Source organism: Cryobacterium sp. TMS1-20-1, from assembly GCF_004402355.1.
Taxonomy (GTDB): Bacteria; Actinomycetota; Actinomycetes; order Actinomycetales; family Microbacteriaceae; genus Cryobacterium; species Cryobacterium levicorallinum.
The window spans coordinates 1-115,343 of record NZ_SOGF01000002.1 but is presented as its reverse complement, the minus strand read 5'-3'; the positions used below and the strand labels follow the sequence as shown (position 1 = coordinate 115,343).

Genomic DNA, 115,343 nt, shown 5'->3' with positions numbered 1-115,343 from the left:
TCATCGATGTGACCCACACCGCAGTGCAGGCTTGGGTCACAGAGCTCAGCGATTCCCTCGCCCCCTCGAGCGTGCGCAAGATTCACGTCGTGCTGTCCGGCGTCATGAAATACGCCGTCCGGGATCGTCGCATCCCACGCAATCCGTGTGACGGAGTGCGCCTTCCTCGCGTCGCTGAGAGTGACCGGGGTTATCTGACGCCCGAACAAGTGGATGAGCTAGCCGCGCTCTGCGCGCCCTCTTCGACGGTGATCTACCTGCTGGCCTATACGGGCCTCCGATGGGGCGAGATGGCCGCCTTGAAGGTCAAGAGGCTCGACTTGGGGCGCCGACGCCTGGACGTAGCTGAAGCCATTACGGAGCCAACGGGAGCCATCCTCTGGGGCACCCCGAAGAACCACGAGCGACGGTCAGTACCGTTTCCGGCGTTCTTGACCGAAATGCTCCAGGCCCAGTGCGCAGGCAAGTCTCGGGAAGAACTGGTGTTCACCTCCCCGGATGGCGTCGTACTCCGAAGTGGGAACTTTCGACGTCGCACCTTCACGGCGGCCGTCACCGAGCTCAGGCGTCGTCATCCAAACCTGCCCGCGATCACCCCGCACTCGCTGCGGCACACCGCGGCGTCGTTGGCAATTTCGTCAGGCGCGAGCGTTTTGTCGGTGCAGCGAATGCTCGGACATGCCTCAGCAGCGATGACTTTGGATGTCTACAGCGACCTCTTCGAAGACGATTTAGACGCCGTTGCGGACGCCCTCAATAAGCGCGCACTTAAAACAAATGTGGGCAAATTGTGGGCAAATCCGTCAAATTCGAAGAAACATACCGCTGAGACGGTTTTAGAAACCACGTCTGACCAGGAGTTTTAGTGGAGCCGCCTGTCAGAATCGAACTGACGACCTTCTCATTACGAGTGAGATGCTCTACCAACTGAGCTAAGGCGGCGTTACCAGATCACCTCGAAAGGCAGTCGGTGACACAGCAGCCAAGCCTAGTCGTTTCTGCGAGTGATTCTGTACACCTCGGCGAATGAGGCGTTCACGCACTCCGAAAGCGGGGCCACATCATCGCCCTCCGCCCAGACCCGCCAGGCATGACGGATCGCCGCGACGGCTACGAGCGTGAACAACAGGGCCCGCTGATTCCGCTCGGCCGGGTCCTCGGCTCGCTCCGGGGCATCCGCTCTGAAACGGCGCTCGATAATCTGCTGCAGCTGGTCCTCGAAGTCGCGCAGGGTCGCCATGCGCATACCGAACAGGTAGGCGTTCTCCTTCATAATCGTGCGGCGCAGCTGGTGAATCTCCCGGTCGGCCTCGGTGCGCTGCAGACTCTTGGCGAGCAGCAGGGCCAGATCGGCGAGCACGTCGCTGCTCGGGCCAGCCGCGACAAAGATTTCTATATCTTCAGCGGATGCCATTCCGGGCGCGTCCCCAATTAGGGCGGCGTCTTTCGAAGGGAAATAGTTGAAAAAGGTGCGCGGCGAGATATTGGCGAGGCGGCTGATCTCCTCGACCGTGACGTGCTCAATGCCGCGCTCGCGGGACAGGGTCAGCACGGCGTGTTGGATGGCTCGCCGGGTGGCGAGGCGCTTGCGCTCACGCAGGCCCGGCTGTTCCGTTTCGATCGACATGCCCCAATTGTTCCACAGCGCTCGAACGCCCTTGAGTGGTTAGCACTGCGGGTCGGCGGCCGGCACGATTCCGTCGACGAGATAGGAGTCGACCGCATCATTCACGCAGGAATTCGACTTGTTGTAGGCGGTGTGACCTTCACCGGTGTAGGTCACCAGGGTGCCGCTGTCGAGCTGCTCGGCCAGCTGCTGCGCCCAAACGTAAGGGGTCGCCGGGTCGTTGGTGGTGCCGACGACCAGAATCGGTGCCGCGCCCGCCGCGTGGATCTCGTCGCGTTCGCCGGTGAACGTGTATGGCCAGTTGGCGCACCCGATGTCGCCGAAGCTCATGTACGGGCCGATCACCGGGGCAGCTTCGGCGAGTTCGGCGGCCTGGGCGCGCATCGACGCCGGGTCGGCGTTGTAGGCGTAGTCGATGCAGTTGATGGCCATGAATGACTCGGTCGAGTTGTCGGAATAGTTACCGTCGGCATCCCGGCCGTTGTAGGCGTCGGCGAACTGAAAGGCGCCGTCGGCGCTGCCGTGCATGACGGTGTCGAACATGACGCTGAGCTGCGGCCACGCCGTGGCCTGATAAAGCGGATAGATGATCGCCGTGAGCAGCGCGTTCGCGCCGAGCTGACGGCCATCCGTTGCCGTGATCGGGCTCGCGTCAACCGACGCCATGAGCGCCCCGATTGTCGTCAGAGCGTTGTCAACACTGCCCCGGAACGGGCAGTCCTCCCCCGTCACACAGTCGGCGAGGTAGGCGCGCAGCGCATTTTCAAAGCCCACCGCCTGCGTCTTGGTGACCTCGAAGTTGCTCGTCGACGGGTCGACGGCCCCGTCGAGCACGAAGCGCCCGACCTTCTCGGGAAAGAGCTCGGCATAGGTGGCGCCGAGAAAGGTGCCGTAGGAGTAGCCGAGAAAATTGAGCTCTGTGTCGCCGAGGGCGGCGCGCAGCAGATCGAGGTCACGGGCGGCGCTCTGGGTGTCGACGGTGCCGAGCAGCGGCCCGGTCTCGTCGGCGCAGGCCGCTGCGAAGGCGTCGGACGACGCTGCAAGCTCCGCGATCCAGGCATCCGTGCCGCGTTTCGCCTCGGTCAGCCCATACAGGTACTCGTCCATCTCGGCGGAGTCGTAGCAGGACACCGCCGAAGAACGGCCCACCCCGCGCGGGTCGAATCCGACGATATCGAAGCTCGCCTGCAGTTTTTTGTCGGTGGCGTAGTCGAGGGAATCCGCGACAAAATCGTAGCCGGAACCGCCGGGTCCGCCGGGGTTGACCAGCAGGGAACCGATGCGATCGTTCCCGGTGGCCACGTGGCGCACGAGGGCGAGCGAGATCTCCCCGGCGGCCGGATCGCTATAGGAGAGCGGGGCGGACGCCTCTGCACACTGCAGGCCGTCGCCGCAGCCGTCCCACTGCAGCACCTGGCTGTAGAACGGGGCGAGGTCGCTGTCAACCTGTTCGCCGGTAGGCGTGGACTCGGCCGGGCCGTCATCCGTCGCAAACCAGGCGGAGCATCCGCTCAAAATAAGCGTGAGCGCCAGTGCGGCGGCCGTGGCGCTCAGTGCGCGGATACTGCGGTTCAACGGATTTCCTCTTTCCTGAAGCGGATGCTACGGCTCACGCTACCGAAAGCGGCTGGGAGTCGCTGTTGTCGACGTCGCTGTGTTACTGGTTTCGACGTCGCTGTGTTACTGGTTTCGACGTCACTGGTTTCGATGTCACTGATTTCGATATCACTGGGGACGACGGATCGCCGACACCAGCATCGCCTCGAGCGCGAGCGCGGGCGCGACGTTGCCCTGGATACGCTGGCGGGCCACGGCGATTGCGTCCATGGTGGCGACGGTGGCCGCCGGAGCGCTGGCCGCACTCGCGGTGCGCAGTTCGGCCAGCAGCTCGAGATTGATCACCGCTTGGTCCCGGCCCAGCTGCACCATCATCACGTCACGGTAGAGGGAGGCGAGGTCGACCAGGATGCGGTCGATGCCGTCGCGCAGGCTGCGAACGGCCCGACGCTTCTGGTCGTCTTCGAGGGCCTTGATCTGGCTGCGCAGCCCCGGCGGCACCGACTGGCCGGCCTCGACCCCGAGCGAGCGCAGCATGCCGTCGCGCTCGGCGGCATCCAGCTCGAGGGTGATGGCCTTGGCGTCGTCGCCGGCGATGGCAAGCAGCCGTGCGGCAGCGTTGACGGCCGACGACACCGAACGGATGCCGAGGGCCGTGCGCAGGGTTTCCTCGCGTCTGGCCCGGGCGTCGGCATTGGTGGCGAGCCGCTTGGCCATGCCGATGTGGTTCTGGGCGAGGCGGGCGCTGAGTTCGGCGATGACCGGGTCGACACCGTTGCGGCGCACCAGCAGGTCGGCCACGTCGGCGACGCTTGGCATGCGCAGGCGCACGGTGCGTACGCGTGAGCGGATGGTGGGGAGCAGGTCGGCCTCGCTGGGCGCGCACAGAATCCACACGGTGCGTTCGGGCGGCTCTTCGAGGGCTTTCAGCAGCACGTTGGAGGTGCGCTCGACCATGCGGTCAGCGTCTTCGACCACGACGACGCGGTAGCGGCCGACCGAGGGCGAGTACTGCGAGCGGGCGACGGCTTCCTTGACGGATTCCATTTTAATGATGACGCCCTCGGTGGCGAGCACGCTGAGGTCTGGATGGGTGCGGGCCTCGACCTGGCGGGCCGCGGCGAGGTCTTCGGCGGGGGTGCCCGGGCTGAGCAGGGCTGCGGCGAAGGCGAATGCGAGGTTCGAGCGGCCGGACCCGGGTGGCCCGGTGATGAGCCAGGCGTGCGTCATCGAGTTGGACTCGGCGGAGCTGCTGCTGTCACTGGCGGAGGGCACCCGCTGCGCCGCCGCCCGGAAGATGGCGATTGCGTCGGCCTGTCCCGTTAGGTTGTCCCACACTGCCATGAGTCAAGGGTAACCCGCCCCACCGACACCGCCCGCGTGCGCGCGCTCGGGCCCGGGCCCGGTTGCGGAAGCCACGAGGTCACGAGGTCACGAGGTCACGAGGTCACGAGGTCACGACCGACTCAAGATGAGAACCCTCTCATGCTGCTCTGCGTGAGAACCTTCGTCGAGGCCCCAGACTGGAACAATGCAGACTTTCTGGAAGGTGGCGCTCGGTGCCGCGATTGTGGCCGCCCTCGGCGCCGGATCGGCGGGTGCCGTCGCGATGACGTCCGCTCTCACTATCACCGACGAGCCCGGGCTGGTTCAGCGAATCGATCCCGTGAGCACCGACTCTGACTCAAGCACGACCGATGCGGATACCACGCCCAAAATCGCACCGACACCCACGCCCACTTCGACCGCCACCGCTGATGTTCCGGTCGCCCCGCCCGTCGCTGTTCCCCCGGCCGGATCACAGAACATTGACGACGACGTTGACGAAATTGACGTCGTAGACAACGTAGACAACGCAGACAACGACGTTGACGACGTTGACGACGTTGACGACGTTGACGACGTTGACGTTGACGTTGACGACGACTGAACCCGGCGGGTCGCGGCCGCTGGAACAGGCGCCGGAGATTCTCGAGGCCGTCGCAGAGTCGCTCGGAATGACCCTGGTAGGGCTGCACCGGTTCAGCATCGAAACGACCGCTCGCGGCTTCACTGCCGGGTACACGATCGAGCTGGATCCCGGCACCCAGACGACCGAGTCCCACACCGTCTACCTCGAATCGAATCCGACCAAACGTGACCGGCCCGGCGTGCTCGCCTTCCGTGACGAGCAAACCGGCGAAACCGTGGCCGCCTGGCTGTACCCGAACGATCCCGAGCTACCGGCCCTGGCCGCGGCGGTCTACCCGGACGCCGCCCAGGTCCTGCTCGCCCGGCTCGGCCTGCACGCGAGCAGCCTCGTCGTCACCATCGCGGCTTATCGGCCAGGAAAACGCGCTGTCGTGCGTATGGTCGCTCCCGAGTTCACGGTGTATTTCAAAGTCGTTCGCCCGGCCGCCGCAGGGCCGCTTCATGCTCGCCACGTGTTCTGGGGAGCCGCCGGCGTTCCGGTACCGCGCAGCCGCGGCTGGAGCGCCGACGGATTCATCGCCCTGGAGTCCGTTCACGGTGTCGAAGCGAGCCAGGTGGTCGCGCAATTCTCGCCCGAACCTTTCCTCGACGAGCTCGATCGGCTCACAACAGAAATCGGCCTGATCGAAAGTTCCGGCCCGGCACGAGCATCGCTGTCAGCGCGCCTGCCCTGGTACGTGCAGCGGGCGGGTTCTCTGCTGCCGGCCGAATGGTCCGGGATCACCGCCCTCGGCGCTGCCATAGAACGGATGCGCGCGGCCGCGATTCCCGCCGCGCCCGTCACCGTGCACGGCGACCTGCACCTGGGGCAGATCTTTCTGGACCCCGACACTCTCGACTCCCCACGCATCTCCGGCGTGCTCGACATCGACACGGCCGGGCTCGGCGACCCGGCCGACGATGCCGCTGCGCTCTACGCGCACCTGGTCGTGAGCGCCCTGCACCACGACGACCATTCCAATCCCGAAGCCGCCGAAGGCTGCCGCGTCCTGGCTGCCCGCGCCCGCAGCCGGTGGCCTCGCCGCGGCGAGCAGTTTCTCAACCGGGCGCGGTACATCGCGGCAACCCACCTGCTCGGGCACGTGTTGACCCCGGGCGCACACAGCGCGACATTGCTCGCCGCGGCCACCGAACTCGTCGTCGACCCCGCCTCAGCCTGAGACCAGCGGATGCCTTCGACCAAGATGAGAGTTCTCTCACACCGGGCTCCGAGGCTTCTCATGCTGGGGCAGGAATCTTGAAGTAACAGCAGACGAGCACAGGCTCGACCCGCCAACTACAAGGAGACACCATGAACCCCAAGATGACAGCCAAGAAGCGTTGGATTGCTATGGGCGCCGGATCCGCACTCGGCATCGGACTTCTCGCCGGCGGTGCCGTGACCGCAGCGAACGCCTTCGAGATTGAGGACCGTTCGGGAAGCTCGATCGGTGTGCAGCCGGTGAGCTCCATCTCGACGAGCACGGCGATTCCGTTCAGCACGGCGAGTGTCTCGACATTCGACGACTCGGTGTCCTTCTCGAGCGATGATTCCTCCAACTCATCCGACAACTCAAGCAACGACTCAAGCAACGACTCGTCGATCAGCTCAAGCAGCTCGAGCACGTCGAACACCGTAAGTGTCGCGTCGGCGGTCTCAGCCGTTTCGGTGGTTTCAGTCGTCTCGGTGGTGACCCCGGTGTCCGCACCGTCCGTCGCGAGCCCGGTGTCTGCCGCCTCGGTCGCCTCGCCGGCCAGCCCGGCATCGGTGCAGAGCCCCGCATCCGTCGACTAAGCAGAGCGTCGCGGCCCAGGTCGAACAACGAGCAGCAGAAAGCCCGGGCCCGCGCCCGGGCTTTCTGCTTTCTCGAGCGGGATTACTTGAGCCGATATCCCATGCCCCGCACCGTCTCAATGCGTTCCGGCCCGAACTTCGCCCGAAGATATCGCACGTACACGTCAACGACGTTGGAACCTGGATCGAAGTCGTAACCCCATACCCGGCTCAACAGCTGCTCACGACTGAGTACCTGGTCGGGGTGCCGCAGAAACTCTTCAGCGAGGGCAAACTCCCGGGCCGACAGTTCCACGGTGCGCTCCCCCACCGTTGCACGGCGGGTGCGCAGGTCGAGGGCGAGCTCCCCATAGGCCAGCCTCGTCGGCGAGCTCTGCTCGGCATCTCGCAGTCTTAAGCGGATGCGCGCCAGCAGCTCATCAAATTTAAACGGTTTGGCGAGATAGTCATCGGCACCACCATCGAGGCCGGCGACCATGTCGCTGGTCGTGGACCGAGCGGTCAACATGATGATCGGCAGCGGCAGCCGTTCGACCCTGATCCGTTTCATCACCTCAAAGCCATCTATGCTCGGCAGACCAACGTCAAGCAGTAGCAGGTCGAAGGTGCCGGACTGGGCATAGCTCACGGCGTCGAGCCCGTCATCGACCACGGTCGAGGAATAGCCAGCGGCCCTCAGGCCCTTGCTCACGAACAGAGCGATTCGAGCCTCGTCCTCCGCGATGAGGATGCTGGTCATGTCGCGGCCACCACATCAACGGCGCGGCGCGGCACTAGTATGCCGAACCGGGATCCGTCGGGCGACGTCACCAGGTCGACATAGCCGCCGTGCGCCCGCGCGATAGCGTCGACGATCGGCAGCCCGAGGCCGGAACCTTCGACACCACGCCCGGAATCGACACGGCCGAACCGTTCAAAAATGCGGGCCTTGGCCTCCGTCGGAATGCCGGGGCCGTTGTCGCGGATCCAGAATTCCACCGCTTCCGCGTGTTCGGTGCTGCCTATCTCGATGGTCGTGCCGGAAGCTGAGTGTTTGGCGGCATTGTTCGCCAGCTGCAGGAACGCCTGAGTGAGCCGGGCCGGATCGACCGGCACGACAACGTGCGCGCGCTCGGCCAGGATCCAGACATGGCCGGGCAGCGCACTGACCTTGAGGCAGAACTGCTCGGTGAGGTCGCCGGCATCCGTTGGTACCCGCTGCAGATTGCCCCGCTGGGCGTTGGCGAGCGACTCGATGTCGTCGATGAGTCCGGTCATCCGGTCAAGTTCGTCAAGCGCAATTTCCCGAGCGGATGCGACATCGTCGGGATTGCGCGGATCCAGCAGCTCAAGATGGCCGCGAACGATGGTGATCGGAGTCTTGAGCTCGTGGCGCACATCCTCGAGCAGCTGTCGCTGCGCGGTCAGCGACTCGTCAAGACGCTCGAGCATGTCATTGACCGTTCCGGTGAGCTCGGAGATGTCGTCATGGCCGATCACAGGGATGCGCTCGTGCAGGTCGGTTGCGGTGATCCGCGACGCGGCGGCCTGCAACTGGCGCACCGGTCGCAGCAAGCGGCCGGCGACGAACCAGCCGACCAGCCCGATCGCCACGAGCGCCGCAGCCGCGACGGCCGCATAGATGCGAAAAGCGCTCGTCAACTCACCGAGCTCGGCGTCCAGATCAAAGGCGGTGACGAAGATTCCCGCTTCCCCGCTGCCCTCCACGGTCACCGGCGCGGCGATATACCGGAGGTTGCCGAGTTCGGAGACGGCAGTGCCGCGCACGACATTGACACCGGCCACTTCATCGAGAATGCGCAGGACGAACCCGGCATCATCCTCCAGGTGGAAAGACAACTCGGTGCCGGGGATCAGCGCCGGGATGCCGTCGATGATTCCGAGGGTGCTCTCGTTGGGGCTCGGAACGAGTCGGGCCATGACCGCTTGCAACGCCTCCCGGGTGGACGGGTAGCTCGCGCCGGACGCCTCCGGCAATGCCTCGACCTCGTTGAGGTTGGTGGTCGGCACGCCGGTGACGATGAAGCGCACGCTCTCGACGCTCGTCGCGAGGCGAGCGTCGATGTCGTGCAGGGCGCGGTCGCGTTGCACGAGGTAGGCCGTGCCGCCCGCGACGGCCAGGCCGAGGCCGGCGACGACCAGAATGGCGGTGAGGATGCGCACCCGCACCGACCAGCCGGATCGCACAGCGGACGAGGCAGTCGAGGTCATAGCTTCAGTATCCCTTAGAGAGTTACCACCCCGCCCACGTTCGGGGCCCGGGCGCCGACCGTGGGCCCAGTTATAAACCGGACTCGGGTTCCGGGCGCCGAACGCTAAAGGAGGGTGGAAACTCGAGCTCGGATGATGGCGGCGACCTCGGCGGCGGGGGCCGCAGCATCCACTACCAGAAACCGGGCGGGCTCGGCAGCGGCCAGCTCGAGAAAAGCGGCGCGCACGCGGGCGTGAAAGTCGTTCTTCTCGGCCTCGAGCCGGTCGAAGACCTTGTCGTCGGCTTCGAGGCGGGCCCGGGCGGCGCGCGAGTCGAGGTCGAGCAGCACGGTCAGATCGGGCAGAAGCCCCTCGGCGGCCCAGAGCGACAGGTCCCGCACCTCGGTGGCGCCGAGCACCCGGCCCGCTCCCTGGTAGGCGACCGAGGAATCGAGGTAGCGGTCCTGCACGATGACATCGCCGCGGGCGAGCGCCGGCCGCAGCTTCGTACCGACGTGCTGGGCCCGGTCTGCGGCGTAGAGCAGGGCTTCGGCGCGCGGATCCACCTCGCCGCGGTGGTGCAGTACGATCTCGCGAATCGCGACCCCGACATCCGTTCCGCCGGGCTCGCGGGTGCGCACGACGGTGCGCCCCCGCTCCTCAAGCCAGTTGGTGAGCAGGAGCGCCTGCGTGGTCTTGCCTGATCCATCGCCGCCTTCCAGGGTGATGAAGAGGCCGGTCACGGCGCAATCGTGGTGATCGAGGCCGCGTCAGCGGCAGAGCTGGCCGACTTCTTCACTGGCGCTTTCCTGGCGGCGGGCTTCTTGACCGCGGCCTTCTTGACCGCGGCCTTCTTGACCGCGGCTTTCTTGACCGGAGCCACTGGTGTGCCGGCCAACGCTGCTTTGGCCGCCGCGTTCGCGGCACGGGTCGCAGCAGCCTTCTTGGCGGTGGCAGCCTTCGCTGCTGCCGTCGGCGCCTTCTTCACGGCCGGCTTCTTGACGGCGGCCGTCTTGGCCGGCGCCTTCTTGCGGGGAGCCGCCGGACCCTTGGCCCGCTTGTCAGCGAGCAGCTGCACGGCCCGCTCGAAGTCGATCTCCTCGACGTCCTCCGATTTGGGAATCGTCGCGTTGGTGACCCCGTCGGTCACATACGCGCCGAACCGGCCGTCCTTGATCTTGATCGCCTTACCGCTTTCGGGGTCGGGCGCTTCGAATTCCTTCAGGGCGCTCGAGGCACGGCGGGCGCCATACTTCGGCTGGGCGTAGAGCTCGATCGCACCGGGCAGGTCGATGTCGAAGATCTGGTCTTCGCTCGTGAGCGACCGGGTGTCGATGCCCTTCTTCAGGTACGGCCCGAACTTGCCGTTCTGGGCCAGGATCTCGGTGCCGGTCTCCGGGTCGAGCCCCACCATGCGCGGCAGGGCGAGCAGGCGCAGCGCGGTTTCCAGGTCGACGGTGGCCAGATCCATCGATTTGAAAATGGATGCTGTGCGCGGCTTGTCGGCAGCGGCCACCTTCTTGACGGCCGGCTTGCGCTTCGGCTTCGTCACCGTGACCTCGCCGGTGGCGGGGTCGATCGTTTCCACGGGAACAGCCACGACAACCGGAACAACCGGCTCGTCCTGAGCTGGCGCGAGCTCGGTGATATACGGGCCGAAGCGGCCGTCCTTGGCGACGATCTCCTTGCCGTTCTCCGGGTTGAGTCCGATCACACGGTCGGTGACAACCGGGGCGTCGATGAGTTCGCGGGCCTTCGTCGCGGTCAATTCGTCGGGAGCGAGTTCCGGCGGAATGTTCACCCGGCGGGGCGGGGCATCCGCTGCAGCGTCGGGGTCGATGACCTCGAGGTAGGGGCCATACTTGCCGATGCGCAGGGTGATGTCATCGCTGATGGTGACCGAGTTGATCACCCGCGGGTCGATCTCACCGAGGTTGTCGATGACCTGGCGCAGGCCGCGATGCTTATCGCTGCCGAAGTAGAAGCTGTTGAGCCAGTCCAGACGGTTGGCTTCGCCGCCGGCGATGCGGTCGAGGTCGTCCTCCATCTCGGCGGTGAAGTCGTATTCGACCAGGTCTCCGAAGAATTCTTCGAGCAGGCGCACGACCGAGAAGGCGATCCAATTGGGAACGAGCGACTGGCCGCGCGGCGTGACGTAGCCACGCTCGGTGATGGTGGAGATGATCGAGGCGAAGGTCGACGGCCGGCCGATGCCGAGCTCTTCGAGCTTCTTAACCAGGCTGGCCTCGGTGTAGCGGGCGGCCGGGGTGGTCTCGTGGCCCTTGGCCTCGAGGTCGAGAAGGGCCAGCTTCTGGCCCTCTTCGAGTGGCGGCAGCTTGGACTCGGTCGCATCCGTCGACGCGTTGCGCTCTTCGTCCTTGGACTCTTCGTAGGCGAGCATGAAGCCGCGGAAGGTGATGACGGTTCCGCTGGCCGAGAACTCGGCGAGCGCTCCCGAGGCGGCGGGGTGCTCCGACGTGCCGGTCGGGCCGGCGGCGATGGTCACCGAGGCGGTCAAACCGGTGGCGTCCTTCATCTGCGAGGCGACGGTGCGCTTCCAGATGAGGTCATAGAGCTTGAAGTCGTTGCCACGCAGGCTCGACGCGAGCGAGGTCGGGGTGCGGAAGGTGTCGCCGGAGGGGCGAATTGCCTCGTGCGCTTCCTGCGCATTCTTGCTCTTGCCCTTGTAGGCGCGCGGGGCATCCGGAACCGTTTCAGCACCGTAGAGCGCGGCCGCCTGGGTGCGGGCAGCGGTGAGAGCCTGCTGCCCGAGCGACGGCGAGTCGGTACGCATATAGGTGATGTACCCGTTTTCGTACAGCGACTGCGCCACGCTCATGGTCTGCCGGGCGGTGAAGCGCAGCTTGCGCGCCGCTTCCTGCTGCAGGGTCGAGGTCGTGAACGGTGCGGCGGGGCTGCGACGGTACGGCTTGGAAGTGACCTTGGTGACCTCGAGCTTGACGCCCGGGCTCTTCAGAGCGATCGTCAGTGCCTGAGCAGCGGACGCGTCGAGGGTGACGGCCTTCACGGTCGGCTTGAGCGCACCCGAATCGTCGAAATCGCCACCGGTGGCGATGCGCTCACCGTTCAGACGCACGAGCTTCGCGTCAAAGGCCTGGTCTGTTTCTGAAGCGGATGCCCCCAGTCGCGCCAGCAGATCCCAGTAGCCGGCCGAGACGAACGCGAGGCGCTCCTTCTCCCGGTCGACGACGAGGCGGGTCGCGGCGCTCTGCACGCGGCCAGCGGAGAGGCCCGGGCCGACCTTGCGCCAGAGCACCGGGGAGATCTCGTACCCGTAGATGCGGTCGAGGATGCGCCGGGTTTCCTGCGCGTCGACGAGGGCGGTATCGAGGTCGCGAGTATTGTCCTTGGCAGCGAGGATGGCGTCCTTGGTGATCTCGTGGAACACCATGCGCTTGACCGGAACCTTGGGCTGCAGCACCTGCAGCAGGTGCCAGGCAATGGCCTCGCCTTCGCGGTCCTCATCAGTTGCGAGCAAGAGTTCGTTCGCATTCTTGAGGGCACGCTTGAGTTCGCTGACGGTCTTCTTCTTGGCGTCGGAGACCACGTAGTACGGTTCGAAACCGTTTTCCACATCCACCGAGAATCGGCCGAGCGCACCCTTCTTAAGTTCCGGCGGCAGGTTTTTCGGCTCGATCAGATCGCGAATATGACCGACCGAAGACAAAACTTCATAGCCGTCGCCGAGATACGCGGCGATCGACTTCATCTTGGTCGGTGATTCAACAATGACCAGCTTCTTAGTGCCTGGCACCAGACTCCTCTTTATAGGTAGTGGCCAAATGATGGGCCAAGGCACACCATACACACTGGAATGGAGTGCCCGCCTAATCGACGGGTGCCGGTCGGCGCGTCCCGCTGGCATACACGCCACTCCCAGCGACCATCCAGTTCGCTCTGGGCGTGCCGCGTGTCGGCTCGATACCCTTGCCGTTTGTAAGCCAGAGTGCAGAATAGACCCATGGGTACAATGACGGCCACATACACCGCGATGTTGACGGATGGCCCCCTCCAGGGCAAGACAATCACGACGACCTTCCTCGATTCGGGCGATCCGCAACCGCGCATTGAGATTCCGGCCGACGCTGGCAAACGATATCTCTATGCGCGTGGTGCCGGCCGGGAGTTCGAGGGCTCCGACTCCGGTCGTCCTACGGCGGTCGAGTACCGGTACCTCGAGGTTCTGCTCTCTTAGGTGGGGTCGCCTTCGGGCGGCTGAGTTTCGGGCGGCTGAGTTTCAGGCGGTGCAGCCTCCGGCAGTGCAGACTCCGGCGGCGGCCCGGCCCGTGCGCTCGCCGAGAGCTCGATGCCCAGAACCGTGCGACTCACCGAAACGGATGCGAGCAGCCCGGTCACCGCGCAGCGGGTTACGGCCACCTCATTGAATGCCGCGACGGCATCCGCCGCTGGGCAGGGGTAGCCCGCGATTGCCCCGGATGCGGTGTCGGCCGCAGCGAGCGCGGCCGCGTCAGCGGCATTCGCGACGGACCGGCCGACCGCGAGCAGCGCGAGGGTGGACACAACGAGGGTCGTCAGCAGCACGGTGGCACCGAGCACCGCGATCGCGAGGATCGAGCCTGCCCCCCGCTCGGCCCCGTCCCGCCGCCCGCCCGCTCTCACTGGCCACCGGCGAGGGCGCAGGAACGCGCTTCGAGGGTGAGCTCCGCGAACAGACCAGAGCCGGTCGCGGTGACTCGGGCGCAGACGAATTCGCCGCGTCGTTCCGCCGCCAGGCCGGCTCCCGACACTGTACCGGCGACGAGCGCCGCTGCGCGGGCCACACTGTCGCCGCGGGACAGGACCCGCGCCGCGGTGGCGGCGGCATCCGTCAGCCGCACCTGCACCCCGACGACTTGCACTGCGCCTAGGCAGCAGGCCAGCACGAGCACAACGGCCGGCAGCGCGGTGGCGAACTCGGCCGTGATACTGCCCCGATTCGCCTGACCGTTCATCCTTGACCGGCTGGCCCAATTCTCCCGACTCGCCCGGCTGGACCGGCTGGACCGGCTGGACCGGCTGGACCGGCTGGACCGGCTCGGCCAGGCCTGCCTCCGATGCGCGCGCCCTCGACTACCCGATGCTGAGTGCACGGCGCACCAGGTCGGTGAGCATCCCACGCACCTCGTCGCTGCGCAGAATGACGATGAGCAATCCGGCGAAGCCAACCGCGGCCATCGTGGCGACCACGTATTCGGCGGTGGCAGCTCCGGCCTCGTCGGTCAGCCGTCGCAGGGCACTTCGTGCAGGCAGCACAGTGTTAGCCGCTGATTCCTCCGGCACGGTTTCGGCCAGAACCACGTCGGCAGACACCACCGCGACAGGCACCGCTTTTTCCACTAACCCGATCTTTGTATACACAGGCTCGTCTCCTTCTGGCGTCTGTCGACGCGGGTTGGGCGGCACGAGCACATTCACTCTGCTCCGATCTGGAAGTGACGGCCGCACGCATCCGCTGATCTGTACACAGCCTCAGAACGTGGCGAGGGTGGAGGAGAGCACGCTGATCAGCAGTGGCACGACGCCGACGAGCATGAACGCGGGCAGAACGCACAGGCCGAGCGGCAGCATGAGCGTCACCGAGAGGGTCCCGGCTCGACGCTGTCCCGCACTTCGGGCATCCCGTCGCACTTGTTCGGCTTCGCTGCGCAACAATTCCGCTGCCGGAACCCCCGCCCGAGTCGACAGGTCAAGCACCCGCTCGATTGGATCATCCTCCGACTCCGCTCCAGACCCAATCGCATAGCGCTCAGCCGCAGCGTGCACGAACGCCCGGGAACGATCGATCGACCCGCCCCCGGACATGGCAATGGCCATGAGTTCGAGTCGCAAACCGGGAGTCAGCTCGGTCGGCGCCGCTCGGTGTACCAGCGCGCGGCTCCAACCCGCAGCGGCGGCCATGAGCACACCGCCGCCGGCCAGGCAGAGCAGCCCGGGCACGGTCGCGAACAGCGTGTGCACCGAGTCGAAGCCCATCAGGCTGCCAAAGAGGATGCCGATCACCGGCAGCACCATGACCAATCGTGCCGTCGCGCGCGGGGCGGCCAGCGCGACCTCGAGGTCGCGCTGCACCTGCGCAAGGTCACGCAGTGACGCGGCGAGTTCCCGCAGGCAACCGGCCAGTGGTGCCCCGGCCTGGGTGGCGACCTGCCAGGCCGCAGCCAGTCCCCGCCAGGCGGATTCGGTCTCGCCGCGTGCCTGCCCGGCGATCGCATCGGCCACGCTGTCGCCACGGGCCGCAGCCCGAGCGGCAGCCCGCAGAATGCCCGTGGTCGCAGTCTCCGCGCCGCCCGCCGCGGGCGATCCGGCGCGTGGCACGGTACGACTCGTTACCGCCGGCAGACTACCCGAGGGCGGTAACAAATAGCCCCAGGCCGAGACCGGAGAAACGCCGGCCGAAAGCAGCACGGCCAGCCGTTGGGTGACCGCCGCGACCTCCTCGATCGGCGGCACCGATTCACCGTGCCGCAAGAGCGGATCCTCCCCTCGCGACCGTGTGCAGAGGCACATCGCACCACGCGATCGCTACCCTTGGCCGCATCACAGGGCCTCGATCGCCAGGCGGTCCCGACCATTGAGCGTGAACCGGCCGACCGCCTCCAGCCGCCGCACCCCCTCGGTACGTTCCAGGTGCAGCACGAGCCCGATCGCGCTCACCGTTTGGCGGGCTACGGCCGCCGCACTCATGCCGGCGAGCGCCCCGAGGGCTTCCAGACGGGCCGGTACGTCGTCGAGGGAATTCGCGTGCAGGGTGCCAGCTTCCCCATCGTGCCCGGTGTTCAGCGCCGCGAGCAGCTCCCGAATCTCGGATCCGCGGCACTCGCCCAGAACGAGCCGATCCGGCCGCATGCGCAGAGCTTCACGCAGCAGGGCCTCGAGGCCGATGCGTCCGGCGCCCTCCAGATTGGCTTGCCTGGCCTCGAGCGCGACCACGTGCGGATGCAGGATGCGCAGCTCGGCCACGTCTTCGATCGCGACGATGCGCTCGTCGGCCGGTGCCTCGCCGAGCAGCGCGGCCAGCAGGGTGGTCTTTCCGCTGCCGGCCGCGCCGGTGATGAGCAGGTTCTGCCGACCGCGCACCGCCGCACGCAGTCGGTTCAGCCGGGCAGCGGATGCCTCTCCCACGCCGAACAAGCCGGCGTCCGCGAGCGCACCGAGGCTGCGATGCGCGGCGTGCGGAAGCCGAATCGACAGGAGCGTTCCCGTGCTGGATACCGGAGGCAGTACCGCGTGCACCCGAATGCCGTCGGCCAGCCGAACGTCAACGCAGGGACTGGCCTCGTCGATGTGTCGCCCGCCGAGGGCGATCAGCCGCACGGCCAGAGCACGTACCTCCGCCTCACCGAGCTGCCAGGCCGGTGCGAAGGCGAGGCCGTGGCCGGCATCAATCCACAGCCCGGATTCCCCGTTGACGAACAGGTCGGTGGTCTCAGGGTCTTCGGCGTAGCCGGCCAGCGGGCCGAGCGCCCGAAGGTCGGAACGGTTGGTCCCGGGGCGAGTCGGGCTGCAAGCCGGTTCGGCGCCGATCCTGCCGGGGATCCCGCCAGCAGCGACCGCCGACTGAACGGCGCTGTCCCGCGGCACGGTACCTACGGCATCCGTGGGCACCGTGCGATGCCGGGGAGTCGGCGCTCGCTGCGGCGCAGCGAGCGGTCGAGTGCCCGACGCGGTGCTCGGATTCGCAGGCGACGCCGCAACTGCGCCGGCGCAAGACGAACCCGCGACACCCGGAACGGCGTAAGACGGAACGGCGACGAAGGGCTGGACCATGCTCCGACCGTAGACCGGGTCCGGGCGCGCCGCCGGGCCGCCGCCGGGATCGGTAAGAAACGGCTGCTGGTCGCGTTTGGGGAGGATCGGCACCAGCCCCACGCAGCGCGCCTGGCAAGCCCGACCTGCCCTGAAATGAGCTGCGACGCAAGCGACCCGCGCCTAACGACCTGCGCATTTAAATAGAAGGGGCGGCACCTATTGGGGGGAACAGGTGCCGCCTAGCAACACGCAGATTGGGGGGAACCATACGTCTTGCTGGTCAGAACTTTCGTCCAGACGTGGTCCAGTTTACGCGGCCCGGGACAAATTGCAAGTCCAATGTCCTCCAAAGAGAGGACACTCGCTTGGGGGCGTACAGAATTGCCATTTCGAATCTAATTTCGGGGTTCCTGTTGCTCAAAAAGTCGCTCTGTATACAGAGATCGGCCCGGAACCGGTAGGGTTCAGTTGAGCTGGCAATGTCCTGCATGCACGTACCGCAAAGGAGCGAATTACAAATATGACGGTCAACATCGATACCCTCCTCCACGAATCGCGCCGATTCCCACCCACTCCGGAATTTGCAGCGGAGACCGCAGCTACATCGGAACTGTACACCGAAGCGCAGAAGGACCCGGCCACATTTTGGGCTGATCAGGCACGCAATCTGCTGCACTGGCACAAGCCGTTCACCAAGTCCCTCGACTGGTCCAACCCGCCGTTTGCCAAGTGGTTTGAAGACGGTGAACTCAACGTTGCGTACAACTGCCTGGACCGTCACGTTCTCGCCGGTAACGGCGACCGCGTCGCCCTCTACTTCGAGGGCGAGCCCGGCGATTCCCGCAGCTACACCTACGCCGAGCTCACCATCGAGGTCAAAAAGGCCGCCAACGTGCTGCTCGACCTCGGCGTCAAGGCCGGCGAACGCGTGGCCATCTACCTCCCGATGATTCCGGAGGCGGTGATTTCGATGCTTGCCGTGGCCCGCATCGGCGCCGTGCACTCGGTCATCTTCGGTGGTTTCAGTGCCGAAAGCCTGCGCTCGCGCATCGACGATGCCAACGCCGTGCTCGTCATCACGGCCGACGGCGGCTACCGCAAGGGCAAGATCAGCGCCCTGAAGCCGGCCGTCGACGCTGCCCTTCAGACCAACGACTCCTCGGTGAAGAACGTTCTCGTGGTCAAGCGCACCGGCCAGGACGTGCAGTGGAACGACCGCGACATCTGGTGGTCCGATGCCATGGAGACTGCCTCTCCCGAGCATGAGGCTGAGGCCTTCCCGGCCGAGAACCCGCTGTTCATTCTGTATACATCGGGTACGACCGGCGCCCCCAAGGGCATCCTGCACACTAGCGGTGGCTACCTCACGCAGAACGCGTTCACCCACCAGAATGTGTTCGATCTCAAGCCCGAAACGGATGTTTACTGGTGCACCGCCGACGTCGGCTGGATCACCGGGCACAGCTACGTCGTCTACGGCCCCCTCGCCAATGGCGCCACCCAGGTGCTGTACGAAGGCACCCCCGATTCTCCGCACACCGGTCGCTGGTGGGAAATTATCGAGAAGTACAAGGTCTCGATTCTGTATACAGCGCCCACGGCCATCCGTACCTTCATGAAGCTCGGCCGCCAGATTCCGCAGAAGTTCGACCTGTCGAGCCTGCGTGTGCTCGGCTCGGTCGGTGAGCCCATCAACCCCGAAGCCTGGATGTGGTACCGCGAGGTCATCGGCAGCAACATCACGCCCATCGTTGACACCTGGTGGCAGACCGAGACCGGATCGATCATGGTCTCGGCCCTCGCTGGTCTCACCGAGACGAAGCCGGGCGCGGCCCAGGTTCCGGTTCCGGGCATCACCATCGACGTGCTCGACGATGACGGCCTGCACGTGGGCCACGGCAACGGCGGACTCCTCGTGGTCACCCAGCCCTGGCCCGCCATGCTCCGCGGCATCTGGGGCGACCCGGAGCGTTTCAAGGAGACCTACTGGGACAAGTTCGAGGGAACCACCGGCGCGAAGGACGGCCCGCTGTACTTTGCCGGCGATGGTGCCCGCCTCGACCACGACGGTGACATCTGGCTGCTCGGGCGCGTCGACGACGTGATGAACGTCTCGGGGCACCGCCTGTCGACCGCCGAGATCGAGTCCTCGCTCGTGGCGCACTCGCTCACCGCTGAAGCGGCCGTGGTCGGCGCCGCCGACGAAACGACCGGTCAGGCCGTCGTCGCGTTCGTGGTGATCAAGTTCAGTCAGGCCGAAATCGCCTCGCACGAAGACATCGTGGGCATTCTGCGCAAGCACGTCGCCCAGCAAATCGGTGCGATCGCCCGCCCGCGCGACATCTACATCGTCGACGAGCTGCCGAAAACCCGCTCCGGCAAGATCATGCGCCGTCTGCTGCGCGACGCGGCCGAGGGGCGCGACGTCGGTGATGTCACGACCCTCGCCGACACGATGGTAATGAACACCATAACCTCGCAGATGAAGAAGAAGTAGCCGCGCCAAACTCGCGTTCAACCACTGAGGCCGCCCCACCAGGGAGCGGCCTCAGTTCTTTGCGGTGGCTAATTCAGGAAAACCGGGTCAGCCGTGTGCCGGCACCCCGCGATTGCGCGCCGCGCTGGACGCCGCCGTCGCATTTTTCCTGAATTCGCCACCGCGGGCCGGGCATCCGTTTCGAAAGCGGATGCCCGGCGCGCCGGACACGTACTTATGCGAAGGCGACGACGAACTCGATCTCGACCGGAGCATCGAGCGGCAGCACCGCAACACCCACGGCGGAGCGGGCGTGACGCCCGATGTCGCCGAAGATCTCGACCAGAACATTCGAGGCACCGTTGACCACGGCCGGCTGGCCGGTGAATGCGGGATCGGAGGCGACGAAGCCGGTGACCTTGACCACCTGGGTGATGCGGTCAAGCGAACCGATCACGCTCTTGATGGCGGCGAGGCCGTTGAGCGCGCAGGTGCGGGCATACTCCTGAGCATCAGCCGCTGGGATCAGGCCGTGGCCGTCGCCGACCTTGCCGGCAGCGGGCAGCGCGCCAGAAACCATCGGCAGCTGGCCGGCGGTGTAGACGAAACCGTTGCTGATCACGGCGGGCAGGTAGGCGGCGACCGGCGGCACGACGCTGGGCAGTTCAAGGCCCAGTTCGGCCAGGCGTGCTTCGATCTTCGACACGACTATGCCCCTTCCTTGGCGGCGAGGGGGCGTTTCAGGTAGGCAACGAGGCCACCTTCCGGACCCGGTACGACCTGCACGAGTTCCCACCCGTCAGAGCCCCAGTTGTTCAGAATGGCGGCCGTGTTGTGGATCATCAACGGCGTTGTGAGGTACTCCCAGGCGGGCATGTGACTCCTATTGAGGCGGGCTTTCAGATTTGTCGCTTACGCTCAAGTCTATGTCTGCCAAAAATCGAACCGTGAGCGGGGCTCTGGGGGGTCTCCTGGGTCTCGTCGGGATGAGTGCCGTCGCCGGTATTCTCGTGACCGCCGCCGTCGCCCCAGCCGTTGCCCTGTCCGGCATGGCCGCCACGAACACGATCAACGTGTTCGACAGCCTGCCCGAGTACCTCTCCATCGATCGGCTCTCCCAGAAGAGCAACATCTACGCGTCGACCGACGCCGCGGACCCGGTGGGCACCCGCGTACTCCTCGCCTCGTTCTACGAGCAGAACCGGGTCGATGTGGCCTCCGACGCGATCAGCCAGTTCGCCAAGGATGCCGCCATCGCCGGTGAAGACCCGCGCTTCATGGAGCACGGCGGCGTCGACATTCAGTCCAGCTTCAACGGTGCCGTGCAGACCCTGGCCGGCGGTGACACTCGCGGTGGTTCCTCGATCACGCAGCAGTACGTCAAGAACGTGCTCATTCAAAAATGCGAGGTGATGACCGACGCCGACGAGGCCGACGCCTGCTACTCCGATGCCACCAAGCCGACCGCTGACCGCAAGCTGCGCGAAATGCGTTTGGCCATCGGCATCGAGAAAAAGTACGAAAAAGCAGACATTCTTCGCGGCTATCTGAACATTGCCGGGTATGGCGGATCGGTCTACGGCATCGAAGCCGCCGCCAACTACTATTTCAACACCACCGCGGCCCTGCTCACCCTGCCGCAGGCGGCCAGTCTGGTGGCGATCGTGAACAACCCGGTCAAGTTTCAACTCGACCGCCCCGACAGCGAAACCAATGGTGCGGCCAACGGCTACGCCGACAATAAGTTTCGTCGCGACTACATTCTCAACGAGATGCTCAAGTACGACAAGATCGCCCAGGCCGACTACGACGCCGCGGTCGCCGCGCCGATCGAGCCCGTCATCACCGTGCCCAGCACCGGCTGCCAGACCGCCGGCGACAACGCCTTCTTCTGCGACTACGTGACCAAGGTGCTCAAGAACAATGAGACCTTCGGCGCGACCGCAGAGGAACGCCTCGACAACTTCACCCGCGGCGGATTCGACGTTTACACAACTCTCGACCTCGAACTTCAAGCCACCGCCGTGGCCGCGCTCAACGCCAACGTACCGAAGACATACAACGACTGGAACGTCGGCGGCGTCGTGACCAGCGTCGGGGTCGGCACGGGCAACGTGCTGGTCATGACTCAGAACAAGGACTACAGCCAGGACCCGGCGGTTCAGGCCACCGGCGCCAACTACACGAGCGTAAACTACAACACCGACTTCGCCTACGGCGGTTCGGGCGGATTCCAGCCTGGGTCAACCTACAAAGTGTTCACCCTGGCCGAGTGGCTCAAGGAAGGCCATGCGTTGACCGAGCGAGTCGATTCACGGCGCAAAGCCAACTGGGGCGATTTTCAGGACAGTTGCCTAGGTGTGCAAAACTGGGACGGCCGCTTCAACCCACGTAACGACGCCAACGAGGGCGGCGCCAACTATTCCGCCCTGCAGTCCACCACCGGCTCGATCAACACGGGTTTCATCGGCATGGCCAAAAAGCTGGACCTTTGCGGCATTCGCAAGACGGCCGAAACCTTTAACGTGCACCGGGCCGATGGGAAGGCCCTTGATCAGGGTGCATCGTCGGTCATCGGTACCAACGAGATCGCGCCGCTGACCATGGCGGTGGCTTTCGCCGGCATCGCCAACAACGGAATGACCTGCACCGAGGTCGCCATCACCAAAATCATCAGCACCGATGGAACCGAACTGCCGATCCCCGCGTCGACCTGCACGCAGTCGGTCGAACCCGGCGTTGCAGCGGGCATGCAGTACGCCATGAAGACGGTCATGGGAAGCGGCGGCACAGCTGCAGCGTCCAACTCCGCTACGTCTCCCCGCCTTCCTATGATCGGTAAGACCGGAACGACTGACGGTGCCAAGGACACCTGGATGAGCGGCGCCAGCACCAAGGTCGCCACCGTCGTCGGCGTGGTCAATGTGGGTGGAAACAACTGGAAGAATCAACGCAGCAGCCGGAGCAATCTGTTGGGTAAGTATGCCGCCACGGCACGCCACCGCATCTGGCCGATCGTCATGTCCAATGCCAACGCGAAGTACGGCGGAGACGACTTTCCGGAGGCATCGTCCAGCGTGATCAACGCGGTTGCCGTGCCGGTACCCGACGTGCGCGGCAAGTCTATGGCCGATGCCGAGTCCACCATTGAGGCAGCCGGATTCCTGTTTGTCAACGGCGGCGTGACGAGCTCCGAAATGCCGGCCGGTACCGTGGCCAATACCGACCCGGCCGGCGGGTCCTCCTCCACTCGTGGCGCCAGCATCACCGCCTACTCGAGTGATGGCACCGGCGTCACCATTCCGGCCGTCATCGGCAAGAGTGAAGCGGATGCCCGCAGCACGCTCACCGCCGCTCCGTACGGTTTCACGGTGGCCAAAACCGAACAGATCACAACGGACAAGGCACAGGACGGCAAGGTTGTCGCCGTGCAGCCCGGCGAAGGAACGGCCAGTCGCACCGGCGACGCCGTGACGATTGTCATCGGAAAATACACGGCCCCTAATGCGGACGCCAGCACCGACAAGAAGGACGAATGACCGCGGCTCGTGGCCTCGGCGGTGGTGGCCGTCTCGTCGGCACGTCCCTCGTCGCTGCTGGCGCGGTTGGCCTCGCCGTCTTCGTCTGGGGGGCACTGGTCGAGCGCACCCGGTTCACGCTGCGTGAGGTGAGCGTTCCGGTGCTCGCACCGGGGTCGGCGCCCATTCGGGTGCTGCATCTCTCCGACCTGCACATGGCCCCGTGGCAGAAAAACAAGCAGGAGTGGGTGCGCAGCCTCGCCACACTGAAGCCTGATCTTGTCGTCGACACCGGCGACAACCTCGGGCATGAAAACGGCGTCACCGGCATCGAATATGCCCTGGCACCGTTCCGAGGCATCCCCGGCGTGTTCGTCAACGGTTCCAACGACTATGTCGGGCCACAGCTGAAAAACCCGTTCACCTATTTCGGCGGCCCCTCCAGCCGCCGCACCGTGCGGCGCGAGGAACTAGACACCGACGCGCTGCGCCGGGTATTTGCCGGTCTCGGCTGGACCGACATCAACAATGCCGCCGAATCGCTCGACCTGAACGGCACGCACGTAGAGTTCTTCGGCGTCGACGACCCGCACATCGGGCGCGACCGGCTCGACCTGATCACCCGTGCGATCGATGACCTGCGAGCCAACGATCCCCTCGGTGACGACGTCTGGCCCGATCCGGAGGAAGCCGCGGCTCCGCGCTCCACGCTGACCATCGGCGTCGCCCACGCGCCGTACCAGCGGGTGTTGAACTCGTTCATGAATCACGGCGCCCAGCTGATTCTGGCCGGGCACACCCACGGCGGGCAAGTCTGCGTGCCCGGTTTCGGCGCGCTGGTAACCAACTGTGACATTCCCCGCCGCCAAGTGAAGGGCCTGAGCACCTGGAACCACGGACTGCGCACCGCCTTTCTGAATGTCTCGGCCGGCCTCGGCACGTCGATCTACGCTCCAGTTCGATTTGCTTGCCCGCCCGAGGCAACCCTGCTGACCCTTTGCGCTGGATAAGGCCTACCGCCTACCTGCTCGCTCAATTCGTCAGGACGGCCTCGGAGCGCCTATACTGATCTAGGCCCAAGGGCCATCGGGGTATGGCGCAGCTTGGTAGCGCGCGTCGTTCGGGACGACGAGGTCGCAGGTTCAAATCCTGTTACCCCGACAGTAGTAACACAAAACCTCCACTCCAGGCGAGTGGGGGTTTTGTTGTAGGATCTCCTGTGACATCTACGCCCGCTCCCCCCACAGCTCCGATCGTTTCCCGCCGGGCCTGGCAAGCCCTGATCGTGCTGCTGGCGGGCATGTTCATGGCACTGCTCGACACGACCATAGTGAACGTGGCGCTGCCGAGCATTCGCACGAGCCTCGATGCGTCGGAAGCGACGCTGTCGTGGATCATCTCCGGCTACGCCCTCGCCTTCGGCCTCGCGCTCATCCCGGCCGGTCGCGTCGGCGACCGTTACGGCCACAAATGGGTGTTCTTCAGCGGACTCGCGCTGTTCACGGTCGCGAGCCTCGCCTGCGGCCTCGCCCAGAATGACCTGCAGCTGATCATCGCCCGCGTGATTCAGGGACTGGCCGGCGGCATGTTCGTGCCGGCCGTGACCGCCGTCATCCAGCTGATGTTCCCGGCCAGCGCGCGCGGCAAGGCCTACGCCATCATGGGATCGGTCATTGGCGTCTCCACCGCGCTCGGCCCGATCGTCGGCGGACTCATCATCGAGGCCTTCGGCGTAGAGAACGGTTGGCGCCTGGTGTTCTGGGTGAATCTGCCGATCGGTATTCTCGCGCTCGGAGCCACCGTGTTTCTGCTGCCCGGCGGTGCAGCGCTGCCCAAGGCCGCGCCGACGTCGCGGGCCGGTATCGATTGGCTCGGCCTTGTGCTCGTCTCGGCGGGCCTCGTTGCCCTGCTGGTGCCGTTGATCGAGGGCGAAGATCAGGGTTGGCCGCTCTGGACCTTTGTCACCCTCGCGGTCGGGGTGCTGCTCGTCGTCGCGTTCGGCGTCTGGGAAGTCGTCGTCGCCAAGCGAAACGGCAGCCCGCTCGTGCCGCCGCACCTGTTCTCCCACCCGGCATTCACCGGCGGCGTCATTCTCGCGCTCGTTTATTTCGCAGCTTTCACGAGCATCTTCTTCACCATCTCGATTCTGTGGCAGGCCGGCCTCGGGCACAGCGCGCTCGAGTCAGGGCTCGTCTCCATTCCGTTCGCGATCGGAACCATTCTGGGGGCGTCGCAGAGTGACCGCCTGGCCAAGCGTCTCGGGCGTACCGTGCTCGTGGTGGGCGTCGCCTTCGTCACGATCGGCCTGATCTGGATCTGGCTGGTCATGCTCGTGGTGACACCGGGCGAGCTGACCAACTGGCACCTGCTGCCGCCCCTGTTCATCGCGGGCCTCGGCAGCGGATTCTTCATCGCCCCGAATGTGTCCTTCATCGTCGCAACCGTCGACCGTTCCGAAGCCGGCGGCGCGAGCGGTGTGGTCGGCGTCATGCAGCGCGTCGGTAGCGCGGTCGGTATCGCCGTCATCGGCAGCGTGTTCTTCGGTACCCTCACCGTGACCGGCCCGGGAGCGGATGCCGTGGCCACCGCCTTCACGCACAGCGCCACCATGGCGATGGCGGTCAGTGCCGGGTTCGCCATTCTCGCGCTCGTGCTCGTCTTCGCGCTGCCGAAACGCCTGGCCGCTGGTGCTCCGGCCAGCTAGCCGATGCGGGTGAGTGCGGTGAACGTCATGGTGGCACTCGAACCGTTCCGACAGGTCTGATAAAGCAGGTCGAACCCGCGCGGCACGTTGTCGGCGGTGTCGGTCGCGACATTCAGCACGGCGGTGACCGGCCCGACGCGAAAGGCGCCGCTGGCCGCCCCGGTCAGGGTGATCGTGCTGCCCTCCCGCGGAAACTGTGACCCTCCACACGACCAGTGCTCGGCAATCACCGGCACGCCGTAGTGCGCGCTGATGTCGACGGCACCCTGGCAGGCGTCGATCTCGTTCTGCCAGCCGGTCGTCCAGACCGATTTAGAGAATGAAACGAATGCCGGCGCCGGCGCGTTCCGGCCCGGTCCCGACGACTGGACGGGGCCCGACCGGGCGGCTTGTTCTGCCACCGCTCGCGCCGCTTCGACTCGCGCTGCCTCCGCCCGCGCTGCCCCTTCGGCCGCCAACCGAGCCTGCTCCACATGCCAGGCTGTGACGGCCTCGGCCACAATCAGCTCCGATGAGGCCAGCGCTTCCTCCAGACTCGCCAGCCCGGCGGCCCGATCAAAACGGATGCCGTCCAGCACCCCGGTCTGCGTGGCCAGGTCGGGCCGGGAGGGAAAGTACACGCCGCTGGCCGCGGAGAAGCCGATCGCCGTATTCGCCCGATCGAGTTCGCGTGCGGCACGATCCACCCGGCGAAGACCGCTGTCGATCTGCCGGCGCAGTTCGGCCCGACCGACACTGTCACCGATAGTGGCCGCGCTTTGCTGCCAGGCCAGTTCGGTGGCTGCGATGTCGGCGCGGGCCGAGCTGATGAGACGAGTGGCCTGCGCGCGGTCGTCAATGAAGCTCGCGACGGCCGAGTTGTAGTTGTATTCGGTCAGCATCTGTGCGGTTGGCGACGACACTGCCAGGGCTGGCGGCGAGCCGCCGGCGAGAAGGTCGGGTATTGTCGCGCACCCGGTGAGGCTCACGGCGAGCGTGATGAGCACCAGTCGGTGCAGCGGAACACGCCTGGCTCTGACCACAACAGTCCTCTTCGGGAGGGTCGGCTTGCGGAACGGGACAGCAGCGCAATGGGAGGTGCGCGGTGGGGTGCCATTAAACATCCACTTCGCCGACTTCCACAGGCCCCAGCCGGACTAGACCGGGCGTTCACGGCTTGAAATGTAGGGCATAGTGACTAGTCGGCGTGCCGGCTCAAACGGGCCGGCAACCAGGAGGTGTCATGACCGCAAACCGACGACGTCGGCACACCATGTTGCGCCGCGCCGCGGGGTGGCTGGCACTCGCCTACCTCGCTGCACTGGCCTTGATCGCGTTCTGGCCGACGCCGGTCGACCGCGGCCTGAACGGATCGATTTCAGCGTTTGTGCTGTGGCTGCACGCGAACGGAGTGCCGGCCTGGCTCGACTACGAGAGCATTGAGTTCAGTGCCAACATCGCTTTGTTCGTTCCGGTCGGCCTGCTCATCGTGCTGCTGACCGGCATACGTCGCTGGTGGATCGGTACGCTGATCGGCACTTTGATCAGCTGCACCATCGAGCTCGGCCAGCTCGTCTTTCTGCCGGAACGATTTGCCACCGTCAACGACGTGATCGCCAACAGCCTCGGCGCCCTGCTTGGAACCCTGATCGCTGCCGTCGTGCTGCGGGTAGCTCTCGGCCCGGCCCATCCGCCGGCCGCGGTGGCACAAACAACCTGATCCCGAAATTTGAGTTGGACCTCAGAGAGTCTCTCTGCTATCTTCGGCAGAATGGATCGTCGAGGGTTTCTCACATTATCGTCCGCTGGCGCTGCAACGCTGGGTTTCAGTGCGCTGGGCGCACCCGGAGCCTTAGCCGCGACCGCCCCGATACTGCCAGGGGAGGTATCCCGCCTCTCCAATGTGCTCACCCAAAAGGGAAAAAAGCTGTACGACAATATTGAAGTGGACATCGGCGGCGACCGCGCCCGCCTGTTCATTCCCCAGACCGTGTCGCGCAATTCGACGGCCTCGATCGGAGCCGTCTGGTTCTACCACGCAGCCTCGAGTTCGCACAACGCGCTCAACGGCGGCTTCAAGTACCCCGGCGAACTCGTGGTCGATCAGAACGCCATCGCCATCTGCATCAATGCCGGCGGTACCCAGTACACCAACTCCGTCGCCACCAACGCGCAGAAGAATGCGTGGACTTACCTGAACGCGCTGTACACCGTGCGCCGCAACTTCTTACGCGCGACCTCGTTTGGCGGATCCCTGGCCTGCTACACCTACGGCAAGAAGCTCATTCCGTACATTCGCGGCCTGTACATGGTCAACGGACTCTACGACAACGAATGGCTGTACGCCTACGACACCAAGAACCAGGCCCACGTCGGCGATGCGTACAACAACGACCTCACCCTGATCAAGGGCACCAACCCGGCCCGGATCAGCGCCACCCCGTGGACAAACAGCCGGGTCAAGGTGCTCGTCTCCGACGACGCTCACCCCGACAATGTCGTCATTCCGAGCAGGAACGGCCTCGCCCTAATCAATAAAATCGCGCCCGTCGCCATTGCCGCCGAGGTGATGTACCACACGCTCGCGCACGACACCCCCGGGTTCGCCCACACCGACATGATCAAAACCTTCGCGCAGTGGTCGATCTAGCAGGGAGGTAGTTCGTGGCGGAACGCACGCGGGTCGACTGGGTTGACGGGGCCAAGGGCATCGCGATTCTGCTTGTGGCCCTCGCGCACGCGGTGCAGTGGACGGTACTCTCCGGCCTCGCGCCGGAGTTTTGGAACAAGATCAACCTGGTCTTCATCGTGTTTCGCATGCCGTTGTTTTTCTCGCCTCCGGCCTGTTTGCCGCCTCGATCATCAAACGCAGCTGGCCAACGCTGTGGCGAACCCGGCTGAGCCTGCTGGTCTGGGCCCTTCTCCTGTGGACCCTCATTCGTTTCGGCTATTTCTCGCTCCTGACCAACCCGTCCGGCTTCGACGAGACCAACCCGATCGATCTGCTGCTCGCGCCGGTGCGCCCGAGCAACGGCCTGTGGTTTCTCTACGCCCTCGCCCTGTTTTTCATGGCCGCCAAACTCATGCGCAACCGCATCGACTGGCGGGTGCAGCTCGGCGGCGCCGTCGTGCTGTCGGTGCTGTTCTTCGCCCGCGCGGACACCGGCAACATCGCCTGGAACGGCATCGGCCGCTACTTTCTGTTCTTTCTGCTCGGCTGCTACCTGCGCGAGTGGATCCTCGCCTTCGTCAACCGCCCCAGCCGCCTCGGCGCGCTCGGTCTTGGCCTCGGCTTCGGCGCTGCCTTTCTGGTGTTGGCCGGGCTCATTCTCACCGTGGATTCACGCCTGCCGTTCATCACCGGAACGCTCGTCGTGGTGAGCCTGTTCGCCCTCGGCGCTGGCCTGCTCGTCGCCCGATTCCTGGTCGGCTTTCGCGCCATGGCCTGGCTCGCCTATGTCGGCCGCAATACCCTGCCGATCTACGTCGTGCATGTACTCCTGGTGTCGCTGATCACGAGCCTGCTGCTGCTCTACCGCGGCCAGGCCTGGCTCGATCGCCTCGGCCCGGCACTCCCCCCGCTGGTCGCTGGCCTCGCGGTCGCCGCGTCGCTGTTGCTCTGGCGACTGGTGCGCGACCTGCCGGTGCTGCGCTACGCGTTTGCGGTGCCGATCTGGTTTGCCGGACGGGCACCGGCGGCGGGTGAAGCAGCGGCATCCCCTTCAGCAGAAACAGCAGACCCGGCAGAGCGGATGCTGCCGCGCAGCGAGTGAAATCGCCGCACCACCGCGCCGGGCGCCAGCGCGCCCTCGTGCTCCTCACCGGGCTCATCCTGCTGACCGTTGGCCTGGTCGCCGTCACCACGCGAACGGTCATGTTTCCGCGTGAAGACGCTCCGAGCAGCGCCGACGCCATCGTCGTGCTCGGCGGGCTCGGGAGTGCGGCCGTCGTGCAGAAGGCCCTCGATCTGGCCAAGGCCGGGTACAGCGATCACGTGCTCATTTCGGATGCCTTCGGCGGGGACACCCGCCCGGCCAACCTGTGCGGGCGCGACCCGGCCGTGCCGGGCACGGCGATCGAGGTGGAGTGTTTCGACCCGCACCCCACGAGCACGCGCGGGGAGGCCGAAGCCATCGCCGCCTTCACGAGCGCTCAGGGCTGGAACCGCGTGATCGTGGTCACCTCGAGCTATCACGTGAGTCGGGCCCGCCTGCAGATCTCCCGCTGTTACCCAGGGGTACTCGCGGTGATCGGCGCCGCGCAGCCGATGGATCCGCCCAAGTGGGTGTACCAGTTCGGGTACCAGAGCGCCGGATTCATCAAGGCCTGGCTGACGCCGGCCTGTTGAATGCGCCGACGCAACGCGCCGGCTCAAGCCGTCAGCGCCGGGCCATCAGCCCCTCGGCGATCGAATCGACCCGCTCCCGGTAGCTCTGGCCCACCATGTCGGACTCGGCCGGCCACTCGCGCAGCGCCGCGTGAAACTCGGGCCAGGCCTTGATCGGGCGGGCCGGAACGCCGGCCACGATGGTGCCGTCCGGCACCGATGCCGTCACGACCGACCCAGCACCCACCACGCAACGGTCGCCGATGCTCACTCCGGGCAGCACTGTCACGCCGGCGCCGATAAAGACATCCGAGCCCACCCGAATCGGCGCGAAGCGATAGCGGCGGCCACGCTCATCGCGGCAGAGCCAGCCCGATCCGTCGTGGGTGATGAAGGTTACCCCGGAGCTGATCGTCACCCGGTCACCGACCGAGATGAGCCACGGCTCGGTAGTGGCGATATCAGAGAGGATGCGACATCCACTGCCGATCTGCACACCCAGCGCCCGAATCGCGTAGACCCTCCCGCGGGCACGCCGCAGAATCTTGTAGGTCAGTCGGGATAATTTCACCGTAAGACTCCATTTCGTCGGCTGTGCGGTGCTTGAGCAGCTGGAATTTTGCGGCCTGTGCAGCCCAACCCGCCTAAAGTATCGGTTTTCCGGCCGTCTTACTGGCGCTGAGGAAAATTCACGTGTTATCGTTGCGCCTAATCGCATCAACAGCGCTGCGGCTCCATTCCGTCCATTCCCTGCGCGATCAACAGTTTCTGCGCCACCACTCTGCGCTACCACCCGAAGGCGGCCGATGTTCGATTTCACCATGTTGCGATTGCGCCGCACGCCGATCATCATCAGCGCGCTCGCCGCCCTGTTCGTCATTGTGGCGAGCCTGGTGCTGCCGCGCTTCGTGGCCAGTCTCGGCTTTATCGTGATTCCGCTGGCCCTGCTCGCCTTCGTCGCCATGGTGACCCTGTTCCTGCTACCCGTGCACGTTCTGCCGGCCGTGGCACTAGTCACCTTTGCACTCATTCCGGCCCGCATGCTTCCCCAGGACGGCCCGATCGGCGCCTTGCCGCTGACCACCATGATCATCGTCGTCTGGGCGCTGCGCCGGCTGATCACCACCACGGCGAACGTTCCGCTCACGACGGCACCGGCCCCGTTCAAGTCGGCTACCCGCTTCTTCGCGGTGCTCTTTCTGGTCTGGTCGCTGTTCACGCTGCTGCACAGCCCCGACCTGCAGGCGAGCCTCGGCTGGACTATCAGTTTCAGCGCCGGCGCGTTGCTTCCGCTTTTCATCGGCACCGCGAGCCGGGAGGCCTTCTGGATTCGGCGGGCCTGGCTTCTGCTCGGCGCCTGGCTCGGAGCGTACGCCCTGATCGAGGGGGCCCTGCGCGCCAATCCGATCTGGGGCACGCTGTACACGGTGCTCGGCCTGAGCGACAGCCAGCACTGGTCGGTGTATCGCGCGACCGCATCGTTTGGGCATCCGCTGTTCGCCGGCCTGTTTTTCGCCGTCGCCTGCGCCCTGGGGATCGGCGTCTGGCTGCGCGAGGACTCGAAACCGGCCCTCGTCACCGCGATCCTGAGCGGCCTCGGCCTCGTCGCCACCGTCTCGCGCGGTGCCATCCTGTCGGCGGCGATCGCCATCGGTTTCGCCTACTTCGTGTCGCTGGTGCTGCGCGGTGAAAAGCACTGGGGCAAATTCGCGCTGCTCGCGGTACTCGTGGCTGCGGGCATCGTCGCACTCTTCCAGTTCGATGCCTTTACCGCCCGCAATAACTCGGTCGAGGCCGAACTGTCGTCGCAGGCCCGCGACCTCGGCGTCTGGGTGTCCCTGCAGGCCGCGAATCTGACCGGTTGGATCGGGTCGGGGCCTGGCACTTCCGGCATCACCGGGCGCCTGTTCAACGATGTCACGATCGAGAATTCGCTGCTGCAGCTGCTGATCAGCATCGGCCTGCCCGGAGTGCTCCTGTTTCTGCTCGTGATCGGCTCGGCCGTGGCGCACGCGCTGTCCCAACGTGCCGTCGGCGCCGCGGCCGCTCTCGTCGCGTACACCGTCTGTATCGCCGGATTCAACGCGATCGACGCACTGCGCCCGATGCACCTGCTGCTTGGTTGCCTGTTGATTCTGACGCTGAATCCGGGCAAAACGGATGCCGCCGCCGGGCTTGCCACGGCGCCGGCACGACGATCACTCGCTCGCCCCAAACGGGGGTATGCGCGCTTCTAACGTGCCGCCGGCTGGCACGCTACTCTAAACCGACAGATTCTCAGTTACCGCCGGCATTCCCTGCCGGCCCGTAAGGGGTATGGGCGTGACGACGATAGGTTCGACAGGCACGGGCTCGACAAGAATCACCGTGTTGCAATCGCTGAGTGCACCCGATGGCACCACGCGCTACGTCAACCAGGTCGTCGAGGGCGCTCCGGACGCCGTGACCATGCGGTTCTTCACCTGGCGCACCGCGCTACTGGGCCGGTACGACGTGTTCCACGTGCACTGGCCGGAGCTGCTCATTCGCGCTCCCCGGCCGCTGAAGGCAAAGCTTCGTCGCGCCGCTCTCTACGCACTGCTGCTGCGCGCGCGGCTGCAGCGCATTCCGATCGTGCGCACCATGCACAACCTCACCCCGCACGAGGCCGGACAGAACGCGGAAACCCGCGCCCTCGAGGCGCTCGATGCCCGTACGGCGCTCGTTATTCGACTGAATCCGACCACCCCGGTCGAACCGGAGTCCAAGGCCGTCACCATTTTGCACGGCCACTATCGGGACCGCTTCGCCGGCATGCCGCTGCCGAACTCCGTGCCCGGGCGTATCCTCTATTTCGGACTGATTCGACCCTATAAGGGGGTCGAAACCCTGCTGCAGGTATTTCGCGCGGTGCCGGGCGCGGATCTGACGCTGCGCATCGTCGGCCGTCCGTCCAGCGGCCTCGGCGCGGTCATAACCGCCGAACAGGCCGAGGACGAACGCGTCAGCTCGGTGCTGCGCTTCGTCTCCGACGAGGAACTCGTGGTGGAGGTCGGCGAAGCTGAACTGGTTGTGTTGCCCTACCGCGAAATGCACAATTCGGGCGTTCTGCTCGTCACCCTCTCCCTGGATCGGCCGGTGCTCGTGCCGTCGACACCGTCCAATCTGGCTCTGGCCGAGGAGGTCGGCCCCGGCTGGATCTATCTGTACGAGGGCGAGCTCACGCCGTTGATCCTGCGCCACACCCTGGAGCGGATGCGCGCCGCCGGCTCTCGGCCGCGCCCCCACCTTGACGGGCGCGACTGGAAAACCCTGGGTCTGCAGAGTTATGGCACCTACCTGCGGGCCTTGCAGCTGACCGGACGGCCCCGCCGGAGCATCCGTTGACCGTGACGATGCCACCGTCAACCCCCTCAGCCCCGCTTCCCCGTTCGACCGCCGGACTCGGGCACACAGCAGGCCGGGGCGCATCGACGACCCTGGTCGGCCAGCTCATTCGCATCGGCGTGCAGCTCGGCGGCATCGTCGTGCTGGGCCGGCTGCTCGACCCGAGCGATTACGGGCTCGTCGCCTCGGTCGCCGCCATCATCGGTGTCGGCGAGGTGCTGCGCAACTTCGGGCTGTCGTCGGCGGCGATTCAGGTGCGCGAGCTCAGCCGGCAGCAGAAGGACAACCTGTTCTGGATCAACAGCCTGATCGGGCTCGCCCTCATGCTGCTGGCTGTGCTGTTCAGCCCCTTGATCGCGACACTGTACGGCGACGACCGGCTCGTGCTGCTCACCCAGGTACTCGCCGGCACGTTTCTGCTGAACGGCCTCGCCACCCAGTTTCGGGCCGATCTCAACCGCAACTTTCATTTCAAGGCGCTGGCCGGCTCGGAGATCGGCGCGCAGGTCGGCGGGCTGACCATTGGCATCGTCATGGCGCTCAATGGTTTCGGCTATTGGGCGCTCGCCGGGCAGCAGATCAGCCAGGGCATTCTCACCATCATCATTCTCGTTCCCATCACCAACTGGTTTCCGGGCTGGTTTCACCGCAAAACGCCGATGCGACACCTGATCGCGTTCGGCTCCAACCTGGCCGGCACCCAGCTGCTCGGCTACGCCAGCCGCAACACCGACACCATCGTGATCGGCGCGACCCTCGGCGCGGGCCCGCTCGGCCTGTACAACCGCGCTTTTCAGCTGCTGCTGCTGCCGCTCAACCAGATCAACGGCCCGTCCACCCGGGTGGCGCTGCCGGTACTGGCGCGGCTACAGGACCACCCGGCCAAATACGACCGGTTCATTCTGCTCGGGCAAACTATCATGCTGCACGCCGTCACCATCGTGCTCGCGTTTTCCTGTGCTCAGGCGCTGCCGATCATCAGCATCGCGCTCGGCAGCAATTGGCTCGGCTCCGCGCCAATCTTTCAGATTCTGGCCATCGCCGGGTTCTTCGAGGCTGCGGCCTACGCGACCTACTGGGTGTTTCTGTCGAAGGGCGTCACCAAGCAGAACCTGTACTTCGCCCTCTGCACCCGGCCGCTACTGGTCGCGTTCGTGCTGCTCGGCTCCTTCTGGGGTGTCTACGGCGTCGCCGCCGGATATTCACTCGGCGTCGCCCTGATCTGGCCGATCGGCCTGTGGTGGATCAGCCGGGTAACGGATGCCCCGGCCCGCGCCATGTTTTTCGCCGGCGTTCGCGCCATCCTCGGCTACGGCTTCGCCACCGGGGCGTCCTGGGCTGCCGTGCAGTGGATTCCGATCGAACTGCCCCTCGCCCGGGTGGCGCTCGGCGGTGTTGCGCTGCTCGTTGCGATTGGCATCGTCATGCTGGTCTGGCCCCGGTTTCGGCGCGATGTTCGCTCGATCGCGCAGGCCCGCAGCTTTCTGCGGTCGGCGAAGGTCTCACCCGCTGTTGCCGGTGGGTCCGCGACGGCGACCGATCAGCTCACTCCGGCGCCCCCCGCCGCGCGCAGCACCCGCCGCGGTGGGCGCACCCGGCTGCGCATCGTGCGCAAGCTGGACCGGATTTTGCACGGCCTGGCCGCGGCATCCGCTCTGCCGTATCTGCGTGATCGGGCCGCACTGCGCCGGGCGATCGGGCGACTGGGTCCGGCCCCGGATGGCACCGAGCGCTGGCACGTGCTCGTTGCGCCGCCCGGCGAGGGAAACATTGGCGATCAGGCCATGATCGAGGCGTACCTCGAGAACGTCACAGGGCCGGTGCGGGTACTCGTGCGGGGCCCCAATGATGTGCGCATTCCGGCGGAACATGCCGCCCGGGCACGGCTCGAGCCGATCGCGCACCTGATCTATGGCAACGACCGCGCCCACCGACAGTCCATGGTGCAGCTCGCGGCCGTGCTGCGCGGGGCCCTGTCACTGACCGTGGTCGGCGCCGACATCATGGACGGCGCCTACAGCGTGCGTGCCTCGTCACGGCGAGCGGATGTCGCGAGCCTGGCCCGCAGCGTCGGGGTTGAAGCGCGCATTCTCGGCTTCAGCTGGAACGGCCACGCCAATCTGGGGGTACGCCGTTCACTCGGCCGCGCCGGTCGGTTGGGAACCCGGCTGCAGCTGCGCGACCCGGTCTCATCCGCGCGAGCGCGCGCCGACCGATTCAAGAACGTGATCGACGTCGCCGACGCCGTGTTCGCGGTGCGCACGAGCTCACCCACCGCCGCCACGGAATACCTCGGCACCGCGCCGACGCCCTTCGCCGTGGTGAACGCGAGCGCGCTGGTCGGGCGCAGCTTCGACCAGATCTCGGAGTACGCCGTGATCATCACCGCCCTGCTCGAGGCCGGGCTGAGAGTGGTGCTGCTGCCGCATGTCGTGCGGCACAGCGGCGACGATGCCGCCGCCTGCCGCGCGGTGTTCGACCGGTTCGCCCAGGGGGCCGGCGCTGAAGATCGGGTGGTTCTGGTGAACCGGCTGCTCACCCCGGCCGAGGTGCGCGGACTCTGTGCTGGGGCGTCGATCGTGCTGACCGGTCGCATGCACCTCGCCGTGCAGGCGCTGTACCACCGGGTTCCCGCCGTCGCGCTGTCCACCCAGGGCAAGGTCGCGGGCATGATGAGCCTGTTCGGCACGCAGGACCTGTGCGTAGAACCGGGCGTCGGCCTGGCCGAGCGTATGGTTCCCGTCGTGCGCGCGGTCCTCGCCCAGCGAGGCGAGTACCGCGCCCGCCTGGCCGCCCAGCTGCCCGAGGTGCAGCGCCTCGCCGCCCTCAATTTTACCGGGCTTGCGAGCGGCGCCCGAGCCGACCCACCCCGATCGAACCAGCCCCGATCCCGCCCCACATTCTCGCGACCACGCGACGACAGAGAAGGCCGAGCATGACCCAGCCCACATCGCCCGACACCACCCATCCCCCGGTGAACCCGAAGCCGGCGCACCCACTGCTGCGCCGCATCCTCTTTGTCATTCCGTCGCTGCACGGCGGGGGCGCGGAATTCGTCGCGCGCACCTGGATGGGTTGGCTCGCCGACCAGGGCTACGAGGTACGTGTTGTGCTCACCGCCGGCGATGTGGAGCCGGGATACCTTCCCGAGGGGGTCGAGGGGCGATCTCTCGCCGGACAGCACGGGCATGTCGCGAAGACCGCGGCCCTGCGGCGCAGCCTGATCGACTGGCAGCCCGATGTCGCCGTGGCCCTGCAGGTGTATCCCAACCTCGTGCTGCTGACCGCGGCCCGGCTGCTGCCGGCGCGCGTGCGACCCCGGGTGCTCGTGAGCGAACGCAATCTGGTCTCGCTCGGCCTGCCCGGATCGAGTCTCGCCCACCGGGTCAAGATCGGCATCGCCAAGCGGATATATCGGTGGGCTGACCATGTCATCGCCATCTCGCATCCGGTCGCCGCTGAGCTGGTCTCGGCGTTCGGCGTGCGCGGAGACCGCATCACCGTCGTCGCCAACCCGGCCACTGCGAAGCTGCGCGGAACACCGCGCGGGCCGGGCCGGACGAGTGTGCACGCCCGCGTTGACGGAGACGGAGACGGAGCCGTGACCGAGAGCGGAGCCGACCGGACCGGCACCGCTACGATCGTGGCGCCCGGGGCGCGGCGGCCGGGCACGGCCAACGGAATTCAGATCGTGCTGGCCTGCCGGCTGGTCGAACAGAAGCGACCGCTGCTGGCCATTGCGGCGGCGGCCGAACTGGCCAGGCGGGGCGTCGCTGTCGAGGTCGTGTCGTTCGGCGGCGGTCCGCTGCTTGGCGATGTGCAGGCCGCAGCCCGACAGGCCGACGTGATCTTTCACCACCGCGGCTGGGTCGAGACCTGGTTCGACGAGTTCGGCGACAACGCCGTGGCCCTGCTCACCTCGAGCCGGGAGGGCTTCGGCAACGTACTGGTCGAGGCCGCCGCGGCCGGGTATCCCTCGGTGGCCGTATCGGGGGCGCTCGGCGTAGCGGATGCAATTGTGCCCGGCATCACGGGCGAGCTAGCGTTGTCCGCGCGGCCCGCGGACCTCGCGGACGCTATTCTGCGCGCAGCCGAGCTCCCGCTCGACCACATCGAGCCGTGGCTGGCTCGCTTCTCCGAGCAATCGAGCGGCGCCGACCTGGAGCGAGTGCTCATTTCGACGCTGGAGCGCGCATGAGAATCTTTGCCTCGGCCATGGGCCAGATCGACAATGTCGGCGACACCGTGCTGCGCCGGGCCTTCCTCGACGCCCTGCGGGAGGCCGGCGAGCTGCAGGTGTTCGTCGGATCCCGAGCGGACTTCTACCTGAGCGGACTCGGTCTGCACGACGCCGATCGGCTGTTTCGCACGAGCACCGACTGGCGACGCGAGATTTCACGGTCGACGCTGCGGGAAGCATCCGTTTATGCCTTCAATGCCGGGGAAATGGAGCTGCAACGCGCCTACGCGCTGCGCTATCTGCGCCTTGCGCCGCACCTCGCGCTCAATCGGCTGCGCGGCGGGCACGCCGTGCACACCGGGTTCGGCGTGCGGCAGAACACGAAGTGGCGCATTCCGGTGGCCGCGACCCTGCGCCTCTGCGACCTCGTGGCCTGGCGCGACGACTATAGCCTGGCAGCGATGGGGCTCGGCCGCATCGCTCCCGACTGGGCTTTTGCCACCGGGGCAGCGGATGCCGACCTGCTCGCGTCGACGCCCGACCGGCCGCTGCTCGCCGTGTCGGTGCGCTACAACGGGCGGCGCCCGGACTCCGAGTGGATTCAGGCCATGCGCGGCCTCGCCAGCGCCTTCGGGCTGCAGATCGTCGCGGTCTCCCAGATCGAACGCGACGGACCGCTGGCCGAGGAACTCGCCGTCAAGCTCGGCGGAACCGCGCTGGTTTGGGATGGACCGGACCATGCCGAGCAGGAAGTGAAGCTGCGGGCGGTCTACCAGCGGTCGCTGCTCGTGGTGACCGACCGGCTGCACGCGGCGGTGATCGGACTGACCGAGGGCGCCCTGCCGCTCGTGATCGCCGAGGGCGGACACTCCAAGGCGGCGCGCACGCTCGATGCGGTCGGCATCAAGGGCGCCACGATCGGCTGGACCCTGCCAGACGCCGCGGCACTCGAGCGTCGCGCCCGCGATGTGATCAGCCGCCGGGAACCGATTCTCCGGCACGTGGTCGAGGCCCGGGCTTCGCTTTCGGAGTTGACCCGCGCGATTCGAAAGCTGACCGAGTGAGCGAGGCCGACGCGACCGAGTGCCCGGTCGTGAGCGTCATCGTTCCGGCCTACAACGCCGCCGAGTTTCTGGAAGGTGCCATCGACCGGCTGCTCCACCAGACTCTGTCCAACATCGAGATCATCGTGGTCGACGACGGCTCAACGGATGCGACGGCCGCGATCGGTGCGCGGGTGGCCGGCGCGCACGCATCCGTTCATTTCTTTCAGCAGGAACGCAACGGCGGAGTCGCGCTCGCCCGGAGCCGGGCGGTCGCCGAAAGCCGGGGTGAGTTTCTCTGGTTCGTCGATTGTGACGATGATTGGGCCGAGTCCGCGCTGGACAAGCTCGTGACTGCGGCCCGGTCGACCGGCGCCGACGTGGTGATCTGCGGCGCGGAGTACGTCTATCCCGGCCAGCGGCGCGCCCTGGCCGCGCCCGCTCTGCCGCAGCCGATCACCGGTGCGGCGGCATTTGGGCTGCTGCTCGACGGCGACATCACCGGGCATCTCTGGAACAAGCTGTTCCGACGTGCTCTCGCCAGCGAGATCGAGTTCACGCCGGCCCGGGTGCACTCCGACCTGGCCATGGTCGCGCAGCTGCTCGCCGCGTCCGATCGGGTCGCAGCGATCAGCGACACGCTCTACTCCTATGTCGTGCGCGGCGGGTCGATCATCCGCTCCGGGTCGCGCCGGGCTGAATCGCTGCTGTTGGTCGAGCAGGCCGTCACCACTGCCGCAATCACCCTCGACACCCGCATCATCGGCTCCAACTCGTACGGCTATTTTCGACTGCGCTACGTGCTGCTGTCCGGGCTGAAAGACGCTCTGAGCGGTCCATACGACGCTGAGGAGCGCGACGAGATCGTCGCCGAACTGCGCTCGCGGCTGACCTGGCGGCTCGTGCTGCTCGCCGCAAGCCGCCGCGATTGGAAGCGCCTCGCGCTGGCCGCCACCGCCAAGGTGAGCGTTGGGCTGCACCGTCGTGTGCTGCGCCTCGCGGCCGAGCAGGGCGCCGCCTGAGCGGCCTCGCTGCGGCATCCACTCACCGAGCTGTGAACCTCTTGCCAACGGGAACGATTTTTCGCGGTGGAACTCACGGCTCGGCAGAGTCGATGCCTCCGCCCGCCGGAATATTTCGTCACGCGGGACAGCGGCATTCGGGGCACTTTCACAGGAAAGTGAAACGGATTCGACTTTGGTGATCGATAGGCTCGGTCCGATAGTTCAATCCGAGTAGTCCCTACGCTGTCGGTCATCGAACGCTGAATACGCACCATGCACCCACCGGGCCAGCATCCGCCACCAGGCACCTGTCAGAACGACACGCTGCTTCAGATAACGCGGAATCACGACACTCCTGACCGGATCGCCAAGGTCGACGAACCGACCCTGTCCGCGCAGCCGGTGCGACCGCTGCATCAGCTCGTTCGAACCGTACCTAGCGCTTCGAACGAGTACAGCACCCGCTGTCCATTCGTGAACCCGATTCTCCGGAGGACGTCCACCGTGCCCCTTTTTCGCCAGCCCACTGACAGTAAACCGCACGCTCACCGGCCCACGACGTCCGCCCGCCACGCCGTGATTGCCGTCGCCGCCTTCTTCGCTGTCACGATTGCGGTGCTCGCTCCCCTCACCATTCCTGTTCCAGGCGGTGAAGTGGCGGCCGCGGCGACCGTACGCACCGTGATCGACAGCAAGTCGTCAAAGATCAACTATTCCGGAACCTGGCGCACCACCCGCAATGCCGCCGACCGCGGCGGATCGGTGCGGTTTCAGTTCAGTCCGGGCAGCGCCTCGATGACCTTTGAGGGATCCAGTGTCGCCTACGTGACACGCACCACCACGAGCTCCGGAAAGAGCACGGTTTCCATCGACGGCAAGGTCGTCGCGACCGTCAACGGTTACTCCGCGACCACCCAACACAAGCAGACCGCGTTCAGCACGACGGGCCTCGGCAGCGGCAGCCACACCATCACAATCACCCGCACCGGCAAGAAGGACCCCCGCTCCACCGGTACCAACAGCATTATTGACGCGTTCGTCGTCAATCCCCAAGCCGCTTCCGCTCCAGCACCGGCGCCGATCGCCGCCCCAGCTCTCCCGCCCATGCAGACGCCGTCCGGCGCGCACCGCTACGCCGACTGCCCGGCCGCGACCGAGGCGGTGAGCAACGCCGCCGAGCTCATATCCGCCGTCGACCGTGCCCGACCCGGGACCGTCATCCACCTGGCGCCCGGCACCTACCGGGACCAGATCAACATGCACGCGAACGGCACGAAAGCCGACCCGATCTGGGTCTGCGGCCCGCGTGACGCCGTCATCGATGTCGGCAGCGTTCAGGACAACCACGGCATCCAGATCAAGAATTCCTCGAACCTCGTGATCGCCGGCATGACCGTCACCAACAGCCTCAAGGGCATCAGCGTGGTTCACAGCACCAACGTCACGATTGCCGACACGCGCGTCGAGAACATCGGCTACGAGGGCATCCACTTGCGTGATTTCACGACCGACAGCACCGTCGTCGGCAACACGATTTCACGCACCGGCCAGCGCGATGCGCAGTTCGGCGAGGGCGTCTACATCGGTACCTCGGAGAACAACTGGTGCGCGCAGACCGACTGCAGACCGGACCGTACCGATCGCATCCGGGTGCTGGGCAACACGATCAGCAGCACCAGCGCCCAGCCGATCGAGGTGAAAGAAGGCACGTCAAACGGCGTCATTCGCGACAACGTCATCGACGGCGCCAACGGCATGCGGAACGCTCAGGAATGGGTCAAGGTCAAGGGCAACGACTGGACCATCGTCGGAAACACGGGCAGCAACAGCCCCCTGCACGGCTTCGCGGTCAACGGCAGTGTCGCGGGCTGGGGCCTGCGCAATACCTTCACCGACAACTCCGGTGCGGTCAATGCCGGGGGATACGCCTTCTTCATCCACGAGAAGGGCCGCAAGGGCTCGAGCGACACCAAGGTCTCCTGCGCGAACTCGGTCACCCGCGCGGCCGAGGGCTTCTCCAACCTCCCCTGCACCGGGTAGCGGCTGCGGCGCGCGGCCGAACGCTGCACGCGCTGAGCTGAGTTGCTCGCGCCAGCAGCAAACCCGCGCGGCCGAGCAGTGCGACAGAAGTCCGGGAGACGAAAGGCCGGGAGACAGAAACTCAAGGGTTCAAAAACCACTCTAGGCACTTTCACAGGAATGACGGGTGCCGCACGTCGGACAGCCCGCCGCCTCCTTCCCGTCGAGTCGGTGACTTAGCCCACAATGGGCATTAGCACTGGTCAGGGCCAAATCAAGAGGCTCGCTCAGTTTCGCAGCGGCCGACCGCCGAGACGGGCGCTGCAGCGCACGCGCACGCCCGCGCGAGGAGAGGCGTTCGCATCCGCTTAATTCGTGCCCACAAACCCATTTGCACACGGGTAACGTGCAGCAGTTCAGACGCTAATTGACGACGTGAGCACGGCAATCACCGCCGAGTATCACGAAGATCATGTGCGTCGAAAACCCCCGGGTTCACGGACGTAGCCAACAAGTCCATGAACATCCGGAAGGTCCACTATGTTGTTCCCCCGCTTCACCCGACGTGCCACCATCGCCGCCGTCGCCATCGCCGCGCTGGTTCCGCTCAGCGCCATGATCCCCGCCGCAGCGGCCTCCGCCGCGACAGCGCCCGCCGGCACCACGGTGATCGACAGTTCCTCCGCACAGGTCAAGTACGTCGGCACCTGGCGCACCACGGGCTCACCCTCCGACAACGGAGGATCGGTAATGTTCGCCTCCACAACGGCGACGAGCGCCTCGCTGACCTTCACGGGCTCGACCGTGGCCTTCATCACCCGTATGACCAGTAGTTCGGGCACGAGCGATATCTCGATCGACGGCAAGGTGGTCGCCACGGTCAACGGCTACTCCGCCACGACGAAGTACCAGCAGAGCCTGTTCAGCACCACGAATCTCTCCAGCGGGACCCACACCATCAAGGTCAGCCGCACCGGCCAGAAGGATTCCCGATCCACCGGAACCAGCAGCATCGTCGACGCGTTCCTCACCAAGTCCCCCGCAACCGCAACCGCTCCCGCCCCGGCGCCGACGCCCACCCCGACCGCCACGGCGGTCCCGCTGACCACGACGGCCACGATGGACGCCCCGACCGGCTCGACCACCATCGACAGCGAATCGGCGCAGGTCACGTACGCCGGCACCTGGCGCACCTCCGGCTCCAGCAACGACTCCGGCGGATCGGTCAGGTTCTCGACCACCTCGAGCAGCGCTTCCTTAACCTTCCAGGGTTCGAGCATTGCCTTCATCACCCGTCTGACCAGCAGCTCCGGCACGAGCAACGTCGCCATTGACGGCCAGGTCGTCGCCACGGTCAACGGCTATTCCGCGAGCACGGCCTACAAGCAGGTTGCTTACAGCACGACGAGCCTCTCCGCCGGCACCCACACCATCACGGTATCCCGCACCGGCCAGAAGGACGCCCGCTCCACCGGCACCAGCAGCATCGTCGACGCCTTCGTCGTGTCGGCCGTGCCGAGCACCGCGCCCACCCCGGCACCGATCAGCACCCATCGCTACGCCGACTGCCCGGCCGCGACCGTCACCGTGACGACCGCTCAGGAGCTCATGACCGCCGCGGCCCAGGCACAGCCCGGCACCGTCATCAAGATGGACCCCGGCACCTACAACGCCCAGATCAACATGACCGTCAACGGAACAGCCACCAACCCGATCTGGGTCTGTGGACCGCGCACCGCGGTGGTCAACGTCGGCAGCATCCAGAACAACCACGGTATCCAGATCTCCAACTCCTCGAACCTCGTGGTCGCCGGAATGACCGTCACCAACAGCCTCAAGGGCATCAGCGTGATCCGCAGCAAGAACGTCACCATCGCCGATACCCTGGTTGACAACATCGGCTATGAAGGCATCCACCTGCGGGCTTTCACCACCGACAGCAAAGTCGTCGGCAATACCATTCGCAATACCGGCAAGCGCGACCCGTTCTACGGTGAGGGCATCTACATCGGAACCTCAGACGCCAACTGGTGCGCCCAGACCGACTGCCTGCCCGACCGCACCGACCGCACCCTCCTGATGGGCAACACCATCAGCCTGACCGGCGCCCAGCCGATCGAGGTCAAGGAAGGCACCTCGTACGGCATCATCCGCGACAACGTCATTGACGGCACCAACGCCATGCCGCGCGCCGAGGAATGGGTCAAGGTCAAGGGTAACGACTGGCAGATCTACCAAAACAAGGGTACCAACAGCACCATGCACGGCTTCGCGGTCAACGGAAGCGTTGCCGGCTGGGGCCTGCGCAACGTGTTCTTCGATAACACCGTTCCGGTCAACGCCGCGGGCTTCGGCTTCTTCATCCACGAACAGGGCAGCAAGGGTGCCAGCGGCACCAAGGTCTACTGCTCCAACACCGTCACGGCTGCTGGGTCCGGTTTCTCGAGCCTGGCCTGTACCTCTTAGCCACCCGGTCGCTTCGTCGTTCGAGTGCAGTGGTCCAGCTGCGCTCGATACGAGGAAAGACCGCGGCAGCCGAATAGGTAGTCTCAAAGGCGGATCTGGCCAGATCCGCCTTTTTGGCGCGCCAGGGGGCATCCGTCATCGCCCGGTGCAGGGCCGCCTCGAGGGCGTCGACGTCGCCGGGCTCCATGAGCATGCCGACCCCACCGGCCAGGACGGCCGGCACCCCACCGACGCTGGTCGCCACGACACAATTGGTGCGCGCCATCGCCTCGAGAATGAACATGGGCATCGCCTCGTCGCGGGAGGGCAACACCGCGATCGCGGAGCGCTCGAGCAGCTCCATTAGGGCAGCATGGCTGAGCGGGCCGACAAATTCCGCCCCAGTCAGCGGCTGCGCAGGCTGGTCGCCGATCGGCCCGGCAATGACCAATTTCCAGAGCGGATGCTGCGGCGCGAGCCGTTCCCACGCCGCCACGAGTACGTCGACGCCCTTGCGCTTGCTGACCGCACCGCCGAACACGACGAGGTTCTCGATCTGCCGCACGGCACCAGCGGCGACGGCGTTCGGCACGAGTACAACCCGCTCCCCCGGCACGAACTCCGCCGCCGCAGCGTGCGATTCAACCGACAGGGTCAGCACCACGTCGGCGGAGCGCAGCACGCTCCCCACCAGACCGGGGCGCTTGCGGGCGAAGTCGGCAAACGAACTACCGTGCAGCTGTGCCACGGTCGCGAAACCACGCGCGTGGGCCAGGGCGAGCAGAGCACCTTCCCGCGCGAAGGATCCGCCCTGGGACAGGTGCGCAACGACGACCGTGCGCTCCGGGTTGGCCAGCCGCAGCAGCTTCCAGAAAGCGGATGCTGCAACCCCGGCCGCGCGCAGCCCGCCGCTGCCGTCCCGCGAGGACACCATACGCAGCTCGAAGTCGACAAAGGAATGTGCCAAATAGCCATTGACCACCTGACTCATGCCGCCGGCGACCTCACCGCTGCGTCCAACGTGCACGGCAATGAAACGTTCGGCCGTGCGCCGGGATACGTGCCGCTGGGCGGCGACCGGGGTGGTATTGAGCGGGTCAGCGTTTTGCGGGTTGATCGTGAGCGCCGCTACGTTGATCGGCTCGGTATCGTCCGCTTCGCTGATACTCACCGCACACTTTCGATGCTCAGCACCTGGTCGAGCAGGCGACGCACGGTCTGTAATTCGGCCTGCGCTTCGGCCAGGCCGGCCAAAATGGGCTCGCGCCGGCCGAGCAGGTTCTGCAGCCGATCCCGGATTTGGGCGATACTGAGTCCTGCGCTGTCAATGCTCACGTCGTGCAGGCCGGCCGCGGCAAAATGCCGGGCGATCTTGTCCGCCCGACCACCTTTGGGCTGTCCGCTGACCAAAAGTGCGGCCGGAACTGCTCCCTCGGTGAGCGCGCCGACGAGCACGTGCAGCCGGTCGCTCACGGCGAGCGCCGCCCGTCGGTAGAGGTCGCGCAGGCGCTGCTCCTGCTCGTCGTGGCCGGTGCCGTTCCAGCGCAGGGCCTGCCCGTCGAGGTCGGCGGCGAGTTGGCCGCACTTGTCGTCGTCGCGCAGAACCTGGGTCACGCACCAGATCGTGAGGCCATTGTCGGCCGCCACGGCTCGCACCCCGGCGAGCCACTCATCGCTCGGATAGTCCAGATCGGAGCGCATGGATACGACCAGCACGTCGCGAACCTCGTCGGCCAGATCACGCTTTTCTGCCCGACCGTCGCTCGCAAAGGCGAGGTCGGGCATGATGCGGCCCTGCCCGAGATATCCGGCGGTGGCGGCATCGCGCCAGAGCGACAGATTGGACAGTGCAATGGACGGACCCATCAGGGCGCGCGGCAACGGTGCAAAATTGCGGCTGCCCACGCCCACCCGGGCCACCCGGCCATGTCGAGCGCGCACGAGCGCGAGCACCGGCAGCATGGCGAGGTGCTCCTTCATACCGATCAGGGTCAGCTGAATTTCTCCCGGCTTGAACACGTACGATGCTCGGCCGCGGGCGGCGCTGCGCAGTGCCGCCGCGTACCAGGCACGAAAGGACCGGTACTGCACATCGTCCGGCGCCAGGCCGAGTCCTTCCGCGTAGCCATCGGGGGCTTCGCCGACATAGATGTGCAGCGGGCCGTTGGGCCGCAACCAGTCGAGCAGCTGCCGGCGGAGCAGAATGTCACCAATGTTGTCGTACTGTCCGCGGGCCGGCACGAAAATTTCGCGCGGCATCCGCTCGTCTGGTGCGGTGGCGCTCATCGGTCGGTGGTCAGCGAAACGCTCACGCCGGTGTCGATCGCGCGGCCGGCAGCGAAGCGGATAACCTCAGCCGTCAGGTCGGGCGCATCAACGGCCCGAGCGACTCCGAGGCATTCGGCGAGCTCGGCGATCTGCATCTGGTGGTCGTCGACGTGTTCGCCGCGGTGCTTGCGGCGGGTCACGATCACCGGAAAGACCCCCAGCTCAAGCAGGCCCATGAAGGTGCCAACGCCGGCGTGGGTGATCACGACGTCGGCCGTGAGGGCAGCATCGACGAACATCGCGGTCGGCATCATCTGGTGTACCTGACCGGGCAGGTCGGTCCGGTCGGTGGTGAAACCGAGCTGCCAAACGGTGCGTTCGTCGGCGAGGCCGCTCGCGAGCACGGCATCGACGAGGGAGTCGAACCGGTACCCCTCGATGGTGCCGAGGGTGACGAACAGGCTGGGGCGGTCGGGCGCGTGTTTGACCAGCGCATGGTACGTGGAGAGCACACTCGGGTATGTTCTCCACCGCTCCGTCGCCCAGGCCGGGTGCTGGGTGCGCACGCTGACCAGCCGGCTGGCGGCGAGCACCCGCCCGCTGAGTGAGGGGCCTTCCACTCGCGAGACGCTCTCGATGTACAGGCTGGGCACGCCGCTGATCGCGGCCTGGGGCAGCGCCGCCACGGCCAGGCCGGCCCCCGTGCTCACAGCACCGTCGAAGGATTCGTGTTTGAGCACCCGCCGGACGATTCCGGCCGCGCGCATCATGCCGAGATAGTCGCGCGGGCGTACATAGGGCACGTGGATGCGGCGCTGACCGGCCAGCAGGGATCGGCTTTGCATGGAGTCAAAGGTGACCCAGAGCGAGCTCGGCGAGGCGCCAAGTCCGGGGGCGAGGCGAACGAGCTGAGCGAGATGGCCGCCGGTTGAGGCGACGAGCAGAAGCTTCCGTGGCGTGGGCGGCAGCGGAGCGAGCGGGTATGACGAGTGCACGGACACTGAGGCTCCCTTCGGGTAAAGCCTGGGTGGGACGGTTTCGAACGTGCGTCATCGAACGTGCGCTATTCGGGCGGTGGAGTTGTCGATCGGCGAAGCTGAACTGGTAAGGCTGAGCAGGTGTCGCTGAATTACCAGGTGACGCGGGTGTGGGTCGGGTTGTCTGTCGAGGAAATGTCGCTCTCGACCGGCGTTGGGCCGCGATCGATCGCGGTCGCGGCGGCGGATCGGCTCGGCCGCAGGGACGGGCGCAGGGGCGGGCGTGGCGAGACCGCGAATCCGCCGTCGCGCACGAGCGCGTCGGGGCCGCGGGTGGGGACCATGGCAAGCACGACGCCGAGCGGCGTCGTGCCGACGGCTTCGAGGGCGTCGAACGCGGCGAGCAACTCAGCCTCACTCACCCGGTTGGCGCCAACTACCAAAACCGTGCCACCGGTCCAGCGGCTGAGCACAGCAGCGTCGGTGACCGCGAGTACCGGCGGGGCGTCGATGAGTACGTAGTCGTAGCTGCTGCTGAGCACATCGAGCACGGTGCCCATGGCCGTCGAACCGAGCAGTTCACTCGGGTTGGTGGGGATCTTGCCGGAGGAGAGCACGGTGAGCGGATGCAGCGTGCCCCACGATTGCAAGGAATCCTTGAGCGGCACATCCCCGACCAGCACGTCGGTCAGGCCGCGGTCTGGGTCAAGGCCGAGGTAGTCGGCCAGCCGGGGCGTGCGCAGATCGGCGTCGATCACGGCGACGGTCGCGCCGCTCTCGGCGAGCACGATGGCAAGGTTGACCAGGGTGGTGGTCTTGCCCTCACCCGTGACGGACGACGTCACGACCAGGCTGCGCCGGCTGGTATCGGCGTCGGCGAACTCGAGGTTCGTGCGCAGCACCCGGAATGCCTCGGCGCGTGCGGTGGCCGGACCGTCGGGGGTGATGAGCGGGTTGGCGTGCGCTTCAAGGGGGATGCCGCCGAGCACTGGAACCACCGTGAGGCGCTCGATGTCGTCACGGTTGTAGATGCGACGATCGAGCAGTCCGATCAGGAACGCGGTCACCAGGCCGACCAACAGTCCAATGAGCAGGCCGACAGCGAGGTTGAGGTAGAGCTGGGGCAGCGCCGGGTTGTCCGGCACCACCGCGGGGTTGAGGACACCGACCGTGACCGGGCTGGCTCCGCCGTCCGCTGGGGTTTCCAGCTGGTTGATGACCACGTCGGTGAAGCTTTCCGACACGGCCTCGGCGAGTTGCTGCGCGGCATCCGCTGTCGAAGCGAGGGCGGTGATTTCGATGACGGCCGAACCGGGCTGGGTGGTGGCGGTGACCCGCTCGGCCAGGTTGGCGGCGGTCTCGTCGAGGCCCAGGCTCGTGATCACCGGGTCGAGCACGCGGGGGCTGGTCGCCACGTCGAGGTAGTAGGGCAGCTTCTGCACGACAAAGTTGTTGCCCTGCACCAGATCACCGGGGGTGGATCCGATCTGAATCTGCGCGGCTACGAAGACCCGGGTCGAGGCCTGGTATTGCACGGGGGTGAGCAACGCGGCTGCGGCCCCACCGACGACGCCCAACAAGGTGAAAGCCACGATGAGAATCCATCGCTTTCGTAGAATTCGAGCCAGACGCTTCAGTTCCATGCGCGCTTCTCTCCGAGTGATTAATGCGTCGTACTTCGGGTGTACGACGACAGAAACCTATGTTGGCATAAAAATCCTCACTTTTGGACCGTCAATATTGAAGATTTAATCCGTCCGTGTTGAGGAGTTCACGAGATTGTCGATCAGAAACTGACGAATACTCGCTCGGGTTGCCTCGTCGAGCAGCTCCAAAGCGTGTCGTTCACCGGGTTTCACGTCGAGGGTGACGGGAACGCCGACGGCCGTGAGTGCGTCCGCCATCGCCTCGGCTTGCTGCACCGGAACGAATTCATTTTTCGAGATGGCGAGGTAAAACGGTGGATCGGTCTTGTCGACGGCGTACAGCGGCGAGGCTGTACGCGAGTTGGGACAATCGGTGAAGTCGTCGCAACCGAGGTATTGCAGGATCGACCCGACGGCCAGCCTCGAGGGACGACCACGCCTGAGGCCCGTCTCGGTGAGGTCAACCGCCGGCGACAGCGCTACGACCGCGGCAACCCGGTCGCCCTCGGTGAGGCTGCCGGAGCCGTTGGTGCCGATCGACGAGGCGATGATCGCCCCGGCCGAGCTGCCGAGCAGTCCGATGCGCTCGGGGTCGATGTTGAATTCCCTGACCTGCTGCGGATCGCGCAGCCACTCGAGCGCGTCGGTGACATCGTTCACCTGCGCCGGAAAGGCGAATTTCGGGGCGAGCCGGTAATCCACCGCGAACGCCGCCACGCCGCTGCCGGCCAGCTCCTCACACAGGGCGGTCATGCCGCCAAAATCTTTGCTGCCGCTGTCGAATCCGCCGCCGTGAATGAGAATAACGGCCGGGGTGCGCTGAGTCTTCTCCTCGGGCAGACAGGCGTTCAGCATCAGGTCCTGCCCCTTGGCCGTGCCGTACTGCAGGTCGTGCTCCACCACGACCGGGCCGGGCGGCGCAGACCGGTCGGGCGTGGTCGGCGTGGCGGAGCATCCGCTCAAGAGCAGACAAACGACCAGCAGGCCAACGAATGCCGCGCGCGCGGGCTTCACAGCAGGTCTCCGTTCAACCGTGCGCGATGCGAGACCGATTTGGCCTGCCGCTTGCGGAACGGGCTGACCCAGAGGAAGGAGAACCGGCGCAGGAGCTTGGCAAGGTAGACCGAGGCGACGAGCACGATGGCGGCGAGCAGAAACGGCAGGGCGTTGGCCGCGCGTTCCAGCCAGGCTGCCTCGGCGATCGGGACGAGCAAGGCGAGGGCTGTGGCCACGAGAAACAGGTGCAGCAGGTAAACCTGAAAGCTGTACTGGCCGAGCGTGTTCATAAAATTCAGCCATTTCACGCGCACCAGCAGGGTGGCCAGGGCGACCCCCATGGCCACGGCGACGGCGCTTTCGAGCAGGATCAGGCCGGGCAGACGGGACAGGTGGAACGGCACCAGGAGCACGGCCAGGCCGAGGTAAGCCACTACCAACACGATGGCGTGCCAGACCCGCACCCGCGCAGCCAGCCGGTACACGGTGTGCGGAAAATAGACCGCGACGATGAAGAAGATGAAGTTGGCGGCGACTCGGTCCCAGCCGACATTGTCGAGGTCGAGCAGGTTTGGTGTCGTGGACGCTGCGGCGACCAGTGCGGCGAGGGTGATCTGCACGCTGATCGGCAATTTGCGTAGCAGCCAGGCGAGCAGGGTGAAAACGGCGAGGGCCCAGATGAACCAGTAACTGCTGGTCGGCCAGACCGGCAGGAGAATGATATTGAGCAGGTCGGTGGGGGAACGCTCGGTTCCCCGCAGGTGCGGCACGACGACGTAGAACAGCACGCGAATAACCGACCAGAGCAGATACAAGTAGACCAGGGTGAGCAGTCGGCGCCGCCACAGGTCGTGCAGGTTCCAGGTGAGCATGCGCCGGGCAGTGAGGCCCGCGATGAAAAAGAACACCGGCATGGGAAAGTAGCTGAGCACCAGGCGCAGTCGCGGGGTGCTTCCGGCCAGGCCGAGATCATTCAGAAACAGCGACGAATGGTAGAGCACGACGAGGATGATCGCCGCGCCCTTGGCGAAGTTGATCCACTCACGATTCTCGGGGGCCTGTATCTCTTTCACAGACGAAATGTACACGAGAAAAACTCAGGAGGGAATCTCGGACCGGGTTGCAGGGGCGGTCAGGCGGCCGAAGCGGTCCGTTGCAGCGGGAGAATCCTTGAACTCGGGGTGAAGCTACAGCGGTGCCGACCGCGTGACCGCGGTTGATGAGCTGCCCCCGGGGCTAAATCAGGAAATCTGCCGGGAGCGGAGTGGCGACCCGCGTGTTTCGGCATCCGCCTGCAGCAGTCCTCCTGAATTAGACGCGGCGCGCCGGCGTACCGGGGGCTGCCGCGCGGTCAGACGGTGACGTAGCGCGGAATCAGGTCTTCGAGCAGGGCGACGGTGTCGGGCCAGCCTTCGACGGCGATGCACTCGACGCCGAGAACCTTGACCGGGTAGTCGTTGCCATTCTCGTCCAGGCGATCGCCGACGAACAGCATGTCGTCGAGGTCGACCCCGGTGATGGTGGCCAACCGCTTCATTCCGTAAGCCTTGTCGATGCCCTGCCGGGTGATATCCACGGAAGTCGACCCCCCCGAACGCACCTCAAGGTCGGGCAGCAGTGCCTGCACGGCCTCCCGCAGGGTGTTCTTCTTCTCACCGGTCGGGTCCCAGGCGATCTTGGCGGCGACCGGGGCGGCCTGGCCGAGCGCGGAGAAGGTGATCTGCGAGCCGCGGTCTTCGAGGATGGGACCCCAGGTGTCGCTCTCCCAGTAGCCGAGGCGGCGCGCGGTCTGCTCGACGACATCGAGGGCCCGGGTCTTCTGCTCGTTGGTCAGGTTTTCGGCGTAGACCTGCGTCCAGCCCTGGGCTTCGCTGCGGTAGTACTGAGTTCCACAGGTGGGCAGCAGGTGCAGCCGCGCGAGCAGATCGGGGCGAATCGAGGGCAGGTTGTCGATGATCTGCGCCTGGAACTGGCCGAACTGACCGCCGGAGATGACGCAAACTTCGGTGACGCCGAGCAGCTTCACCAGCAGGTCGATCATGGTCGGGTCGAGCGCGGACTTGGACGGCGCGAGCGTATCGTCGAGGTCGAAGGCCACCAGGCGGGGAAGAATAGGCATCAGGCCAGTCTATCGATCGTGGGGGCCGGCCGGGGTGAGCTGGGCCGGGGAGGGATGTGAGTTGTTAGCCTGAGCGAGTGCGTACCGACTTCGATCCCCGAGACCTTGCCCGCCGCGACTTCTACCGCCTGCTGAACTCCCTCGTGGTTCCGCGGCCGATTGCCTGGGTGTCGAGCCGCTCGGCAGCCGGGGTCGACAACCTGGCGCCGCATTCATTCTTCACCGTGGCATCCGTTTCGCCGCCGATCGTGCAATTCACCTCGGTGGGTGTCAAGGACACCGTGCGCAATATCCTTGAAACCGGGGACTTCGTGGTGAATTTCACGCCGGAATCACTGTTCGAGGAAGTGAATGCCACCGGGACCGACTTCGGGCCGGAGGAGAGCGAGTTTGACCGCGCCGGGCTCACCCGCGAACCGAGCCTGACCGTTTCATCGATGCGGGTGGCCGAGTCCCCCGCGGCGATCGAGTGCCGCCTGCACTCCACGCTCGAACTGGGCGATTGCACGCTAGTGTTCGGCGAGGTGACGCACGTCGCGGTGTCGTCTGCGGTGTTGGACGGCGGGCATCCACTCATTGAGAAGTTGCGACCGTTATCGCGGCTCGGCCTCGACGAGTGGGGAACCACCGGCGTGGTCAAGGAGATCAAGCGCATTCGCGCGAGCGATTGGCCGCGCGAGTTTCGGCCGCGCGAACACTGAGGCGAGTCTGCAGCGAGCGGATGCGCGCGCCCCATTTGAGTGCGCGCTACGGCGATTACCGTAGCGGCTGCCGAAATCGGGGGCGGCCGCGCGCCACGAGACCACGGCGAGTGGATGCGGCGGCCAGGCCGGCAGCATCCACTCGCATGCGCCTTGGGCGGCTACGCGGCCGACGGGAACAGCGCCTCGGCGAGCAGCGGGCCGAGCTGGGTGCTCGCCTCACGCACGAAGTGCTGGCCGTCGAAGAATACCGGGGTGTTGTCGATGAAGGCCGGGCAGCGCTCGTCGACGCAGAGCCACGGCACGACGTTCACATACTGGGCGAAATCGCCCAGCTGCTCAACCACGGCCTGCTCGGCCGTCACCACCTTCTGGTACAGGTTCGACGGGCTGTAGATGCAGTCCGTCGGCTCGCTCGTGAGGGTCTTGCACTCGGCGAACGGGGTGCTGGCCGGCGGCGGTGAGAGCACAGCGACGTGGTCGGTGGACTCCTGCAGCGCGGTAATCGTGGCGGCCGTGGCGGTCTGCCACTCCGTGAGGGCATCGGCTCCCTCGTTGCCGCTGGCGAGGCGCACGATGGATCCGGCCAGGCTCGACATGAGCACGAGATCGGGCGACAGGCGAGCGACCTCGGCGTAGACCCAGGCGTGGTGGGCGTCGCACTTGGCTGCGGACGCATCGGAGGCGCTCTTGGCCGCGACCGAAATGTTCACGGCCGGGCAGGAGAACATGGTGAGCGAACGCACGTTGTAGCCGAGCGGTTCGAGCGCGGCGCGGATGGCCGGCATGTAGCTGATCGCCATGGAATCGCCGAGCAGAACCGCGGTCTTGGCCGCGGCCGGGTCGCCATAGACACAGCCGGCGGCGTTCTTCTCGCTCACCGAGAGACAGTTGTCGTCGACCCATTCCGGCGCGCCGGAGTTGTCGCTGAGGGCGTCGAACGCCGGCGTCGCCTCGGGCCAGGCCGTGTTCGCCAGGGCCGCGGTAATGGCGGCCTGCCGGGTGGCCAGCAGGGCGGCGGGTTCGGCGGGTTCGGCGGGAGCTTCCACACCCAGGTTGGCCTCGGCACCGATCGGCGCGGCATCGGCAGACGGGTCCGACGACGTGCGGGACTTCAAGGCAACAAAGGACACCGAGACGATGACCAGGGTGACGACGACGAGGGCGCCGATCCAGGCCTTGGCCGGGGTGAGGCCGGAGCGGTGCGGGGTGGCGGGGCGGCGCATCCGTTCTCGCTGACGGGTTTGCGAACTTTCGAGCCAGAGCGAGTGCCGAATGGGATCTTCGACGAAGTGGAAGGAGAACACCGAGAGGGCGACCATGAGGACGAGGGCAAGCGGCAGGTAGATCGGCGAGTCGGTCGCGAAGACGGTGGCGAGCAGGATGACCACCGGAAAGTGCCAGAGATAGAGGGAGTACGAGATCTTGCCGATGTAGCGGCTCACCGGGTTGGTGAGGGGAAAGAGCCAGCGTTGCTCGGAGGATCCGATGCCGGCGGCGATGACGAGGGCGCTTCCCGCGACCGGCAGCAGACCCCACGGCGCGGGGAACGGCGAGTCTCGGCTGATCAACACGAGGCTCGCCACGATCAGGACGAGGCCGAGCCAAGCCAGCACGGGGCGGAGGGCCGCCGGCAGTTTGGCGATGCCGGGGGCTGAGGCGGCGAGGAGGGCGCCGATGCCGAGTTCCCAGGCGCGAGCGCCGGTGGAGAAGTACGCGATGGCGCTGCTGGTGAAGGTTTCGAAGAAGCTCCAGGCCAGAAAGCCGAGGGTGATAACACCGGTGCTGACGGCGACGGTCGTGATCAGGGCGCGGGCGCTCAGTGTGCGGCGGCCGGCCAGGGCGAAGATGACAATGAGCACGAACGGCCAGACGAAGTAGAACTGTTCCTCGACGGCGAGCGACCAGTAGTGCTGCAGCGGAGAGACCGCATTGGTGGCCTGCAGGTAGTCGGTACCGACGAAGGCAAAGTGCCAGTTGGCCACGAACAGTGCCGAGTAGACACCGTCCCAGAGGGTGCTGAGGGCGCGGGCACTCGGAAGGAGCAGGTAGCCGATCGCCACGGTGACGACGAGCACGAGCAGTGATACCGGCAGGATGCGGCGGATGCGGCGGCGGTAGAAGTCGACGAGGGAGATGCGGCCGGTGCGGGCGTGTTCCTTGAGCAGCAGGCTGGTAATGAGAAAGCCCGAGATGACAAAGAAGATGTCGACGCCGATGAATCCGCCGGACGGCCAGCCGAGCAGGTGATCGAAAATGACGACGATCACGGCGATCGCGCGCAGGCCCTCGATGTCGCCGCGAAAGGTGCGGGTGGCGGACTTGCCGCCGGTTCCGGTGGCTCCGGGCGCGGGTTGTCGGCGCTCCAGGGTGGGCTGAACGGACATGTAGCCTCCGACTCGGGTTGCGGAACTGGCACCTGTTTTCACCCGGCGACTTTTACCCGTCGGCCGGGCACGTCCTGCGATTATGACGTAATCTCAGCTACCGAGGCAAACCCGGCCCAATTGTTTACCTGACGGACACGACCTCACCCGTGCGCGTGAGACCGACGTACATACAGGAACGCCACAACGAGCCGCCCCACCCTGCCGACGAGGCGCCCACCTCCTCCGCGCAACTACAGTGATTGAGAAGCCTAGTTTTCGATCAGTATCAATCAGTTTCGAACCCTTTATGACCCCTCGGCTTGGGCCCTGCGCCCGCATGTCTCTTGACGATCCGGCCCCACGAGAGCGAGCGACCATGAACCGCGCCGAACGGCTCGCCGCCGTGCTCGATCTGCTCACCGATTCGGGGCAAATCGAGGTCGATGACATCATCACCAAGCTCGGAGTGTCGGCCGCGACCGCGCGCCGGGACCTCGACACCCTCGCCGAACAGCAGCTGCTCACCCGCACGCGCGGCGGTGCGATCGGGCAATCCGTCGCCTACGACCTGCCGGCACGCTACAAGCAGGAGCGTCACGCGCCCGAAAAACTGCAGATCGCCCGGGCGGCGAGCGCACTCGTGACCCGCGGCGACGTTGTCGGGCTCTGCGGCGGCACGACCAGCACGGCGATTGTCGGTGTGCTCAGTGCCCGCGCGGATATTGCGCAGGCCAGCCCGCACGCCCACCTCACGGTCGTGACGAACGCGATCAATATTGCCGCGCAACTCGCGATGCGACCGCAGATCAAGACCGTGGTGACCGACGGAGTCGTGCACGCGCGCTCCTACGAGCTGGTCGGCGCCTACGCCGAATCGGTGCTCACCCAGGTGCGGCTTGATCTGGCGTTCATCGGGGTGAACGACATCGACCCGGTCGTCGGTGCCACGGTGAACGACGAGCGGGTTCGCCCGAAAGGACGCCGCGAGGGCTGCATAGACCGGCAAGAGCGTGGACCCGGTCGCGAGCCCCAGCACAGAATCGGCCTTCGACTCGATCAGCCGGCGAATTTCCGTGGCCACCAGCTCCCCCGCGGCCTGCGTGCTCCGGGCCACGACGATCTCAGCCACGGGCACGCATCTAAGTGATTGCTTCTGACTCAGGAGTAGCAAATTCAATCATGATTGGTCAGGAAAGCTGCACGGCACCCAAGGCCAGTACAGCGATCAGGGTCCAGGAGAGCAGCCCGACGGCGAGTGCGCGGCCGCCCGTGCGCAGAAGCGTGCCGAGATTGACGGCCGCGCCGAGGGCAAACAGCGCCATGGCCAGCAGTGCGGTTTGCAGCAGGTCGGCGGTCTCGAACGCCTCGACGGGTAGCGGAACCAGCGTACGCACCAGCATCGCAACGATGAACCCCGCGACGAACAGCGGAACGATCGGTGGCCGCGTCGACTGGATGCTCCGGGTGGCTGGGCCGGGCACCCAAGTGTCACCGGCAGCGGGGTCGACCGAAGTGGCGGCATCCGCTTCGATCACGCCGATGCGGCGGCGCTCGATGATGGACGCGACGGCCACGATCGGGGCGAGCATGAGCACGCGGGTGAGTTTGACGACGAGGGCGACGGCGAGGGCGGCCGAGCCGGCGATTTGTGCGGTCGCGACGACCTGGCCGACGTCGTGCACGCCGGCGCCGACCCAGTGTCCGAATTGCACCGCACTGAGCCCAAGCGGATGCCACAACAGCGGCAACACGGCGATCGCAAGAGTTCCGCACAGGGTGACCAACGCGATCGGGGTGGTGGTCTCCTCGTCTTTCGCCCTGACGACGCCGCTCATGGCCCCGATTGCGGAGGCGCCGCAGATGCTGAATCCGGTGGCGATGAGCAGGGGCTGATGACCGGGCAGGCCGAACCAGCGGCCGAGTCCGAGCGTGCCGGCGAAGGTGATGAGCACAATCGCGACGGTGGTGGCGATGGTCACCCAGCCGAGCGCCATGATGTCGACGAGGCTGAGCTTAAGGCCGAGGAGCACGATTCCGAGCTGCATGAACGGCTTGGTAGCGACCGCGAGGCCGGGTGCGAGGACTCCAGCGAGCAGGGGACGTGCGGCCGGGATCTGGCCGACGATGATTCCGAGCACCACGGCCACGGTGAGCAGCGGAATGGCGGGTACTGCGGTGTGCACGCCCCAGGCCGAGGCGGCGGCGAGGGCCGCCACGAGTACTCCCCGAAGCCACATTCAGTCGAGTTTACGCTCGCGCCCACGGGGTGTCCTGCGCGGGGCCCGGGCCCCGTCCGAAGTACTACGGCCGCCCGAGCCCGCGATAAGTCCACCCGGCGGCACGCCAGACGGCGGGGTCGAGCGCATTGCGGCCGTCGATCACGGTTTTCGTTTTCACGAGCGAACCCGCCCAGACCGGGTCGAGGTGCCGAAACTCGGGCCACTCGGTGACGAGCACGACAGCATCCGCTCCCCGCAGTGTGTCTTCGAGGGACTCCTCGTAAGTAAGCTGCGGATGCCGCGCCCGCGAGTTCTCGATGGCCTCCGGGTCGGTCGCCACCACCTCGGCACCCAGACCGCGCAGCTGCACGGCCACGTCGAGTGCCGGCGAGTCGCGCACGTCGTCGGAGTGCGGCTTGAAGCTCAGTCCGAGCACCGCGACCTTGGCGTTGTAGACCGTGTCACCGAGGGCCTCGGTGGTCAGGTCGACGACGCGCTGGCGGCGACGCAGGTTGATCTTGTCGATCTCCTTGAGAAAAGCCACGGACTCGCCGCGACCCAGCTCTTCGGCGCGGGCGGTGAAGGCGCGAATGTCCTTGGGCAGGCAGCCGCCGCCGAATCCGACGCCGGCACCGAGAAAACGGCGGCCGATGCGGCCGTCGTAGCCGATGGCATCCGCCAGCTGGGTGACATCGGCACCGGTGACCTCGGCGATCTCGGCCATGGCGTTGATGAAGCTGATCTTGGTCGCGAGAAACGCGTTCGCGGCGACCTTGACGAGCTCGGCGGTGGCGTAGTCGGTGATGACCAGGGGGGTGTCGGCGGCGAGCGCCGTGGCGTAGATCTCGTTGAGCAGCTCGACCGCGTGCTCGCCGGGCGCGCCCGGGGCGACGCCGTAGACCAGACGGTCGGGGCTAATGGTGTCCTGCACGGCGAATCCCTCGCGCAGAAACTCCGGGTTCCAGGCCAGCGACGCGCCACTACCGGCGGCGATGAGCTCGGCCAGGCGGGCCGCGGTTCCCACCGGAACGGTGCTCTTGCCCACGACGAGATCGCCGTCGGCCAGATGCGGAATGAGCGACTCGATCGACGCATCGACATAACGCAGGTCGGCGCTGTAGCTGCCGGGCTTCTGCGGTGTGCCGACGGCGATGAAGTGCACCTGCGAGCCGGCGGCATCCGCTATATCGGTACTGAATCGCAGACGGCCACTGTTTATGGCCGAGGTGAGAACCTCGGGAAGTCCAGGTTCAAAGAACGGGGGTTTGCCGATGGCAAGTTGCGCGATCTTGGCGGCGTCGACGTCGATTCCGACGACATCGTTCCCCAATTCGGCCATAGCTGACGCGTGTACGGCGCCCAGATAACCACATCCAATGACAGAAATTCTCATATATTCCTCTCGGTCCACCCAGAGCATAGCGGCAGTGGCAGATTGCCCCAATTCGCGGTCTCTTTCAGAGCGGATGCCCACGCGGCCCGGCCCGCGCGTCGGTCCACGGGTTTCCGAGACCGGCTTACGCCGTCCCGCCGGCGAGCAGAATGGGCGCACCGAAGGCGCCGGCCAGGCGGAACAGTTCGTGCGCGAGCCCGTCGGCCTCGGCGGTCGAACTGGGAATCTGGGAGCCGAACAGTACCCAGAGACTGGTCAGCCAGAGAGAGCCGACAGTGCGGGGCGTGCGCAGGTCGCGCAATCCAGGCAGCAGGCTGGACAGCATCGTGCCCCCTCTTCCGCTCGGGGCAACGCATTTCTTCGTCCACAATGTAGTCCCGCCCGGTTGGTTTGCCCAGTGGCCCAGCGGCACCGGCGAGGTCGCCGCCCGCCGCCATTCTGCTGACAAGCGGATGCCCCGGCTGGCCCTACGCGGTCCGCGCCAGCAGGTACGAGTTCAGGGCGTCGGTCACCGGCTGGTCGGCCGGGAACGGCTCGCCGTCCAGGGCGACCACGGATACGGCGAGGCGCACGCTGGAGACAAGCCAGGCGGCATCCGCTTGACGAAGTTCATCGAGCGTGACGTCGCGGTATTCGACGGAAGCACCCTGCCCGCTCAGATACTCGAACATGCTCTGCTGCGTGGTTCCGTGCAGAATCGCGCCGCTCGGGGCGGGCGTGACGTATGCACCGTTGCTGCGCAGCACGACGCTCGAGGTCGGGCCTTCCATGACGAAGCCGTCGGTGGTGAGAAAGATGGTGTCGTCGGCGCCGCGGCGGTGGGCCTCGCGAATAGCGGCCATGTTCACCGCGTAGCTGAGGGTTTTGGCGCCCATCAGCAGCCAGGGGGCCTTCTCGGCGACCCCACGCGGGTAGCCGCGGTCGAGGGTCACGACGCGCACGCCGGTCGCGCGCACGGCACTGAAGTCCGCCGCGGCGACCGCGTGCAGCCAGGCGGTCGGTGCCGGGCCGTGCTCGACACCGCGGCTGAGCACGAACTTGAGCGCGATCTCACCGCGCTGCGGAACGCGGGCGACAGCGTAGGCGATCGCGGCGCGCCACTGCTCGGCATTCGGAACCGGGAGATCGCAGATGAGGGCGGAGTTGCGCAGCCGACTGATGTGCGGCTCAACCTCCTGCGGGTGACCGTCGACGACAGCGAGGGTCTCGAAGATTCCGTCGCCACGCTGCGTGCTCAGTTCGCCGACCCGCAGGGCCGGGGCGCTGGATTCCATCTCGTGGAACGTGTCGTCGAAGTTCTGCTGCACCGAATCGGCGGGGACGGGGTCGATCAGCAGCGTGAAGGGCAGTCTCATGCCCCGAGCCTACTTCGCGCTCATCAGGGCGCGTGCGGCGCGTCTCCGGCCGCTGCCCAATGAGGGGCCGTGTGGAAGCCAGAATTAGGACATTCTGCGACCCCTCACCGACGAGCGGCCGCGGCGAGACCGCTAACTCTGGAACGCGACGATCGGGGTGCTCGTGGGCTGGTCGGACCCACCGTTGGGTTCGACGGTGATCCCGACCTGATCGCCGGCGTGCATGGTACCGTCGAGCACGCGCCAGGCGGTGCCGTTGCCGGTCGAGTCGAAGGTTCCGGCCGAGGCCGGGCCGTCACCGTTGATGTACCAGAGTTGATAGTCCTGATCGCTGGGCAGCGCGGGCAGGTCGTCAACGAGCACGGCGGAGATTCCGAGGGTGTTCGACCAGACCAGCGTCGCTTCCTGCCCCTCGGCCGTGGTCGTCGCGGCACGCTGGGAGTCATCGGCCGCGTTGATCTGGGCGAGCCCGGCGGCCTGCTGCGACTCAAATTGGTAGTTGTTGAGGGTCTGGCCGAACAAGGATCCGCCGACGAACAGGGCTCCCGCCGCCGCAGCGGCCAGCAGATACCGCGCCGGCCGCTTGAACCAGCGCGCCTCGGCACGCTCGGTCGCCGACGAAAGGTGTGGGCGGGGCGCATCACCGGGTGCGCTGCCGGAGGACGGCGGCGTAGCGGGCGAGGCTGCAGTCGTCGCGGACGGTGCCGTCCCGGACGTGACCGGGGGAACGACGGGAGTCGTCTCGGAAGCGGAGGCGGCAGCATCCGTTGTGGCGGGGCCAGCGGCGCGCGGCAGTGGCGCGAGTTGCGGGGTCGACGCGAGCATCGACATGAGGTTGGCCTTGAGCGCGCTCGAGGGCTGGACCGGTGCCACGGCGAGGCCGAGGGCCACCGCGGTGTCGTTCAACTCGGCCGACTCGATGCGGGCCCGCTCGGATTCGGCCAGGTGCGCTTCGAACGCGGCCGTGTCGTCGGCGTCGAGGGCGTGCAGGGCGTAGGCGCCGGCGAGGTCGGCCGGGTGCTGCTCGTTGCGGCCGGTCATGATGCCACGCCCATTTCGTCGCGGAGGCGGATCAGTCCGTCGCGGAGCCGTGTTTTCACGGTACCCAACGGGATGTGGAGCATGTCGGCGACCTCGCTGTGACTGAACCCGCCGTAATACGCGAGGCTCACTGCCTGACGCTGCAGCTGAGTCAATCGAGTCATCGCCTTCTCCACCCTTTCATGTTCGATTCGTACTTCAACGGTTTCGGCCACGTGATCGTAGGCAACGGCCAGGTCACGGATTCCGATTTTGGTATCGCGGTCACGGCCGGCCTGCGACGACCGAATTCGGTCGACCGCTCGCCGGTGTGCCATGGTGAGGATCCAGGTACTCGCCCCGCCACGCGTAGGTTCGTACCGCGTGGCCGACTGCCAGATCTCCAGAAAAATCTCCTGGGTCACTTCCTCCGACTGCGCGTGGTCGATGAGCAGACGCTTGACCAGGCCAAGCACCCGCGGGGCGATCTGGTCATACAGCTCTCCGAAGGCCGATTGGTCGCCGAGCGCTACTCGAGCGAGCAGCTCCTCCTTGGTGGCAGGGGCTGCCGATGCAAGATCTCCGGCGGAATCAGCTGTCATGAGATCTAGCATGTCAGGTCTCGTCCCGTTCCATGACTAGGGTTCGGTGCGAAGTCGCTAACAGATTGGTCATGACGCGAAATAAGCTTCGAAACGGATGCCGGCGGCCGGTCTCATCGCGCCCGCCGCGGGAATGCAGAAGGCCGGGCCGCAGAGCACCTCTCGGCGCGAGGCCGCTCGAAGCGGCGAATAATGGAACCCGGGATTACTGCGGCCCGACCAGAATCCAGTGTATTCGAGCCGGGCGGCCGGCGTCGAATGTTCGCCGTCGGCGCACAGGGGATTTTCGGGTTGCGCGGGGCAGGCCTCCGGGCCCACCCTACGGAAGCGGGCCCACGATAGATCATGGGCCCACATTCCGGGCCCGGGCCCGGTAAAAACAAGGGCGGGCACTACTCCAGGGAGTCGCGGCGCCAGAGGCGCGCGCAGGCCGCGAATTCGGCGGCGGTCGTGGAGAACCGCAGGGCTCGGGTCGTCAATTCCGAGGAGCGGTGCGGCTCGGTCAGCTCGAGGTCGTCGGCGATGCTCGTGGCGCCGAGTGCGGTGACCCGGCAATACGCCGCGCCGCGATCGAGCGCCACAGCGAAATCTCCCGTGAACAGGCCGCGCAGAATCTCATCGGCGAGCACGATGATCTCGGCCGGACCCGTCGGCACCGCGGCACCCGCGACGAGCGGATCGATCGTGGCGGCAGCATCCGTTCCCCGCTGGTACAGGTACGCACAGCCCTCAGGGTCCTGCCGAATCAGCATGCGGACGAGGTAGATGCGCCAGAGTGCGCCGGGCAGACTACGGGGAGTGGCCCGCGACCACAGCTCGGCGACCGCGTCGATGCCGTTTTCGTCGGTGTAGGCGACGAGGCGCTCGACCGTCGCCGGGTCGGGGTGGCTGCGCACCCGGTTGAGCAGGGCCTGCGCGGTCTCGTGCGCGACGCGGCTGATGTTCGCCGGGTCATCGCCGCCCTGGAATGCCTCGAATTTGTTCCCGGAGAACAGGGTGGGCTTGTGAAAGTTGTCGGCCACGGCGGGTTCTCCTTCGGGTTTAGATGGCTGGTTTTTGCTGCCCTCAACGCTACCCAGAAAAGCTGAGCGCGAATCCACGGTAGATTAGAACCTACGGGCCTCTAGCTCAGTTGGTAGAGCAAAGGACTTTTAATCCTTGGGTCGTCGGTTCGAGCCCGACGGGGCCCACAATGATCGCGCAGGTGGCGCGGCAAATGCGCACTGAATCCGCTGGATTCGGTGCGCATTTTGTGTTTCCGCCGCCCGTTTGCCTGCGGTTAGTGGGCCGCTAGGTGGCTACTTCAGGAAATCCGCCGCCACGGCACACTCACGCCCGCTGTATTGCTGGCCCAGCCACGACTGCGCGACCGGCTGTCCTGAATTAGCCACCGCAACCGAGACCGACGAGGCCAGCGGATGCCTTAGGGCGGCTTTCAGAGGTCGTAGCGGTGGCGGATATGACGGCGATCCGGGCTGGCCTGCCAGAATTCGACCTCGGTGGGGTGCAGGGCGTAGAGCTGCCAGTCGGGATTGGCCCGACCATCGGCTCCTGGCCGCTCTTCCCAGTCCACAGCGGATGCCTCGGCCGTCAGCAGCGAGACCGCTCCGACAACGCGCACCTGCCGCCCGAGAGCCGGCCAGTAGAAGTTCATCGCCGCCTGGGGGTTGGCGGCGAGCTCGCGTCCCTTGCGGGAACCGCGCGTGCTCGCGAACTGCCAGGCCCCGCCGTCAACGTTCTTCAAAATGAGCATGCGCGACGACACCCGGCCATCGGGGGTCGAAGTCGCGAGGCTGAAGGCGTGGGGCTGCGGCACGCCCGCGGCGAGCGCGTGATCGAGCCACTGCAGAAACAGGTCGACCGGGTCGGCCGGTGCGCTGGACGGATCGAAAGCGGGCAGCAGGTCGGGAAAGTCGGGCAGGGCGCGCAGTCTGCGCCGTAAGGAGTCGCTCACGCCGCGAGCTTATCGTCCTGGGTGCCGATAGCAACAGCGAAGGCACCGACGTCGCCGACACCGGCCAAACTCGTACTCGCCTACCGCATGCGGCCGCTCGCTCGAGGTCAGCCGAAGACCGACGGCACCCGCAGTTCGCGCTGCACGAGTAGCGCGAGCTCGCGCAACAGCACCTGGTCGACTTCGGCGAGCGTCCGCGGCTGGGGGTCGAACACGCACAGGGCGCCGATGCGCTCCCCCGAGGGTGATTCGATGGGGAACCCGGCATAAAAGCGGATGCGCGGCTCATTCACCACGAGCGGGCTGCCGCTGAACCTGCCATCTGTTCGCGCGTCCTCGACAACGAGAGCACCGGTCCCCTCAATGGTGCGTGCACAGAAGGAATCGGCGCGCGGAATCTCCGTGGCGGCGAGCCCGACCCGGGCCTTGTGCCACTGACGGTCGCGATCGATAACACTGATCACCGCTGATTCGGTGCCGAAGAGCCGCTGAGCCAGGACAACCAGTTGGTCGAACCGGGCCTCTGGCGGGGTATCGAGAATGGCCAGGCCATCAACGGCCGCCTGCCGGGCGCGTTCCTGGCCGGCTGCATCCGTTTGACGCGGATCGGTGGGAGGCACGATGCCGACACGCGCGGAGTCGAGGCTGTCGGCCAGGGCGTCGGCCAGGAGCACGGCCCAATCGCGGTAGTCGGCGGGGGTGCGGTGCCGGTCGGTTTCGACCGTCGCTGACGGCGAGAACGGTACGAACGTGGTGCGCGGGGCTCCGGCGGCCAGCCGTGCGGTGACCGCGTTCAAGTCGGTGGCCGAGCAATCGGCGATGCGCACGAGCGGACGTCGGAAGATCTCGATGCTGTGAACGGGCGGAATCCCGAGCAGAAATATCTCGGTACTGCGTGACGTCTCGCGTTCCAGCTCCTGGAGCAGCGCGGTCAACCGCTCGCGCCATTCGGTGACGCTGGTCAGGGCGAGCGCTTCGTTGAGGCCGAGGATGACGACGACCGCGTCGAAACGGCCGAGCCGGGTGTCCGCAAGCGCCGTCAGCGCATTCTCGGCGGTCATGGTACGGCTGGCCAGGAGGTCGATGTCGACGCCGCGCCCGGTGCGTACCGAGAGTTCGCGGGCGAGCGAGCCGGGCAGGGCGAGCTGATGGCTGAGCACCCCCCAGCCGACCGCGGGACCGCAGCCGAGGATCAGCACGCGGTCGCTGTCGATACCGGGGGCGTGGGCCTGCGGGGCATCGCTCGGGCGAGGCAGGTGGCGGTCCGCCCGTTCAGCGGATGCCGTCCAAATGCGCATCACCGGGAGAAGGGCCCACCGGACGAGGTCGTGCATGGGGGCCTTTCGGAACAGGACAAAACTTCATTCTGCCCCGAATGCGTGAAACCCACCTATCAAGTCTACGATTTTCAGCCAATTGGCGGTCTCAGAGCAGGGCTGCCACCGCGTGGGCCAGCGTGAAAATAACCAGACCGGCGAGGGCGCCGACGACGGTTCCGTTGATGCGAATGAACTGCAGGTCGCGGCCGACCTGCAATTCGATCTTCGCGGCGGTCTCAGCGGCGGGCCAGCGCTCCACGGTTTCGGTGATCACCCCGGCGATCTCATGGCGATAGTTGGCCACGACATAGCTGGCCGTGTCGGCGAGCCAGCGGTCGATGCGGGAGCCGAGCGCGGCATCCGTTGTCAGTCGTCGGCCGACGTCTTCGAGCGTCGAACGGATGCCGACCCGCAGCGCGCTGGCCGGGTCCTGGAGTGCCTCGGTGAGTGAGGCCTTGACCGCCGCCCAGGTGTCGCCGGCGAACTCGCGCAGTTTGGCGTTGTCGAGCACCTCGGCCTTGAGGGTTTCGACCCGGTTGATCATGGTCGGCTCGTACTGCAAGTCGTGCATGACCTCGCTGAGGTAGTCGTCGAGGGCTTGTCGCACCGGATGCTGCCGGTCCTGTCGGGCGGACGCGACGAAGGCGAGCACCTCGCGGTAGGCCTTGTCGTCGACGAGTTTGTCGACGAATCCGGGCAGCCAGGTGGGCAGCCGCTGCGACACCACGCGGCCGAATGCTTCGGGGTGAGCGCGCAGCCAGCCGTCGGCGCGGTCGAGCAGCAGGTCGACGGCCGCGTGCTGCTGCCCACTGGTCACGAGGCGCTCACCCACCCGTCCGAGACTCGGGCCCCACTCGGGCTTGACCAGATGTTCGCGGGCGACGGACTCGATGAGGTTCTTGATGGCGTCGTCGCCGAGCAGGTTGAGCAGCCCCTGGCCGGCCACGGCGAGTTCGTCGGTGAGCTTTTCGGCGTTTTTCTCGTCACTGAGCCACGCGCCGAGGCGGCGGGAAGGGTGCACGGATTCGAGCTTGCCGCGGATAACCGCCTCGGAGAGAAAGTTGGTCTCGACGAACTCGCCGAGGCTCGCGCCGATCTCGTCCTTGCGGTTGGCGATGATGTTGGTGTGCGGAATGCGTAGGCCGAGCGGGTAGCGAAACAGGGCGGTGACGGCGAACCAGTCGGCGATGGCGCCGACCATGCCGCCCTCGGCCGCGGCGCGCACGTATTCGAGCCAGGGGTAGCGTTCCTGCAGGGCGAACGAGACCGTGAAGATGAGCGCCATGAGCACGAGCAGCCCGCCGGCGAGCCGCTTCATGCTGGTGAGCGCGGTGCTGCGGGCGGTGTCCTGCGGGGATTCAACGGGTGGTGCCGTTTCGATCTGGGCCATGGGTCAAGCCTGCCGGATTGTGTGGTGCGGTGTGCGCACATTTGGATGCGGCGTGCCACGGAATCTTCGGGGCGAACCCGGGTCCTGGGTTCTGGCGTGGTTGGCCGCGGCATCCGCTCGCCGAAGCGTGAGTTTCGTGCAACGACCCGTGAGTCCTACCCGATTTGACCAATCCAGGGACTCGAAACTCACGGCTCGGTGAGGCGGCGCACAGCGGATGCGTGAGCGCAACTTTAGGGATACCCTAAGGGGGTATCGATCGATTCAGTACCAAGGAAACTATGACGAACCCCAACGAGCACCACGGCACAATCACAAGTCCCGAGCACTCCGCGATGGACCATTCCGCCATGGACCACGGCGCCATGGACCACGGCGCCATGAACCACGCCGGGCACGGCGACCACGTCGGGCAGTTTCGGCGCCTGTTCTGGACCATGCTCGTGTTCGCTGTGCCCGTGGTCGGATTCAGCCACATGTTTTCGATGTTCGTCGGCTACGCGTTGCCGAACGTGGTGGGCGTCAGCTGGATCTCCCCCGTACTCGGCACCGTCATGTACGTCTGGGGCGGCCGCCCATTTCTCACCGGGGCTTTTTCCGAGCTGAAGGCCCGCAAGCCGGGCATGATGCTGCTGATCGCCCTCGCGATCACGGTCGCGTTCCTCGCGTCCTGGGGCGCGAGCCTCGGCCTCATCGATTCCGAGCTCGACTTCTGGTGGGAACTCGCCCTGCTGATCGTGATTATGCTGCTCGGCCACTGGATCGAGATGCGGTCGCTCGCGCAGACAACCACTGCCCTGGAATCGCTCGCCGCGCTGCTGCCGGATGAGGCAGAGCGAGTTGAGGGCGACGCCATTGTGGTGGTCTCGCCGAGCGATCTGGTGCTCGGCGACCTCGTCGTGGTGCGGCCCGGCGGGCGCGTGCCGGCCGACGGAGAGATCACTGAGGGCACGGCCGACGTCGACGAGTCCATGATCACCGGCGAATCACGCCCGGTGCAGCGCACTGTCGGCGACCAGGTCGTGGCGGGCACGGTCGCGACCGATTCCGCCCTGCGGGTGCGCGTGACCGCGGTCGGCGATGACACCGCGCTGGCCGGAATCCAGCGACTCGTCACCGAAGCGCAGGGCTCGTCGTCGCGGGCGCAGCGCATCGCCGATCGGGCAGCCGGCTGGCTGTTCTGGTTCGCGCTCGGCGCCGGAGTGATCACCGCGATCGTGTGGACCGCGCTCGGCCAGCCGCAGGATGCCGTGGTGCGCACCATCACCGTGCTCGTGATCGCCTGCCCGCACGCCCTCGGGCTGGCGATTCCACTCGTGGTGTCGATCGCCACCGAACGCGCCGCGAAGGGCGGCGTGCTGATCAAGGACCGCCTCGCCCTCGAGAGCATGCGCCAGGTCACTTCGGTGCTGTTCGACAAAACCGGCACGCTCACCAAGGGCGAGCCCACGGTCAGCCACCTCGCCGTCATTCAAGCGGATGCCGCGGCTTCGGTTCCGATCACCGCGGACGAGGTGCTCGCCTGGGCGGCCGCGGTTGAAGGTGACAGTGAGCATCCGCTTGCCCGCGCCATTGTCTCGGCGGCGCGCACCCGCGGGCTAACCGTGCCGCGTGCGAGCGAGTTTCAGACTGCCGCGGCGGTCGGCGTGACCGGCCTGGTCGACGGGCGTCGGATCGGTGTCGGCGGGCCGAATATGCTCGATGAGCACGGGGCGGCGCCGCTGGCCGAGACCGAGGCGTGGCAGAATCAGGGTGCGATCATTCTGCACGTGCTGCGGGACGGTGAAGTCATCGGTGCGATCGGCCTCGCCGACGAGATTCGCGAGGAATCACGGCAAGCCGTTGACGCCCTGCACCGGCAGGGCATCGAGGTCGTCATGATCACGGGCGATGCCGAGGCGGTGGCCCGGTCGGTGGCCGCCGAGCTCGGAATAGACCGGGTGTTCGCGGGCGTGCACCCGGAGGACAAGGCGCGCAAGGTTACCGAGTTGCAGCACGAGGGCCGCCGCGTGGCGATGGTCGGCGACGGCGTCAACGACGCTCCAGCGCTCGCCCAGGCCGATGTCGGTATCGCGATCGGCGCCGGCACCGACGTGGCGATCGCGTCGGCCGGCGTCATTCTGGCGAGCGACGACCCGCGCTCGGTGCTCTCGGTGATCGAGCTGTCGCGGGCGAGCTACCGCAAGATGAAGCAGAACCTGTGGTGGGCGGCGGGCTACAACCTGCTCTCGGTTCCGCTCGCCGCCGGAGTGCTCGCGCCGATCGGGTTCGTGCTGCCGATGGAGATCGGCGCGCTGCTCATGTCGGTGTCCACCGTGGTCGTCGCGCTCAACGCGCAACTGCTGCGTCGCCTCGACCTACGGCCGGAGTCGAGCGTACGCGAGCAATAGCGCTAACCGGCCGGATCGGTCGGCTAGCGGTCTCGACCAGTGGATGCCCGCGCATCCACTCACCGAGCCGTGAGTTTCAGTCATCGAGCCGTGAGATTCAGGCAGATTTGAGCCAGAATCGGGCCGAAACTCACGGCTCGGTGAGCTCGTCGGGCCGAAACTCACGGCTCGGCGAGCGCGGCTATCCCAGGCGGCCCAGACTCATCCGGTGACCGGCCTCGATGCGCTGGCCCCAGAAGGTTCCGGCAATAATGAGGATCGCCCCGATAGCGCCTACCAGGCCGAGTGTTTCGCTGCCGAGCGACACTCCCACGAGCACCGCCCAGATCGGTTCGGTGCCCATAAGCAGGCTGGCCCTGGCCGCCGAGGTGCGGCGAATTGCCCACATCTGGGCCAGAAACGCGAACACGCTGCAGGCCAGGCCCAGGTAGAGCACGCCGATCCAGGCGGCTACATCAAAAGTCGAAATCGCCGCGACCAGTCCGGCAACGTCGAATGCCGTGAACACGACCGCGCCGACGAGCGCCTGTAGCAGGGTGAGCGTGATGGTGCTGTCGCTCCGGCCGCGAGTGAGGTGGCCCATCATGGTCACGTGCAGGGATCGCACGAGTGCCGCCGCCAGAATGAGCAAGTCGCCCACATTCGGCTCGGCGAATCCGTTGCCCGAGACCAGCAGGGCGACGCCGACGACCGCGAGCACTGCGGCCACAAAGAACGGGCGCGGCAGCCAGCGCCGGGCCGCGACCGACTCCAGCACCGGTGTGACGATGATGGTGAGGCTGATGATGAGCCCGGCATTCGTGGCGGAGGTGAACGCGACTCCCTGGGTTTCCAGCCAGAGGATGCTCGCCTGCGTCACCCCGAGGAGCAGCCCGAGCCCGAGCGCTCGCCGCGTTGGAAGCCGTTCGCGCCGCACGACCCAGACGATCAGCAGGGCCAGGGCCGCCACCAGAAACCGCAGGGCGAGCACGGCCGACACGCTCGCCTGCTCGGTGAGCACCTTCGCACTCAGATAGCTGCCACCCCAGACGGCGGCCACGAGCAGCAGCACGAGGTCGACGCGGTACCGCCCGAGCGCGTGCGGCAGCAGCGTGCCGCGGGCCGGGCTGTCCCGGAGCTGCGTGCCAGTCATCCGGTGCACGCTGGTGGCGAGCAGCGGAACGGGTCAGCAGACGCGCGCACGATAGAGCGCGCCGAGTCTGGGCTGTAGGTCAGCGTCGTGGTCATATGGCAATGCTGCTGGCTGGCATCCGTTAAGTCTAGGTGCCAATTTTTGAACGGATGCTTTAGCCTGATCTTATGGAATTGCGTCAGCTGGCCGTATTGCGGGAGCTCGGCGAGCGGGGAAGTGTCGCCGCGGTGGCCCGGGCGCTGCACGTCTCGTCGTCGGCGGTGTCGCAGCAACTCACCGCACTGCAGCGGCGAGCTGGCGTTCCACTCACCGAAAAGCGCGGTCGGGTACTCGGGTTGACCCCGGCCGGGGTGGCTTTGGCGGGCGCGGCCGCCGAGGTATCGACGGCCATGGCCCGGGCCGATGAGGCCGTCGCGCGGTTTCAGAACGACGCCGGCCTGCCCGTGACCGTGAGCGCCTTCCACAGTGCCGGCCTCGCCTGGTTCGCCCCGCTGCTCAATCGCCTGCAGGAACGGGGCGGTCCGACCGTCGTCTGCGGCGACGAGGATGTGCCGCGCGAACGCTTTGCCGGCCTGGTCGCCGACTATGACCTGGTCATTGCGCACCGGGTTCCGCACGATCCGCACTGGCCGAGCACGGTCGCGGTCACGCCGCTGATGTTCGAGCCGCTGGATGTCGCCGTGCCGGTCGGGCATCCGCTCGCCGAAAGGGCGTCCGTGACGGTCGACGATATTCGCCAGGAACCCTGGGTCACCGGGCACGTCGGGTTCCCGCTCGCCGAGGCGGTGAACGTGGTCGCCGCCGCGGCCGGACAGCCGCTGCGCATCGTGCACCGCATCAACGAGTTCTTCGTGGCGACCTCGGTCGTGGCGACCGGAGCGGCGATTGCGCTGCTGCCGCGGTACACGATGGCGCCCCGCGAGGGTGACGGTGTGGTGCTGGTGCCGTTTCGCGATCTGCGCGTAGGCCGGCAGATCGATGTCCTGAGCCGCCCGGAGGCACTCGCCCGCGCCTCCGTGCGTCAAGTGCTCGCCGAGTTGGTTGTCGTGGCTGAGCGGCGTTAGGCCGACAGGTCAAACCCGGTAGGACGGATGCCCCAGCGCACGACCCACTGCTCCCCCGGCTCCAGCCAGTGCAGGCCCGCACCGGAATTGAAGGCATCGGCGGGTGCCGTCATGGGTTCGATGGCGATCGCCTGGCCGCGAATCGGCTCGGCGCCGGCGGTGCTCACCGGAAAGATGCGCGGTGTGAACACCTGCACGTAGCGCATGTTCTCGTCGCCCCAGAGGGTGACCCGGCGGCCATCCGCTGCGGTGAGGGTGTGTTCGCCAGCACTTCCAACCCCGCCAAACCCGTCGTCAAGATCGAGGTCGCCGACCGCGATGCCCGCGCGAAGGTCAAACCGGGTGTCGTCGACCGGGGTCTCGCCGGTCGGGTTGAGGCGGTCGTCGACGTCGAGGTGGGTCGCGGCATCCACTCTCACGACGAGGTCGCCGGTCGGCACGTCGCCAATTTTCAGATACGGATGCGCCCCCACGGCCACCGGCGCGGCCTCGGCGCCAACGTTGGTCACCCGGTGCGTCACGTTCAGACCGTCGGCGGTGAGGGCGTAAGTCACCTCGGTCTCGAGGTGGAACGGATAGCCGGACTGGGGGAAGACGGTGGCGCCGAGCGTCACCGAGTCGCTCTGCCGGGACAGCTCACAATAGGCGGCAAAACGCAGCAGCCCGTGGATGGCGTTCTGCCGGGTCGGCTCGGTGAGCGCCAGTTGACGTTTGATGCCGTTCTGAGTCCACTGACCGTCACGAATGCGGTTGGGCCAGGGCACGAGGACGATTCCGGCTGCCATCGGTGGCTGCACGAACTCGTCGAAGGTCTCGACCAGGTCTATGCCATTCACGGAATATGACCGCAGACCGGCCGCCACCTCCGTCACGACCGCTCGGGCCGTTCCGCTCGGTGTCTGCAGGGTCAGGTCATATTGGATTCCGGTGGGTGCGCGCATCCGATCAGCCTATGGCCGCGGCTGCGCCGCTTGGGCGAGCAAAACGCTGAGCCCGCCCTCGCGCAGCGCTTTCAGTGCTCCAGCGTCGGCAGCGGCATCGGTGATCAGGGTGTGGAAGGCGCTCAGCGGGCCGACCCGACCGAGGTGCACCTGGCCGAGCTTGGAACGATCAGCCACGACGATCACCCGCTCCGCCGCGGCGAGCATGAGCGCCTTGACCCCCGCCTCTGGGAGGTTGATGTTGGTCACGCCGCCGTCCAGATCGACGCCGTTGCAACCAATAAAGGCCAGGTCCGCGTGAATCTGGCTCAGCACCAGGCCGGCGAGCGGATCGACCAGGGAGTGCTGCAGCGGCCGCAGCGACCCGCCGGTGACGATCACGGTAAATCGGGGGATGGCATTTTCCAGTTCGAGGGCGATGCTGAGCCCATTGGTGATGATGACCACGTCGTGCAGGTCTTCTCGCGCAACCAGGGCGCGGGCGATGGCGTGGGTTGTCGTGCCGACGTCAAGAATCACGCTCTGCCCGCTCTGCACGAGGGCAGCCGCGATCTGGGCAATCTGCTGTTTGGGAACAACGGATGCTCCGAGCGCCTCCTCGAACGAGGGCTCACGTTCGGCCCGTTGACCCGCACCCGTGGACTGGGCCGGCACCGCTCCGCCGTGTACTCGCCGCACGCCGCCTTGAAGCTCGAGGGCATCGAGGTCGGCCCTGGCGGTCACACCGGAAATGCCAAAGGCGCTGCGCAGCTCGCTCACCCGCACAAACCCGCGTTCGTCAACGAGTTGCTGTGCTTGCTCCCGACGAACGTGTGCGGGAAGTGGATCGGGTAGCCGGCTGCGCGTCTCGTCGTTCTCGATCATTCCCCCAGTATCACTTACTTACTTTTACTTTTCAATGCGAAATATTATGGTTTCGCTTGCGCAAATTTGATATTGTGGCAGTGCCATGACGAACTCAAAGCCCCGCCTCCCCCACTTTGTCGCCGACGAGACCATTGCCCGGCAATCCAGTACCCTGGCCGACGGTCGCGACCTTATCTATTTCGACGACCCCGACACCACCTTGTCGCCCGATCGCGCCCCCGATCTGCGGGAGCCCAGCGAACGCGCGACCACCGCGACTATGCGTCAGGACCCCCTCACCGGGGAATGGGTCTCGATCGCCGCCAACCGCCAAAACCGGGTTTTTTTGCCGCCGGCCACGCAAGACCCGCTCGCACCGCAGTCGCCAGGTAATGCGTCGGAGATCCCGAGCAATTACGACGTAGCCGTGTTTGAGAATAAGTCCCCGTCGTTTGGTCCACTGGTAGCGGTTGCTCCCACGGATCTGGCCGATCTCGACCGCATCGGCATCGGTCGCACCCGCCGGTCCGTCGGCCGCTGCGAAGTGGTCTGCTTCAGCCCCGAAAACGAGGGATCCTTTGCGAGCCTGTCGGTAACCAGAGCGCGAACCGTGATCGAAGCCTGGGCCGAACGCACCCACGTACTGTCGCAGCTGCCGGGTATTGAACAAGTATTCCCGTTTGAGAATAGAGGCGAGCAGATCGGGGTGACCCTGCGGCATCCGCACGGCCAGATCTACTCCTACCCCTACGTCACCCCCCGAACGCAGCGCCTGGCCGACTCGCTCGAGAGCTATGGGCCCACCCTGTTCGCCGATATTCTGGCCAGCGAACAGGCCAGCGACCGGGTGATTCTCCGCGGCGAACACTGGACCGCGTTCGTGCCGTTCGCCGCGCGCTGGCCCATCGAAGTGCACATGCTTCCGCACCGCCAGGTACCCGACTTTGCCGAGACCACCCTCGCCGAACGCGACGAGCTGGCCGTGTTGTACCGTCGGCTGCTGCGCGGCATCGATGCGATCTACTCAACCCCCACTCCCTATATCGCCGCCTGGCATCAAGCACCGGTTCGGGTGCATCGCACGGACATCCGTCTAATGCTGCAGCTGACCAGCCCGAGGCGTGCCGAGGACAAGCTCAAGTTCCTGGCTGGCTCGGAGGCAGCGATGGGTGCTTGGATCGGCGATGTCACTCCAGAGGATGCCGCGGCCACGATTCGCGCAGCCGTCGCGCGAGCCGCCGAGGCGGACGCTGCCAACGAAACTGACGGAACACCCTCGTGAATGATCTGGATCGCGCCGCCCAGGCCGACTTCGCGAACCGCTTCGATCGCACCGCGACCGGACTGTGGTCGGCGCCCGGTCGAGTGAATCTGATCGGTGAGCACACCGATTACAACGACGGATTCGTGCTGCCGCTCGCCATCGACCGGCGCACCGTCGTTGCGCTGGCGACGAGGACCGACCGGGTTATTCGCGTGGCCAGTTCTTTCGCCGCCGAGACCGTCGCTGTGTCGCTCGACGAACTGGTTCCCGAGAACCTGAACGGCTGGTCGGCCTACCCGCTCGGCGTAGCCTGGGCGCTGGGACAGTTCGGAGCAGACCTCGCTGTCCTGCCGGGGTTCGACATCTATGTCGACTCCGATGTGCCGGTCGGGGCCGGACTCTCCTCATCGGCCGCGCTCGAATGCGCCGTCGCGGTCGCCCTCAACGAGGTCTGGGGCCTGAACCTCGATCGGCCGACCCTGGCCCGGGTCGGCCAGCTCGCCGAGAACCGCGTTGTGGGCGCCCCGACCGGCATCATGGACCAGTCGGCGTCGCTGCTCGGCCAGGTCGACGCGGCCGTGTTTCTGGACTGCCGGAGCCTCGCGGCCGAGGTGATCCCGCTCGGACTCAACCCGGCCGGCCTGGAACTGCTGATCATCGACACCCGGGTCAGCCACTCGCACGCAACGGGCGGTTACGCCGCGCGCCGCGCATCCTGCGAGGCCGGCGCCCGCATCATGGGGGTGCCCGCCCTGCGCGACCTCAGCGTCGACGATCTCCCCCGAGCGCAGGCGCTGCTCGACGACGAAACCTTTCGCCGGGTGCGCCACATCGTCACCGAGAATCAGCGCGTAATCGACACCGTGCAGACCCTGCGAGTGAGCGGATGCGCCGCGATCGGCGATCTGCTCGATGCCTCGCACCGGTCGATGCGGGACGACTTCGAGATTTCAGCGCCGGAGCTCGACCTCGCCGTGGTCACCGCACGGGCGGCCGGCGCGATCGGTGCGCGCATGACCGGTGGCGGTTTCGGCGGCGCGGCCATCGCCCTGACTCCGACCGAATTCGTGCCCGCCGTACAGGCCGCGGTGCTGGCCGCGTTCGCCGCACACGGCTTTGCAACGCCGGACCTGTTCGTGGTGCACGCCGCCGATGGAGCCGCCCGCGACGGCAGTCCGCTCAACTAGAGGAACGAGCGCGGCGCTGACCCGGCGCCGCGGTGCTGTCGCGCACCACCAGGTCCGGCTGGATGACCGGGATCAGCTCCGCGGGCTCGCCGCCCATCAGCCGCAGCACGCGCTCCACCGCCAGCCGGCCGACCTCGTTGAAGTCGAGCCGAACGGTCGTGAGGCCAGGTTGAAAATAGCGGGCCTCGCTCATGTCGTCGAAGCCGACGACGCTCACGTCGCCGGGCACGTCGATCCCTCGTTCGGTGAGGGCTTTGATGACTCCGAGCGCCATCGCGTCGTTGGCCACCAGAACCGCGGTGATCGTGGGATCCTCGGCAATGGCCACTCCGGCCCGGTAGCCGGAATCGGCTGTCCAATCCTCGGTGCGGAACTCGGGATTGACCGTTCGGTGGCGCCGCGCGAGTTCGGACAGCCATCCGGCGCGCCGTGCTTCCGAAGCCATCCAGCCGGGCGGCCCTCCGACGTGCCAGACCGTGTCGTGCCCCAGATCAAGCAGGTGCCGGGTCGCCAGCTGTGCTCCCAGCGCATCGTCCATCGACACCGCCGTCGAACTCGCGGGTGAACCCTGCTCGAACCGTACGATCGCCACCTCGGGATCCAGCCCCAGCAATACCGGGGCGGCGGCCGTCATCGGCGCGAGCACGATGATCCCATCGACCGCATCGGCGACGAGCGTATCGAGCGCGGTACGGATGCCGGCCGAATCGACCCGGGGAATGGTCACCAGACTGGTCGTATAGCCGTTGCGCCGCGCCTCTTCGGCAATACCGAAGAGCACCAGGGCGGAACCGTGCACTGGAAGGGAATGGGACACCACACCCAGATTCATGGATCGGTTCGTGGCCAGGGCGCGTGCGGCCCAATTGCGGTTGTACCGCAACTGCGCAATGGCCCGTTCGACGCGGTCCCGCACCTCGGCGCCCACGTTGCTGTGCCCGTTGACGACCCGGGAGACGGTTTGTTGTGACACCCCGGCGAGTTTCGCAACGTCGATCATGCGTACGCTCTGACCGCGCGGCCGAGGCTCCCTGGCCATGCGACTCCTCCCCTCCGAGGCGACAACCCCGGTCGCTCCATGTTAGCGCACCATGAATAGCGTCAGAAGGGCTCGAAAACCAAGCCGAACAGTCCTCTGACCAATTGTCGATCAGAGAAACCAGGGTAGAAATTGTCAATTGACAGGAAGTGATAGTGCGCTAACATTTAGTAATCGTGATCGGTCCTCGACGGCGAGTATCTCGCGCACGTGACCGATCGCATCCGTATGCCGCCAAGGGAGTCGATCAGTGAGCACGACCGCAGAGCAATCGCGCGCAGACGCACCAGCCGGGACCGAGTCCTACGTCATCGGCATCGATTACGGAACACTATCCGGCCGCGCGGTCGTCGTGCGCGTCTCGGACGGAGCCGAACTCGGCTCGGCCGTGCTCGACTATCCCCACGCGGTCATGGACACCACCCTCGCGGCCACGGGCGCGAAGCTGCCACCGGAGTGGGCCCTGCAGGTTCCCCAGGACTACGTTGCCGTGCTGAAGAGCGCCGTTCCGGCAGCACTAGCCAGTGCGGGAATCGACCCGGCCCGGGTCATCGGCATTGGCACCGACTTCACCGCCTGCACGATGATTCCGGTCATCACCGACGGTACCCCGCTCAACGAGCTACCGGAGTACGCCGACCGTCCGCACGCCTACGTCAAGCTGTGGAAGCACCATTCTGCACAGCCCCAGGCCGACCGCATCAACGATCTCGCGTTCGAGCGCGACGAAAGCTGGCTGCCCCGCTACGGCGGGCTCATCTCCAGCGAATGGGAATTCGCCAAGGGATTGCAGCTGCTCGAGGAAGATCCCGAGTTGTACGAGCGCATGGACCACTGGGTCGAGGCCGCGGACTGGATCGTCTGGCAGCTCACCGGCCGGTATGTGCGCAACGCCTGCACCGCCGGCTACAAGGGAATCCTGCAGGACGGCGAGTACCCGAGTGAGGAATTTCTCGGGGCGCTCAATCCGGCTTTTTCCCGGTTCGCCCTCGACAAGGTGAGCCACGAGATCGGCCAGCTGGGAGCATCCGCCGGCACCCTCACGGCCGAAGCCGCGACCTGGACAGGACTACCCGAGGGTATTCACGTCAGCGTCGGCAACGTCGATGCGCATGTCACAGCACCGGCCGCGCGCGCCGTGAACCCGGGCCAGATGGTGGCCATTATGGGCACGAGCACCTGCCACGTCATGAATTCGGATCGACTCGCCGAGGTACCCGGCATGTGCGGCGTCGTTGACGGTGGCATCGTCTCCGGGCTGTACGGGTACGAAGCCGGCCAGTCCGGCGTGGGCGACATCTTCGCCTGGTATGTCAACAACCAGGTTCCCGAACGGTACTTTACCGCGGCGGAAGCTGCGGGCCTGAGCGTGCACCAGTATCTGACCGAACTGATCAAGGACCAGCCGGTCGGCGGGCACGGCCTGATCGCCCTCGACTGGCACAGCGGCAACCGTTCGGTACTCGTGGACCATAAGCTCTCCGGCCTCGTGCTCGGCACGACGCTCACCACCCGCCCGGAGGAGATCTACCGCGCCCTGCTCGAAGCCACGGCGTTCGGCGCCCGCACCATCGTGGAAATTTTCAACGCCAGCGGAGTGCCGGTGACCGAGTTCATCGTGGCCGGCGGACTGCTCAAGAATGCGTTCCTCATGCAGACCTACAGTGACATTCTGCGGATGCCCATCTCCACGATTGACAGCGAGCAGGGGCCTGCACTCGGCTCCGCCATCCACGCTGCCGTGGCCGCCGGCGCGTATCCGGACGTGCGCGCGGCGGGCGAGGCCATGGGCAAGCTCAACCAGAACGTGTACACGCCCGATGCCGAGTCGGCCACGGCCTACGACCAGCTCTTCGCCGAGTATTCCCTGCTGCACGACTACTTCGGCCGCGGCGCAAACGACGTCATGCACCGGCTCAAGGGCCTCAAACGCGATGCCGGCGCGGCGGCGTGACCACCTGCCTCGACGCCGCAATCACCTCATACTTCAACCGCTAGCAGCACAAGGAGCACTCAACTCATGCCTTCTCTCACCACGACCCTCGACCACGTAGAAGTCTGGTTTCTCACCGGCAGCCAGAACCTCTACGGCGAGGAGACGCTGCGGCAGGTCGCCGACCAGTCCAGAGCCATCGCTGACGCGCTCGGCGCGTCGAGCGATATCCCGGTGAAAATCGTGTGGAAACCGGTGCTCAAGGACTCCGAATCGATCCGCCGGGCGGCACTCGACGCGAACTCCGACGACGCGGTGATCGGCCTGATCGCCTGGATGCACACCTTCTCGCCCGCGAAGATGTGGATCTCCGGGCTCGACGCTCTGACCAAACCGCTGCTGCACCTGCACACTCAGGCCAACGTGGAGCTGCCCTGGAGCGAGATCGACTTCGACTTCATGAACCTCAACCAGGCCGCCCACGGCGACCGTGAGTTCGGCTACATCCAGACCCGGCTCGGGGTATCCCGCAAGACCGTCGTCGGCCACGTCTCCAACCCGGCCGTGACTCGCACCATCGGCACGTGGACTCGTGCTGCCGCCGGCTGGGCGGCGAGCCGCAGCATGAAACTCGCCCGGTTCGGCGACAACATGCGCTTCGTCGCCGTCACCGAGGGTGACAAGACCGAGGCCGAATTGCGCTTCGGGGTGCAGGTGAACACCTGGCCGGTCAATGAACTCGCCGAGGCAGTGCACGCGGCAACGGATGCCGAGATCACCGCCCTGATCGCCGAGTATGAAGAGCGCTACGACGTCGTTCCCGAATTGCGCACCGGCGGCGAACGCCACGAGTCGCTCCGCTACGGCGCCGCGATCGAGATCGGGCTCAAGTCCTTTCTGGAGGCCGGCGGCTTCAGCGCCTTCACCACGAGCTTCGAAGACCTCGGCGCGCTTCGCCAGCTGCCCGGCCTCGCCGTGCAACGACTGATGGAGCAGGGCTACGGCTTCGCCGGGGAGGGCGACTGGAAAACGGCCATCCTCGTGCGCGTGGCCAACGTAATGGGCGCCGGTCTTCCCGGCGGCGCGAGCCTCATGGAGGATTACACCTACGACCTCACCCCCGGGGCTGAACTCATCCTCGGCGCCCACATGCTCGAGGTCAACCCGGCGCTGGCGACCGAGAAGCCGACCCTCGAGATCCACCCGCTCGGCATCGGTGGCCGCGAGGATCCCGTGCGCCTCGTCTTCAACGCTGCCCCCGGCCCCGCGGTCGTGGTCGCGATGAGCGACATGCGCGACCGGTTCCGTCTCATCGCAAACGTCGTCGAGGTGGTCGAGCCCACCGAGGCACTCCCGAAACTCCCGGTCGGGCGCGCCGTCTGGCGTCCGGAGCCCGACTTCGCCACCTCAGCCGCAGCCTGGCTGACCGCCGGCGCCGCCCACCACACCGTCATGTCGACGGCTGTCGGCATCGACGCCTTCCAGGACTTCGCCGAGATCGCGCGCACGGAGCTCCTCGTGATCGACAAGTCCACCACCCTGCGCGACTTCACCCGCGAGGTGCGCTGGAACCAGGCCTACTATCGGCTGGCGCAGGGCATCTGATCCCGCCGGGCCGAGTTCGGTCCCGAACTCGGCCCGCCTGCTCACCGCAGGGGGCTCGCCGCAGCTTGCTGGCCCGCCGCCTCGGTGCCTCGCTGCCTCGGTGCCTCGGTGCCTCGGTGCCTCGGTGCCCCGGGCTAGGCTGGCGCGTATGACTGCTGACAGCGCCGCCCGAATCATCGTCCTGCCGAATACGCCGGCCCCGAGCATCGCCGAGAGCGCGTTCGTCGCTCCGGGCGCGGTGATCGTGGGCAATGTCACCCTCGCCGACCGGGCCAGCGTGTGGTATAACTCCGTGCTGCGCGCCGAACTGGAGCCGATCACGATCGGGGCCGGCTCGAACCTGCAGGACAACGTCTCCTGCCACGTCGACACCGACTTTCCGCTCACCCTCGGCACCGGCGTCTCGGTCGGGCACGGCGCTGTGCTGCACGGCTGCACGATCGAAGACAATGTGCTGGTCGGTATGGCCGCGACCATTCTTAACGGCGCCGTCATCGGCACCGGATCCCTCGTCGCTGCCGGCGCCGTCGTGCTCGGCGGAACCGTGGTGCCGCCCGGATCCCTCGTGGCCGGCGTTCCCGCCAAGGTTCGACGCCCGCTGACCGACGACGAGATCGACAGCATCCGTCACAATGCGCAGAACTATTTAGAACACACCGAGCTGCACCGCGCCGCCCTCGCTCAGCCGTAACAAAACGGATGCCCCGCGCTGCCGCTACTGCCGGTAAATAAGCGACATGCCGTACGAGGCGTACGAGGCGTACGAGGCGTACGAGGCGTACGAGGCGTACGAGGCGTACGACGGCAACGGCGTGTAGCGAAACTCACCGGCCTTAGCTACGGCTGGCGGAACCGTCGGCAGAGGCGCCACGCGGGCAGCGTTCACCGCGGCCCGCTGAACCTCGTGGCCGCGCCGCGCCCCTACGCTACGCGAGCAGCGACTGCTCGGCGGCCTTGACGACGTTCGAGACCAGCATCGCGCGGGTCATCGGGCCGACGCCACGCGGATTCGGCGATAGGTGCCCGGCGACAGCGGCAACATCGGGATGCACGTCACCGGTCAGGCGGCCTTTGCCGGTGACTTCGTTGTGCACGCGGGTGATTCCCACGTCCAGGACGGCGGCGCCCGGCTTGATCCAGTCGGCCTGGATCAGGTGCGGCACTCCAACTGCGGCCACGACGATATCGGCACGGCGCACCTCACCGGCGAGGTCGACGGTCCGCGAGTGCGTCAGGGTGACGGTCGCATCGAGGCCTTTGCGGGTGAACAGCAGGCCAAGCGGTCGACCGACGGTGAGGCCGCGACCGACCACGACGACCTTTTTGCCCACGATCGGCACGTCGTAGCGGCGCAGCAGCTCGACGATTCCGGCCGGGGTGCACGGCAGCGGGGAGCGCAGTTCGCCCTCGATCCCGAGCACCAAACGCCCGAGGTTGGTCGGGTGCAGGCCGTCGGCATCCTTCGACGGATCGATCAGTTCGAGCATCGCGTTCTCGTTGTGGCCGACCGGAAGCGGCAGCTGAATGATGTAGCCGGTCACCTCGCGGCTGTTATTAAGATCCTTGATGGCGGCACGCACGTCGGCACTGGTCGCCGAGCCGGGCAGGTCGATGCGAATCGATTCGATGCCAACCTCGGCGCAGTCACTGTGCTTGCCGGCGACGTAGGTCTCCGAGCCGGGATCATTGCCGACCAGCAGGGTGGCCAGTCCGGGCACGACACCGTGCGCGCGCAGGGCCACGATGCGATCGCGAAGCTCAGCCTTGATATCAGACGCGGTCTTGACACCGTCGAGTGTGATTGCCGTCATTTGCGGTTCCCTACTGTTGTGGTTCAGGTCGGTACTGTCGTCCAGGTCACTCGGTCGGGGCCCGGGCCCCGTCCGCGGGCCCAGGTTATAACGTGGACCCAGGGACGGGGCCCAGGCCCCGGACAAAGGTGCGGCGGAGGTACATTGCGCGAGTAACTCGCAGGCGGGCACGAGAAGACGGATGCTGCCGGCCAGGCCGGCCGGCAGCATCCGTTCTCGAAGGAGCTACTGCTCCAGCCCGGAGTACAGCGGGAACGCCTGCGTGAGCGCTCCGACGCGGGTGCGGAGCGCGGCGATGTCGGCGCCGGGCTTGAGCGCCGCGGCGATGACGTCGGCAACCTCGGTGAACTCGGCGTCGCCGAATCCGCGGGTGGCCAGGGCCGGCGTGCCGATGCGCAGGCCCGAGGTGACCATCGGCGGGCGCGGGTCGAACGGAACGGAGTTGCGGTTCACCGTGATGCCCACTTCGTGCAGGGCATCCTCGGCCTGCTGGCCGTTGATCTCGGAGTGGCGCAGGTCGGCGAGCACGAGGTGCACGTCGGTTCCGCCGGTGAGCACGTCGATGCCGTGCTCACGCGAGTCATCAGCGGTCAGGCGCTCGGCGAGGATTCGGGCACCGCGCAGGGTGCGCTCCTGACGTTCCTTGAACTCGGGCTCGGCGGCGAGCTTGAACGCGGTGGCCTTGGCGGCGATCACGTGCATCAGCGGGCCGCCCTGCTGGCCGGGGAACACGTTGGAGTTGAGTTTCTTGGCCAGGGTCATGTCGCGCGAGAGAATGAAGCCCGAGCGCGGGCCGGCGAGGGTCTTGTGCACGGTGCTCGACACGACGTCGGCGTAGGGCACGGGCGAGGGGTGCAGGCCGGCGGCGACGAGTCCGGCGAAGTGGGCCATGTCTACCCAGAGCAGCGCGCCGACCTCGTCGGCGATGGCACGGAAGGCTTCGAAGTCGAGGTGACGCGGGTACGCCGACCAGCCGGCGATAATGACCTTTGGCTTGCTCTCGAGTGCCTTGTCGCGCACGACATTCATGTCGACGCGGAAGGTCTCCGGGTCGACTCCATAGGCGACCGGGTTGTACAGCTTGCCCGAGAAGTTGAGCTTCATACCGTGGGTGAGGTGGCCGCCGTGAGCCAGCTCGAGGCCGAGGATGGTGTCGCCGGGGGTGGCGATGGCGGAGAGGACTGCGGCGTTCGCTGTGGCGCCGGAGTGCGGCTGCACGTTCGCGTAGGCGGCTCCGAACAGGCTCTTGGCCCGGTCGATGGCGAGCTGCTCGGCGACGTCGACGTACTCGCAGCCGCCGTAGTAGCGGCGCCCAGGGTAGCCCTCGGCGTACTTGTTGGTGAGCACGGAGCCCTGCGACTGCAGCACGGCGCGCGGAACGAAGTTCTCGCTCGCGATCATTTCGAGGTAGTCGCGCTGGCGGCCGAGCTCCTGCTCGAGCACGGCGGCGATCTCGGGGTCAACGATCGAGAGCGGTTCATTGAAGGTCGACTTCAAGACGGTAGCGGAATCAGGCACGGAGTTCTCCTTATATATGGATGTTGCGGCCCAGGCGTGCGGCCACTAACCGTGTCAGTCGCTCCCCGATGGTGACCCATCTTCGTGCTACGCCAGTTGCGACTCGACCATCATATCAGCGGATGCCGCCGCGCGCGTCTTTTCGTGGCGCTGGTCGGCGCGGCTCCGGTCGTCGCGGCACTCGGCAGCCTCGCCGGCACCGCTAGCTCGGGCTGCCACGATCGCTAATGAGTGCCGCGAGCCACGCTGGGGCGAGCGGGCCGGGTCAGCGGGCAGCGCGGCGATCGCGCAGCTCGTCAACGATGAGCAGATCGGGCCGCAGGTGCTCGGTCTCGTAGGCGGCCCGACCCACGAGGTGCGCGGCCATCGGCGCGGTCAGCGCCTGAAACACCACGATGGCGACCACGAGGGTGACGGTGCCGACCGAGAAATTGTTGATCGCGACATCCGCTGTCACGGCCATGAGCCCGAAGATCTGCGGCTTGGTCGCGGCATGCAGGCGCGACAGAACGTCGGGAAAGCGAATCAGCCCGATTCCGGCGGCGAGGCACATCGCAGCGCCGGCGAGCACCAGAATAGCCGTCAGCACGTCGTGCAACAGGGCGCTCATGCGCTGTCCCTGGCCGGCAGAAAGCGGGCGACGCTGAGCGATCCGAGCACCGCGAACAGCGCCAGCACGAGCAGCACCGGCAGGGTGTCGGTGTGCCGGTTGAGCGCCATCTCCGCGGCGAGGGCGCAAATGATCGTCGCGACCAGCACGTCGGAGGCGATGACCCGGTCCAGCACGCTCGGGCCGACGACGATACGGTAGACGGCCAGGAGGGCGCCGACCGCGAACATGATCGACGCGACGACGGCCACAATCTGCAACATCATGAGGTTCCCTTCAGGCGAGCTGCGCGCCGATCTGCGGGCCGCACCCCGCGCATCCGTTCAACGTCTTCGCTTGAGCCGAACCCGCGCACAATGCGTCGCTCGGTGTCCAGCACCCGGCGGCGAAAACTCTCGATATCGCGAGCGCTCTGCATATTGAGCACGTGCAGATAGAGGATCGACGATTCTCGGTCGATGTCGACCACGATCGAGCCGGGAACGATCGACGTGGCCACGGCGGTCCAGGTGAGAATGAGGTCGCTGCGGGTGCGCAGTCGAATCTCCAGAATGGCGTTCGACGTGACCAGCCGCGGCTTCACGGCCAGCCAGGACACGTCGATCGAGGCGCGCACAATGTCCAGGATCAGTCGCACGAAGAATACGACGGTGTGCAGCGGATGCAGCCGCCCACTCAGTTGCACCGGCACCAGATAAAACGCCACGGTAACGACGATGCCGACGACGAGCGCGACGAGCAGATTGAGCCAGGAGAATTCGCCCCAGAGCAGCATCCACAGCACGATGAGGGCGATCAGCGGCGGAATCTGGTTGCCGACGGCGCCCCGCCGTTCGCGCGGCGTGGTCATCGGGAACCCCCCTCGAAGTTGGTGCCCACGTTGCTCTCTTCGATTGAACCGGTACCGTTCGGGAACACGGCATCAATGTAGGTCGACGGCGAGCTGATATTGGCGGCAGCTCGGGTGGCCAGGGCGAAGATCGGCCCGGCGAACACCGTCAGTCCCAGGGTCAGCACGAGCATGGAGGTGGTCGCGCCGACCATGAGCGGTGAGATCGTCTTCTTCAGCACGAGCCCAGCGTCCTGCGGGTCTTCCACGAGCTGCGCCGACATAGACGAGGTGTAGTCCTTCACCTGTTTCTTCGGCCGCCAGAACGCCAGGTTCCAGGCCCGGGCGAGGGCGTAGAGGGTCAGCAGCGAGGTGAGCGCGCCGACCCCGATCAGCACGTAGATGAGCGGGTCGGCCACGATCGTGCCGGCCTGAAACAGGGCGATCTTGCCGAGAAAACCGGAGAACGGCGGGATTCCGCCGAGGTTGAGCGCGCCGAGAAAGAACAAAATGGCCACCAGCGGCGACGATTTCAGCAGCCCGCCGAGCCGCGACAGCGAGGTGGTTCCGCCGACCCGATCGATCAGCCCGGCGGCCAGAAACAGGGTCGTCTGCACGGTGATGTGGTGCACGACGTAGAAGATGGTCGCGGCGATGGCGAGCGGGGTGCCGATCGCGATCCCGAACAGCATGTAGCCGATGTGACTGACCAGGGTGAACGACAGCAGCCGTTTGATATCGGCCTGGGCGAGCGCGCCCAAAATGCCCACCAGCAGGGTCAGCGCGGCGACGACCATGAGCGGCGTCGAGAACTGATTGTCGGGAAAGAACAGTGTCTGGGTGCGCAGAATCGCGTACACCCCGACCTTGGTGAGCAGCCCGGCGAAGACCGCCGTGACCGGGGCGGGCGCGGTCGGGTAGGAGTCCGGCAGCCAGAACGACATCGGAAAGACCGCGGCCTTCACCCCGAAGGCGATCAGCAGCAACAGACCGAGTATCAGCTGAATATCGGCGGGGAGATCGGGCATCCGCTCGGCGATGAGGGCGAGGGTGACCGTGCCGGTGGCGCCGTAGATGAGGGCGATCGCACTGAGGAACAGCAGGGACGACACCAGGCTCACCACGATGTAGGTGATACCCACCCGGATGCGCGCTCCCGTACCACCAAGGGTCAGCAGCACATAGCTGGCCGAGAGCAGCATCTCGAAACCGACGTACATGGTGAACAGGTCGCCGGCGACGAAGGCGTTGAACAGGCCGGCGGCCAGCACGAGGTAGGTCGGGTGAAAGATCGAGACCGGCGTTTCGAGGTCACCGTCGATGATGCCCTGGCCGACGGCGAACAGCAGCACGCCGAGCAGCATGAGCGCCGAGATGAGCAGCATGATCGCCGACAGTCGGTCGACGACGAGCACGATGCCCCACGGCGCGTCCCAGCCGCCGACCTGCACCACGGCCGGTCCGTGCCGGTCGACCAGGACCAGCAGTACGGCGCTCATCACGGTCGCCGCCGCGAGGCTGAGCACGCTCACGAGAACCTGCAGGCGGCGGCGCTGGCCGAGCATCAGGGCGACCGCCGCACCGAGCAGCGGCAGGCAGACGATCAGGGGAACCAGGGCGGTCATCGCGCGTTCCTCTCGTCTGAAGCGGATGCGCCGGCGCGGCCGGCAGCATCCGCTTTCGACGTGTCTTCATCGCTGGTGGCGCCGTCGCCGCGCTCGAACTCGTCGATGGACTCGGCGATGGCATCGTCATCGTCGGAGGAGGAACGGAAGGTGGCGTCGGCGTCGCCGGCACTCTCGGTGGCGTGCTCGTCGGTGAGGGTGTCGCCCTCGTCGCCGAGCTGGGCCAGCCACCAGGACCGGTAGATGAGGGCGAGCAGCAGCGCGGTGATGCCGAAGTTGATCACGATCGCGGTGAGCATGAGCACCTGCGGAATCGGGTCGACCATGTCCTGAACGCTCGTGCCGGTGACGATCGGCGAGCTGCCGGGACGTCCGCTCATGATGAAGATGAGCAGGTTGGTGGCGTTGCCGACCAGCAGAAATCCGATCAGGACCCGGGTCAGGCTGCGTTCGAGCATGACGTAGACGCCGGCCGCGTACATGACGGCCATGACGATGACGAGGGTGAGGGAGGCGCTCATCGGGTGGCTCCTCCGTTCGGGATCTCGTGCAGGGGATGGATATTCAGCCCTGCAGCCGTGTCGGTCGAGGGCTCGGCCGGGGTACCCGTGTCATCGGGCGCGGGCCGCGGGCCGATTTCGTCGTTCTCGCTCTGCCGATCGATCTCGCTGCCGAGGCTGCGCAGAATGTCGTAGGTGAGGCCGATCACGACGAGGTAAACGCCGATGTCGAAGATGGTCGAGGTGCCAAAGGACAGGTCGCCGAGTACGGGCACTGTGGCGGTGAAGTAGGCCGATTCGAGGGGGATCCCGTCGAAGAACAGCGAGACGACGGCCATTCCCACGGCGAGGATGACGCCGAGGCCGAGGATCTTGCCCGGGTCGATCGGTGCGGCTTCGCTGAGTTCGTAACGCCCCCCGGCAAGGTAGCGGGCCACGAGGGCGAGGCCGGCGAGCAGCCCGCCGGCGAAGCCGCCGCCGGGCAGGTTGTGGCCGGCAAAGAGCAGGTAGATCGACACGATCATGGCCGGGTGGAACAGCAATCGCACGAGCACTTCGATCAGGATCGACCGGTTGCGCGGGTCGTTCTTGCGCCCGGCGAGCAGGAACGCCTGCCGGGTGACGGCGTGCCCCTCGCTGGACAGCTCCGGGTCGGCGACGACGCGGCGCCGGTTGGCGCCCGCGCGCAGGGTGCGGGATTCCTTCAGGCGCGGCACGACCGAGTTGCGGCCGGAGACGAACAGCAGGCTCGCGACGCCGGTCGCGACGACGATCAGCACGGACACCTCGCCCATGGTGTCCCAGGCGCGAATGTCGACGAGCATCACGTTGACGATATTGTCGCCGTGCCCGTCGTCGACCGAGAGCCGCGGCAGGGCGCCGGCGATGCTCGCAAAGTCTCGGGCGCCGAGCGCGATGAAACCGATCGTGCCCATGACCAGGCCGACCAGGCTGCCGATCAGCAGGCGGCGTTTGCGGCGCACCGGCTTGTTGTGCTGGGCGATGTTCGCCGGCAGGCGGCGCAGCACGAGCACGAAGATCACCAGGGTGATCGATTCGACCAGGGCCTGGGTCAGGGCGAGGTCGGGCGCACCGTGAAAGGCGAACAGGGCGACGAGGCCGTAGCCGGTGACGCCGGCGAGGATGACCGCGGTCATCCGCTGCCCGACCCGAGCCGCCATCACCGCGCAAATGGCCATGATCAGGGCAATCAATACCTGGCCTGGATAGTCCCAGAGCACGATCGTTTCGGGCCAGGTACGGTTGACGAACGCTGCGAAGCCTAGGGCGACCACGAACACGCTGAGAATCGTGCCGAGGTACTGCGGCAGCCCGCCCTGCTGGGCGAAGTGGGTGACCCGGGCGGCGACCCGGTCGACACTGCGGATGGCCTTGCCGTAGCCGCGGCCGGCGTCGATAACGTCGGGCACCTTCGCCTGCAACCTGGCCACCCCCCGGCGAGCGCGGAACAACAGCGCGCCCAGAATGAGAACGACGGCGCTGAGATACAGCGCCGGCTCGAACCCGTGCCAGAGCGCGAGATGGTAGGGAGGCTCGGTGATGCTGCCGGCGCCCGGCACGGTGTCGGCGTAGGGCGCGAGCAGCGGGTCGAGCAGCGCGGCGAACAGGCCGAGTCCAATCGTCGCGACGGTGAGCACGCCGGGGGCGAGCAGGGTGTCCCACGGGCTCGCGTGCAGCACGGTGTCCGGCTGTTTCCTGCGCGTTCCAAACGCACCCCAGAAGAAACGGATGCTGTAGGCCACCGTCAGCACGGATCCAACGGCCGTGCCGATGAGGGCCGCGTAGCCCCAGCCGGATCCCCCGACGCCGGCGTCAAGCAGCGAGGTGAAGACGGCTTCCTTGGCGACGAAACCGAACAAGGGGGGCAGCCCGGCCATCGACGCGACGGCGACGAGCGCGATCAGCGCGAGCGCCGGAGCGCTGCGTCCGACGCCGCTCAGTTTGCGCCAGTCCCGGGTACCGGCGCGGTGGTCGATCACGCCGACGACGAGAAAGAGGGTGGCCTTGTAGAGGGCGTGCGCGAGCAGCAGGGCGGCTCCGGCGAGCGCGGTGTCGCGGGTATTGAATCCGATCGCGATCATGAGAAAGCCGAGCTGGCTGACCGTGCCATAGGCGAGCAGCAGCTTGAGGTCGTACTGGCGCAGCGCACGCCAGGCCCCGACGACCATGGTCCAGACGCCAAGCGTGACCAGCACCGGCAGCCAGCCAGCGCTGTCGGCGTAGCCGGGAGCGAGCCGAGCGACGATGTAGATGCCGGCCTTGACCATCGCGGCGGCGTGCAGATAGGCGCTGACCGGGGTGGGCGCGGCCATCGCGGCGGGCAGCCAGAAGTGGAACGGCACGAGCGCACTCTTGGAGAGCGCCCCGACCAGGATGAGCAGAATCGCCCAGGTACCCATCGTGCTGGTCACCGGGTTGGCGACGATATAGGCCAGGCTCGTAGTGCCGGAGGCGACCGAGATCATCACGACGCCCACGAGCATGACCAGGCCGCCGAAGGTCGTCACGATCAGGGCTTGCAGGGCAGCGCCACGACTCTCCCGTTTATGGGTGTAATGCCCGATCAGAAGGTAGGAGAGCACGCTGGTGATCTCCCAGAACATGAACATGATCACCAGGTCGTCCGCGGTGACCAGGCCGTACATGGTGCCGGCGAAGGCCAGCAGCAGCGCCGCGAACCGGCCGAGACTCGGTTCGTCGTCGGTAAAGTAACGCGCGCAATAGATCAGTACGAGGGCGCCGATGCCGGTGACCACGAGGGCGAGCAGCCAGGCCAGGGTGTCGACCCGAAAGGAGAGGCTGATGCCGAGCTGCGGAATCCACGGAATGGACTGGGTCACGGCCCCACCCGCGGTGACCGTGGCGGTCTGGGTGAGCGTGTACGCAAACGCTCCGGCCGGCAGCAGGGCGATCAGGTAGAAGACGCGGGTGCCGAGGCGCCGGGTGAGCCACGGCGTGAACACCGAGAGAACGACAAACGCGAGGAGGAATTGAACCATGCGGCCTCCAGGCTTGTCAGGTCGGGGTGTGAAGGTCTAGTCTACCCGCCGACAGGGGACGGTCTGCCGTCGACGCCGCAAACGTGCAGCGGTAGCCTCCGGTGCGGTCCCCGGCCTGGACGAAGTCAGAGTGATGAAAACGTCAGGAGCGGCGGCGGCCGACCAGGTCGGTGACGACCACGAGCGCGAGCGCGACGACGAGCAAACCCACGTAGACCAGCGGCACGAACTCGAGCCCAACGGTCTCGATCAGCACCGCGCCGAGCAGCGCGCCGCCACCGATTCCGGCGTTGAATGCGGTGGTATAGAAGGCGGAGGCGGTGTCGCGAATCTCCGGGGACGCAGCGTGCAGCATTCGGGTCTGCATCAACGGTGGCAAGGTTCCGAAGGCCATTCCCCAGAGCACGAACGCGGCGAGCGCGACCGGCAGAGTGGCACTGAACAGGGCGAGCAGGGTGACGCTCACAGCGCTGGTCGCCAGACCGAGCACGAGGCCGAGCGTCGGACGCGGACCGAAGACGGTGCCGACGAGCAGCAGCCCGATCGCCCCGGCGACACCGTAGGCGAAGAGCAGCGGTGCCAGCTGGCTCGCGGCGACGCCGAGACCGTCGAGCAGAAACGGCGCGATGTAGGTGTAGAAGCTGTAGTGGCCGATCATGGTGATGCCGGTGATGAAGCAGATCAGCACGACAGCGGGAATGGTTGCGTCGCGGCGACCGCCCTGGGGAGCGGATGCGGCGGCATCCGTTGTGGACGTGCTTGTGGAATGCCGGGCGACCGGGGGCAGGAATTTCCAGACCAGGGCGGCGCCGATCAGCATGAGCACGCCGAGGGCGACGAAGGAGAGGCGCCAACCGAGCAGATGGCCGGCCGCGGTACCGAGCGGCACACCGAACACGAAGGCGAGCGTTCCGCCGGCGACGGTGATCGACACGGCACGGCCGATTTGCGCCTTGGGCACGAGGTGGGCGGCGTAGGCACCGACCACCGACCAGAACAGGCCGTGAGCGACGCCGCCGAGCACCCGCGCCGCGACGACCAGCTCGTAGGTCGGCGCGATGGCGGTGAGCACGCTACTGAGCGCGAAGATGACGAGCACGATAATGATGAGTCCGTGCCGCGGAAACCGGCGGGTCAGGATCGCGACGGGCGCGCTGGTGACGACGACAGTGAACGCAAACCACGACACGAGCAGGCCAATCTGGCTCTCGGTGACGTTCAGGCTCTCGCTCATCTCCGGCAGCAGGCCGGTCGGCAGCATCTCGGAGGTGACCGACAGAAAAACGGCGGCGGCGAGGGTGATCAGGCCGACCCAGGGGAACGACTGCGTGGCCTTCGCGGCAGGGGTGCGCGGCACGGTGGGCAGAAAGATGTTGGCGGTATTGGTCATGGATGCACTCATACTGGTGGCTCGGCGGGCGTCCGGTCGTTCGCACCGGAGCCGGCTGCGCGCCGACGTGCGCGCCCGGGGCCGGCTTGTTCAGCGCGACCACGTCGAGTGTACCGGACGGTGCTGGCGGGTCAACTGGGCGGGCAGGCAGCAGGCAGCCAGTGCGTCGGGACCGAGCATGGCTCGGGCCGGGGCTGAAGGTCAGCAGCATCCGCTCGTGGTGCCGGCGGGATCGGCCGGTCAGCAGCATCCGCTCGCCGGCCCGGTATTCTGGTCGGATGACTTCTCCGCATCACTGGGTAATCACGTTGGTCTGTGCCGATCAGCCCGGAATCGTGCACGCCGTCACCGGCGCGATCGTAAAGGCGCACGGCAATATCTCGGAGAGCCAGCAATTCTCCAACGCCGACACCGGACGATTTTTCATCCGCCTGCAGGTGCAGTCCCCGGTGACCCGACCTGAACTCGAGGCGGCGCTCGCCCCGGTGATCGAGCGCTACGCGATGGCGTCGATCGTCGATGTCGTGGGGCGCCCGCTGCGCACGCTCGTGCTCGCGTCCTCGGCCGGGCACTGCGTCAATGATCTGCTGTTTCGCCAGCGCGGCGGCCAGCTTCCGGTGGAGATTCCGCTCGTGCTGAGCAATCACGGCACCCTGCGCGACCTGGTCGGGTTCTATGGCGTGCCGTTCGAATCACTGCCCATAACGGATGCGGCCAGCAAGGCCGACTTTGAAACTCGCGTCATCGAGACGGTCGACGAGCTCGATATCGAACTCGTCGTGCTCGCCCGCTACATGCAGATCCTCTCGCCGGAGCTGTGCGCACGGCTGGGCGGGCGCGCCATCAACATTCACCACTCATTTCTGCCCGGTTTCAAGGGTGCCAACCCGTACCGCCAGGCGCATGCCCGCGGCGTCAAGCTCATCGGCGCGACCGCACACTTCGTGACCGGCGACCTCGACGAAGGACCGATCATCGAGCAAAACGTCGTGCGCGTCGACCACTCTCGCACTCCGGCCGAGCTGGTGTCGATCGGGCAGGACGAGGAGAGCCGCACCCTGACCCAGGCGGTGAAGTGGTTCGCCGAGAACCGGGTGCTGCTCGACGGTGCCCGCACGATCATCTTCAAGTAGCCGGGGACGGGGCCCCGGCCCGGCACGGCCTGAACCACCCAGCACCCTCGCGCGGCCCGGGCCCACCTTACGGTCCGGGGCCCATGATCTATCGTGGGCCCGCTTTCCGGGCCCGGGCCCGGAAAGCGACGGCACGGCGGATCGGTAAGATTGACGGGTGACAGACACGCGCGCCCTGCCGAAAATCGGCCCCAACGACATGCTCCGGTTCGTGCTCGAACTCTTCGCCTTCATCAGCCTCGGCATCTGGGGCTTCCTGGCCTGGCCGCTCCCCTGGCCCGGGGTGCTGGTCGGACTCGCCGCCCCCGCCTTCGCCATTTTGGTTTGGGCGCTGTTCCGCTCCCCCAAGGCGGTGTTCCGCCTCGACCCGTTCGGCAAGGCGTTCATCGAAATCGCCATCTTCGGCGCGGCGGCCATCGCCTGGTGGGACCTCGGATTCCCCATCGTCACGGTGATCTTCGCCGTCGTCGCGACGGTCAGCGGCGTCATCTCCGGTCGCACAGAGCTGCGCTAACCCGTTGCGCGAGAGCGCAAAAAGTGCCCGATTGAACGTGTCAAACGGGCACTTTTTGCGCTCTCGCGGGGCTAGGCCAACCAGGCCACCGCGGCGGCGACATCCGTTTCGGTGATGCCGTGGCCACCGGGGCGCAGCTCCGACTGCACCTTCGCACCGCGCTGCTCGAGCATGGTCGCGAGCTTCTGCACACTGCCGAGCGGAGCCATCGGGTCGGTTCGACCATTCAGTAGCAACACAGCGGATGCGCTCAGATCTCCGGCAGCGACCCGCGCGTCGATCCCGCGGTCGGCGTCGAGCGAGGGGGCGAGCGGATGCATGCCGGAGAACGCAATCACGCGAGGCAGCACCTTCGGGTGCAGAAGCGCCGTCGCCAGGGCAATATTGGCGCCGTTGGAAAAGCCGACGGCAACAATCGGCCGGTCGCCGAGCGCGTAGGTGGCGCGCGCCCAGGTCAGAAACGCGGCGAGGTCGTCAGCGCGTCGGGCCACGTCCGCGGTGTCGAACACACCCTCGGACAGTCGCCGGAACCAACGATTCATGCCGTTCTCCTGCACCCGACCGCGCGGGGCGAGTATCGCAGCGGTGGGATCGAGCGCGCTGGCGAGCCCGGCGATCTCCTGCTCGTTGCCCCCGGTCCCGTGCAACATCAGCAGCACGCGGGCGTCGTCCGAGCCCGGGCGAAACAGGTGCGGCCACTCGGCCTGCGGCGTCGCGTCGCTCATTCGGTGATCGAGGCGGCGACCGAGGCGGCGACCGGCGCTGGAGCATCCACTACCGCCGGGTTATTCTCGGGCGGCAGCACGATCGGCGCCACCGCGTTCTCGATGGCCTCGCGGCTCGGCTCGAGCCACGGCGGCAGCTTGAGCGAGCGACCAAGTTCGAGCAGCGGCTCGTCGATGTCGAAGCCGGGGGTGTCGGTGGCGAGTTCGAACAACACGCCGCCGGGTTCGCGAAAGTAGATCGAGGTGAAGTACTGGCGGTCCAGGATAGCGGTCACGCCGTAACCGCGGTCGGCGAGCTGTTCACGCCATTCGGCCTGGGTGGCGCGGTCTGGCACCCGGAAGGCCACGTGGTGCACGCTGCCGCCGGCGGTCAGGCCGGGGGTTCCGGAGGGGTCGGCGAGCACGTCGACGAGGTTTCCGGGCGCGCCATCGCCGGCACCAACGCGAGTGCGGCCATCCGTTTCAGAGATGACGTGCATGCCGAGGTCGTCCGTGAGCACCTGGACGGTCTTCGCCGGGTCGGCGACGGTGAGCACCGACGAGTGCTGCCCGCGCACCGCGAATTCAGCGGGAACGGATGCGGAATCCCAGGGATTGCGCGGATCCACAGTTGAAGATGCCACCAGGTCGAGCTGAAGCCCGTCGGGGTCGCGCAGCGAGAGCCGCTCCTCGTGGGACGAGCGCCCGGTCACGGCGGATTCCACACCGAGCTTGGCGAAATGGTCCTTCCACCAGCCGATGCTGCCGGCCGGAACGGAGAACGCGGTCGTGGTCGACTGGCCCGCGCCGGTGTGGCCGCTGCGAATGCCGGTCCAGGGAAAGAAGGTGAGCAGCGAGCCGGGTCGGCCGGAATCGTCGCCGTAGTACAGGTGGTAGGTGCCCGGGTCGTCGAAGTTGACGGTTTTCTTGACGAGACGAAGTCCCAGCCCGGTCACGTAGAAGTCGATGTTGCGTTGTGGGGCACCGGCAATCGCGGTGACGTGGTGCAGTCCGGTGGTCTGTACTGTCATGAGGTCCTCCTGGCGAGTTTGTTATTCATGCAAACGCATGAACGTGCCAAAGTATTCCCAACCCAACCGCTCACGCGCGCTTTCCTGTGGCTATTTCGGAAAATCGGCCACCGCCGCCCTGCGAGCGCCCCGCAATCATGCGGAAGTTCGGCGTGCGGCATTGGCCTGTCCTGAATAAGCCACCCGCGCGCGACCGACCTGACGCCGCCCCATCGGACTCAGGCGGCGACGCGGCGCTCGGACGGCATCCGCAGCGCATAGGCGGCGGCGATCAGCAGGAACACGGCGCCGACGGCAAATCCGGCCGAGAACGAAAAGGCGTCGACGAGCAGGCCGGCAACCAGCGGACCGACGATCGCACCGGCATCCGCGCACATGGAGAACATCGAGACCGGGCGGCCCCCGCGCGCCCCGGCCGCATCGCCGACCGCCGCGGCGGGAGCGGTGCCCATGAAGGCGGCGGCGACCCCGTAGACGCAGAGCAGACCGCCGAGCACCCAGATGTTCGGCGCAAACGAGATGGCAACGATCGAGAGCCCGGCCACAGTGAATGCCCCGATAATGGCCGGTTTACGGCCGACGGTGTCGACAAACCGGGCCGCCGGAGCGAGCGCGAGCGCCTGGGCGACGGCTGCGGCAGCCAACGCGATCCCGGTCCACGAACTCGTCCCCCCGAGCACGACGACCACGAACAGTGGAATGAGGGTGGTGCGCACCCCGAGCGAGGTCCAGCCCTGCGCGAAATTCGCGAGGCAGGCCGCGCGAAAGCGCTCGTCCCGCAGCACGGTGCGAAACGGCGTGCGCACAGCGGATGCGTCGGCGCCGGCCAGCGCGCTGCCCCGGCCGCCCGAGCGCAATAGGAACAGCCCGACCAGGCCGGCCACGGTGAGGGTTCCGGCGTAGAAGAAGAAAGGTGCGGTCAGCGAGATGGTCGCGAGCAGACTGCCGATCGCCGGGCCGGCCATGCCACCGATGAGGAATCCGCCCTGGTAGAAGCCGATCGCGCGGGCCCGGCGGCCCGGTTCGGCCGTGCGCAGCAACAGCGTCATGGCCGACACGGAGAACATGGCGGAGCCGATGCCGCCGGCCCCGCGCAGCAGCAACAGTTGCAGGTAGCTGTCGGCCGCCCCGACCAGTCCGCTCGAGAGTGCGACAATGCCGATTCCGACGGCGAGCACGGTTCGTTCCCCAGCCCAGTCGATCAGGCGACCACAGGCCGGGCTGAACACGAACCGCATGAGAGCGAAGGCCGAGACGACCGCGCCGACCTCGAGGTTGCCGACACCGAAGCTCTGCACGTAGACCGGCAGCACCGGAACGACGACGCCGAAGCCCACCATCACGAAGAAGGCGATGACGCCGAGCACGATCACGTCGCGGTTCAGCCGCGGTTTCAGGCTGACGCCCGGTTCGGGTACAGCGGATGCCCGGAGTCGCCCCCGCATCCATCCCGCCAGTCGCATCCCTCCAGCCTAAACTGCCCAGCCTCGAAACCCGTTCCCGGCCCGGGCCCACCTTAGGGAAGCGGGCCCGGGCCCCGTCCAGAGTGCGGTCAGGGACCGGGCACCACTGCCGCGGGGGCTACCGCACGATCAGCAGCGAGCGTGACGCGCTCTTCGCGGCCGCGACCAGGTCGTTGCCGGCGTACTGCCCGGCGACCTTGTAGAGGCCACGGCTGAGCTTCGGCAGCGTCACGCTGCCGCGCCCGTTCTCATCGAGCGCCACCGTGAAGCGGCGCGTGTCGACCGTGATGGTGGCAGTGTCGCCCACTTCTCCCTTGCTGGTGACCGTGATCGACGCGGTGACGCGACTGGAGAAGAACACGGCTCGGTGGTTGAGGCTCACCGCCACCTTCGCGGCGTACTTCAGCACGACCCCGGCCGAGGTCGCCGTTGCGCTGGCCCCGTCCGGCACCGACGCAGTGACCAGCACGGTCAGTGTCGTTCCGGCGAGCGCCGCCGTCGGCTTGAACGTCGCCGAAGTCGCGCCGGCGATGTCGACGCCGTCGCTCTGCCACTGGAAGCCGAAGGTCAAACCCGCCGTGGTCCACTGGCCGGGGTCAGCCGTCAGCACCGAACCAATCTCGGGCGTGCCCGAAATGCTCGGCGCCACCGTGTTCAGTACCGGTTCGCTGCCTTCGCTCGCCGCGATGGCGAGAACCGTTGACGCCGAACTGTCGCCATAGTCGACCACGCCCAGATACGGCGTGTTCGGCACCAGGCCGGCCCAGCTCAGCGCGTACGTGATTGGCACACCCTGCGGCCCCTGAATCGTCGGCGGCGTCGCCGCGAACCCGTTCGTGGGCTCGCCAGACGAAACCGAAAACGTGTTCACGTCAAACGCGGTCGTGCCCGAGAAGACGTCCACGATGACCTGATAGAAGCCGGCCTCCGGGTCGCTTAGGTCGACATGCTCATCGGCGGATCCGGTGGCCGACTGCCAGCCGGCGATCGGGTTGCCACCCGGGCCGTCGAGCAGCAGCACGAACAGGTCGAGGTCGGAAGAATCATCCACGGCGTTCAGGTCGAACCGGGCCAGCCGGTCGCCCTGAATCTCCACCTCGTAGGCGAACTGGTCGCCGGTCGTGCCCGCATCGGTGTGGGGGCTGGACGGGTCGTCGGCGTTGTTCTGGTGTACCCCGTTGGCCAGGCCGCTGAGGTTCAGCGCCACCGGCTCCGACCCGCCGGGGGCGACGGTCACATCGACCGTGCCGTCCACGCCGGCGCCAGCCACCTCGGTCGGGGCGATGACGGTGACCGGACGAACCGCGATCGGGCTGTGCACGATGGAGAAGAAGTCGCCAGGGTCACCCGAGCCGCCATCGCCGTAGCCCCAGTCCAGCGAGCCGGTGGCGAAGACGTCGAGCGGGGCATCCGTTCGAGTGAACGTCACCGTGTAGCTCTGCGTCTCACCGACGTTCGTGAACGTCATCTCGGCTGGAGAAACGACCGCATCGATGCCGGCAATCTCGATCGGAGTGGCTGTGTAGGTGCCGACCTGGACGGCCGTCACCGTGCGGGTGATCGTCTCCGGCGCCGTGAGGGCACCGATCTGGATCGACGCCAGGTTCAGGTTGCTCGCGTCTATCGGTGCAACGCCGGCATCGAACCCGATCCCCTGCAGGTAGGCCAGCCAGTCGGCCGGACCGCTCTGGTAGATCAACCCCGGAAAGTCCATTGCCGACGGGGTGACTTGTCCGGCACCCTGTGCGAACGGGTCGGTCACGCGCACACCGGCGGAATCGACGGTGTCCAGCGCGGTCGTCATCATGACCGACTTGATCTCGGCGGGCGTCGCGAGCGGCCGCACCCCGAGATAGAGCGCGGCCAGGCCGGCGATGTGCGGGCTGGCCATCGAGGTGCCCGAGAGGAACTGGAACGTCGGGTCTTCCCCGGCGGCGTTGGCACCGTCGGCGAGAATTCCCACGCCGGGGGCCGCGATATCGGGCTTGAGCAGGTCACCGCCGTCGGCCAGCAACGGTCCACGCGAGGAGAATCCGGCAACCTGCGGCACCGGAGTCTGCTCGGCAGTCGTGTTGTCCGGAGTGAACGTGACCGTCGCACCGCCGGTCGCCGCGTAGGCGAAGATCGGGTCGAAGGCCGGCGCATCCAGGTGGATGCTCGGCACCGAGTGCTCGTCCGGGTCGACGTCGAGCGGGGTGCGGTTAACCAGCACCATTCCGCTGCCGCCGGCCCGCCGAACCTCGGCCGATTTGGCGACCCGGTCGTAGACGCCGCGCTCACAGAACACGATCGCGCCGGCCACCTTCGCCGTATCGAGCGAGTTCGGCGCGCAGAGCAGCGCGTCGGCCGGCTCGAAACCGTCGACCGACACGAGATCGGCCCGCACCAGAGAACCCGACAGCGGCGTCGCTCCCGGCGTACGGTCCACGGTGATCGACGCTCCGGCATAGGCCGAACCGTTGCCAAGGGTGGCCGTGGCTTCGAAGGCCGGAATGGTGCTCGCCGCGACCGTGGTGATCCACGGGGCGACGTTGTCGACGGTCGACGGGCCAGGGCCGGCGTTTCCAGCGGATGCCGCCACAAAGATTCCCGCCGCCGCAGCTCCCAGAAATGCCTGGTCAAACGGCGAGAACGTCGTTTGAGCCGGGCTGCCGCCGATTGAGAAGTTGATCACGTCGACACCATCGGCGATCGCCTGGTCGAGGGCTGCCAGAATGTCGGAGCCGGCGCAGCCGTCATCATCCGCTGTCGTGGCATCGGGGCCGGACCAGCACACCTTGTAGGCCGCGATTTTGGCGGCCGGAGCGACACCCGAGATGGAACCGAAGTCGACGCCGTTGACGTTGGCGGCGACCTCGAAGTTGCCGCCGGCGGTGCTCGCCGTGTGCGAACCGTGCCCGTCGCCGTCGCGCGGGGAAACATACTCTCCGGTCGCGGCCGTGCCGATCTGGTCGGCGCCGAACCCGTCGAGGTAGTACCGCGCACTGACGATCTTGGTGCTGCAGTCGCTCGCAGCGAACTGCTCGCCGGTCTGGCAGGTGCCGGTGAAGGTGCTGCCGTCGGCCTTGTTCATGGTGATCGTGTCACCGTCGAGCCACGGCTCGTCGCCGGGCGTTGTGCCGAGCGCGTCGCCGGCGAATGACGGGTTTTCCGGCGCGATTCCCGAGTCGAGCACCCCGATCACCACGCCCTTGCCGGCTTTGCTCGGGCCACCCAGCTTGGACCAGACCCCGGTCGGGCCGCTCAACCGCAGATAGTCGGTCGACGACTCGGCGGTCAGGTGCAGGAGGGTGTCGGGAACCACCGACACCACGTTCTTCTTCGCGGCGAGCGCCGCCGCCTGCTTACCGCTGAGCTCTGCCGAGAATCCGTTGAGCCCGAGCGTGTACGACGCCCCCACCGTGGCGTCAACGGATGCCGCCAGTTCACTCTGCAGGCGAGTCAGGTAGTCCCGGTAGGTTTCGGCTGAGCGACTCTGCGCGTCGAGTTTGGCGCCCAGGCCCGGCATCGTCGCCGAGAACCCGTTGACTCCGCCGCGATACAGGGCGACAGCATCGTCGCTCAGGGTCACAATGTAACGGCCCGCGGTGAAGTCCATCCGCTGCCCGCTGGGCGAGCCGATGCTTCCGGCGAGGCCGGTTGCGGCTGGCGCTGCCAGTGCGGGCGGCGCCCCGCCGACGAGTGTTGATGCGCCCACCAGGGCAATGGTGACGGCGGCGGCGATTGTGGCGCGGCGGCGTGTGCGCGATGTGGACGCTGGCTTCAGCGCAGCATCCGGCGACGACATCGTGCGCCTGAAGAAAGAACTCACGTGGGTGTCCAATCCGATAAGGGTGTGAGGTGGTCTCGTTCCACAACAGAAACAAAAACTGTTCCGATGCACATTTCGCTCGTGACCGTAGCGCGCTCGGCCACCCCCGGATAGGGGCAGTCCCCAGGTCCCACAGGTGGGGAGTCTGGGTCAGCTCTGCACGACCTCCGACGTTTCCCAGGCGGCCGGCGCACTCGCCGGCTGACGCACCGCCGGCTCACCACCAGCGCGCAGATTCGGGTATCGCAGCGGGTCGGCATCCACTCGTGTACGCAAAAGGACCCCGACCGAAAACGGTCGAGGTCCTTTGGGCTGGTGTGGGTTACGCCAGGCGGGTCTGCAGGTTCTCAGCGAGCGAGGCGAGGAATTCCTCGGTGGTCTGGTACGTCTGGTCCGGGCCGACCAGGAGCGCGAGGTCCTTGGTCATCTTGCCGCTCTCGACGGTCTTAATGACGACGTCTTCGAGGGTCAGGGCGAACTCAGCCAGGGCCGCGTTATTGTCGAGCTTGGCGCGGTGCGACAGGCCACGGGTCCAGGCGTAGATCGACGCGATCGGGTTGGTCGAGGTGGGCTTGCCGAGCTGGTGCTGGCGGTAGTGACGGGTCACGGTACCGTGGGCGGCTTCAGCTTCGACGATCTTGCCGTCGGGAGTGGAGAGCACGCTGGTCATGAGGCCGAGCGAGCCGAAGCCCTGTGCGACGGTGTCGGACTGAACGTCGCCGTCGTAGTTCTTGCAGGCCCAGAGGTAGCCGCCCTCCCACTTCATGGCCGAGGCGACCATGTCGTCGATGAGGCGGTGCTCGTAGCTGAGACCGGCCGCTTCGTACGCCGTCTTGAACTCGGCGTCGAAGATGTCCTGGAAGATGTCCTTGAACCGGCCGTCGTAGGCCTTGAGGATGGTGTTCTTGGTCGAGAGAAAGACCGGCACGTTGCGCTCGAGGCCGTAAGCCAGGGTGGCGCGGGCGAAGTCGGTGATCGACGAGTCGAGGTTGTACATGCCCATGGCGACGCCGTCGCCGGGAGCTTCGAACACCTCGAACGTGGACGGCTCGCTGCCGTCCTGCGGGGTGAAGGTCATGCTGAGCGTGCCCTTGCCCTTGAAACGAAAGTTGGTGGCCTTGTACTGGTCACCGTAAGCGTGACGGCTGATGATGATCGGCTTGTTCCAACCCGGCACGAGGCGCGGGATGTTGGAGATGACGATCGGCTCGCGGAAGATGGTACCGCCGAGGATGTTGCGAATGGTGCCGTTCGGCGAGAGCCACATCTTCTTGAGGCCGAATTCTTCAACCCGCGCTTCGTCGGGCGTGATGGTCGCGCACTTCACGCCGACGCCGTGCTTCTGAATGGCGTGGGCCGCGTCGATCGTGATCTGGTCGTTGGTTTCGTCGCGCTTCTGAATGGAGAGGTCGTAGTACTCGAGGTCGATATCGAGGTACGGGTGAATGAGCGTTTCCTTGATCGCGTGCCAGATGATACGGGTCATCTCGTCGCCATCGAGCTCGACTACTGTTCCCTCAACCTTGATCTTCGACAAAAATATCTCCTCTTTATTCAGTGTGGCCGTCACGACCACCGTCAAGCTTACTAGAGGCCGGCAACTATCTTGACATCGAGATAAATTTGCGAGGTTAATTGCGGCGGCCAAACGCCCTCTCGACTACCGGCTACCCCGGACGCACGTTAGCCTGAACACATGGGTGAGCTGAAGCTGGAAGAATTATCCGCACGAAACATCGTCGCGGCCAACAACCTGAGCCTCAAGCCGGGCCAGGAACAATTCATCGCACCGGTCTCGTATTCGGTCGCCGCCTCGGTGATCAACCCGGCCACCTCGTGGCAGCGCGTGGTACTCCTCGACGGCGTCGTCGCTGGTTTCATCCACGGCAACTTCGACCCCAACTCCGAGCACGAAGAATTTCGCGCCTGCATCTGGCGCATCAACGTCAACGCGGAGACCCAGGGTCAGGGCGTCGGCAAGTTCGCCGCTGAAGCCCTCGCCGCTGAAGCCCGTGAACGCGGATTCGACCACGTCAACGTCATCTGGGAGCCGGGCGCCGACGGCCCGGAGGCCTTCTTCCACCGGCTCGGTTTCGTCGATGTCGGCGAAACCCAGTTCGGCGAGGTCATCGGCTCCCTGCAGCTCTAATTTCTTTAGTGAGTGGGCCCGAGGACTTCGTCTCCCGGGTGCTCGGCGTGGTCGATTCGATCCCACCGGGTCGGGTGATGACCTACGGCGGCGTGGCCGCGCAGCTCGGTTCCCGCGCCGCCCGTGCCGTCGGCCAGGTAATGGCCCGCTACGGTTCCGACGTGGCCTGGTGGCGCGTGATTCGCGCCAGCGGGCATCCGCCGATCGGTCATGCGGCCCAGGCGCTGCCGCACTACCGCGCCGAGAACACGCCGTTGCTGCGGTCTGCCGCTGCCAGCACCATCGAAGCGGATGCCGCCTACCGCGTCGATTACCGCGCCGCGCGCTGGTCACCGCCCACGTAGCGCGCTCGATTGCCGCGCCGCGCGCTCGGCTCAATCACAGCGGTCGCCGCGCACATAACGGTGCCGGGCCCCAATCCTGGCCCGGCACCGGCATCTCGCGCTGAACCTTCAGCCTTGGTCGGTGACGCCCTGCTGCGCGGCCTGGGCACCCTGGAACAGGCAATCACCGCCGAGAAACTCGCCGCGGCCTGGCGGGTACTTCTGATGGAGGTGCCGGGGATGAATACCAAGCAGGCCTACAAACGGGCCAGACGGATGCGCGTCGAACCAAAAGGTGCCTCCGGCGATCCCACCCGCGACGATCAGATCAACAACTGGGTGGCTGCGGTTCGCGCCGACCCACCAGACAAATGTGCTTGCGGCGGCCGTTCCGACAAGAACACCGCATGCCATTCCGGCCAGCCTTCTCCGCCACCACCCCACAGTGACAGCAACGAGCTGAGCGTCGGGAACGTGAACCACGAGCCGCAAAATGCGGTGCGCCAACTTGCCCAGCACTCCGTCGCTCGCAGCAACAGCCGCCGCCGCCGCCGCAACGATTGCGATCACCACCAGTGTGCACGTCGTCAAATTGGTTAAATCGATCAACGAGAAAGTGCTCATATCTGTATGTCTATGTATGAAGTTATGTCGTGTCTAGCTAATACAAACTTCACGACATAATCGTCATGTCGCCAGACGCATCGCCGAAACCCATGAATACCTCGGCCTCCTGCCCGACGAGTCCCGCCCTGCTCGACTACACAAATTGCCCGGCTTCGCGAGGCGCGGGAGCTCTGGCCGGACCCGAAGGCCCGCGCATTTGCGCAACCGTAGCGCGGCACAAACTCGTTGGCCGGGGCGACGAGGAGGCTCGTCGCCCCGGAGGCCCTTACACCAGGGAGTCGCGCCAGGCGGCGTGCATCGTCGCGAAGCGGCCGGTCCCCGAGATGAGGTCGTTCGGGGTGCCGTCTTCCACGATGCGGCCGTGTTCCATCACGAGTACCCGGTCGGCGATCGCGACCGTCGACAGCCGGTGCGCGATGATCACGGCCGTGCGATCGGCCAGAAGAGTCTGCAGCGCCTCCTGCACGAGCCGTTCGCTGGGAATGTCGAGCGACGACGTGGCCTCATCGAGGATGAGCACCGCCGGGTTCGCAAGAAAAGCCCGAGCAAACGAAATCAGCTGGCGCTGACCGGCCGACACCCGCCCGCCGCGTTTGTTCACGTCGGTGTCGTACCCGTTCGGCAAACTCTCAATGAAGTCGTGAGCACCGACGGCGGCCGCGGCGGCGCGAATTTCTGTCGCCGAAGCATCCGGTTTGCCGATGGCGATATTCTCGGCGACCGAACCACTGAACAGGTAGGCCTCCTGGGTGACCATGACGATCGCCCGGCGCAGGTCCTTGGGGTGCAGGTCGCGCAGGTCGACGTCGTCGAGCCGCACCCGGCCATCCGTCGGATCGTAGAAGCGGCTCATCAACTTGGCGAGGGTGGATTTGCCGGCTCCGGTCGATCCGACCAGGGCGATGGTCTGCCCGGCCGGAATATCGAGGTCGAAGTGCGGGAGAATCTCCCGATCGATCTGGTAAGCGAACTGCACATTGTCGAAGCGCACCCGCCCGCGAGCCTCCCAGAGGTCGACCGGGGCGACCGGATCGGGCACGCCCGGGCGCTCCTCGAGCACACCCGAGATCTTTTCGAGCGCCGCCGCAGCAGACTGATAGGAGTTGTAGAACATCGCCATCTCCTCCATCGGATCGAAGAACCGGCGGGTGTAGAGCAGCGTCGCGAGCAGCGCACCGATTGCGAGCTGGCCGTCGGCCACCCGAAATCCGCCGACGAGCAGCACGGCCGCGACCGTCACATTACCGATCAGCACGAGCCCCGGATCAAACACTCCGAACAGCTGAATCACGCGCGCGTTGACCATACGGTAGCTTTCGACGAGTTTGCCGAACACCGTTTCGTTGTGCTTTTCGGTGCGAAACGCCTTCACCGCGCGAATGCCGGTCATGGTCTCGACGAAGGTCACGATCAGGCTCGCCGAGGCGACCCGGGACTGTCGAAACAGGCTCTGCGAGCGCACCTGGAACCAGCGGGTGAGAATGACCAGCGGCAGCAGCGCGCCGAGCAGCACGAGTCCGCTGGTGCCATCGAGCAGCACGAGAGCGATCGCGGTGAACGACATATAGAGGATGCCCTGTACCAGCTGGTTGATGCCGGAGTCGAGCAGCTCCCGAATGGCGTCGAGGTCGCTGGTCTGGCGCGAGATGATGCGGCCCGAGGTGTACGACTCGTGAAACTCCAGGCTGAGCTTCTGGGTGTGCAGGAACACCCGCTTGCGCAGGTCGATCAGCACGGCCTGGCTCACCCGGGCGCTCAACACTGTGTACCAGGCGATGAGCAGCGCGCCGAGCACCCCGGCGACGAGATAGGTGGCGCCGGTCGCGGCGAGCGGCATCCAGTCTTGCTTGAGCAATGCGGGCAAGCCGCGGTCGATGCCGAAGGCGATCAGCGCCGGGCCGGACACCTGCGCGGCGGTCGAGACGACCACGACCAGCATGGCGAGCACGACCTTGGCGCGCACCGGAAACAGCAACGAGCCAAGCAGCCGCAGCGAACGAGCCCGAATCTGTTTGCTTTCGGCCTTGGTGAAGTCGTGGCGTTCCTCGCCCTTGACGCCGCTGACACTCACAGCGATCCTCCCGCTCGGTTCGATTCTCTGCGTTCTTCGTCTTCGAGGCTGGAGATGACGAAGGTGTAGTGCGGGCTGGTGCGCAGCAGCTCCGAGTGCGTGCCGACCGCGGTGATGCGGCCGTTCTCGAGCAGCGCCACCCGGTCGGCGAGCATGACCGTCGACGGTCGGTGCGCCACGATGAGCGCCGTGGTGTCGACGAGTACCTCGCGCAGTGCGTTCTCCACGAGCGATTCGGTGTTCACATCGAGCGCCGACAGGGGGTCATCCAAAATCAGAACGGATGGCCGCGCCGCGACCGCGCGCGCCAGCGCCAGGCGCTGCCGTTGCCCGCCGGACAGGCTCATGCCCTCCTCGCCCACCAGAGTGTCCACGCCGAGCGGCAGGTCGTGCACGAAACCGGCCTGCGCGATCTGCAGGGCCTGCGCGAGCGCGGCATCCGCTTCGGGAGTGTTTTCGGACAGGTCGGCACGCCCGAGCAGAACGTTGTCCCGGACGGATGCCGAGAACAACGTCGCATCCTCGAATGCCATGGCCAGGTGGCTGCGCAACTCCTCGCGACTGAGCGCCCTCACGTCGACGCCGTCGAGCGTCACAGCGCCCGCGGTCACGTCGTACACGCGGGTCGTGAGCGCGGTCAGGGTGCTCTTGCCGGAGCCGGTGAGCCCGACCAGCGCCATGGTCTCCCCCGGTTCGAGAACGAGGTCGATGCCGTCGAGCAGGTCGGGAAAGCGCTCCGGCGAATCCGGGTAGCGAAAGTGCACGTTCTCGAAGGCGAGTCGGCCGAGCGGCGCGGTCAGGGTGGACGGCTTGTCGGGGTCGGTGATCTCGTTCGGGGTATCGAGAATGTCAAAGAATCGGTCGGTTGCGGTGCGCGAGTCGAAGGTCATCGACAGCAGAAACCCGATCGACTCCACCGGAAACCGCAGCACGGTTGCGGTGGCGAAGAACGCCAGCAGTTCGCCGCCGCTGAGGTCGCCCTGGCTGGTGAGCCAAACGCCGGTCACGAGGCAGAGCGCGAACGCCACGTCGGGAACGAGCAGCAACCAGAGCCAAATTCCGGCGATAGCGCGTGCCTTCTCGATCTCGGTTCCGCGCAGACTTTCGGCCTGCGAGGCGAAGTTCTTCAGCGCGAACGAGCCGCGACCGAACGCTTTCAGGACGCGAATGCCGTGCACCGACTCCTCGACGGCGGTCGCGAGGTCGCCGGCCTGATCCTGGCTGCGGCGCGCGATCACCGAGTACTTCTCCTCGAAGACGTAGCCGTAGATCCAGATCGGAATGGAACAGACGACGAAGATCACGCCGAGCAGCCAGTGCATCCAGAGCAGAATGGCGACGCCGACGACGATGGTGAGAAAGTTGACGACGAGCAGCACGAGTCCGAACGACACCCAGCGGCGAATGAGGTTGAGGTCGCTCACGGCCCGCGAGAGCAGCTGGCCGCTCGGCCAGCGGTCGTGGAAACTCACCGGCAGGTCCTGCAGCCGGGCATAGAGGTGGTTGCGCATGCGCGCCTCGATGTGGGTGCCTGGGGTCAGCACAAACCAGCGGCGCAGGGCGATCATGATGGCCTCGAGCACACCGAGAGCGAGCACGATCCACACGGCTGGCCAGATCTGTGATGCGCTGTCGCCGTTGCCGACCCGGCTCAGCGGGCCGTCCACCAGCCAGGCCAGAACCTGTGGGATGGCCAGGGCTACGAGACCGGCGAGCAGCGCAGCCACCATACCGAGGTAGATGCGCGGCAGGGCCGGCTTGGCGTAGGGGTAGAGCCGTTGCAGGCTGCGGAACGTGTTGGCCCGGCCTGCTGGGACGTCTGCTTCGGACGGCGGTACGAGTGGAGCGGTGGTGGTCATGGTCCAGTCCTGATGATGATGCGGCTGCGCCCCGCGCCCCCGAATTTCAGAGTGGGCGGTGCAGCGAATGACTGTGGTCGCCAGACCAAACAGTACCGGCGACAGGAAAATTGCAAACGACGACACTTATCGGCGCTACAAACGCGTCAGCGGGGTGCCCAGCGGCCGTGATCAGTGGATGCTGACGGGACAAGATCGATGCAGGCGTCGGCACCAGGCCGAGCGCGACAAGAAGGTGGCTAGTCGACGAGGGACGCAGTTGCGGCGGGGACCGGGGCACCGGCGCCAAAGTGAGCGCCGTCGTTCGCAATCAGTGCGAGCGTGATCGGTGCTGTCTTTGTCATGTCTGCCTCCTGGGCGCCTGAAAGTTATGTGTGTCTCATGCCCCCCGGATCAGGCAGCCTTCCAGAATATGGGAACCCGGGGGCGGAAGGCAAGGATTTTCTGGTGCGGCAGCATCCGCTTGCCGCGCGTCGCCCACTCGGCAATTCACAGGTGGGTGTCCCGTAGTCTGGGTGCAACGTCTATCGCGGGCATGCCAATTTCTGTGCCATCGCGAGTCCTGGAAGGATTCTTCATGCTGCCCACCCTGTTCGGAATCGATTTTCTCGACTCTGAGTGGCTGATCCATTCGTTTGGGTCGTTCGTGCTTCTGGGCGTTGCCGTGGTTGTGTTCGTCGAGACCGGCTTCATCGTACTGTCGTTCCTGCCGGGTGATTCGTTGCTGTTCACGGTGGGGTTGCTCACCGCGACCGGGGTGGTGCCGCTGCCGATCTGGGTGACCTGTCTGGTCGTATTCGTGGCAGCGTTCGCCGGCGATCAGCTCGCCTATGTCATCGGCCGAAAAGCGGGGCCAGCGGTCTTTTCGCGGGAGAAGAACCGATTCTTCAACCCGAAGAACGTCGAGCGCACCAACGCCTTCTTCGCCAAGCACGGCGGCAAGTCGATCATTTTGGCCCGTTTTCTGCCCATATTTCGGGCCTTCGTGCCGGTCGCTGCCGGCGTCGGCAAGATGCGCTACCGCAGCTTCGTGACCTACAACGCGATCGGGGCCTTTGCCTGGGGCGTCGGCCTCACCCTGGTCGGTTACTTCCTCGGCCAGTTCGCATTCGTCGCCAAGTACTCCGAGTTCTTCATCATCGGCATCATTCTGCTCTCCGGCATTCCTATTCTCACGGAGCTGGCCAAGGCTGCCCGCACGACGCTCAAGGAGCGCCGGGCTGCCGCGCGGGTACTACCGACCATCCCGGCCGACCTGCGCGAGTAGTCGCCGGCGGCGCCGTCCGCAGGCCCGTTCGTGGCCGGAACCCGCGCCGCGCCCGTGGCCGCGCCCGATATCGGCAGTCGCTACGGTAACCGGCGTAGTGGCCACCCGTTTCGGGCGCAGTCCTGAAAACACCCAGAGACTGAAGAGGCTACCGGGCGGCGTGCAGACGTGCAGCGGCGAGCATCTCGGCGGCCGCGAGCGTCGTGATCTCGCTCGCGCGGGCATCCGTGAAGATCTGCGTCAGCACGGTGCCGATAGCAGCGACGCGGGCCGCGATCTGGCCGAGGTCGGCGTTCGGCTCGCTCGCCATGGCGAGGTAGACGACTCCCCCGGCGTTGACGACGAAATCCGGCGCCCAGAGGATGCCCCGCGCGTCCAGCTGGGCCGCTCCGGCAGGCACCGCGAGCTGGTTGTTGGCGGCGCCGCACACGCCCAGCACGTTCAACTCCGCGATAACGCCGGACGTCAGCACGCCGCCGAGGCCGCACGGCACGAACAGGTCGGCGTGCACGCGGTGCGCGTCAGCGACCGACACCCAGCTCGCGCCGAGCTCTTCGGCCAGGGCGTGCTTGTCGGGGTTGATATCCGTGACGGTGAGCGTGGCGCCGGCCGCGGCGAGGGCTCGGGCCAGGCGTCCGCCAACCTGGCCGAGTCCGGAGACGACGAGGTGGCGGCCGCGTACCTCCCGGCTGCCGAAGAGCGCCTCCAGAGTGGATTCGATGCTCGCGTAGACGCCGGCCGCCGTTGCATCGGCCGGTTCGCCGACGCCGCCGCTCGCGGCGGGCAGCCCGCAGACATGGTTCGTGCGTTCGGCGACGATCGCCATGAGTTCGGCGCTCGTGCCGACGTCTTCGGCGGTCATGTACGCGCCGTTCAGGCTCTCGATCGCGTCGCCGAGATCGAGCATCGCCAGGCGCTTCTCGGCATCGGTCAGCACCGTGCCGAGCGGCAAGTAGATGACCGATTTGCCGCCGCCGAGATTGAGGCCCGCGGCCGCGTTCTTGAGGGTCATGGCGGCAGAAAGGCGCAGGGCGTCGGCTACGGCGTCGGTCCAGGTGGCGTACTGCCACAGGCGCGCACCGCCGAGGGCCTGGCCGAGCCGGGTGGAATGAACGGCGACCGTGATCAGGAGCCCTGAGCGTTCTCCCGTCGTGATCAGCACTTTCTCGTGGGAAAGTGGAATCTGCGCGAGGGAATCGAGGGCGGCGGCTGGGTGCGTGAGGGTCATGGAAACTCCGTTGTGTCGGGCCTTGTGAGCCGAATGCGGTGGCGCCGTTATGTGGCACCGCCTCGAACAGGATAACTGGCACGCGCTGCGGGGGGGAACACCTGCGCGGCCCGGGTACGCAAAAAGCACCCTGACTGCGAGATTCAGGGTGCTCTGCGCGCGCTCTAGTGGAAGAAGTGGCGCTCTCCGGTGAAGTACATCGAGACGCCGGCCGCGGTGGCTGCGGCGATGACTTCGGGGTCGCGCACCGATCCGCCGGGCTGCACGACGGCCTTGATTCCGGCGGCGAGCAGAACTTCGAGCCCGTCAGCGAAGGGGAAGAATGCGTCAGAGGCGGCGACCGATCCTTCGGCCCGCTCGCCGGCGCGGCTCACGGCGAGGTGGCAGGAGTCGACCCGATTGACCTGGCCCATTCCCACCCCGACGGATGCCCCGGCATGCGCGAGCAGAATGGCGTTCGACTTCACGGAACGGCAGGACATCCACGCGAATTCCAGGTCGGCGCGAGTGGCGGCATCCACTTCGGGGCCGGCCACGAGGGTCCAGCCGGCCGAGCTGAATTCTTCAAAGCTGTCGGTCTGCTGCACGAGCAGGCCGCCCGAGATCTGGTGCAGTTCGAGCGAGGAACGCTCGTAGTCGGCCGGCAGCTCGAGCAGGCGAATGTTCTTCTTCTGGGTGAGCAGCTCGACCGCAGCTGGCTCGAATCCCGGGGCGACGAGCACCTCGGTGAAGATTCCGTTGACCGTTTCAGCCATGGCGAGCGTGACGACGCGGTTCGCAGCGATCACGCCGCCGAACGCAGAGATCGGGTCGCAGGCGTGCGCACGCAGGTGGGCTGAAGCGATTCCGTCCGGCGCGTTGGGCTTGGCGATGGCGATTCCGCACGGGTTGGCGTGCTTGACGATCGCGACGGCCGGCTCGCTGAAGTCGAAGGCGGCCCGCACCGCGGAATCCGCATCGACGTAGTTGTTGTACGACATTTCCTTGCCGTGCAGCTGTCGCGCCTGGGCGATGCCGCGGCCCCCCTCGCCAACGTACAGCGCGGCGGCCTGGTGCGAGTTCTCGCCGTAGCGCAGAATTGCTTCGCGGGTGACCTCGATGCCGAGCCCCTCGGGGAACGGCGCCTCTTCCTCGTCCTCGTCGTCGTCGGCCGCCGCAAACTCGACGTCCTCATCGAGCGCCTCGACGTCGTCCTGCCACTGGTCGTAGACGTTTTCGGTGAACCAGGCCGACACGCTCAGGTCGTAATCGGCGGTGTGCTCAAAGGCGAGCGAGGCGAGCTTCTGGCGCAGCTTGAGGGTCGAACCGCCAGCAGCGACGGCCTCGATGATCTCACCGTAGCTGGCCGGGTCGACGACGATCGCCACGTTGGCGTGGTTTTTAGCGGATGCCCGCACGAGCGCCGGTCCGCCGATGTCGATCTGCTCGATCACATCGGCCGGTTCGGCACCGCTCTCGGCGGTTTCCACGAACGGATACAGGTTGACGACGACGAGCTGGAAGGCCTTGATGCCGAGCTCGGCCAGCTGCGCTTCATGGGTTTCGAGGCGCAGGTCGGCGAGGATGCCGGCGTGCACGCCCGGGTGCAGGGTCTTGACCCGGCCGTCGAGTGATTCCGGAAACCCGGTGACGGCCGACACATCGGTGACGTCGTAGCCGGCGGCGCGGATCGTGGCCGCGGTGGATCCGGTGGAAACGATTTCGACGCCATCCGTTTTGAGGGCGGCGGCCAGGTCGAGCAGGCCGGTCTTGTCGCTCACGGAGATGAGTGCGCGCTCGATAGTGATCTGGTCCCGGTTACGGTACGTGCTGGGCGCGTTGGTGTGTCCACTCATGCTTTGGAGTTCTCCTTGAGGTTCATATGTCCGTTTGCGATGTCGAGCACGGCCTGGATGAGTAGGCGTCGTTCGACGATCTTGATGCGATTCTGCAGGGAAGTTTCGGTGTCGCCGGGCTCGATATCGACGCGTTCCTGGACGAGAATGGGGCCCTCGTCGACGCCGTTATCAACGACGATGATGCTCGCGCCGGTCTGCACGGCGCCGGCGGCGAGGGCGTCACGCACGGCGTGGGCTCCCGGAAATTCGGGCAGATAGGCCGGATGCGTGTTGATCAGGTTCGGCGACAGCGCGGCGACGACGCGCGGCGGCAGCAGTCGCATCATGCCGCTGAGTATGACCAGGTCGGGCTGCCACTGCTGAATCTGGGCGAGCAGTTCGTCGCCCCAGGCCGCCCGGTCTTTAAACGACGAGAAGGGAACGGAGAAGGCCGGGATTCCGAATTCGATCCCGAGCTCCAGCCCGTCGGCGTCGCGGTCGGCGCCGATCGCGATGACTCGCGCCGGAAATTCGGCGTCTTCGGACACCTCGAGCAGGGCTCGCAGGTTGGATCCTCCGCCGGAGATCAGCACGACAATAGACAGCACCGTTTGAGCTTACCGTTTGACCGGGAGCCCCGACGGGACTCGCACCCGGCCGGCAAGCATGCCGAGGGCCGCAGCGACACCGATTTCGGCTGCGGCGAGCGCGCCGACCAGCAGCGGATTCGGGCCGACCTCGACGAGGCGGCCGGGGCCTATCGCGCCGGCCGACCACCAGGAGAGCAGCCCGAGCAGCGCTCCGGCGACCACGCCCATGCCGAGGCCGGTGAGAATGTGTTCGATCGCACTTCGTTCGGCCACCCGTCGCTCGGGCACATCGGGGAGATCCAGCCGTTGCCGGGTCACGACCGCGAATGCGAAGCCGATCAACACCGGAACGAGAAGCCCGATAAATCCGTAGGCCGGCGTGCCCTGCGGCAGCGCGCCGAAGATGGGCAGGCCGGGCAAGGTGCCCATCACGGTGCCGATCGGCGAGACACTGGTGCCGACTCCCATCGCGATTCCCGGGCCGATGAACCAGGCTGCGGCCCAGATGACGAGGTTGGGAATGAGCGCGAGCTGCGCGAGGGTGATCGTGGCGCCGCCGAACACCCCGGCCTGCACCGCCTCGTACAGCCCGATGATGGTCGCATAGTTGAGAGCGATAAGCACGGCCACGGTCACGGCCGACACGATCAGCACCCCCGCGGCAGCAGCGGTTCCGCCGCGCAGGGACCCGGCGATCACGATGCGGGTGGTTTGCGGCAGCTTTCGATACCACGAGCGGATGCGCCGGCTCACCGGATCCAGACGCTCCGCCACTTCCACGGTCTGGCGCCGCCCCAGTTCCGCCCCGACCACAACGCCGACCGCATAGATGAGCGTCGGCAGCAGAAGCCCCTGCAGCTGGTTGGGCGTGACCGTCTCCGAGACGGCGGACAGGGTCACCAGCGCGGCGAGGACGGCGTAGGTGCCCACGGCGACGCCGACGCCGGTCCAGCGGTGCGGGGTTTCGGCGGCGCGACGGCCGGTGTGCATGCCCATGAGCACGGAGAGCATGGCGAAGCCGAGCGGCACGACGGTGACCAGAAAAGGGGTGGCGGCACCCGCCAGGCCGAGCGCGGCCGCCACGTCCGGGCCGAGCTGCACCGTGAGGTCGACACCGTTGCCGAGCAGCCAGATATCGGCCGCGGCCCGCCAGAACACGAACCATTCGACGGACAGGCCGAAGTGGGCGGCCCAGAGTACGGTGAGCGGCACCATGGCGATGCCGATGCCGATGGCGACAACAAGTAATGCCTCAAGAGCGGCGAGCAGGGCGGTCGTTATGCGGTTCATCCGTTGTGAGCCTATATCGCCCCGGTGACAATGCTTGCCAAGGCCGCACGTAGAAAGGGGCCCGCCGGTCACCCGGCGAGCCCCTCAAACGTTCTACTTACAGTGCGGCAAGTGCCTCGCGCAGCAGGGTCGCAGCCTCGCTCGGCGTCTTGCCGACCTTGACTCCGGCGGCCTCGAGGGCCTCCTTCTTGCCCTGGGCGGTTCCGGCTCCGTCGGAGACGATGGCGCCGGCGTGGCCCATGGTCTTTCCCTCGGGGGCGGTGAAACCGGCCACGTAGCCGATGACCGGCTTCGTGACGTGCGCCTTGATGTACTCGGCGGCCTTTTCTTCAGCGTCGCCGCCGATTTCGCCGATCATGACGATGGCGAGCGTCTCCGGGTCGTTCTCGAAGGCCTCGAGGGCATCGATGTGCGTGGTGCCGATAATGGGGTCGCCACCGATACCGATCGCGGTGGAGAAGCCGAGGTCGCGCAGTTCATACATCATCTGGTAGGTCAGGGTGCCCGACTTGGAGACGAGTCCGACCGGGCCCTTGACGGTGATGTTGGCCGGGGTGATGCCGACGAGTGCTTCACCGGGCGTGATGATGCCGGGGCAGTTCGGGCCGATAATGCGGGTCTTGTTGCCCTTTTTGATGGCGTAGGCCCAGAACTCGGCCGAGTCCTGCACCGGGACACCCTCGGTGATGATGACGAGCAGCGGAATCTCGGCGTCGATCGCTTCGATAACGGCGTCCTTGGTGAACACCGGCGGTACGAAGATGATCGACACGTCGGCGCCGGTCTTCTCGACGGCTTCCTTGACCGTGCCGAAGACGGGGAGTTCGACGTTGCCGTGCACGACGGTGGTGCCGGCCTTGCGGGCGTTGACGCCACCGACGACCTGGGTACCGGCCTTGAGCATGAGGGCGGTGTGCTTGGTGCCCTCACCTCCGGTGATGCCCTGAACGATGACCTTGGAATCCTTGTTGAGGAAGATTGACATTGTTGTCCCTTACTTCGCTGCGTGGGCGAGTTCGGCGGCCTTGGCGGCGCCCTCGTCCATGGTGGCGGCCAGTGTTACGAGCGGGTGGTTCGCCTCGGCGAGGATACGACGACCCTCCTCGACGTTGTTGCCATCGAGGCGCACCACGAGCGGCTTGTTGGCGGCGCTTCCGAGCTCGGCGAGCGCGCCCACGATACCCTTGGCGACAGCGTCGCAGGCGGTGATGCCGCCGAAGACGTTGACGAACACGCTCTTGACCTGCGGGTCACCGAGAATGACGTCGAGGCCGGCAGCCATGACCTCAGCGGATGCTCCGCCCCCGATGTCGAGGAAGTTGGCCGGCTTGACACTGCCGAAGTTCTCGCCGGCGTAGGCGACAACGTCGAGGGTTGACATGACGAGTCCAGCGCCGTTGCCGATGATACCGACTTCACCGTCGAGCTTGACGTAGTTGAGGCCGGCGGCCTTTGCCTTGGCTTCGAGCGGGTCAGCCGCGGCAGCGTCCTCGAGGAGGGCGTGCTTGGGGTGACGGAAATCGGCGTTCTCGTCGATCGTGACCTTGCCATCGAGGGCGATAATGTCGCCCTCTTCGGTGAGGACGAGCGGGTTGACCTCGACCAGGGTCGCGTCTTCACCCGTGAATACGTCGTAGAGCTTGACGAAGACCGGAGCGACCTTGTCGACGAGCTCGGCCGGGAACTTTGCGTCGATCGCGATCTGCTTCGCGACGGCGAGGTCGATGCCGACCGCGGGGTCGATGGCCGTGTAGGCGAGCGCTTCGGGCTTCTCGACGGCGAGAATTTCGATCTCGACGCCACCCTCGTAGCTGGCGAGCGACAGGTAGGAGCGGTTGGACCGGTCCAGCAGCACGGAGAAGTAGAACTCCTGCTTGATGCGGGCGCCTCCCGCCACCATGACGCGGTGCACGGTGTGGCCCTTGATGTCCAGGCCCAGGATGCCCTGGCCTGCGGCCTCGGCGTCATCCGGAGTCTTGGCTACCTTGACGCCGCCGGCCTTGCCGCGGCCGCCGACCTTGACCTGCGCCTTGACGACGACAACGCCGCCGAGCTTCTCGGCCGCTGCACGTACTTCGGCGGGGGTATCGGCGATAATGCCCGGCAGAACCGGTACACCATATTCCTCAAAGAGGTTTCTCGCTTGGTATTCGTAAAGGTCCACGCTGCTCTTCCAATCCGCGTCGTGGCGATCACCTGCCGGTGCCGGTAGATCGCTACATGATGATGGGTAATTGAGATTGTTGGTGACAGCAGTCGTTGCCGCAAAATAGCTCGACATCAAGACATACCGACCATCTGAAACTCTATCGCGTGAATCAGGCGTCGGGTCGCACCCTGAATCCGCGTCCGCCCACGCCAACCGCCCGCGCAAGGCTAGGAGCGTGAGTCAGTAACGCCTATTTCGGCTTGATGCCGCGGAATACGGGTCCATGTCTCGGCGTGGGTTGGGTGTTGCTGGCGCGGTAGCCAATGGGGGAATTG

Annotated in this window: 97 protein-coding genes, 3 tRNA genes, 1 pseudogene and 1 riboswitch (1 of these 102 running past the window's edge); of the genes and pseudogenes, 38 read left to right on the top strand and 63 right to left on the bottom strand. The window is 66.5% G+C overall.

The window, feature by feature from the left end; genetic code table 11:
• Window positions 1-866, top strand: partial view of a tyrosine-type recombinase/integrase gene (locus tag E3O45_RS00775; protein ID WP_134441120.1) — the 3' portion only. The gene continues 307 nt to the left of window position 1, outside the view; only the last 866 of its 1,173 coding nucleotides appear in the window; its start codon lies off the left edge, out of view; its stop codon occupies window positions 864-866.
• Here the strand turns inward: E3O45_RS00775 and E3O45_RS00770 are convergent.
• From E3O45_RS00770 to E3O45_RS00755, 4 genes are all read right to left on the bottom strand, one after another.
• Window positions 867-942: transfer RNA gene (locus E3O45_RS00770), tRNA-Thr, on the bottom strand.
• Between the two features lie 46 nt (window positions 943-988).
• Window positions 989-1,627, bottom strand: coding sequence for a TetR/AcrR family transcriptional regulator (locus E3O45_RS00765; RefSeq protein ID WP_134441119.1), 639 nt, complete (start codon window positions 1,625-1,627; stop codon window positions 989-991).
• Window positions 1,628-1,666: 39 nt separating this feature from the next.
• Window positions 1,667-3,202: an alpha/beta hydrolase gene (locus E3O45_RS00760; RefSeq protein WP_134441118.1), complete on the bottom strand. Its 1,536-nt coding sequence runs from the start codon at window positions 3,200-3,202 to the stop codon at window positions 1,667-1,669.
• Between the two features lie 150 nt (window positions 3,203-3,352).
• A complete protein-coding gene (locus tag E3O45_RS00755) occupies window positions 3,353-4,528 on the bottom strand; it encodes a DNA polymerase III subunit delta' (protein WP_134441117.1) in 1,176 nt (391 codons plus the stop codon).
• A gap of 187 nt (window positions 4,529-4,715) precedes the next feature.
• On the opposite strand from E3O45_RS00755, the gene E3O45_RS00750 reads away from it, so the two are divergent.
• The 3 genes from E3O45_RS00750 to E3O45_RS00740 all read left to right on the top strand — a co-directional run bounded on the left by E3O45_RS00750 (window position 4,716) and on the right by E3O45_RS00740 (window position 6,929).
• Window positions 4,716-5,114, top strand: coding sequence for a hypothetical protein (locus E3O45_RS00750; RefSeq protein WP_134441116.1), 399 nt, complete (start codon window positions 4,716-4,718; stop codon window positions 5,112-5,114).
• On the top strand, window positions 5,101-6,315 hold the full coding sequence (locus E3O45_RS00745; RefSeq protein ID WP_166789344.1) for a phosphotransferase family protein: 1,215 nt from the start codon (window positions 5,101-5,103) through the stop codon (window positions 6,313-6,315). Before E3O45_RS00750 ends, E3O45_RS00745 begins: the two co-directional genes overlap by 14 nt.
• Window positions 6,316-6,446: 131 nt before the next feature.
• Window positions 6,447-6,929: a hypothetical protein gene (locus tag E3O45_RS00740; RefSeq protein ID WP_134441114.1), complete on the top strand. Its 483-nt coding sequence runs from the start codon at window positions 6,447-6,449 to the stop codon at window positions 6,927-6,929.
• Window positions 6,930-7,011: 82 nt separating this feature from the next.
• Here E3O45_RS00740 and E3O45_RS00735 read toward each other — a convergent pair whose 3' ends face one another.
• The 4 genes from E3O45_RS00735 to topA form a co-directional block, all read right to left on the bottom strand.
• On the bottom strand, window positions 7,012-7,668 hold the full coding sequence (locus tag E3O45_RS00735; protein ID WP_134441113.1) for a response regulator transcription factor: 657 nt from the start codon (window positions 7,666-7,668) through the stop codon (window positions 7,012-7,014).
• Window positions 7,665-9,140 (bottom strand): cell wall metabolism sensor histidine kinase WalK, encoded by a 1,476-nt coding sequence (locus tag E3O45_RS00730; protein ID WP_134441112.1) that lies wholly within the window; start codon window positions 9,138-9,140, stop codon window positions 7,665-7,667. Before E3O45_RS00730 ends, E3O45_RS00735 begins: the two co-directional genes overlap by 4 nt.
• 104 nt (window positions 9,141-9,244) lie before the next feature.
• Window positions 9,245-9,862, bottom strand: coding sequence for a dTMP kinase (tmk, locus tag E3O45_RS00725; RefSeq protein ID WP_104133359.1), 618 nt, complete (start codon window positions 9,860-9,862; stop codon window positions 9,245-9,247).
• Window positions 9,859-12,894: a type I DNA topoisomerase gene (topA, locus tag E3O45_RS00720; RefSeq protein WP_134441111.1), complete on the bottom strand. Its 3,036-nt coding sequence runs from the start codon at window positions 12,892-12,894 to the stop codon at window positions 9,859-9,861. The genes tmk and topA overlap by 4 nt, the downstream gene beginning before the upstream one ends.
• A 207-nt stretch (window positions 12,895-13,101) precedes the next feature.
• On the opposite strand from topA, the gene E3O45_RS00715 reads away from it, so the two are divergent.
• A complete protein-coding gene (locus E3O45_RS00715; RefSeq protein WP_092449748.1) occupies window positions 13,102-13,335 on the top strand; it encodes a hypothetical protein in 234 nt (77 codons plus the stop codon).
• Here E3O45_RS00715 and E3O45_RS00710 read toward each other — a convergent pair.
• The 5 genes from E3O45_RS00710 to E3O45_RS00690 form a co-directional block, all read right to left on the bottom strand.
• Window positions 13,332-13,760, bottom strand: coding sequence for an Rv3654c family TadE-like protein (locus E3O45_RS00710; protein ID WP_134441110.1), 429 nt, complete (start codon window positions 13,758-13,760; stop codon window positions 13,332-13,334). The two genes, E3O45_RS00715 and E3O45_RS00710, sit on opposite strands and share 4 nt — an antisense overlap.
• Window positions 13,757-14,092 (bottom strand): TadE family type IV pilus minor pilin, encoded by a 336-nt coding sequence (locus E3O45_RS00705; RefSeq protein WP_134441109.1) that lies wholly within the window; start codon window positions 14,090-14,092, stop codon window positions 13,757-13,759. The genes E3O45_RS00710 and E3O45_RS00705 overlap by 4 nt, the downstream gene beginning before the upstream one ends.
• A gap of 118 nt (window positions 14,093-14,210) precedes the next feature.
• Window positions 14,211-14,393: a DUF4244 domain-containing protein gene (locus E3O45_RS00700; RefSeq protein ID WP_092449807.1), complete on the bottom strand. Its 183-nt coding sequence runs from the start codon at window positions 14,391-14,393 to the stop codon at window positions 14,211-14,213.
• A gap of 216 nt (window positions 14,394-14,609) precedes the next feature.
• Window positions 14,610-15,608: a type II secretion system F family protein gene (locus tag E3O45_RS00695; RefSeq protein ID WP_241985159.1), complete on the bottom strand. Its 999-nt coding sequence runs from the start codon at window positions 15,606-15,608 to the stop codon at window positions 14,610-14,612.
• 69 nt (window positions 15,609-15,677) lie between these two features.
• Window positions 15,678-16,592 carry a TadA family conjugal transfer-associated ATPase gene (locus E3O45_RS00690; RefSeq protein ID WP_241985162.1) on the bottom strand — a complete coding sequence of 305 codons (915 nt, stop codon included), beginning with the start codon at window positions 16,590-16,592 and terminating at the stop codon, window positions 15,678-15,680.
• Between the two features lie 817 nt (window positions 16,593-17,409).
• On the opposite strand from E3O45_RS00690, the gene acs reads away from it, so the two are divergent.
• Complete coding sequence (acs, locus tag E3O45_RS00685) at window positions 17,410-19,386, top strand: acetate--CoA ligase (protein ID WP_134441107.1); 1,977 nt, start codon at window positions 17,410-17,412, stop codon at window positions 19,384-19,386.
• Window positions 19,387-19,600: 214 nt separating this feature from the next.
• Here the strand turns inward: acs and E3O45_RS00680 are convergent, their stop codons facing one another.
• Both E3O45_RS00680 and E3O45_RS00675 read right to left on the bottom strand, forming a co-directional pair.
• A complete protein-coding gene (locus E3O45_RS00680) occupies window positions 19,601-20,071 on the bottom strand; it encodes a RidA family protein (RefSeq protein ID WP_134441106.1) in 471 nt (156 codons plus the stop codon).
• 2 nt (window positions 20,072-20,073) lie between these two features.
• Window positions 20,074-20,241, bottom strand: coding sequence for a DUF4177 domain-containing protein (locus E3O45_RS00675; RefSeq protein WP_134441105.1), 168 nt, complete (start codon window positions 20,239-20,241; stop codon window positions 20,074-20,076).
• Between the two features lie 71 nt (window positions 20,242-20,312).
• Between E3O45_RS00675 and E3O45_RS00670 the strand changes: the two genes are divergently transcribed.
• From E3O45_RS00670 to E3O45_RS00655, 4 genes are all read left to right on the top strand, one after another.
• Complete coding sequence (locus E3O45_RS00670; protein WP_241985158.1) at window positions 20,313-22,904, top strand: transglycosylase domain-containing protein; 2,592 nt, start codon at window positions 20,313-20,315, stop codon at window positions 22,902-22,904.
• Window positions 22,901-23,893 (top strand): metallophosphoesterase, encoded by a 993-nt coding sequence (locus E3O45_RS00665; protein ID WP_134441103.1) that lies wholly within the window; start codon window positions 22,901-22,903, stop codon window positions 23,891-23,893. The genes E3O45_RS00670 and E3O45_RS00665 overlap by 4 nt, the downstream gene beginning before the upstream one ends.
• A 77-nt stretch (window positions 23,894-23,970) precedes the next feature.
• Window positions 23,971-24,044: transfer RNA gene (locus tag E3O45_RS00660), tRNA-Pro, on the top strand.
• 58 nt (window positions 24,045-24,102) lie between these two features.
• Entirely contained in the window at window positions 24,103-25,587 is a 1,485-nt protein-coding gene (locus tag E3O45_RS00655) for an MFS transporter (RefSeq protein WP_134441102.1), read from the top strand.
• Here the strand turns inward: E3O45_RS00655 and E3O45_RS00650 are convergent.
• Window positions 25,584-26,609 (bottom strand): hypothetical protein, encoded by a 1,026-nt coding sequence (locus tag E3O45_RS00650; protein ID WP_134441101.1) that lies wholly within the window; start codon window positions 26,607-26,609, stop codon window positions 25,584-25,586. The genes E3O45_RS00655 and E3O45_RS00650 overlap by 4 nt on opposite strands.
• Window positions 26,610-26,809: 200 nt before the next feature.
• On the opposite strand from E3O45_RS00650, the gene E3O45_RS00645 reads away from it, so the two are divergent.
• The 5 genes and pseudogenes from E3O45_RS00645 to E3O45_RS00630 all read left to right on the top strand — a co-directional run bounded on the left by E3O45_RS00645 (window position 26,810) and on the right by E3O45_RS00630 (window position 29,914).
• Window positions 26,810-27,286, top strand: coding sequence for a VanZ family protein (locus tag E3O45_RS00645; protein ID WP_134441100.1), 477 nt, complete (start codon window positions 26,810-26,812; stop codon window positions 27,284-27,286).
• A 51-nt stretch (window positions 27,287-27,337) separates the two neighbouring features.
• Window positions 27,338-27,412, top strand: a pseudogene (locus E3O45_RS18295) (twin-arginine translocation signal domain-containing protein); the annotation flags it as partial.
• Window positions 27,413-27,469: 57 nt separating this feature from the next.
• The gene (locus tag E3O45_RS00640) at window positions 27,470-28,216 is read left to right on the top strand and encodes a hypothetical protein (protein WP_241979001.1); all 747 of its coding nucleotides are present in this window, start codon (window positions 27,470-27,472) and stop codon (window positions 28,214-28,216) included.
• A 130-nt stretch (window positions 28,217-28,346) separates the two neighbouring features.
• Window positions 28,347-29,339, top strand: a complete 993-nt coding sequence (locus tag E3O45_RS00635) for an acyltransferase family protein (protein ID WP_166789343.1) — start codon at window positions 28,347-28,349, stop codon at window positions 29,337-29,339.
• Complete coding sequence (locus E3O45_RS00630; protein WP_134441097.1) at window positions 29,336-29,914, top strand: YdcF family protein; 579 nt, start codon at window positions 29,336-29,338, stop codon at window positions 29,912-29,914. The genes E3O45_RS00635 and E3O45_RS00630 overlap by 4 nt, the downstream gene beginning before the upstream one ends.
• Window positions 29,915-29,945: 31 nt before the next feature.
• On the opposite strand, the gene E3O45_RS18255 is transcribed toward E3O45_RS00630, so the two are convergent.
• Window positions 29,946-30,464 carry a DapH/DapD/GlmU-related protein gene (locus E3O45_RS18255; protein WP_304988980.1) on the bottom strand — a complete coding sequence of 173 codons (519 nt, stop codon included), beginning with the start codon at window positions 30,462-30,464 and terminating at the stop codon, window positions 29,946-29,948.
• Between the two features lie 235 nt (window positions 30,465-30,699).
• On the opposite strand from E3O45_RS18255, the gene E3O45_RS17345 reads away from it, so the two are divergent.
• From E3O45_RS17345 to E3O45_RS00585, 8 genes are all read left to right on the top strand, one after another.
• Window positions 30,700-32,130, top strand: coding sequence for an O-antigen ligase (locus E3O45_RS17345; RefSeq protein ID WP_166789339.1), 1,431 nt, complete (start codon window positions 30,700-30,702; stop codon window positions 32,128-32,130).
• A 130-nt stretch (window positions 32,131-32,260) separates the two neighbouring features.
• A complete protein-coding gene (locus E3O45_RS00615) occupies window positions 32,261-33,259 on the top strand; it encodes a glycosyl transferase (protein WP_198418199.1) in 999 nt (332 codons plus the stop codon).
• An 8-nt stretch (window positions 33,260-33,267) separates the two neighbouring features.
• Window positions 33,268-36,198 (top strand): oligosaccharide flippase family protein, encoded by a 2,931-nt coding sequence (locus E3O45_RS00610; RefSeq protein ID WP_241985161.1) that lies wholly within the window; start codon window positions 33,268-33,270, stop codon window positions 36,196-36,198.
• A complete protein-coding gene (locus E3O45_RS00605) occupies window positions 36,195-37,457 on the top strand; it encodes a glycosyltransferase (RefSeq protein ID WP_134441092.1) in 1,263 nt (420 codons plus the stop codon). The genes E3O45_RS00610 and E3O45_RS00605 overlap by 4 nt, the downstream gene beginning before the upstream one ends.
• Window positions 37,454-38,503, top strand: coding sequence for a polysaccharide pyruvyl transferase family protein (locus tag E3O45_RS00600; protein ID WP_134441091.1), 1,050 nt, complete (start codon window positions 37,454-37,456; stop codon window positions 38,501-38,503). The genes E3O45_RS00605 and E3O45_RS00600 overlap by 4 nt, the downstream gene beginning before the upstream one ends.
• Window positions 38,500-39,504 carry a glycosyltransferase gene (locus E3O45_RS00595; protein WP_166789342.1) on the top strand — a complete coding sequence of 335 codons (1,005 nt, stop codon included), beginning with the start codon at window positions 38,500-38,502 and terminating at the stop codon, window positions 39,502-39,504. Before E3O45_RS00600 ends, E3O45_RS00595 begins: the two co-directional genes overlap by 4 nt.
• A gap of 486 nt (window positions 39,505-39,990) precedes the next feature.
• Window positions 39,991-41,526, top strand: a complete 1,536-nt coding sequence (locus tag E3O45_RS00590; protein ID WP_166789341.1) for a right-handed parallel beta-helix repeat-containing protein — start codon at window positions 39,991-39,993, stop codon at window positions 41,524-41,526.
• 519 nt (window positions 41,527-42,045) lie between these two features.
• Window positions 42,046-43,971 (top strand): right-handed parallel beta-helix repeat-containing protein, encoded by a 1,926-nt coding sequence (locus E3O45_RS00585; protein WP_134441088.1) that lies wholly within the window; start codon window positions 42,046-42,048, stop codon window positions 43,969-43,971.
• Here E3O45_RS00585 and E3O45_RS00580 read toward each other — a convergent pair.
• The 7 genes from E3O45_RS00580 to E3O45_RS00550 all read right to left on the bottom strand — a co-directional run bounded on the left by E3O45_RS00580 (window position 43,925) and on the right by E3O45_RS00550 (window position 51,956).
• Window positions 43,925-45,121, bottom strand: coding sequence for a glycosyltransferase family 4 protein (locus E3O45_RS00580; protein ID WP_134441087.1), 1,197 nt, complete (start codon window positions 45,119-45,121; stop codon window positions 43,925-43,927). The genes E3O45_RS00585 and E3O45_RS00580 overlap by 47 nt on opposite strands.
• The gene (locus E3O45_RS00575) at window positions 45,118-46,236 is read right to left on the bottom strand and encodes a polysaccharide pyruvyl transferase family protein (protein ID WP_134441086.1); all 1,119 of its coding nucleotides are present in this window, start codon (window positions 46,234-46,236) and stop codon (window positions 45,118-45,120) included. Before E3O45_RS00575 ends, E3O45_RS00580 begins: the two co-directional genes overlap by 4 nt.
• A complete protein-coding gene (locus E3O45_RS00570; RefSeq protein ID WP_198418198.1) occupies window positions 46,233-47,213 on the bottom strand; it encodes a glycosyltransferase in 981 nt (326 codons plus the stop codon). Before E3O45_RS00570 ends, E3O45_RS00575 begins: the two co-directional genes overlap by 4 nt.
• Window positions 47,214-47,347: 134 nt before the next feature.
• Window positions 47,348-48,838: a polysaccharide biosynthesis tyrosine autokinase gene (locus tag E3O45_RS00565; protein WP_134441085.1), complete on the bottom strand. Its 1,491-nt coding sequence runs from the start codon at window positions 48,836-48,838 to the stop codon at window positions 47,348-47,350.
• A gap of 105 nt (window positions 48,839-48,943) precedes the next feature.
• Entirely contained in the window at window positions 48,944-49,855 is a 912-nt protein-coding gene (locus E3O45_RS00560; protein WP_134441084.1) for an alpha/beta hydrolase, read from the bottom strand.
• Window positions 49,852-50,910, bottom strand: a complete 1,059-nt coding sequence (locus E3O45_RS00555; protein WP_166789340.1) for an acyltransferase family protein — start codon at window positions 50,908-50,910, stop codon at window positions 49,852-49,854. The genes E3O45_RS00560 and E3O45_RS00555 overlap by 4 nt, the downstream gene beginning before the upstream one ends.
• Window positions 50,911-51,188: 278 nt before the next feature.
• Entirely contained in the window at window positions 51,189-51,956 is a 768-nt protein-coding gene (locus E3O45_RS00550) for an HAD-IIB family hydrolase (RefSeq protein WP_134441082.1), read from the bottom strand.
• A gap of 77 nt (window positions 51,957-52,033) precedes the next feature.
• Here E3O45_RS00550 and E3O45_RS00545 point away from each other — a divergent pair, with 77 nt between their 5' ends.
• Window positions 52,034-52,657, top strand: coding sequence for a flavin reductase family protein (locus tag E3O45_RS00545; protein ID WP_134441081.1), 624 nt, complete (start codon window positions 52,034-52,036; stop codon window positions 52,655-52,657).
• 161 nt (window positions 52,658-52,818) lie between these two features.
• Here the strand turns inward: E3O45_RS00545 and E3O45_RS00540 are convergent, their stop codons facing one another.
• Window positions 52,819-55,044, bottom strand: coding sequence for an acyltransferase family protein (locus tag E3O45_RS00540; RefSeq protein WP_134441080.1), 2,226 nt, complete (start codon window positions 55,042-55,044; stop codon window positions 52,819-52,821).
• Between the two features lie 358 nt (window positions 55,045-55,402).
• Between E3O45_RS00540 and E3O45_RS00535 the strand changes: the two genes are divergently transcribed.
• Entirely contained in the window at window positions 55,403-56,173 is a 771-nt protein-coding gene (locus tag E3O45_RS00535; RefSeq protein WP_241985156.1) for a DeoR/GlpR family DNA-binding transcription regulator, read from the top strand.
• 40 nt (window positions 56,174-56,213) lie between these two features.
• Here the strand turns inward: E3O45_RS00535 and E3O45_RS00530 are convergent, their stop codons facing one another.
• The 7 genes from E3O45_RS00530 to E3O45_RS00500 all read right to left on the bottom strand — a co-directional run bounded on the left by E3O45_RS00530 (window position 56,214) and on the right by E3O45_RS00500 (window position 62,637).
• Window positions 56,214-57,263, bottom strand: coding sequence for a YeiH family protein (locus tag E3O45_RS00530; RefSeq protein WP_134441079.1), 1,050 nt, complete (start codon window positions 57,261-57,263; stop codon window positions 56,214-56,216).
• 64 nt (window positions 57,264-57,327) lie between these two features.
• Window positions 57,328-58,638 (bottom strand): UDP-glucose/GDP-mannose dehydrogenase family protein, encoded by a 1,311-nt coding sequence (locus E3O45_RS00525; RefSeq protein ID WP_134441078.1) that lies wholly within the window; start codon window positions 58,636-58,638, stop codon window positions 57,328-57,330.
• A gap of 124 nt (window positions 58,639-58,762) precedes the next feature.
• A complete protein-coding gene (locus E3O45_RS00520; protein ID WP_134441077.1) occupies window positions 58,763-58,963 on the bottom strand; it encodes a hypothetical protein in 201 nt (66 codons plus the stop codon).
• A 142-nt stretch (window positions 58,964-59,105) separates the two neighbouring features.
• On the bottom strand, window positions 59,106-59,993 hold the full coding sequence (locus E3O45_RS00515) for an aminodeoxychorismate lyase (RefSeq protein ID WP_134441076.1): 888 nt from the start codon (window positions 59,991-59,993) through the stop codon (window positions 59,106-59,108).
• 132 nt (window positions 59,994-60,125) lie between these two features.
• Window positions 60,126-61,034 carry an anti-sigma factor gene (locus E3O45_RS00510; protein ID WP_134441075.1) on the bottom strand — a complete coding sequence of 303 codons (909 nt, stop codon included), beginning with the start codon at window positions 61,032-61,034 and terminating at the stop codon, window positions 60,126-60,128.
• Entirely contained in the window at window positions 61,031-61,615 is a 585-nt protein-coding gene (locus tag E3O45_RS00505) for a sigma-70 family RNA polymerase sigma factor (protein WP_241985155.1), read from the bottom strand. The genes E3O45_RS00510 and E3O45_RS00505 overlap by 4 nt, the downstream gene beginning before the upstream one ends.
• A gap of 392 nt (window positions 61,616-62,007) precedes the next feature.
• Complete coding sequence (locus E3O45_RS00500; protein ID WP_134441073.1) at window positions 62,008-62,637, bottom strand: DNA-directed RNA polymerase subunit beta; 630 nt, start codon at window positions 62,635-62,637, stop codon at window positions 62,008-62,010.
• A gap of 95 nt (window positions 62,638-62,732) precedes the next feature.
• On the opposite strand from E3O45_RS00500, the gene E3O45_RS00495 reads away from it, so the two are divergent.
• A tRNA-Lys gene (locus E3O45_RS00495) sits at window positions 62,733-62,805 on the top strand.
• A 245-nt stretch (window positions 62,806-63,050) separates the two neighbouring features.
• On the opposite strand, the gene E3O45_RS00490 is transcribed toward E3O45_RS00495, so the two are convergent.
• From E3O45_RS00490 to E3O45_RS00480, 3 genes are all read right to left on the bottom strand, one after another.
• Window positions 63,051-63,569: a pyridoxal 5'-phosphate synthase gene (locus E3O45_RS00490; protein ID WP_134441072.1), complete on the bottom strand. Its 519-nt coding sequence runs from the start codon at window positions 63,567-63,569 to the stop codon at window positions 63,051-63,053.
• 107 nt (window positions 63,570-63,676) lie between these two features.
• Window positions 63,677-64,903 carry a GAF domain-containing protein gene (locus E3O45_RS00485; RefSeq protein WP_134441071.1) on the bottom strand — a complete coding sequence of 409 codons (1,227 nt, stop codon included), beginning with the start codon at window positions 64,901-64,903 and terminating at the stop codon, window positions 63,677-63,679.
• A gap of 91 nt (window positions 64,904-64,994) precedes the next feature.
• A complete protein-coding gene (locus E3O45_RS00480; RefSeq protein ID WP_134441070.1) occupies window positions 64,995-66,278 on the bottom strand; it encodes a DUF445 domain-containing protein in 1,284 nt (427 codons plus the stop codon).
• A gap of 281 nt (window positions 66,279-66,559) precedes the next feature.
• On the opposite strand from E3O45_RS00480, the gene E3O45_RS00475 reads away from it, so the two are divergent.
• The gene (locus tag E3O45_RS00475; protein WP_134441069.1) at window positions 66,560-68,668 is read left to right on the top strand and encodes a heavy metal translocating P-type ATPase; all 2,109 of its coding nucleotides are present in this window, start codon (window positions 66,560-66,562) and stop codon (window positions 68,666-68,668) included.
• Window positions 68,669-68,849: 181 nt separating this feature from the next.
• On the opposite strand, the gene E3O45_RS00470 is transcribed toward E3O45_RS00475, so the two are convergent.
• Window positions 68,850-69,800 (bottom strand): DMT family transporter, encoded by a 951-nt coding sequence (locus E3O45_RS00470; protein ID WP_134441068.1) that lies wholly within the window; start codon window positions 69,798-69,800, stop codon window positions 68,850-68,852.
• Window positions 69,801-69,967: 167 nt separating this feature from the next.
• Between E3O45_RS00470 and E3O45_RS00465 the strand changes: the two genes are divergently transcribed.
• On the top strand, window positions 69,968-70,864 hold the full coding sequence (locus tag E3O45_RS00465) for a LysR family transcriptional regulator (RefSeq protein ID WP_134441067.1): 897 nt from the start codon (window positions 69,968-69,970) through the stop codon (window positions 70,862-70,864).
• Here the strand turns inward: E3O45_RS00465 and E3O45_RS00460 are convergent.
• On the bottom strand, window positions 70,861-71,805 hold the full coding sequence (locus E3O45_RS00460; RefSeq protein ID WP_134441066.1) for an aldose 1-epimerase family protein: 945 nt from the start codon (window positions 71,803-71,805) through the stop codon (window positions 70,861-70,863). The genes E3O45_RS00465 and E3O45_RS00460 overlap by 4 nt on opposite strands.
• A gap of 9 nt (window positions 71,806-71,814) precedes the next feature.
• Window positions 71,815-72,669, bottom strand: coding sequence for a DeoR/GlpR family DNA-binding transcription regulator (locus tag E3O45_RS00455; RefSeq protein WP_134441065.1), 855 nt, complete (start codon window positions 72,667-72,669; stop codon window positions 71,815-71,817).
• A gap of 85 nt (window positions 72,670-72,754) precedes the next feature.
• Between E3O45_RS00455 and galT the strand changes: the two genes are divergently transcribed.
• Both galT and galK read left to right on the top strand, forming a co-directional pair.
• The gene (gene galT, locus E3O45_RS00450; protein WP_134441064.1) at window positions 72,755-73,933 is read left to right on the top strand and encodes a galactose-1-phosphate uridylyltransferase; all 1,179 of its coding nucleotides are present in this window, start codon (window positions 72,755-72,757) and stop codon (window positions 73,931-73,933) included.
• Window positions 73,930-75,102: a galactokinase gene (gene galK / locus E3O45_RS00445; RefSeq protein ID WP_134441063.1), complete on the top strand. Its 1,173-nt coding sequence runs from the start codon at window positions 73,930-73,932 to the stop codon at window positions 75,100-75,102. The genes galT and galK overlap by 4 nt, the downstream gene beginning before the upstream one ends.
• On the opposite strand, the gene E3O45_RS00440 is transcribed toward galK, so the two are convergent.
• On the bottom strand, window positions 75,095-76,141 hold the full coding sequence (locus E3O45_RS00440) for a LacI family DNA-binding transcriptional regulator (RefSeq protein ID WP_241985154.1): 1,047 nt from the start codon (window positions 76,139-76,141) through the stop codon (window positions 75,095-75,097). The genes galK and E3O45_RS00440 overlap by 8 nt on opposite strands.
• A gap of 250 nt (window positions 76,142-76,391) precedes the next feature.
• Between E3O45_RS00440 and araB the strand changes: the two genes are divergently transcribed.
• From araB to E3O45_RS00425, 3 genes are all read left to right on the top strand, one after another.
• Window positions 76,392-78,095: a ribulokinase gene (gene araB, locus E3O45_RS00435; protein ID WP_134441062.1), complete on the top strand. Its 1,704-nt coding sequence runs from the start codon at window positions 76,392-76,394 to the stop codon at window positions 78,093-78,095.
• 66 nt (window positions 78,096-78,161) lie between these two features.
• A complete protein-coding gene (gene araA, locus E3O45_RS00430) occupies window positions 78,162-79,679 on the top strand; it encodes an L-arabinose isomerase (protein WP_134441061.1) in 1,518 nt (505 codons plus the stop codon).
• A 148-nt stretch (window positions 79,680-79,827) separates the two neighbouring features.
• Window positions 79,828-80,370, top strand: coding sequence for a gamma carbonic anhydrase family protein (locus E3O45_RS00425; protein WP_134441060.1), 543 nt, complete (start codon window positions 79,828-79,830; stop codon window positions 80,368-80,370).
• Window positions 80,371-80,605: 235 nt separating this feature from the next.
• On the opposite strand, the gene E3O45_RS00420 is transcribed toward E3O45_RS00425, so the two are convergent.
• The 10 genes from E3O45_RS00420 to E3O45_RS00380 form a co-directional block, all read right to left on the bottom strand.
• Window positions 80,606-81,490 (bottom strand): bifunctional methylenetetrahydrofolate dehydrogenase/methenyltetrahydrofolate cyclohydrolase, encoded by an 885-nt coding sequence (locus E3O45_RS00420; protein ID WP_134441059.1) that lies wholly within the window; start codon window positions 81,488-81,490, stop codon window positions 80,606-80,608.
• A gap of 225 nt (window positions 81,491-81,715) precedes the next feature.
• Window positions 81,716-83,008, bottom strand: a complete 1,293-nt coding sequence (gene glyA / locus E3O45_RS00415) for a serine hydroxymethyltransferase (RefSeq protein ID WP_304988979.1) — start codon at window positions 83,006-83,008, stop codon at window positions 81,716-81,718.
• A 21-nt stretch (window positions 83,009-83,029) separates the two neighbouring features.
• Window positions 83,030-83,118: riboswitch (ZMP/ZTP riboswitch) on the bottom strand.
• Entirely contained in the window at window positions 83,096-83,227 is a 132-nt protein-coding gene (locus E3O45_RS18180; protein WP_255452944.1) for a hypothetical protein, read from the bottom strand. (Overlaps the previous riboswitch by 23 nt.)
• A 46-nt stretch (window positions 83,228-83,273) precedes the next feature.
• Window positions 83,274-83,618 (bottom strand): monovalent cation/H(+) antiporter subunit G, encoded by a 345-nt coding sequence (mnhG, locus tag E3O45_RS00410; protein ID WP_092449645.1) that lies wholly within the window; start codon window positions 83,616-83,618, stop codon window positions 83,274-83,276.
• Window positions 83,615-83,884, bottom strand: a complete 270-nt coding sequence (locus E3O45_RS00405; RefSeq protein ID WP_233195173.1) for a monovalent cation/H+ antiporter complex subunit F — start codon at window positions 83,882-83,884, stop codon at window positions 83,615-83,617. The genes mnhG and E3O45_RS00405 overlap by 4 nt, the downstream gene beginning before the upstream one ends.
• Window positions 83,881-84,468 carry a Na+/H+ antiporter subunit E gene (locus E3O45_RS00400; protein ID WP_134441058.1) on the bottom strand — a complete coding sequence of 196 codons (588 nt, stop codon included), beginning with the start codon at window positions 84,466-84,468 and terminating at the stop codon, window positions 83,881-83,883. The genes E3O45_RS00405 and E3O45_RS00400 overlap by 4 nt, the downstream gene beginning before the upstream one ends.
• Window positions 84,465-86,072 (bottom strand): Na+/H+ antiporter subunit D, encoded by a 1,608-nt coding sequence (locus E3O45_RS00395; protein WP_134441057.1) that lies wholly within the window; start codon window positions 86,070-86,072, stop codon window positions 84,465-84,467. Before E3O45_RS00395 ends, E3O45_RS00400 begins: the two co-directional genes overlap by 4 nt.
• Window positions 86,069-86,593 carry a sodium:proton antiporter gene (locus tag E3O45_RS00390; RefSeq protein ID WP_092449639.1) on the bottom strand — a complete coding sequence of 175 codons (525 nt, stop codon included), beginning with the start codon at window positions 86,591-86,593 and terminating at the stop codon, window positions 86,069-86,071. Before E3O45_RS00390 ends, E3O45_RS00395 begins: the two co-directional genes overlap by 4 nt.
• Window positions 86,590-89,592 (bottom strand): Na+/H+ antiporter subunit A, encoded by a 3,003-nt coding sequence (locus tag E3O45_RS00385; RefSeq protein ID WP_134441056.1) that lies wholly within the window; start codon window positions 89,590-89,592, stop codon window positions 86,590-86,592. Before E3O45_RS00385 ends, E3O45_RS00390 begins: the two co-directional genes overlap by 4 nt.
• 142 nt (window positions 89,593-89,734) lie before the next feature.
• A complete protein-coding gene (locus E3O45_RS00380; protein ID WP_134441055.1) occupies window positions 89,735-90,982 on the bottom strand; it encodes an MFS transporter in 1,248 nt (415 codons plus the stop codon).
• A gap of 278 nt (window positions 90,983-91,260) precedes the next feature.
• Between E3O45_RS00380 and purU the strand changes: the two genes are divergently transcribed.
• Together purU and E3O45_RS00370 are read left to right on the top strand one after the other, a co-directional pair.
• Window positions 91,261-92,115 (top strand): formyltetrahydrofolate deformylase, encoded by an 855-nt coding sequence (purU, locus tag E3O45_RS00375; RefSeq protein WP_134441054.1) that lies wholly within the window; start codon window positions 91,261-91,263, stop codon window positions 92,113-92,115.
• Between the two features lie 157 nt (window positions 92,116-92,272).
• Window positions 92,273-92,629, top strand: coding sequence for a YrdB family protein (locus E3O45_RS00370; protein WP_241985153.1), 357 nt, complete (start codon window positions 92,273-92,275; stop codon window positions 92,627-92,629).
• Between the two features lie 71 nt (window positions 92,630-92,700).
• On the opposite strand, the gene E3O45_RS00365 is transcribed toward E3O45_RS00370, so the two are convergent.
• The 5 genes from E3O45_RS00365 to E3O45_RS00345 all read right to left on the bottom strand — a co-directional run bounded on the left by E3O45_RS00365 (window position 92,701) and on the right by E3O45_RS00345 (window position 101,175).
• A complete protein-coding gene (locus E3O45_RS00365; RefSeq protein WP_134441053.1) occupies window positions 92,701-93,354 on the bottom strand; it encodes an alpha/beta hydrolase in 654 nt (217 codons plus the stop codon).
• Window positions 93,351-94,364 (bottom strand): ring-cleaving dioxygenase, encoded by a 1,014-nt coding sequence (locus E3O45_RS00360; RefSeq protein WP_134441052.1) that lies wholly within the window; start codon window positions 94,362-94,364, stop codon window positions 93,351-93,353. The genes E3O45_RS00365 and E3O45_RS00360 overlap by 4 nt, the downstream gene beginning before the upstream one ends.
• 218 nt (window positions 94,365-94,582) lie before the next feature.
• Window positions 94,583-95,827, bottom strand: a complete 1,245-nt coding sequence (locus E3O45_RS00355) for an MFS transporter (RefSeq protein WP_241985152.1) — start codon at window positions 95,825-95,827, stop codon at window positions 94,583-94,585.
• A 118-nt stretch (window positions 95,828-95,945) separates the two neighbouring features.
• Entirely contained in the window at window positions 95,946-99,638 is a 3,693-nt protein-coding gene (locus tag E3O45_RS00350) for a S8 family serine peptidase (protein WP_241985151.1), read from the bottom strand.
• 322 nt (window positions 99,639-99,960) lie between these two features.
• Complete coding sequence (locus E3O45_RS00345) at window positions 99,961-101,175, bottom strand: NADP-dependent isocitrate dehydrogenase (RefSeq protein ID WP_134441125.1); 1,215 nt, start codon at window positions 101,173-101,175, stop codon at window positions 99,961-99,963.
• Between the two features lie 159 nt (window positions 101,176-101,334).
• Between E3O45_RS00345 and E3O45_RS00340 the strand changes: the two genes are divergently transcribed.
• Together E3O45_RS00340 and E3O45_RS00335 are read left to right on the top strand one after the other, a co-directional pair.
• Entirely contained in the window at window positions 101,335-101,787 is a 453-nt protein-coding gene (locus tag E3O45_RS00340) for a GNAT family N-acetyltransferase (RefSeq protein WP_134441051.1), read from the top strand.
• 8 nt (window positions 101,788-101,795) lie between these two features.
• A complete protein-coding gene (locus tag E3O45_RS00335; protein ID WP_370450280.1) occupies window positions 101,796-102,131 on the top strand; it encodes an MGMT family protein in 336 nt (111 codons plus the stop codon).
• A 108-nt stretch (window positions 102,132-102,239) separates the two neighbouring features.
• Here the strand turns inward: E3O45_RS00335 and E3O45_RS00330 are convergent, their stop codons facing one another.
• From E3O45_RS00330 to E3O45_RS00320, 3 genes are all read right to left on the bottom strand, one after another.
• Complete coding sequence (locus tag E3O45_RS00330) at window positions 102,240-102,734, bottom strand: hypothetical protein (RefSeq protein ID WP_134441049.1); 495 nt, start codon at window positions 102,732-102,734, stop codon at window positions 102,240-102,242.
• Window positions 102,735-103,002: 268 nt separating this feature from the next.
• Complete coding sequence (locus E3O45_RS00325; protein WP_134441048.1) at window positions 103,003-104,808, bottom strand: ABC transporter ATP-binding protein; 1,806 nt, start codon at window positions 104,806-104,808, stop codon at window positions 103,003-103,005.
• Window positions 104,805-106,667 carry an ABC transporter ATP-binding protein gene (locus E3O45_RS00320; protein WP_134441047.1) on the bottom strand — a complete coding sequence of 621 codons (1,863 nt, stop codon included), beginning with the start codon at window positions 106,665-106,667 and terminating at the stop codon, window positions 104,805-104,807. The genes E3O45_RS00325 and E3O45_RS00320 overlap by 4 nt, the downstream gene beginning before the upstream one ends.
• Window positions 106,668-107,244: 577 nt before the next feature.
• Here E3O45_RS00320 and E3O45_RS00315 point away from each other — a divergent pair.
• Window positions 107,245-107,934 (top strand): DedA family protein, encoded by a 690-nt coding sequence (locus E3O45_RS00315; RefSeq protein ID WP_092449610.1) that lies wholly within the window; start codon window positions 107,245-107,247, stop codon window positions 107,932-107,934.
• Between the two features lie 148 nt (window positions 107,935-108,082).
• Here E3O45_RS00315 and E3O45_RS00310 read toward each other — a convergent pair whose 3' ends face one another.
• The 6 genes from E3O45_RS00310 to sucC all read right to left on the bottom strand — a co-directional run bounded on the left by E3O45_RS00310 (window position 108,083) and on the right by sucC (window position 115,023).
• Window positions 108,083-109,162 carry a Glu/Leu/Phe/Val dehydrogenase dimerization domain-containing protein gene (locus tag E3O45_RS00310; protein ID WP_134441046.1) on the bottom strand — a complete coding sequence of 360 codons (1,080 nt, stop codon included), beginning with the start codon at window positions 109,160-109,162 and terminating at the stop codon, window positions 108,083-108,085.
• 164 nt (window positions 109,163-109,326) lie between these two features.
• Window positions 109,327-110,997, bottom strand: coding sequence for a bifunctional phosphoribosylaminoimidazolecarboxamide formyltransferase/IMP cyclohydrolase (gene purH, locus E3O45_RS00305; protein ID WP_134441045.1), 1,671 nt, complete (start codon window positions 110,995-110,997; stop codon window positions 109,327-109,329).
• Window positions 110,994-111,587, bottom strand: a complete 594-nt coding sequence (gene purN / locus E3O45_RS00300; protein ID WP_092449603.1) for a phosphoribosylglycinamide formyltransferase — start codon at window positions 111,585-111,587, stop codon at window positions 110,994-110,996. The genes purH and purN overlap by 4 nt, the downstream gene beginning before the upstream one ends.
• Window positions 111,588-111,596: 9 nt before the next feature.
• A complete protein-coding gene (locus E3O45_RS00295; RefSeq protein ID WP_134441044.1) occupies window positions 111,597-112,859 on the bottom strand; it encodes a DUF6350 family protein in 1,263 nt (420 codons plus the stop codon).
• Window positions 112,860-112,956: 97 nt separating this feature from the next.
• Window positions 112,957-113,844 (bottom strand): succinate--CoA ligase subunit alpha, encoded by an 888-nt coding sequence (gene sucD, locus E3O45_RS00290; protein ID WP_092449599.1) that lies wholly within the window; start codon window positions 113,842-113,844, stop codon window positions 112,957-112,959.
• A 9-nt stretch (window positions 113,845-113,853) separates the two neighbouring features.
• Entirely contained in the window at window positions 113,854-115,023 is a 1,170-nt protein-coding gene (gene sucC, locus E3O45_RS00285; protein WP_134441043.1) for an ADP-forming succinate--CoA ligase subunit beta, read from the bottom strand.
• Window positions 115,024-115,343: the final 320 nt, after the last annotated feature.

Excerpts from the sequence above, each read along its gene's own strand:
- E3O45_RS00765 (WP_134441119.1), bottom strand. The coding sequence starts at position 1,627 with ATGTCGATCGAAACGGAACAGCCGGGCCTGCGTGAGCGCAAGCGCCTC.
- E3O45_RS00755 (WP_134441117.1), bottom strand. The coding sequence starts at position 4,528 with ATGGCAGTGTGGGACAACCTAACGGGACAGGCCGACGCAATCGCCATC.
- E3O45_RS00750 (WP_134441116.1), top strand. The coding sequence starts at position 4,716 with ATGCAGACTTTCTGGAAGGTGGCGCTCGGTGCCGCGATTGTGGCCGCC.
- E3O45_RS00740 (WP_134441114.1), top strand. The coding sequence starts at position 6,447 with ATGAACCCCAAGATGACAGCCAAGAAGCGTTGGATTGCTATGGGCGCC.
- E3O45_RS00735 (WP_134441113.1), bottom strand. The coding sequence starts at position 7,668 with ATGACCAGCATCCTCATCGCGGAGGACGAGGCTCGAATCGCTCTGTTC.
- E3O45_RS00730 (WP_134441112.1), bottom strand. The coding sequence starts at position 9,140 with ATGACCTCGACTGCCTCGTCCGCTGTGCGATCCGGCTGGTCGGTGCGG.
- E3O45_RS00715 (WP_092449748.1), top strand. The coding sequence starts at position 13,102 with ATGGGTACAATGACGGCCACATACACCGCGATGTTGACGGATGGCCCC.
- E3O45_RS00705 (WP_134441109.1), bottom strand. The coding sequence starts at position 14,092 with ATGAACGGTCAGGCGAATCGGGGCAGTATCACGGCCGAGTTCGCCACC.
- acs (WP_134441107.1), top strand. The coding sequence starts at position 17,410 with ATGACGGTCAACATCGATACCCTCCTCCACGAATCGCGCCGATTCCCA.
- E3O45_RS00675 (WP_134441105.1), bottom strand. The coding sequence starts at position 20,241 with ATGCCCGCCTGGGAGTACCTCACAACGCCGTTGATGATCCACAACACG.
- E3O45_RS00665 (WP_134441103.1), top strand. The coding sequence starts at position 22,901 with ATGACCGCGGCTCGTGGCCTCGGCGGTGGTGGCCGTCTCGTCGGCACG.
- E3O45_RS00645 (WP_134441100.1), top strand. The coding sequence starts at position 26,810 with ATGACCGCAAACCGACGACGTCGGCACACCATGTTGCGCCGCGCCGCG.
- E3O45_RS17345 (WP_166789339.1), top strand. The coding sequence starts at position 30,700 with ATGTTCGATTTCACCATGTTGCGATTGCGCCGCACGCCGATCATCATC.
- E3O45_RS00610 (WP_241985161.1), top strand. The coding sequence starts at position 33,268 with ATGCCACCGTCAACCCCCTCAGCCCCGCTTCCCCGTTCGACCGCCGGA.
- E3O45_RS00605 (WP_134441092.1), top strand. The coding sequence starts at position 36,195 with ATGACCCAGCCCACATCGCCCGACACCACCCATCCCCCGGTGAACCCG.
- E3O45_RS00600 (WP_134441091.1), top strand. The coding sequence starts at position 37,454 with ATGAGAATCTTTGCCTCGGCCATGGGCCAGATCGACAATGTCGGCGAC.
- E3O45_RS00585 (WP_134441088.1), top strand. The coding sequence starts at position 42,046 with ATGTTGTTCCCCCGCTTCACCCGACGTGCCACCATCGCCGCCGTCGCC.
- E3O45_RS00575 (WP_134441086.1), bottom strand. The coding sequence starts at position 46,236 with ATGAGCGCCACCGCACCAGACGAGCGGATGCCGCGCGAAATTTTCGTG.
- E3O45_RS00565 (WP_134441085.1), bottom strand. The coding sequence starts at position 48,838 with ATGGAACTGAAGCGTCTGGCTCGAATTCTACGAAAGCGATGGATTCTC.
- E3O45_RS00550 (WP_134441082.1), bottom strand. The coding sequence starts at position 51,956 with ATGCCTATTCTTCCCCGCCTGGTGGCCTTCGACCTCGACGATACGCTC.
- E3O45_RS00540 (WP_134441080.1), bottom strand. The coding sequence starts at position 55,044 with ATGTCCGTTCAGCCCACCCTGGAGCGCCGACAACCCGCGCCCGGAGCC.
- E3O45_RS00535 (WP_241985156.1), top strand. The coding sequence starts at position 55,403 with ATGAACCGCGCCGAACGGCTCGCCGCCGTGCTCGATCTGCTCACCGAT.
- E3O45_RS00530 (WP_134441079.1), bottom strand. The coding sequence starts at position 57,263 with ATGTGGCTTCGGGGAGTACTCGTGGCGGCCCTCGCCGCCGCCTCGGCC.
- E3O45_RS00525 (WP_134441078.1), bottom strand. The coding sequence starts at position 58,638 with ATGAGAATTTCTGTCATTGGATGTGGTTATCTGGGCGCCGTACACGCG.
- E3O45_RS00520 (WP_134441077.1), bottom strand. The coding sequence starts at position 58,963 with ATGCTGTCCAGCCTGCTGCCTGGATTGCGCGACCTGCGCACGCCCCGC.
- E3O45_RS00515 (WP_134441076.1), bottom strand. The coding sequence starts at position 59,993 with ATGAGACTGCCCTTCACGCTGCTGATCGACCCCGTCCCCGCCGATTCG.
- E3O45_RS00510 (WP_134441075.1), bottom strand. The coding sequence starts at position 61,034 with ATGACCGGCCGCAACGAGCAGCACCCGGCCGACCTCGCCGGCGCCTAC.
- E3O45_RS00505 (WP_241985155.1), bottom strand. The coding sequence starts at position 61,615 with ATGACAGCTGATTCCGCCGGAGATCTTGCATCGGCAGCCCCTGCCACC.
- E3O45_RS00485 (WP_134441071.1), bottom strand. The coding sequence starts at position 64,903 with ATGCACGACCTCGTCCGGTGGGCCCTTCTCCCGGTGATGCGCATTTGG.
- E3O45_RS00480 (WP_134441070.1), bottom strand. The coding sequence starts at position 66,278 with ATGGCCCAGATCGAAACGGCACCACCCGTTGAATCCCCGCAGGACACC.
- E3O45_RS00475 (WP_134441069.1), top strand. The coding sequence starts at position 66,560 with ATGACGAACCCCAACGAGCACCACGGCACAATCACAAGTCCCGAGCAC.
- E3O45_RS00470 (WP_134441068.1), bottom strand. The coding sequence starts at position 69,800 with ATGACTGGCACGCAGCTCCGGGACAGCCCGGCCCGCGGCACGCTGCTG.
- E3O45_RS00465 (WP_134441067.1), top strand. The coding sequence starts at position 69,968 with ATGGAATTGCGTCAGCTGGCCGTATTGCGGGAGCTCGGCGAGCGGGGA.
- E3O45_RS00460 (WP_134441066.1), bottom strand. The coding sequence starts at position 71,805 with ATGCGCGCACCCACCGGAATCCAATATGACCTGACCCTGCAGACACCG.
- E3O45_RS00455 (WP_134441065.1), bottom strand. The coding sequence starts at position 72,669 with ATGATCGAGAACGACGAGACGCGCAGCCGGCTACCCGATCCACTTCCC.
- galT (WP_134441064.1), top strand. The coding sequence starts at position 72,755 with ATGACGAACTCAAAGCCCCGCCTCCCCCACTTTGTCGCCGACGAGACC.
- E3O45_RS00440 (WP_241985154.1), bottom strand. The coding sequence starts at position 76,141 with ATGGCCAGGGAGCCTCGGCCGCGCGGTCAGAGCGTACGCATGATCGAC.
- araA (WP_134441061.1), top strand. The coding sequence starts at position 78,162 with ATGCCTTCTCTCACCACGACCCTCGACCACGTAGAAGTCTGGTTTCTC.
- E3O45_RS00425 (WP_134441060.1), top strand. The coding sequence starts at position 79,828 with ATGACTGCTGACAGCGCCGCCCGAATCATCGTCCTGCCGAATACGCCG.
- E3O45_RS00420 (WP_134441059.1), bottom strand. The coding sequence starts at position 81,490 with ATGACGGCAATCACACTCGACGGTGTCAAGACCGCGTCTGATATCAAG.
- mnhG (WP_092449645.1), bottom strand. The coding sequence starts at position 83,618 with ATGAGCGCCCTGTTGCACGACGTGCTGACGGCTATTCTGGTGCTCGCC.
- E3O45_RS00405 (WP_233195173.1), bottom strand. The coding sequence starts at position 83,884 with ATGATGTTGCAGATTGTGGCCGTCGTCGCGTCGATCATGTTCGCGGTC.
- E3O45_RS00400 (WP_134441058.1), bottom strand. The coding sequence starts at position 84,468 with ATGACCACGCCGCGCGAACGGCGGGGCGCCGTCGGCAACCAGATTCCG.
- E3O45_RS00395 (WP_134441057.1), bottom strand. The coding sequence starts at position 86,072 with ATGACCGCCCTGGTTCCCCTGATCGTCTGCCTGCCGCTGCTCGGTGCG.
- E3O45_RS00390 (WP_092449639.1), bottom strand. The coding sequence starts at position 86,593 with ATGAGCGCCTCCCTCACCCTCGTCATCGTCATGGCCGTCATGTACGCG.
- E3O45_RS00385 (WP_134441056.1), bottom strand. The coding sequence starts at position 89,592 with ATGGTTCAATTCCTCCTCGCGTTTGTCGTTCTCTCGGTGTTCACGCCG.
- E3O45_RS00380 (WP_134441055.1), bottom strand. The coding sequence starts at position 90,982 with ATGACCAATACCGCCAACATCTTTCTGCCCACCGTGCCGCGCACCCCT.
- purU (WP_134441054.1), top strand. The coding sequence starts at position 91,261 with ATGACTTCTCCGCATCACTGGGTAATCACGTTGGTCTGTGCCGATCAG.
- E3O45_RS00365 (WP_134441053.1), bottom strand. The coding sequence starts at position 93,354 with ATGAGCGACGCGACGCCGCAGGCCGAGTGGCCGCACCTGTTTCGCCCG.
- E3O45_RS00360 (WP_134441052.1), bottom strand. The coding sequence starts at position 94,364 with ATGACAGTACAGACCACCGGACTGCACCACGTCACCGCGATTGCCGGT.
- E3O45_RS00355 (WP_241985152.1), bottom strand. The coding sequence starts at position 95,827 with ATGCGACTGGCGGGATGGATGCGGGGGCGACTCCGGGCATCCGCTGTA.
- E3O45_RS00340 (WP_134441051.1), top strand. The coding sequence starts at position 101,335 with ATGGGTGAGCTGAAGCTGGAAGAATTATCCGCACGAAACATCGTCGCG.
- E3O45_RS00330 (WP_134441049.1), bottom strand. The coding sequence starts at position 102,734 with ATGAGCACTTTCTCGTTGATCGATTTAACCAATTTGACGACGTGCACA.
- E3O45_RS00320 (WP_134441047.1), bottom strand. The coding sequence starts at position 106,667 with ATGACCACCACCGCTCCACTCGTACCGCCGTCCGAAGCAGACGTCCCA.
- E3O45_RS00315 (WP_092449610.1), top strand. The coding sequence starts at position 107,245 with ATGCTGCCCACCCTGTTCGGAATCGATTTTCTCGACTCTGAGTGGCTG.
- E3O45_RS00310 (WP_134441046.1), bottom strand. The coding sequence starts at position 109,162 with ATGACCCTCACGCACCCAGCCGCCGCCCTCGATTCCCTCGCGCAGATT.
- purH (WP_134441045.1), bottom strand. The coding sequence starts at position 110,997 with ATGAGTGGACACACCAACGCGCCCAGCACGTACCGTAACCGGGACCAG.
- E3O45_RS00295 (WP_134441044.1), bottom strand. The coding sequence starts at position 112,859 with ATGAACCGCATAACGACCGCCCTGCTCGCCGCTCTTGAGGCATTACTT.
- sucD (WP_092449599.1), bottom strand. The coding sequence starts at position 113,844 with ATGTCAATCTTCCTCAACAAGGATTCCAAGGTCATCGTTCAGGGCATC.